Genomic DNA, 115,343 nt, shown 5'->3' with positions numbered 1-115,343 from the left:
GGTTGATCGCCAGTGCTTTAACGCCCTTGGCCAGCAGCACATCAATCTGATCATTCTGTTTGGACTGGTCGTTTTGTGAATCATTCATCAGAAGAGTGATTTCCGGTGAATTTTTTGCATCTTTTTCAATGGCTTTACGGACGATAGACATAAAGTTGTCATCGTATTTATAGATAGTCACACCAATACGGGTATCAGCCTGTGCCTGTGCCGCAGCACCAAACAGCATGGCGGCGGCAACGCCTGCCAGGACAAAATGCTTCTTCATTCTCTGCCTCCGGGTCGGGGGATAGGGTACAGTTTTTATTTATGACGCCACCTGTTATTCAGAGGAAATGCAGGGGCGGCGTTTATCATTCTTCCGGCAAATGATAATAATAATTTATAAATAAAACGGCATGCCGGTAAGAAGATGGCAGAACCTGGGACATGACGATAACGTCAGGAAACGCCCGGATCATAAAATGAGAGTTGTTATCCGTCTGTGAATAGACTCACAAATTGAAAACGTTTACATGCAGAAAGATCACCGGTAGGCAGAAGAGTGACGGATAACCAGGGTCGGCATAAACACATGCGGCTCCGGCGGCGGTAAAGTGCCGGCGGCACCCGCTAAGGCGAGTTCTGTCGCCAGCATGGCCATGGAGACCACCGGATAGCGCACGGTAGTCAGCTTCGGTGTGGTGAAACGGGCGGCGGGAATATCATCAAACCCGATCAGGGAAAACTGCTGCGGTACGCGGATACCGTTTTCATTCAGCACTGACATAGCTCCGGCTGCCATGGCATCGTTATAGGCAAATACGGCGGAGAGTGCCTGATTACGGCCCAGCAGCTCAATCATCGCGGCTTCGCCGCCGTCAGAGTCCGGTGAACCGGCAGCATACCAGGCAGTACCGGCGGTCAGTCCGGCAGCTTTCATGGCGCGGGTATAGCCCTGATAACGCAGGGTATTATCTTCTATCTCATGCGTGGAACCGAGATAACCGATGCGCTGATGCCCCTGAGAGATCAGCAGGCGGGTCGCCATTTCCCCGCCGGACAGGTTATCCAGCCCGACACAGCGGTGCTCAAAACCGGGAATAACGCGGTTAATCACCGTCATACCGGGCACCTGACGGAGAAAATCACTCAGTTCCGCGTCACTGAGTGCTTTGGAATGCACTACCAGGGCGTTGCAGCGCTGACGGATCAGCACTTCAATAGCATGACGCTCCTGTTCTGCCTGATGATAGCCGTTTCCGATCAGCACATGCTTGCTGTGCTGCTGGGCGACCGTATCCACGGCTTTGACCAGCGCACCGAAAAACGGGTCTGATACATCCATCACCACCACGCCGAGAATATCACTACTCTGGCTGGCCAGTGCCTGCGCATTGGCGTTCGGCCGGTAATCCAGCTCAGCCACGGCGTTCATCACCAGTTCCCGGGTCTCTGAGCGGGTGGCCGCCGTATTATTTAATACACGGGATACGGTGGCGACGGAAACACCGGCGCGTTTTGCAACATCGCGGATAGTAACGGGGTGTATAGATGTCATCGGAAATTACAGGTCAGAGGTAATGAAACATGTTGCCATCTTAACCCGGAGCGCGTGATGACCGTGTGATTCATCTCACAGCAAAAGAAAGCGTTTACATTGATTTTTTCGGATTATCCGCCTGTAACGGGAAGCTGAATCCCTTCACCCACGTCTGTAACAGCGTTTTGGGTTACATTCACTAAAATTATTAATATATAAATGATTCTGATTGTTTTGTTTCCGGCAGGCGGGTTATGCCGGACAGGGCAAAACCCGCCGGGAACAGAGATCACTCACCGGACATCGCATCTGTCAGCAGTAAAATATACGGAGCGCACTGTGCATCAGAGCATCCCCGGTACAGGATTTTGTTTCCGCTGGTCAGTGTCATTATTCCGCCGCCGTTAAGAGAAAAGTGCCACTGTTGTCCGTCAGCAGTCAGTTCACCGGAGGCATCACAGGGAGTCTGATAAAACTGAGAATACGGTTCTTCTGCATATTCCCGGCTCAGTGTAAATACCGTTTTGATGGCATCACTGTCCGGAGCCCAGTCACGGCAGGCCGCAGAGAGGGAATTATCCGTGGTTTTCTGCATCGTTTTTTCAACCGGGCTGGTCACACGGATATCCGGTGCGTTATTTACTGCGCAGGCACTGTTAATTACCGCCAGAATAAAGATCCCCACCTTCACCGGCAGTTTTATACGAAATTTTGTCATGTATCACCGTCTCCGTTTTCCCGTTTCTGCATTATCCTCTGCCGGGAATGTTATGGAATGAGATACTGACGAATTTTGTTACAGCGATGTGTTGTCACAGGGCGGGACAGTTGCTCATTATGTGCTTAGCGGCTTGCAACCCGGGTAAAAACGCGTATGTTTTTAAATGAGTATTAATATCATAACGAAATACCTCACTCATTAAGGAGCACATCATGGCACTAACGGGTAAAGTGGTTCTGGTCACCGGCGCTGCACAGGGGATTGGTCGTGGTATTGCACTGCGCTTAGCCAAAGAAGGGGCGGATATCGCGCTGGTGGATCTGAAAGAAGAAGGGCTGGCGAAAGTCAAAAAAGAAGTGGAAGCCCTGGGCCGTAAAGCGGCGGTATTCACTGCGGATATCAGTCAGCGTGACCAGGTTTTTGCGGTTGTTGATAAAGCAGAACAGGCACTGGGTGGTTTTGATGTTATGGTCAATAACGCCGGTATTGCCCAGGTGAAAGCGATTGAGGATGTGCGTCCTGAGGATATGGATCGTATTTTCCGTATTAACGTCGATGGCACGATGTGGGGAATTCAGGCCGCAGCGGCCAAATTCAAAGCACGCGGACAGAAAGGGAAAATCATTAATGCGTCATCCATTGCCGGACATGATGGTTTTGCCTTACTCGGCGTCTATTCCGCCACGAAATTTGCCGTCCGTGCACTGACACAGGCGGCAGCCAAAGAGTTCGCCAGCAGCGGGATCACCGTGAACGCGTACTGTCCGGGGATTGTCGGCACGGATATGTGGGTGGAAATTGATGAGCGTTTCTCTGAAATCACCGGTGCGCCGAAAGGGGAAACCTACAAAAAATATGTCGATGGTATTGCGCTGGGCCGCGCTCAGACACCGGATGACGTGGCGGCACTGGTTGCCTTCCTGGCCAGCGACGATTCGGATTACATCACCGGCCAGGCGATTCTGACCGACGGTGGTATTGTTTACCGCTAAATTATTGTGTTGATACTGACAGAAATCCGCCGCATGCAGAATGTGGCGGATTTTTTTATGTATACTGGTCCGCAGGATAACGCTGCGGGTGACAGGCATGAAATACGATCTGAATGACCTCTATTATTTTGTGAAAGTGGTGGAATACGGCGGATTTTCCCCGGCGGGTGAGGCGCTGGGCATTCCGAAATCCCGGCTCAGCCGCCGTATTGCTGATCTGGAACAGAAACTGAATATTTCGCTGATCTACCGCTCCACCCGGCAATTTCATGTCACTGAGATCGGGCAGGCTTTTTACCAGCAGTGTAAAAATGTGATTGATGAGGCGGAAATTGCCGAAGAGATGATCTGCTCGGTACAGGGGCACCCGCGCGGCAGCGTGAAGTTTTCCTGTCCGGTCGCGTTGTTACAGACCTATCTTCAGGATCTGCTGACAGATTTTATGGTGAAATACCCCGATATTGATGTGCAGATTCTGGCGGTTAACCGTCCGGTGGATGTGATCAGCGAAGGGTTTGATCTCGCACTGCGGGTGCGTTCCCTCCCGCTGGATGATTCCGGGCTGACGATGAAAGTGCTGGGATATTCGCGGCGCATCCTGGTCGCCTCGCCGCGATTATTTGCCGGAAAAGCGGCTCCGCAGCATCCGGATGAACTGACAGAATTCCCGATCCTCGCCAACAGCGAACAAAAACAAAACTACACACTGACACTGACCGGTGAAGACGGCGGCAGCATCACCAAACACCTCACGGCACGCCTCGCCACGACGGATGTCATGACACTGCATCGTGCGGCATGCAAAGGGCTGGGCATTGCCCGCCTGCCGGAAGGTGTGGTTCTCAATGATTTGACTGCCGGACGGCTTGTCCGTGTTCTGCCGGGCTGGCAGTTCCCGGAAGATGTGATCCACGCAGTTTTCCCGTCCCGCAAAGGGCTGTTACCCGCCGTGCAGGCGCTGCTGAATTATCTGGCGGAACATATTCCGCAGACGGCGGCGTTTTCGGGGCAGGGGGGGTTGTGAGGCAAATAATCATTCTATTCGCCTCATTTTGTGAGGCAAATAACGGTCGTATTTGCCTCATCTGCCTTACTCAGCCGCGATATGTCCGAAACGGCCGCTGTTGAAATCCTCAATGGCTTCGCGGATTTCCTGCTCGCTGTTCATCACAAACGGGCCGTAACCGACAACCGGCTCATCAATCGGCTCGCCGCTGAGGAACAGAACAACCGCATCTTCGGTGGCCTCCAGCAGAATGGTGCTGTCAGCGCCGTCCAGAATCATCAGTTCGCCGGTGTGCATCGGTGCGCGGCTGTCGACATAAATACTGCCGTGCAGAACGATCAGTCCGGCATTGCGGTTGGCTTTTGCCGCCAGTCCGGTGACTTTCCCGGCTTTCAGGCGCAGATCCCACACATCCATTTCGGTAAAGGTCCGGGCCGGGCCGCGTGCCCCGGCATATTTCCCGGCGATCACCCGTAATGTCCCTGCGTCATTCGGCAGTGCCACCGCCGGAATGGCGTTATTTTCCAGTAACTGATAACCCGGTGCGGCGGATTTTGCAGAAGCAGGCAGATTCACCCACAACTGCACCATGTCCAGCGTGCCGCCTTCCCGCATAAAGCGGTCAGAATGGTATTCCTGATGCAGAATACCGGATGCGGCGGTCATCCACTGCACATCCCCTTTGCCGATCACACCGCCCTGACCGGTGGAATCGTGGTGTGCCACCTCGCCGTCATAGACGATAGTCACGGTTTCAAAACCACGGTGCGGGTGTTCACCGACACCCCGGTTAGCGCCCTCTGAGGCCGGGAAATCCGCCGGACCGGCGCGGTCAAGCAGGATAAACGGATTGAGATGTTTGCCGTGATTGCTGTAGGAAAACATCTGGCTGACCGGGAAGCCGTCGCCGACCCAATGGCCTTTCGGTGCGCGGTAGGTACCGATAATGTTTCTCATGATATTTCTCCTGATAATTATGTATGAATTGATAATAAGGGCGCGAAACATCAGGGAGTAGTCATGAAAACGGGTTTCACTGTTGCAGAAACAGAACAGTCAGGCCGGGGTTATCCGGTATGCAGAGATCCCCGGCACCATTGCGCCAGCCGGGCGATCGCATCCTCCACGTCCTTATCACAGCCGAACCCGGCATTGAGCCGGAAACAGCGGTCGTAGCGGCTGTCGGTGGCAAAGATATGTCCGGGCGCGATACCGATCCCCTCAGCGCGGGCATTGAGAAACAGTTCCCGTACATTCAGGCTGCCTTCCGGCATGGTGACCCACAGGACATAGCCGCCTTCCGGTTCGGTCACTGTGGTACCCGGCGGGAACTCCCGCAGCACAACACGGCGGATGTTCTGCACCTGTGCCGCCAGTTCACGGCGCAGGCGGCGCAGATGCGCATCATAGCCGCCGTTACTCAGCAGTTCGCTGATGGCCGCCTGCGGCAGTACCTGTGAGCCCATCGATGAGGTGTATTTGAGGGAGGTGATTTTGCGCATGTAATGCTGACTGTGCACCCAGCCGATACGCACGCCGGGCGCGATGGTTTTGGAAAATCCGCTGCACAGAATGACATTATGGCTGAACGCCCGCATCGGGAACGGCCGCTGTCCGCCGAACGCCGCATCACCGAAGGTATCATCCTCAATAATGATAACACCGTTTTCATCGGCCTGACGGGTGATTTCCGCTTTGACGTCATCCGGAATCGTTTTGCCCAGCGGATTATTGACGTTGGCGAGTGTCACAAAAGCTTTTACCGCTTTGCGGCGGAACAGAGCGGTGAGTTTATCGCAATCGACATAACCTTCCTCACAGGCATCCACTTCAGTCAGCCGCAGATTGAGATTACGCAGCATCTGCAACAGCACAAAGTAACAGGGAGATTCCACGGCTACTGCATCCCCGGGGCTGAGGGTGGCACGCAGCGCCAGTGATAAGGCTTCAATACAGCCGTTGGTAATAAGCAAGGTTTCCGGAGAGATATTACAGCCATAACTGACCGCCCGGCGGGCGATTTCCTCCTTTAGCGGGGCATAGCCGGTGCCTTTGACCGAATCCCCCAGCAGGAACGGCTTGCTGTAACTGAGCTGACGCATGATAAGACTCAGTTTTCTGACCGGATAAAGCTCCCGGCGGCCGTTAGCCAGATCGAGCCGGACACGGCACTCTTCGCCGACCATCGACATATGCAGTTCCGTCTGTTCATCCAGCGGGGCAAAATCAGCGGCGTGTGTCTTTGTACTGAGGCTTTCCGCCGCCGGCTGAACCGGGGCGACAAAAAAGCCGGATTTCGGCCGCGCGACTGCAACATGCTCATCTTCCAGCGTGCGCAGCACTTTCAGGGCGGTGGTCAGGCTGACATTGTACTGTGCAGCCAGAACCCGGACGGACGGCAGACGGCTGTCCGGCGGTAAAACGCCCTCGCGGACAGCCTGTTTTATCTGATCGGCCATCTGCCGGTAGCGCGGAAGCTGTACCATCTGTTCTGCCTCATTCTTACGGGTTCTGTGTGTTTCTGTAAGAGTACGTTGAGAGTAAATTATGACGCAAGGGTTTCTCCGGCTGACTGTGAGGTTTATATGACAACATTTGACAAAATCACCCGTTTACTGGATTCACGGGCGGTTTCCTTTGAGGTGATCGAACATCCGGCGGAAGGCCGTTCTGATGCGATAAGTAAAATCAGGGGGAATAAACTGAGCCAGGCGGCAAAAGCCATGGTGTTACAGGTCACCGGCAGCACACCGGATATCCGTTATGTGCTGGCGATTGTGCCGGGAGACTGCAAAGTCAATTTTAAAAACGCGGCGAAACTGGCAGGCGGAAAAAAAGCCTCATTTGCCGCGCCGGAAACGGCACAGGCGCTGACCGGTTGCCCGATGGGGGCGGTTCCGCCGTTTAGCTTTAATGAGGAACTGATGCTGTATGTTGATAAACGTCTGACCGGTGCCGGGCGGGTATTTTTTAATGCCGGGGAACTGGTGAGATCGGTGTCTCTGGCAGCGGATGACTATTTCAGTGTGATCGGTCATGATCGCATTGCGGATATTGCGGTACCTCCCGCCGCAGAATAACAATGATAACGGAGAATAACGATGGAATATTGTGTTGCTGAACTGACGGATATGGATCAGGTAAAAGCCTTATTAAAACGTTATCATCTGACCACCATCAGTGATGAAGACAAGCCGGACGGTTTTGTCACCACACAGATGAGTGATGAGCAGATGGTTAATTTGATTGAAAATGAGCAGGGATTATTTGTCGCCAAACAGGACGGTAAGGTAGTGGCGTTTGTGATGGCGGCATCCTGGCAGTACTGGTCACCGTGGCCGCTGTTTGCCCATATGATTGATAAACTGGGTGATTATGAGTTTGCCGGCCAGACGCTGACCACAGAAAACTCGTATCAGTACGGCCCGGTCTGTATTGATGCATCACTGCGCGGGAAAGGCGTGCTGGAAGGGCTGTTTGCTTTTGCGCTGGAAAAAATGTCGCAGCGGTTTGATATCCTGGTGACCTTTATCAACAAGGTTAACCCGCGCTCTTATGCTGCGCACACCCGTAAGCTCGGTCTGACCGTGCTGGATGAATTCGGATTCAATAATAACCATTATTACTGGCTGGTCTGCGAAACCCGCTGAACTGCCTGATAAAAGAAAACCCGCCGCAACCGCTGAATAGTCAGGGCTGCGGCGGGTTTTTCAGTGATGATCAGACTAATTCTTTCACGTCGAAGTTAACTTCACCGCTTAAATCAGCATCGTAATCAACGCCGTCGAGACCAAAGCCGAATAAACGGAGGAATTCCGCTTTATAGCCCTGATAGTCGGTTAAATCGTTGATGTTATCATCTGTCAGTTGCTGCCAGATTTCACGGCAGGTGTTCTGCACATCATCGCGTAATTCCCAGTCATCCAGACGCAGACGCTGTTTCTCATCGGTTTCCGGTGCAGAGCCGTTAAACAGCTTAGTAGCAAATAAGCGCTGAGTCTGTTCAATACAGCCTTCGTGAATGCCTTTCTCTTTCATGATCTTAAACACGATAGAGATATATAACGGCATAACAGGAATAGCCGAAGAGGCCTGAGTAACGACAGATTTCAGGACGGCAACATACGCCGCGCCGCCTTTGGCCTGCAGTTTCTGATTAATCGCCGCAGCTGCGCGATCCAGATCTTCTTTGGCTTTACCTAAGGTACCGTGCCAGTAAATCGGCCAGGTCAAATCGGTACCGATATAGGAGTAGGCAACAGACTGTGCATTATCCGCCAGAACACCGGCTTCCGCTAATGCATTCATCCACAGTTCCCAGTCCTGGCCGCCCATGACTTTAACAGTGTCTGCGATTTCCTGCTCATTGGCCGGTTCAACAACGGCTTCGATCAGCACGTCTTTGTTGGTATCCAGCGCGACAGATTTGTACGGTTCGCCGATAGGTTTCAGGGCGGAGCGGACAATTTCGCCGGTTTCCGGCATTTTACGGACCGGCGATGCCAGAGAGTAAACAACCAGATCGATCTGGCCCAGATCCTGTTTAATTAAATCAATAACGTTCTGACGGCATTCATCAGAGAAGGCATCACCGTTAATGCTTTTTGCATACAGGCCTTCTTCTTTGGCGGCTTTATCAAAAGCGGCTGCGTTGTACCAGCCGGCAGAACCGGTTTTGTTTTCACTGCCCGGCTTTTCAAAAAATACACCGATGGTTGCCGCACCGCTGCCGAATGCGGCATTAATACGGGAAGCCAGACCGTAACCGGTGGATGCACCAATCACCAGAACCTTTTTAGGGCCGTTTTTCAGTTCGCCGCAGGACTTCACACGGGCGATTTGCTCACGAACATGGGCTTCACAGCCCGCCGGGTGAGCGGTAGTGCAGATAAAACCACGAATTTTAGGTTTGATAATCATAGTTATTTTTTCTTGGTAGCCAACAATCAGGGGCTAATATACCTGATCTTCTTCATTTACTTAAGACAATGCGGCGATAAACCCGCAGAGCAGACCAGTTAATTCCGGCTTTGTTATCCGCAACAGGGTGTATTTTGTTATTGTGACGGACTGATCTATTTTCTGCCGGATAGCCTCCGGTATTTCCGCTATGATAGCCGTCATCATAACGGACAACCCGTCAGCGGAGTTACTGTGGTATTTGACATTTTCCGGAATATCCTGCATTACGGCTGCCATTTTCTGGTGCCGGTTCTGTTTGCCCGGCTGTTCTGGCGGCAGCACTGGAAAGCGGCGGCGATGATTATGATTGCCACTATGGTGATAGATGCGGATCACCTGCTGGCAGATCCGATCTTTGACCCGGACAGATGCAGTGTCGGTTTTCATCCGCTGCATACCGTATGGGCGGCGATTGTGTATCTTATTCTGCTGCTGATCCCGTCATGGAAAGTGCGGGCGGTGGCAGTCGGCTGCCTGTTCCATCTGTTTACCGACGGAATGGATTGTTATATGGGCAGCCTGAAACAGGGCACGGAATATGCAGCGGTTCAGGTATTAAAAAACCCGCCGGAGGCGGGTTTTTGTGCGGCTGAGATAATCAGAACGGATTTTTCAGTGCCGGGACAGAGACTTCAGCTCCGGGTAAACTGACTGCCGGGGCTTTGATATCAAGTGTTGGCGCGGAGGTTCCCGGAACGGAGACGCCCACTTCCGGAGCCGTGATTGACGGTGCGTCAATATCCACAGACGGCATGGCGGATTTTGCCGCTGACGTGACCTCTTTCTTCACGGATGACATCCGGCTGTTTTCTGCCTGTGGCCGCGCAGGAGGCACTTTTCCGTTACGATCAGAAGAAACCGGTGTGCTTTGTTGTCCCTGCGGGGCGGTTTGTCCGCTCTGTCCTCCGGCGACCGGTTGTGCATCCGGTCTGCGCATCCGGCCGTTATCCGGCCTGAACTGTTCCGCACCGGTCTCTTTATTCACCATTGTGCCGTCAGACGGCGCACCGGAAACCATCCCCGGGTCACTGTGCGGCTGCCGTTGCGCGACACTTTCGCGGCTCAGCAGGCGGCCCCGGTTTTCCGTGCTGTCTTCTTCTGTTACCAGGGTATCACTGTCTTTGATCGCGAAGGATTTGCCCCGGTAAGGGAGCAGCAGGTACGGCTTGCAGGCATCGGCATTACAGCCGCGATAACGCACCATACCGTCAATACTCAGGGTGATAATACCGCCGCCGTTGAGCAGATAATCCCAGGTTTTGCCGTCAATCGTCACCGTGCCGCTCATATTACACGGCGTCTGACTGTATTCACCGTACGGCAGCGCAATATAAGGTTTGCTCATGGCGATTAATTGCCGCACCTGTTCATCTTTCAGTGTCCATTTATCACAGGCGCCCAGTAATACACCGTCACCGGAGGGATAAATTATTTTTTCACCGGCATCGACATCGTAGTTTTTCTGACTGCAGGCTGAACTTATTAAGACAGTTGCAATAATAAATAAGGGAGCCGGTAATGATTTTAAATATTTCATCGTATTAATGATATCCGTGTATTCAGCCCGGTATAATGACCGTTAATTCCCGGACGGGTGCCGATACTGATAAATGAGAAATAAAATACTGTGATGATTTCAGACTGTTAAATAGTAGCGGCTTACGGTGCCTTAATCTATCAGTGTTATCCGAAGCGTGACAGGGATAGAAATAAAAAGCCCGGCAAAGGTGCGCCGGGCAGGAATATGAACATATAATGTTTATTCAGATAAACTGTCTTTCATTACTTTTTGGAAGGTTTCCCATCCGCAATAGCCGTTTTTATCAACCGGACAATTTTTCAGTTCCAGTGTGACTTTTTGCGGCGGAGTTTTTAAAGAAAGATAACTGTTATTCCGCAGCTGATCAGATGACTGGTAAATATAATCAATCTTCACATAGGATTTATTATCCGCTTTATTTGTCCAGCGCTGGAACACTAATTTCCCGCCGATAGGCGTATGTTCATACTGTTCCGGCAGCTGATACGGTTTAAATTCCAGGGCGGAGAGCAGGGAGGCGATATTGGAATCATGCCCGGCCAGGAAGGTAAATTTCGCCTCACTGCCCGGTGCTGCGGCGGCAAAGTGCTGATTAATATAGTTCAGCAGCGGATGAGCCACGTTTTTCGCGATAATGCGCGGGGTAAACAGAGATTCCTGATAGCCGTTTTTCAGGGTATTCAGCGCTGTCCACTGCTCCGGCGTGGTGACTTCGCCCCAGGCGACCTGGTCTGCCGGGAAACCTTCATAATATTGCAGATCGATGGCATCCACGGCGGAGTTTGCCATTTTCAGCGGACCTTTCACGCCCGGCTCTTTGCCGGCTTCAATAATAAAGCTGTTTTTACCATCGGCCAGTGAACAGAGTTTATTGGTTTTGCACTGTTCTGAGTCTTTGATATTCAGCACCTTATTCAGTGCCTGATAACCCGGTACCAGATCCAGCCCTTTATAATGGTTCTCCATTGCAGTGAGAGCGGTCTGTTTAAACTCTGCGCTGTCATTGGTGATGATCGGATTAAACACCGGATCCATAGTACCGATTTCCGGCTGGTGATTCACCGTGACGGTACAGCCCGGGAAAGCTCCGGCGGTAAAGAACTGCGCGGTGGCAATCGTGCGCTGAAGGCTGTTGGCGTACACATTCAGCTCTTTTTCGCCGGTCGGGCACAGGGTATCCGGCAGCAGTTTGTTCTCATCCAGCCATTCGCGGAAATAGTGCCCCATATAAACTTCCAGTGCGCCGCCTTTGGTGGTCAGATAACCGCTCTGCGCATCCCACGCAGGCCAGGTTTTATCGGTGATTTCGGTCAGAATACCGGTATTCACAATCGGCGTGCGCAGGTTGTGGCGGCTCATCACCAGAACCTGTTCCAGTGTCATATCAGCGGCGGAGGTATCAGCAAAAGCGGGCAGGGCGGGAGTCAGTAATGCGGCTGCAAGTGAAAGCGTCAGTAAGGTTTTTTTCATCCGGAACACTCCTGTTGTCATTATTTTCGAACCGATATTAATGACTGAAGCGATTCATATTTACCGGGAGCAAACTCCCAAAACAGTGATCAGCACCGGAAATAGCGCTTAAGTAAGGGTGCGGTGAAATTTTTCTTCAGATAAAAGCCTCTGGGCAGTGTTTGTATCGGTTGTCCGTGCGGGCCGATAGCTTCTGTGAGTGCCCGGCTGTTGGCTGCTTTCGGGCGTATCTGCATCACCTGGCCATGACGGGCGGTGATCTGTTCCACTTTCCCCAGCACAATCATATCCATCAGCTCTTCCCAGTCCGCGCGCAGCAGGCGTTCTTCCTCCTCCGACGGCGACCACAGCAGTGGTGAACCGACACGGCGCTCTGCCAGCGGGATATGACGCGCGCCTTCCACCGGCACCCACAGCACGCGGGAGAGTTTATGACGCACATGACAATCCGCCCAGGTAACGCCGCTGTTGCCGGTCAGCGGGGCGACACAGACAAAGGTGGTTTCCAGCGGCACGCCGGATTCATCCACCGGAATGGTTTTCAGTTCTACCCCGAGGTGAGCAAAATCCTGCTCTGCCTTACTGCCCGCATCCGCACCCAGCCAGTACTCCAGCAGCATGCCGACCCAGCCTTTATCGCGGCGCAGATCCGGCGGCACCGGTATACCGGCACAACCCGCCAGCTCACCGAAAGTGGCGCCGGCAAGGGACTGGGCGCGGCTGAGCAGCTCAGATTCGCTGGCCGGGGGTAATGGCGGCTGAAAAAGTTGTGTCATGTTATATGCTTAAAAGTTGAACAGTGTTATCCGGTAAAATAATACATAGGCATGAATGAAAAATAAATATTATCTAATTTATTGATATATAGCTATTAATTTTCGTCGCCGCAATAAGTTCAGAAGGTTGTGCACCAGCATCCTCAGACAATAAACAGGATCTTACACTGAGTTATCCACAGCTTTATGGGATAAGTGGAAAACCACCTCACTACTGGTTTGATTTACAGGCTTGACTTCCGCCTGTTTTCGCGTTTCAGCAGGGGTTTTGCTCACGGATAAGTCACAATCTGTGGATAACACCGGGTGTGGTTATTTTTTGTGCTGCGTAAGTCTGTGAAAAAAAATGCCGGTGATTTTTTCAGACGATTCTCTTTTTTTATTTCTGTACTGATATGATTTATCAGAGTTTATTTAACGGTCGTGATTTTATCAACAGGAGGCAGTTTAAAACTATACCCCCATTACCCTTGCGTTTTTCACAACTATATCCACAGAAAACGTGAATAAAAGCCGGTTTTTTATCAGAGGGTGTTTATAACTTTGCCTTTTTCTGTGAATTAACTTTCCGGGGGGATAAACCAGGCGGATTTAAAATCAAACCAGCCGAAGGTATTCATTTTGACTCCCCGCATACTGCGCTGCCCCTGTAATTCAAGCCAGTGATGGAACAGCGGGAACAACATCTGTTGACCAATGATCTGTTCACACCATGCCGCCAGTGACAGGGAACGCTGCCGCCACTGTTTCAGCGGTGCATGCAGTTCATCCCCCAGGCAGCGGCGCAGCAGCGGCAGTTCATATAACGTGGCGAAGACCGAAAACTCCAGCGGCTTATAAAAGTTAGCGGTCGCCAGCCAGAAATCACTGTCACAATCACCGTTAAACCAGGTGTCGTAATCTGTGATATTAATCGTCAGTTTCACGCCCTGTTCCGCCAGTAACTGCTGCAGTAATTTGCCGATAGCATGGTATTCGTGATGATCCTGATAATAGGTCAGCGTCAGCTCTGTCAGACCTGCCGGTTTTTCACAGGGCGGGATAAGCTTGCTGTGATGCCAGCGCAGCAGCAGCCCGTAAGCCGGCCACCAGTGGCGCTGATACAGGGGTTCACAGTGATACAGCAGATTGACCGGAGTCATCAGGCTGTTGAGCCAGCGGCGGATATCTTCCCGCTCTCCTTTTGCCGAACGCGTATCATGCAGCAGGAAATAGCAGCCTTCCTCCATCCGGCTGTCGAGAGAATCCCGCTCCGGCCCGTCCGCGCCGATATGCAGGGTGGTGCAGACCATTTTTTCTTCCAGCTCCGGCACCACCAGCACAGAAACTTCATCCAGCAGGGCGCGGAAGCCGTAATAATGGTCAAAGGCGCGGATTGTCAGTTTGCGGTCATTATTGCAGACCACCTGATACGGGCCGGTGCCGACAGGGCGGCGGGCGAAATCCGGCAGTTCCTGCCACTCATGGGGCAGAATGGCGGCGTGCGGGCTGCCGGTCAGTACCGGGAACCAGCTGTCGGCCTCATTCAGTGTGATATCGATAATATAAGGCATATCGGAACGGACAGTGCGGATATGGCTGAACAGAGGATGGGTGTCGCGCAGACGCTCAAAAGAGGAAATGATATCCACCATCTGCAACTCACGGCCGTGATGGAAAAATATTGCCGGACGCAGCCAGAAACGCCACTGTTTGTCGCCGGTCTGCTGCCAGTGATGCGCCAGTGCCGGGACAGCTTCCCCGTTTTCCTCATTTATTGCCGTCAGTCCGTTAAAAATCTGGCTCAGCAGATGAACTTCCGAGCGGCGCAGCGGCGAGCCGGGCAGTAAATTATAAAAAGGACGGTAATAGACAATGCGCAGCAGGCTTTTCCCCTGCCGGAAGCTGCGCTCCAGCTGGGATAATACCATCTGGCGCATCGCGTCCTTATCATTGACCATCGCCACCAGTTTTTCGATGTTATCCTGTTCGATCAGCAGTTCGGCACGGGCGTGCTGCAGGTCCCGGCCGCTTTGCAGAAAACAGAGACGTGAACGCTTACCCCGTCCGGTTTCCGCCTGCCAGCTGAGCCAGCCTGCCGTCTGCATACTGCTGAGCAGAGAGCGGACATGACGGCGCGAGCAATGCAGAATATCGGCGATCTCCTGAAGGGTGGTTTCGGTCTCCTGTCCCTGATGATGCTGCCACAGGCGGATAAACTGGTGCTGGAGGCGTGGTGTGCTCATAAAAGAGGAACTCCGGTCGGTTTTCTGTCCATTTTTATTTCCGTATATTACGTCCATACTCAATGTCATTAAAGCAGCTCATGACGTCAGTGTGATACCTGACTCACTCCCGATTCTTGAGTAATGGTGACTTTTACCGCCAGCCGAAAGGCTGGTTTTTTTCTGTCCGGTGATCCGGAAAAAGAGGCGGGGAAAACGGGGAAAAAGCTGCCATCACAAAAGGGGTGATGGCAGGGGTTCAATGGTGGAAATGGATCCGGTTATCAGTTCATAAATGCAGGCAGTTTTTCCTCAAAACGGGAAATCATGTCGTCGTGCTGTAAGGTGAGGCCGATACTGTCGAGGCCGTTCATCATGCAGTGACGACGGAAAGTATCGACACTGAACGGGTATTCCAGCTCACCGGCGATCACTTTCTGGTTTTCCAGATCCACAATAATCTGAGCGCCTTCCGTCTGTTGTACCCAATTAAAGAGCGCATCAATGGCGTCTTCGGGTAATTTCACCGGTAATAACTGGTTGTTGAATGCGTTACCGTAAAAAATATCCGCAAAGCTGGGCGCAATCACCACTCTGAAGCCGTAATCTGTTAAGGCCCACGGCGCATGCTCACGGGAGGAGCCGCAGCCGAAGTTTTCACGGGCCAGCAGAATCGATGCGCCCTGATAACGCGGGGCGTTGAGGATAAAATCCGGATTCGGCACCTGTCCGTCATCATCGAGAAAACGCCAGTCATTAAATAAATGCTGTCCGAAACCGGTGCGGGTCACTTTCTGCAAAAACTGTTTCGGGATAATGGCATCGGTATCCACATTGGCGGCATCTAATGGTGCGGCGATGCCCTGATGTACAATAAATTTTTCCATGACTCTCTCCCTCAGCGCATCTCAATGGTACGGATATCGGCGAAACTGCCGGTGACAGCGGCCGCAGCGGCCATGGCCGGGCTGACCAGGTGCGTACGTCCGCCGCGCCCCTGGCGGCCTTCAAAGTTACGGTTGCTGGTGGAGGCACAGCGCTCCCCCGGGGCCAGGCGGTCATTGTTCATCGCCAGACACATCGAGCAGCCCGGTAAACGCCACTCAAACCCGGCATCGGTAAAAATCTTATCCAGACCTTCCGCTTCCGCCTGTGATTTCACCGGCCCGGAGCCCGGAACCACTATCGCCTGCACTCCCGGCGCGACTTTGCGCCCTTTGGCGACCGCAGCAGCCGCGCGTAAGTCCTCAATCCGCGAGTTGGTGCAGGAGCCGATAAACACCTTGTCAATTTTCACATCGGTTAATTTTTTACCCGGCGTTAAATCCATGTACGCGAGGGCTTTTTCCGCCGAGGCTCTTTCCACCGGGTCGGTAAAGCTTTCCGGAGCGGGAATGGCGCGGCTGATATCAATAACCTGTCCCGGATTGGTGCCCCAGGTGACCTGCGGGGCGATATCGGCGGCATTGATAATAATTTCCGCGTCATATTTTGCATCCGGATCACTTTTCAGGGTCTGCCAGTAAGCCACAGCAGCATCCCAGTCCGCGCCCTGCGGGGAGAACTGACGGCCTTTCAGATAATCAAAGGTAGTCTGATCCGGCGCAATCATTCCGCCTTTGGCACCCATTTCGATCGCCATATTACAAACCGTCATCCGGCCCTCCATGGAGAGTGCCTCAATAGCATCCCCGCAGAATTCCGCGATATAACCGGTACCGCCTGCGCTGCCGGTGTGGCCGATAATCGCCAGCACAATATCTTTGGCGGTGATACCGGGGGCAACTTTGCCGCGCACTTCAATTTTCAGGGTTTTGGCACGCGCCTGTTTCAGTGTCTGGGTAGCTAACACATGTTCCACCTCGGAGGTACCGATACCAAAAGCCAGCGAGCCGAACGCACCGTGGGTGGCGGTATGGGAGTCACCGCAGACAATGGTCATACCCGGCAGAGTGATACCCTGTTCCGGCCCCATCACATGCACAATGCCCTGAAACGGATGGTTCAGATCATAGAGACGGACACCAAAGGCCTCACAGTTTTTGATCAGTTCCTGCATCTGGTTACGGGCCATTTCACCGCAGGCATTGATATCTTTGGTCTGCGTGGAGACGTTGTGATCCATGGTGGCGAAGGTTTTCTCCGGGCGGCGCACGGGGCGGTTTTTCGCCCGTAATCCGTCAAACGCCTGCGGCGAAGTCACTTCATGTACCAGGTGGCGGTCGATATACAGAATCGGCGTTTCGTTTGCTTCTTCACGAACCACATGGGCATCATATAATTTCTGATATAAGGTTTTTCCTGTGCTCATCTTAAGCCCCTTCTGTAATCAAACGCGCGATAATGTCGCCCATTTCGTCTGTGGTCACACTCTTGCCGTTTCCGGCCACATCCCGGGTGCGGTATCCGGCATTCAGTGCCTGATTGACGGCGTTTTCGATGCTGTCTGCCGCTGCATCCTGTCCGCAGCTGAAACGCAGCATCATGGCGGCGGATAAAATCTGAGCTACCGGGTTGGCGATGTTTTGTCCGGCGATATCCGGCGCAGAGCCGCCTGCCGGTTCATACAGACCGAATTTTTTCTCATTCAGGCTGGCGGACGGCAGCATCCCCATGGAGCCGGTGATCATGGCGCACTCGTCAGAGATAATGTCGCCGAACAGGTTGGAGCAGAGGATCACATCAAACTGCGACGGATCTTTGACCATCTGCATAGCGGCGTTGTCGATATACATGTGTGACAGCGCGACATCCGGATACTCTTTGGCGATTTCCGTCACCACTTCACGCCATAATACGGAGCTTTGCAGCACGTTGGCCTTATCAATCGAGGTCACCTGACCACGGCGTTTTTGAGCGGAGGCAAAGGCGATACGGGCAATGCGTTCGATTTCAAAGCGGTGGTACACCTCGGTATCATAAGCACGCTCATATTTACCTTCGCCTTCACGGCCTTTCGGCTGCCCGAAATAGATCCCGCCGGTCAGTTCGCGGACACACAGGATGTCAAATCCGCGCGCGGCGATATCACTGCGCAGCGGGCAGAACGCTTCCAGCGCCGGATAGAGCCGGGCCGGGCGCAGGTTACTGAATAATTTGAAATGTGCCCGCAGCGGGAGCAGGGCACCGCGCTCCGGCTGGGAATCCGGCGGCAGTTTTTCCCATTTCGGGCCGCCGACAGAGCCGAACAGCACCGCATCGGCCTGTTCGCAGCCTTTCAGCGTGGCCGGCGGCAGCGGGTGGCCGTGGTTGTCGATGGCGATGCCGCCGACATCATATTCACTGGTGGTGATGGTCAGGTTAAAGCGGGTGCGCACCGCATCCAGCACTTTAATCGCCTGCGCCATAATTTCAGGGCCGATTCCGTCGCCCGGTAAAACTGCAATATGAAATTGTTCCGACATAATTACACCGCTTCCTTTGTCTCTGTATTGTTGTTATGAGTATCGTTATGAGTATCGTTATGAGTGTCGTTGTGCATGTTGTTATCTGACTGCATACGCCGTTTTTCTTCTTTTACCTGTCCGGCGCGCCAGATGCTGTTGATGGCGTGGATCATGGCCTGGGCGGAGGATTCAACAATATCTGTCGCCAGCCCCATACCGTGGAATTTACGGCCTTCATACTCCACCACGATATTCACCTGACCCAGTGCATCCGTTCCCTGACCTTTGGCGGTCAGCTGGTAGGCGGCGAGGGTCAGCGGGTAACCCGCGATACGGCGGATTGCCTCATAAGCCGCATCCACCGGGCCGTTCCCCTGGGCGGATTCCGAGATGATTTCATCACCGGCCTGCATTCTGACGGTTGCTGATGCCTTGACACCGGTACCGGACTGGGTGTTGAGAAACGCCAGTGAAAAATGTTCCGGCTCCTGATGCTGCTGTTTCATAAACACCAGCGCTTCCAGGTCGTAATCGAAGACCTGGCCTTTTTTGTCAGCCAGTTGCAGGAAGTCGGCGTATAATTCATCCAGGTTATAATCACCTTCCTGATAACCCATTTCCGCCATCCGGTGTTTCACCGCCGCGCGGCCGGAGCGGGAGGTCAGGTTGATTAAGTTATCTTTCAGGCCGATGCTGTCCGGCGTCATGATTTCGTAGGTTTCGCGGTTTTTAATCACGCCGTCCTGGTGAATACCGGAAGAGTGGGAGAAGGCATTGCTGCCGACCACGGCCTTGTTCGGCGGTACCGGGGTATTGCATAACTGACTGACCAGCTGGCTGGTGCGGTAAATCTCTTTGTGGTTGATCCCGGTGCGCACGCCCAGCATTTTTTCCCGCACTTTAATCGCCATAATCACTTCTTCCAGGGCGCAGTTCCCGGCGCGTTCGCCTAACCCGTTGATCGTACCTTCAATCTGGCGGGCACCGGCCTGTACGGCGGTGATCGAGTTGGCAACGGACATCCCCAGGTCGTCATGACAGTGGACAGAAATGATGGTTTTGTCGATGTTCGGCACACGGTTGAATAATTCACTGATGATGCCGCCGAACTGGTACGGCGTGGTGTAACCGACAGTGTCCGGAATGTTGACCGTGGTGGCACCGGCGTTAATCGCGGCTTCCACAATGCGGCATAAATCATCGATATCGGTGCGCCCGGCATCTTCACAGGAAAACTCAACGTCATCGGTAAAGCGGCGGGCATGTTTAATCGAGCCGACCGCCATATCGATGATGTCAGCAAAGGTCTTGCGCAGTTTTGTTTTGACGTGAATACCGGAGGTGGCGAGCACCATATGTAACCGGAAGGCTTCCGCGACTTTCAGGGATTCCGCGGCGGCATCAATATCGCCTATCACACAGCGGGATAATGCCGCGATACGGCTGTTTTTGATTTCACGGGCAATAGTCTGCACCGACTGAAAATCACCGGGAGAGGAGACAGGGAAACCGGCCTCAATAATATCAACCCCCATGCGTTCGAGCTGGAAAGCAATCTGTAACTTCTCTTTGACACTGAGACTGGCCTGTAATGCCTGCTCCCCGTCACGCAGTGTGGTATCAAAAATGATGACGTTATCGCTCATGTTGTGATCCTCTCGGTTATTTCTTGTTCTGTTTTCCGGTTTGCAGGTATAAAAAAACCCGCGACATTGCGCGGGTTTTTCAGGTCTCAGAGAGAAAGTTATGAAGAACTTCCGGCCACGAGCCCGCCACGCGCAGTTAAGGCGATAATTAGCAGGCTGTTTAGGCGGAAAGTGAAAGACATAGTAATAACCTTCTCAGTAAATTCAGTGGCACGGAGCACAGGGCTTATCCGTGGCGATGTATTATTGATACTGAATATAAAATGCCCTGTCAACTCACGCGGTTCGCCGGAGATCCCGGCCCGGGGATAAAAAAAGCAGAAAAAGCAGATAAACTGACTAATTTATAAAAATTAATCAGCGTTTTCATCTATAAGCCAGCTCAATAATTGGGCTAATATTTTTACAGATTTTTTTTACGGAGAAGCAGAATCAGCTGAGTAGGCGGGTAACGGGGGATCCGGCGGTCAGGCAGCCGCCGGCAACCGGTGAGATATTCATTGAACAGTTTATTCTTTCCGTTATGTCAGTAAAAAAAATCGGATTTTTTATGCTGACAGAAGACAATTTTATTATGAATAAACACAATCTTTGTTTTATTATCTCACTGCATGGAAACTAAATGAATAAAGCGGTATTGATTTATTACTATCATGAATAATTTACTGACTTTAAATATTTAAATAGTATGCATTGTGATGATGATGCGCACCCGCGTATTCAGAACCATACAAGGAAGAGACTCAATTATTAATTGAATAATCAATTGAGATAATAGATTTCAATTTTGTATTGATCTGCCGTTTCATCGTGGCGGCAGGTGGCTTATTGAAGTCATTATAATCATTTATTGGAGTTTAAGATGACTGAATACACCTCAGTGGCAGATGTAAAAAAAGAATCCGGTGAAACACAGCTGCGCAATGTGGATCTTAATCTGCTGACCGTTTTTGATGCGGTTATGCAGATGCAGAATGTGACCCGCGCTGCTGAACTTTTAGGTATGTCGCAACCGGCTGTCAGCAATGCGGTGTCAAGACTTAAAGTTATGTTTAATGATGAATTATTTGTCCGCTTCGGACGGGGGATTCAGCCGACAGCGCGCGCCAAACAGCTGTTCGGGCCGGTCAGGCAGGCATTGCAGCTGGTGCATAATGAACTGCCGGGCGCCGGTTTTGAACCGGGCAGCAGCGAGCGGACATTTAATCTGGCCATCTCCAGTCCGCTTGATATCCGCCTGACAGACAAAATAATCGAACAGGTTAAACTTCACAGTGAAAATATCGATGTCAATATTCAGTCTTATATGAATTCACATATCGAGAATAACCTGAAATATCAGGAAACCGATTTTGCTGTCAGTTATAATCGTTTCGATAAACCGGATTACAGTCATCACTTATTATTTAATGACCAGTTGTCGCTGGTCGCCGCCCGCAATCATCCGCGTATACAATATACGGTAACAGAGAAACAAATATTTACCGAGCAACATGCCGTGGTGTCGCTGGATTTAATTGATTCATTCAGTTCACCGTATTATGAAAATAATGAATTACTCCGGGCTATTGTTTATCAGGGAACCAATTTAGTCAGTGTACTGAATATTGTTTCTAAAACAGAACTGGTGGCGATTGCGCCGAAATGGCTGATTCAGCTCTACTCGCATGTGCTGCCGATTCAGGAAGTGCAGCTGCCGTGGGATAAAGTCAGCCGTCCGGCGTTTCTGATCTGGCACGAGGCGTGTACCCGCGATAAAGGGCATCAGTGGATGAAGGCACTGCTGACGCAGTTCACACATCATATGTAATCGATCATTTAATTTATTCCCCGCCCCGTCAGGTAAATGTATCTGCCGGGGCTTTTTTGTGATCCCGTCATTGCAAAGATAACTAAATTTGCTTTTGTTCCCGGAGACAACAGGCTACACTTGCGGAAAAATTTAAGCGTACAACTGTAAGCTGAAAAATTATTACATAACGTGAAACCGTACAGTCTGACGGCTCAGTAAAGGAAACGCGTGTGACAACAACAAATTTGCATCACTATCATTTAGTGACGCGGCTGCAACAGCAAAAACAGCGCCGGGGTGACAAAATCGCACTGCGACAGTGGTGTGAACAAGGTCAGCATATCGATTTTACCTGGCAGCAGGCCGGGGCGTTCAGTGAAAATCTGGCGGAAGCCCTGCTGGCAGAAGGGGTTGAAGTGCAGGAAAATGTCGCTATTTTCTCGCACAACAGCGCCCTGTGGTCATTAACCGACCTGGCGATTCTTCAGTGCCGTGCCATTGTGGTGCCGCTCTATGCCACCAGCAGTGATGACCAGGCGGCCTATATTCTTAATGATGCGCAGGTGCGCATCCTGTTTGTGGATGGTCAGAAGCAGGCGGAAATCGCCCTGTCGCTGCTCTCTCTCTGCCCGTCGCTGCAGAAAATCATCATAATGAACCCGGAAAACACGGCAATCCCGTCGCATCCGGCGGTCTGCACACTGCGTCAGTTTATGAACGGCCACGACGGCAGTTACGCCGCAGAGCTGCGTCAGCGCATTGCGGATTGTTCCCTTGATGATCTTTTCACCCTGATTTACACCTCCGGGACCACCGGCGAGCCGAAAGGCGTGATGCTGGATTACCGCAATATGGCCGCCCAGCTTTATCTGCATGATGAGCGGCTGACACTGACCGAAGATGATGTCTCACTCTGCTTCCTGCCGCTGACGCACGTTTTTGAGCGCGCCTGGAGCTTCTATGTGATGCACACCGGCGCACTGAATGTCTATCTCAGTGATACCAACCTGGTACGCAAAGCGATGGTATCGGTGAAACCGACCGTGATGTGTGCGGTGCCGCGTTTCTATGAAAAAGTATTCAGTGGTATTTACGAAAAAGTGGCACAGGCGCCGTGGTATAAACGGGCGTTATTCCACTGGGCGGTACGGACCGGTAAAAAGACCCTTGATGCACAGCAGCGCGGTGAGAAGCAGTCGTGGCTGGCCGCGCGGTGTGATCAGTTCGCACAGAAAAAAGTGCTCGGTAAACTGCGCGGTGTGCTGGGCGGTAATGTCCGTTTCTTACCGGCGGCGGGTGCACGGCTGGATGATGGAATTATCCGCTTTTTCCTCGCCATCGGCATTAACATCAAATACGGCTACGGCATGACAGAAACCTGTGCCACGGTATCCTGCTGGGAAAACAGCGGTTATCAGCTCGGCTCTATCGGTGTGCCGCTGCCGGATGTGGAAGTGCGTATCGGTGAGGAAAATGAGATTCAGGTACGCGGGCCGGTGGTGATGCGCGGCTATTACAATAAGCCGGAAGAGACCCGTCAGGCTTTTACTGCTGATGGCTGGCTGCGGACCGGTGATGCCGGTGCGCTGGATGAGCAGGGCAATCTGTTTATCACCGAACGCCTGAAAGATCTGATGAAAACCTCGAACGGTAAATATATTGCGCCGCAGATGCTGGAAGGCACGCTGGGACAGGACCGCTTTATCGAACATATCGCGGTGGTGGCGGATGCGCGTAAGTTTGTCTCCGCACTGATTGTGCCGTGCTTTGATACCCTGGAAGAACACGCGCGGGCACTGAATCTGAAATACCATGACCGGATGGAGCTGCTGAAAAACAGCCAGATTGTGGCGCTGTTTGAAAGCCGCCTGAAAGAGCTGCAGAAAAATATCGCTGCCTTTCATCAGGTCAAACGTTTCACACTGCTGCCGCAGAATTTTTCCATGGAGCTTGGTGAACTGACACCAACCCTGAAACTGCGCCGTAAAGTGATCGCACAGCGCTATCAGCGCGAAATTGAGTCGATGTATACGGACTGATTGATTTCCATGACGGCACTGCCTGTTTCCTGTGCAGTGCCGTTTTTATATCCCGCCGGTTTTTCCCCCGCTCTCAGTGAACTCTGCTTTGTGATTTGCCGCCGCAGGTATGATCGTCTGCGGATCATGACATTTCCTTTATTCCTGTGGTTTTCCGCTTTTTGCTTCCCGAAAAACGCATTTGCCAGCACTGTCATTTTATCGTTATGTTAATCCTCAGATAACTAAAAACAGACAAACACATCACTTGCAGTTACAACCCGCAATCACGGGCAGGAGAGCATTTATGGAGAGGTTGACAGGGGCAGAAATGATCGTGCGCTCCTTAATTGATGAGGGCGTGTCACACGTATTCGGCTATCCGGGCGGCGCTGTTCTGGATATTTATGATGCACTGCATACCGTAGGCGGTGTCGGCCATATTCTGGTGCGCCACGAACAGGCCGCTGTACATATGGCGGACGGTTATGCCCGCGCGACCGGTAAAACCGGCGTGGTGCTGGTCACTTCCGGACCGGGGGCGACTAACGCCATTACCGGTATCGCCACTGCGTATATGGATTCAGTGCCGCTGGTGGTGCTGTCCGGCCAGGTGGCGAGTGCGCTGATCGGCAACGATGCCTTCCAGGAAGTGGATATGGTGGGTATTTCCCGCCCGGTCGTGAAACACAGTTACCTGGTGCACGATGTCGCGGATATTCCGGCCACCATCAAAAAAGCATTCTATCTGGCACAGAGCGGTCGTCCGGGGCCTGTGGTTATTGATTTTCCGAAAGATATTGTCCAGCAACAGCACGAATACAGCTACCCGTCACGGGTCAGCCTGCGCTCCTATAACCCGACCGGTGCCGGTCATAAAGGGCAGATCAAACGCGCCCTGATCACACTGATGCAGGCGAAACGCCCGGTCATGTATATCGGTGGCGGCGCTGTCAGTGCCGGATGCAGCCCGGAGATTTTCACCCTTGCGGATAAACTGCGTCTGCCGGTGGCGCTCTCCCTGATGGGACTGGGCGCATTTCCGGGCACTCATCCGCAGTGTGTCGGTATGCTGGGTATGCACGGGACGTATGAAGCAAACAATACCATGCATCACAGTGATGTGATTTTTGCCGTCGGTGTCCGTTTCGATGACCGGACCACCAATAATCTGGCGAAATACTGCCCGCAGGCAACGGTCATTCATATCGATGTCGATCCGGCGTCTATCTCCAAAACCGTGGCGGCGGATATTCCGATTGTCGGTGATGCGAAACTGTGTCTCGCGCAGATGCTGTTACAGCTGGAATCCCTGACCGATGAACAGGATCCGGATGCGCTGTGTGACTGGTGGCGGCGCATTGATCAGTGGAAAGCGAAACAGTGTCTGGCCATTGATGAGAGCGGGGAAAAAATCAAGCCGCAGACTGTGATCCGCACCCTGTGGGAACTGACGGAAGGGAAGGCGTATGTGACCTCCGATGTCGGTCAGCATCAGATGTTTGCCGCGCTCTATTACCCGTTTGATGAACCGCGCCGCTGGATAAACTCCGGCGGGCTGGGCACGATGGGCTTCGGGTTACCGGCGGCACTGGGTGTCCGGCTGGCGAAACCGGATGATATGGTGGTGTGTGTCACCGGGGACGGCAGCATCCAGATGAATATTCAGGAGCTTTCCACGGCATTACAGTTCGGGCTGCCGGTGCTGGTGCTTAATCTGAATAACCGCTTCCTTGGCATGGTGAAGCAGTGGCAGGATATGGTTTATCACGGCCGTCACTCGCACTCCTATATGGAATCGCTGCCTGATTTTGTCCGTCTGGCAGAGGCTTACGGGCATGTCGGCATCAGCATCAGTGATAAAGCCACGCTGCGTGAACAGCTTGCGGAGGCACTGCGCATTGTCCGCGAAGAGAAACGACTGGTGTTCGCCGATGTGATGGTGGATGAGAAAGAGCATGTTTATCCGATGCAGATCCGCAACGGCGGAATGGATGAAATGTGGTTAAGCAAAACGGAGAGGACCTGATCATGCGCCGGATTCTGTCAATTTTATTAGAAAACGAAACTGGGGCATTATCCCGTGTGGCAGGGCTTTTTTCCCAGCGCGGGTATAATATCGAAAGTATCACCGCCGCCCCGACTGATGACCCGTCACTGTTCCGCCTGACTATCCAGACCAAAGGCGATGCGCGGGTGCTGGAGCAGATTGAAAAACAGCTCAACAAGCTGGTGGATGTGTTCCGTGTCACAGAACTGACCTCTGCCACTCACATTGAGCGCGAGGTGATGCTGGTGAAATTACAGGCCAGCGGTTACGGGCGGGATGAGGTCAAACGCAGTACCGATATCTTCCGCGGGCAGATTGTGGATGTGACCGCGACGCTCTATACCGTGCAGCTGACCGGCACCAGCGAAAAGCTGGATGCCTTCCTGGATGCGGTGCGCGGCTTCGCGGAAATTGTGGAAATTGCCCGCTCCGGCATCGTGGGGATGTCGCGCGGCGATAAAATAATGCGGTGAAATATTCGCGGTGAAAGGGTAAACTGATCACTCTTCTTATTTGGCCCGTTGTTCGGGCCGTTTCCTGATTTGTAAGGGGTTAACGTGAAACTGGATGAAATCGCCCGCCTTGCCGGTGTGTCGCGCACGACGGCCAGTTATGTCATCAACGGAAAAGCAAAACAATATCGTGTGAGTGACAAAACTGTCGAAAAAGTGATGGCGGTGGTTCGTGAACATAATTACCATCCGAATGCGGTGGCTGCCGGTCTGCGTGCAGGCCGTACCCGCTCAATCGGACTGGTGATCCCGGATTTGGAGAACACCAGCTACACCCGCATCGCAAATTATCTGGAGCGCCAGGCGCGCAGCCGTGGTTATCAGCTGCTGATTGCCTGCTCCGAAGACCAGCCTGACAACGAAATCCGTTGTGTGGAACACCTGTTACAGCGTCAGGTGGATGCGATTATCGTTTCCACCGCACTGCCGCCGGAGCATCCGTTCTATCAGCGCTGGGCAAACCGCTCCCTGCCGATTGTCGCGCTCGACCGTGCACTGGAAAATGAGCACTTTATCAGTGTGGTCGGGGATGACTTTGAGGACGCCAAAATGCTGGCATCCGAATTACGTCAGTTCCCGGCAGAATCGGTGGTATATCTCGGCGCGTTACCGGAACTTTCTGTCAGTTTCCTGCGTGAACAGGGATTCCGTGAAGCCTGGGAAGGGGATGCACGTAACGTGAATTTCCTCTATGCCGACAGCTATGAGCGTGATGCCGCCGCAAAAGCGTTTGATACCTGGCTGGAAAGCAACCCGATGCCGGATGCGCTGTTTACCACCTCATTTGCCCTGTTACAGGGTGTGATGGATGCCACGCTGGCCCGCAGCGGCCGTCTGCCGGGGCAACTGGTGATCGCGACCTTCGGTGATCATGAACTGCTTGATTTCCTTGAGTGTCCGGTTCTGTCCGTGGCACAGCGTCACCGCGATATTGCTGAGCGTGTGCTGGAGCTGGTACTGGCAAGTCTGGATGAAAAACAGAAACCGGCTGCGGGTATCACCCGGATCCGCCGTGATCTGTGCCGTCGCGGAAGTCTGAGCCGCCGGTAATATTCAGACGGTAAAATCATTATTTTTTCTGATACCTGTACGGAAACGTATAGGTATTTTTATTTGTATCAGCCGAAAACAGATGAAAAACCCTTTTTGAGAGGAATCCTAAGAATTTTTTTCAATTCTGCTGATTGACAGAAATTGACAATTTTCACACCACACCTTTCACTCCCCGTAAATACACTTACTCCAATTAAGGGTATGCACCGCAGAATATCATCAGTCCGGTTTTGTGACAGTTATGCTATTGATAAACTGAATATTAAATTTTCATTTATTAAATAATCACGCTGTGTAACAGAAAGTAACAGCACAGATGACCGGAACAAAAATCCCGGGGTCTTTGTGGTAATGGTGAATTTTTATCCTGAAAGTGAGGGACACCTCGCAAAAATGCATCTTTCTTTCGCCAGATTCGGTATAATTTGCCCCGGTTAGCCGAGTGCGTATTATGTGAATTTTTTTCTGATTTGAATCAGTGTGTTACCTCACTTCTGTTCCCTGAAGCAAAAAATCCCATATTTTCTCACCCCTTTATTCCCCGACAGCGGAAACGAAACCTTGTCAGCTCTGGCTTGACAAGCTTTTCCTACCATTCGTAAACTCTGTTGGTGGGGAATTGTGGGTGAAAGTGGTAATTCAGGGCAAAACTGAGCGGAGAAACGAATGTTTCGCGGGGCAACACTGGTTAATCTTGACAGCAAAGGGCGCATAACCGTACCGGCACGGTACCGGTCGCTGCTTGCTGAAAAGTCGGAAGGTCAGATGGTCTGCACTATCGATCTCCACCAGCCGTGCCTGCTGCTTTACACCTTACCGGAGTGGGAACTGATCGAACTGAAACTGGCACAATTGTCCACCATGGATCCCACGGAGCGCCGTGTTCAGCGCCTGTTGCTGGGTCATGCCACGGAATGTCAGATGGACAGTGCGGGACGTCTTTTGTTAGCCGGTACACTGCGCACACATGCGCGGTTAACCAAAGAAGTCATGCTGGTCGGGCAGTTCAACAAGTTTGAGCTGTGGGATGAGCAGACGTGGTATCAGCAGGTACAGGATGATATTGCTGCCGGGCAGACGGCATCCGGACCTTTATCCGCCCGGTTACAGGATTTATCACTTTAAATGGCAGAGAGTCAGTTTCAGCATACCAGTGTTTTACTGGATGAAGCCGTTAACGGATTACAGATCCGCGAAGACGGCATTTATATCGACGGCACATTCGGCCGCGGCGGGCACTCCCGTCTGATTTTATCAAAACTCGGTCCGCAGGGGCGTCTGATTGCCATTGACCGGGATCCGCAGGCGATTGCTGCTGCGGCACAGATTGATGACCCGCGTTTTTCCATTATTCATGGCCCGTTTTCCGGTATCGCCGGTTATGTGAATGACCTGGAACTGGGCGGACAGATTAACGGCGTTCTGCTGGATCTGGGGGTATCTTCCCCGCAGCTGGATGACGCGGAGCGCGGATTCTCCTTTATGCGTGACGGGCCGCTGGATATGCGGATGGATCCGACACGCGGGATCTCCGCCGCACAATGGCTGACCGAAGCCAAAGAAGAAGATATTGCGTGGGTGCTGAAAAATTTCGGTGAAGAGCGTTTTTCGAAACGGATTGCCCGCGCGATTGTTGAACGTAATAAGACCGAAGAGCCGCTGACGCGGACAAAACAGCTGGCGGATTTAATTGCCGCTGTGTCTCCGGTGAAAGAAAAACACAAGCATCCGGCGACCCGCAGCTTCCAGGCTATCCGTATCTATGTCAACAGCGAGCTGGATGAGATCCGCCAGGCGCTGACCGGCGCACTGGGTATTCTGGCTCAGGGCGGCCGTTTATCGGTCATCAGCTTCCACTCGCTGGAAGACCGGATTGTGAAGCAGTTTATGCGTGATGAAAGCCGCGGACCACAGGTGCCGCACGGATTACCGCTGACGGAAGAACAACTGAAAGCGCACGGCACACCGGCACTGAAACTGGCCGGAAAAATGAAACCGTCAGAGCAGGAAATCAGTGTTAACCCGCGTGCCCGCAGTTCGGTACTGCGCTTTGCGGAGAAAGCATGACCACAGAACGGCACAATTTAGCCCGCGTTATTTGTCGTGACCTGCTGCGCCACGGATTTATCCCTGCGATTTTATTTATCGCAGTGATCGTCAGCGCGATTTTTGTGGTCATCACGGCACATAAAACACGTCTGCTGACCGCAGAGCGGGAACATCTTGTGCTGGAGCGTAACTCGCTGGATATCGAATGGCGTAACCTGATTCTGGAAGAGAACGCCCTGGGGGATCACAGCCGTGTCGAGCGCCTGTCCGTTGAGCGTCTCAGTATGCAGCATGTGGATCCGGCAAACGAAAAAATTGTCGTAACAAAATGACGAAGGCATGAAAAGCAAAAAATCAGCAGGCAAAACGCAGGGCGGTGCCCGTATCAAACGTCCGGAAGAAAAAGCCAGTTTTATCAGCTGGCGTTTTGCGTTGTTATGCGGCGGTATCGGGCTTGCCCTGGCCGCACTGCTGATCCGGGTGGCGTATTTACAGATTATCAACCCGGACATGCTGGTCAAAGAAGGTGACATGCGCTCGCTGCGCGTCCAGGAGATCCCGACCGCACGCGGCATGATCAGCGACCGTATGGGGCGTCCGCTGGCGGTCAGTGTGCCGGTCAACGCCGTCTGGGCTGATCCGAAAGAGTTAGCCGACAAAGGCGGGGTAGGAGATGACACCCGCTGGCGCGCACTGTCCGAAGCGCTGAATATCCCGCTCGAACAGGTGAAAAGCAAAGTCACGGCGAACCCGAAAGGCCGCTTTGTCTATCTGGCGCGTCAGGTGAACCCGACCATCGGCGATTATGTGAAAAAACTGAATCTGCCGGGAATTTATTTACAGGCGGAATCAAAGCGGTATTACCCGTCCGGCTCTGTGACTGCTCACATTATTGGTGTCACCAATATTGATGATGAAGGGATTGAAGGGGTTGAGAAAAGCTTTGACCGCTGGCTGACCGGGGTTCCGGGGCAGCGGACAGTCCGTAAAGATCGCGGCGGCCGCGTTATTGAAGATACTATCGCCCGCGAAAGTCAGGCCGGACACAACCTGACACTCAGTATTGATGAGCGTTTACAGGCGCTGGTATACCGCGAAATCAGCAGTGCGGTGGCACTGAACAAAGCGGAATCCGGCACGGCGATTCTGGTGGATGTGAACACAGGGGAAATTCTGGCGATGGCGAACAGCCCGTCCTATAACCCGAACAACCTCCAGGGCACACCGAAAGATGCCATGCGTAACCGCGCTATTACCGATATTTTTGAACCGGGCTCGACGGTAAAACCGTTGGTGGTGATGACAGCACTGCACAACAACATCATCAAACCGAACAGCGTGGTGAATACGTATCCGTACCGGATCAGTGGTCATGAAATCAAAGACGTGGCGCGTTATGCCGAACTGACCATCACCGGTATTTTACAGAAGTCGAGTAACGTAGGGGTTTCAAGACTTGCGTTAGCGATGCCCGCTCAGGAACTCGTGGACGTCTATTCGCGTTTCGGGCTGGGAAAACCGACCAATCTGGGGCTGGTCGGAGAAAGCAGTGGCATATATCCAAGTAAAAAAACACGGTGGTCTGAGCTTGAAAGGGCCACCTTTTCTTTCGGTTACGGGCTGATGGTAACACCGTTACAGTTAGCGCGTGCCTATGCAACAATCGGCAGTTTCGGGATTTACCGTCCGCTGTCCATTACAAAAGTGGATCCGCCGGTGCCGGGCACCCGCGTCTTCCCTGAACCGGTGATGAAAACCGTGGTTCAGATGATGGAAAGTGTTGCGTTACCGGGCGGCGGCGGAACGCGCGCTGCGATCAAAGGGTACCGCGTGGCCATTAAAACCGGGACCGCGAAAAAAGTGGGCGACGACGGGAAATACGTGAACCGTTATATCGCTTACACCGCCGGGGTTGCACCGGCAAGCCGTCCGCGTTTTGCACTGGTTGTGATTATCAATGACCCGCAGGGCGGCAAGTATTACGGGGGTGCGATCTCCGCACCGGTATTCGGTGCCATCATGGGCGGTGTTCTGCGGACAATGAACGTGGAACCCGATGCGCTGACACCGGAAGAACAATCTAATGAAGTGGTTATTAATAAACCAAAAGAGGGTACAAGTGGCAGATCGTAATTTGCGCGATTTACTCGCGCCGCTCGGTGTTGATGCACCGGCTAAGGCGTTACGTGATATGACCCTGGACAGCCGCAAAGCGGCTGCCGGTGATCTGTTCCTGGCGGTTAAAGGCCACCAGTCCGACGGACGTCACTACATTCCTCAGGCCATTGCCCAGGGTGTGGCTGCTGTGGTCGCGGAAGCGGATGGTGCGGCGGAAGACGGCAGTGTGCAGGTTCTGCATGGTGTACCGGTGGTGTATCTCAGCCACCTGAATGAAAAATTATCCCGTCTGGCCGGCGAGTTTTATCACCACCCGGCGGAACGCCTGAAACTGATCGGCGTGACCGGCACTAACGGGAAAACCACCACCACCCAGCTGCTGGCGCAGTGGACGCAGGCGATGGGCGAAACCAGCGCTGTGATGGGAACGGTCGGGAACGGGCTGCTCGGGCATGTGATCCCGACTGAAAACACCACCGGTTCAGCCGTTGATATCCAGTTCGAGCTGGACAAACTGGCGAAGAAAGGTGCCACGGTGGCAGCGATGGAAGTCTCCTCTCACGGGCTGGTTCAGAGCCGTGTGGCGGCACTGCCGTTCCGGGCTGCCGTCTTTACTAACTTAAGCCGTGATCACCTCGATTACCACGGTGATATGGCCAACTACGAAGCTGCCAAATGGCTGCTGTTCTCAACCCATCACAGCGAACAAAAAATTATTAATGCGGATGATGAGACAGGGCTGAAATGGCTGGCAAAATTACCGGAAGCGGTCGCGGTCACAATGGATGACAATCTGCCGGCCGGCTGGCAGGGGCGTTTCCTGAAAGCCGTTTCTGTGGATTATCACGACAGCGGTGCGCACATCACCTTTACCTCAAGCTGGGGCAACGGTGAGCTGGACAGCCCGCTGATGGGCGCCTTTAACGTCAGTAACCTGCTGGTGGCTGCGGCAACCCTGCTGGCACTGGGTTATGACCTGAATACATTGCTGCGCGCTGCAACCGCGTTAACACCGGTCTGCGGCCGGATGGAAGTCTTCACCGCAGATAACCGTCCGACGGTTGTTGTCGATTATGCTCACACCCCGGATGCGCTGGAAAAAGCACTGAGTGCGGCGCGTCTGCATACTAAAGGTAAACTGTGGTGTGTCTTCGGCTGCGGCGGTGATCGCGACAAAGGCAAACGTCCGCTGATGGGCGCAATTGCTGAGCAGGAATCCGATGTGGTGGTGATCACCGACGATAACCCGCGCAGCGAAGAGCCGCAGGCGATTATCAATGACATTATGGCCGGGCTGGTTGATACCTCCCGTGCACTGCCGATCCCGGGCCGTGCGGAAGCCGTCACCTTCGCAGTGATGCAGGCAACACCGGATGACGTGGTGCTGGTGGCCGGAAAAGGGCATGAGGATTATCAGCTGGTCGGCAACCGCCGTCTGGACTATTCCGACCGCCTGACGGTCGCCCGCCTGCTGGGAGTAATGGCATGATCCCGTTCTCCCTCGCTGATATCGCACAACTGACCACCGGGGAGCTTATCCTCAGCGGTCACGCGGCATCAGAACGGATTGAGAGTGTCACCACGGACAGCCGCACCATCGGCGAACGTGCGCTGTTTATCGCCCTGGCCGGTGAACGTTTTGATGCTCATGATTTTATTGCGGATGTGGCAGCGAAAGGTGTCGCCGCCGTCCTGGTGAACCGCCGGATGGACGTGAACTGTCCGCAGATTATTGTTAAAGATACCCGCCTTGCGCTGGGTGCGGTGGCGAAAGGCAACCGTGACCGCAGTCAGGCGAAAGTGGTCGCGCTGACCGGTTCGTCCGGCAAAACCTCCGTCAAAGAGATGACGGCGGCAATTTTACAGCAGGCAGGCGAAACCCTGTTTACTGCCGGTAACTTTAATAATGATATCGGCGTGCCGCTGACATTGCTGCGCCTGACAGAAAAACATCAGTTTGCGGTGATTGAGCTGGGTGCCAACCACACTGGTGAAATCGCCTATACCGCAGCCATGACACACCCGCAGACCGCACTGGTGAATAACCTGTTTGCCGCCCATATCGGCGAGTTCGGTTCCGCAGAAGCCATCGCGCAGGCAAAAGGGGAAATTTTCACCGGCCTGACTGACGAAGGCACCGCCATCATCAATCTGGAAAGTAATGACTTCACTCACTGGCAGGCACATCTGACCCCGCGTCAGACCCGCTGGAGTTTCTCCGTTGATCCGCACCCGCAGGCTGATTTTTACGCGGCTGATGTGGTGATGAACCCGCTGACCACTGACTTTACCCTGCACACACCGGCAGGCAGCACTGCTGTCACACTGCCGCTGCCGGGCCGTCACAATATTGCCAATGCCCTCGCGGCGGCGGCACTGGCACTGTCTGCCGGGGCGACACTGGCGGATATCCGCAGTGGCCTGGCACAAACCAGCGCCGTACCGGGACGCTTATATCCGGTTGAACTGGCTCCGGGCAAGCTGGTGATTGACGACACTTACAATGCCAATGACGGCTCGATGATTGCGGCAATCCGTGTGCTGGCACAATTACCGGGTTACCGCGTGCTGGTTGCCGGGGATATCGGCGAGCAGGGCGGTTACGCCGAAGAGAGTCACCGCAGAGTCGGGCAGGCTGCCCGCGATGCCGGACTGGATGCGGTGTTCACCGCAGGTCAGTTCAGTCATTTTATCAGTGATGAGTGTCAGGGACACCATTTCGCTGACAAAACAACCCTCATTGCTGCGCTGGCACCTCTGGTGGCACAGCATTCATCAATTTCAATTTTAGTTAAAGGTTCACGCAGCTCCGCAATGGAAGAAGTTGTGCACGCCTTGCAGGAGAATGTCCCATGCTGATTTGGCTGGCTGAGTATCTGGTGCAGTTTCATACCGCGTTTAACGTCTTCTCTTACCTGACGTTCCGTGCCATCGTCGGCCTGCTGACCTCGCTGATTATCGCATTATGGATGGGGCCGCATGTGATTGCGTATCTCCAGAGAATGCAGATTGGCCAGGTTGTCCGCAGCGAAGGGCCGGAATCGCACTTCAGCAAGCGCGGTACCCCGACCATGGGCGGCATGATGATCCTGTTCTCCATCGCCATTTCTGTTCTGCTGTGGGCGCGTCTGGACAACCCGTATGTCTGGTGTGTGCTGCTGGTGCTGATCGGCTACGGTATTGTCGGCTTTATTGATGACTACCGTAAAGTGGTGCGCAAAGACACCAAAGGGCTGATTGCCCGCTGGAAATATTTCTGGCAGTCCGTACTGGCGCTGACCGTGGCGTTCAGTATGTATGCCATCGGTAAAGACACCCCGGCGACCCAGCTGGTGGTGCCGTTCTTTAAAGATGTGATGCCGCAGCTGGGTGTGCTGTATATCCTGCTGGCGTATTTCGTGATTGTCGGCACCAGTAACGCCGTGAACCTCACTGACGGCCTCGACGGCCTCGCGATTATGCCGACCGTCTTTGTTGCCGCCGGGTTTGCGCTGGTGGCGTGGGCGACCGGTAACGTGAATTTCGCGCATTATCTGCATATCCCGTATCTGCCGCACGCCGGGGAACTGGTGATTGTCTGCACCGCGATTGTCGGGGCAGGGCTGGGATTCCTGTGGTTTAACACCTATCCGGCACAGGTCTTTATGGGCGATGTCGGTTCACTGGCACTCGGCGGCGCGCTGGGTACCATTGCTGTTCTGCTGCGCCAGGAATTCCTGCTGCTGATTATGGGCGGTGTGTTCGTGGTGGAAACTCTGTCGGTGATTTTACAGGTCGGATCCTTCAAATTACGCGGTCAGCGTATTTTCCGGATGGCACCTATTCATCACCATTATGAATTAAAAGGCTGGCCTGAGCCGCGGGTGATTGTCCGCTTCTGGATTATCTCCCTGATGTTAGTGCTGATCGGTCTGGCGACACTCAAGGTACGTTAATCATGACGAATTATCAGGGGAAAGACATTGTGATTGTCGGGCTCGGTTTAACCGGGCTTTCCTGTGTGGACTTTTTTCTGTCACGCGGCGTTACGCCGAAGGTGATGGATACCCGCACCTCCCCGCCCGGCATCGATAAGCTGCCGGACAGCGTTCAGTGTCATTGCGGTGGTTTTGAAGCGCAGTGGCTGCTGGATGCAGACCTGATTATCGCAAGCCCGGGAGTGGCGGTCAGTACCCCGCAACTGCAGGCAGCTGCACAGGCCGGTGCGGAAATTATCGGCGATATCGAATTATTTGCCCGCGAAGTGACGGTCCCGGTTGTGGCGATCACCGGCTCAAACGGTAAAAGCACCGTGACCTCCCTGGTGGGGGAAATGGGACGCTGTGCCGGTCTGCGTACCGGTGTCGGCGGTAATATCGGCCTGCCGGCGCTGGAACTGCTGAAAGGTGATTATGAGCTCTGTGTACTCGAGTTATCCAGTTTTCAGCTGGAAACCACGTTCAGCCTGAAACCGGCAGCGGCAACGGTTCTGAATGTCACGGAAGATCATATGGATCGCTATCCGCAGGGGCTGGAGCAGTATCGTGCGGCAAAACTGCGTGTCTATCACGACGCTGCCGTCTGTGTGTATAACGCGGAAGATGCACTGACACAGCCGGGCTGTGATTGTGACCGCGCGGAATATGTCAGCTTCGGTGTTGAAACCGGGGATTACTGGCTGGATACCGATGAGCAGGCACTCTGCTTCTGCGGTGAAAAAATTATTAATTGCAGTGAGATGATCCTGCACGGCCAGCATAACTACTGTAATGCCCTGGCCGCACTGGCGCTGGCAGATGCGGTCAATATCCCGCGTGAAGGCGCACTGAAAGCACTGCGCACTTACAGCGGTCTGCCGCACCGTTTTCAGCTGGTGCATGAATCTGCCGGGATCCGCTGGATTGATGATTCCAAAGCCACCAACGTCGGCAGTACCGAAGCGGCACTGAACGGTTTACAGGTGGACGGCTGTCTGCATCTGCTGCTCGGCGGTGACGGTAAATCAGCGGATTTCTCTCCGCTGCTGCCGTACCTGAGCGGCGAAAAAATCCGTCTTTACTGCTTCGGGCGTGACGGCGCACAGCTGGCGCAGCTGCGTCCGGATGTCTCTCTGCTGACTGACACCATGGAGCAGGCCATGCGGACGCTGGCACCGTCACTGGCCGCCGGGGATATGGTGTTGTTATCACCGGCCTGTGCGAGTCTGGATCAGTTCCGTAACTTTGAAGAGCGCGGGCGTGAGTTTGCCCGTCTGGCACGGGAGTTGGCGGCATGAAATTCCCCGGATCACAGCGTTTTAAAAACTGGATGATCGGCGAGCGTAACGGCGAGTTCAGTACGGTCGTGATGTACGACCGGACACTGCTGTGGTTTGCACTGGGACTGGCCGCGATTGGCTTTGTGATGGTGACTTCCGCCTCAATGCCTGTCGGGCAGCGTCTGGCGGAAGATCCTTTCTATTTTGCCAAGCGTGACGGTGGCTTCTTAATTTTTGCTTTTATTATCGCTGTCGTGATTATGCGTTTCCCGCTGGAAATGTGGCAGCGCTACAGCACATTACTGCTGATTGGTACGATCGGCGGGCTGATTGTGGTACTCGGCGTGGGCAGCTCGGTTAACGGGGCATCACGCTGGATAGCGATCGGGCCGATGCGTATTCAGCCTGCGGAAGTGTCAAAACTGGCACTGTTTGTTTATCTCGCGAGCTATCTGGTGCGCAAGGTGGATGAGGTCAGAAATAACTTCTGGGGATTCTGCAAGCCGATGGGCGTGATGTTTGTGCTGGCGGTGTTACTGCTGTTACAGCCTGACCTCGGTACCGTGGTGGTACTGTTTGTCACCACACTGGCGCTGCTTTTTCTCGCCGGTGCCAAAATGTGGCAGTTTATCGCGATTATCGGTGGCGGTGTCGCCGCAGTGGTACTGCTGATTATCGCCGAACCTTACCGTATGCGGCGTGTGACCTCGTTCCTTGACCCGTGGGAAGATCCGTTCGGCAGCGGTTACCAGTTAACGCAATCACTGATGGCCTTCGGGCGCGGTGATTATTTCGGTCAGGGGCTGGGCAACTCCATTCAGAAAATGGAATACCTGCCGGAAGCCCATACGGACTTTATTTTTGCCATCCTCGGCGAGGAATTAGGGTATTTCGGTGTGATCCTGGTGCTGCTGATGGTCTTTTTTGTCGCGTTCCGCGCCATGGTTATCGGCCGCCGCGCACTGATGATCGACCAGCGTTTTGCCGGTTTCCTGGCCTGTGCCATCGGCATCTGGTTCAGCTTCCAGGCCCTGGTTAACGTCGGTGCAGCCTCCGGCATGCTGCCGACCAAAGGGCTGACGCTGCCGCTGATCAGTTACGGCGGTTCGAGCTTAGTGATTATGACCGTAGCCATTGCCTTGCTGCTGCGGATTGATTTTGAAACACGCCTGGCAAAAGCCCAGGCATTCTCAAGGAGAGCGCGATGAGTAATAAAGCCCCCCGTCTGATGGTGATGGCCGGTGGTAGTGGCGGACATGTATTTCCGGGGCTTGCGGTTGCGCACTATTTACAGAGTCAGGGCTGGGAAATCCGCTGGCTGGGCACACGTGACCGGATGGAAGCTCAGCTCGTGCCGAAACACGGCATTGATATCGATTTTATTGAGATTACCGGTCTGCGCGGCAAAGGCGTAAAAGCGCTGCTCACCGCGCCGTTCCGTATCGCGAAAGCGATAAGACAGGCGAAAAAAATTATGCGTGACTACCAGCCGGATGCCGTGCTCGGCATGGGCGGGTTTGTTTCCGGTCCCGGCGGCGTGGCAGCCTGGCGCTGCGGTATTCCGGTGATCCTGCATGAGCAGAACGGTGTTGCCGGGCTGACCAACGGCTGGCTGTCGAAAATCGCCATCACGGTATTACAGGGATTCCCGGGCGCGTTCCCGCAGGCTCCGGTAGTCGGTAACCCGGTGCGTGAGGATATCCTCAATCTGCCGTCACCGGCAGAGCGCTTTGCCGGACGTGAAGGGCCGATCCGCATTCTGGTGATCGGCGGCAGTCAGGGTGCGCGTATCCTGAATCAGACCCTGCCGGAAGTGGCCGGAATTATGGGGGATGCTGTCTGTATCCGCCACCAGGCCGGCAAAGGCAGTGCGGAAAGCACACAAGCGCTGTATAACGCGCAGAATGCGTCAGACAGTGTGACTGTCACAGAATTTATTGATGACATGGTTGAAGCTTATACTTGGGCTGATGTGGTTATCTGCCGCTCCGGGGCGCTGACCGTCAGTGAGATCGCGGTGGTCGGGCTGGGCGCGATTTTTGTGCCGTTTCAGCATAAAGACCGCCAGCAATACTGGAATGCACAGCCGCTGGAACAGGCGGGCGCTGCGGTTATCATGGAACAGCCGTCCTTTAACGCACAGGCGGTGGCAGAGCAACTGCGCGAGTGGGACAGACCACGCCTGCTGACCATGGCGGAAAAAGCACGGAGTGTCGCAATTACCGATGCTACCAAACAGGTGGCGGATGCAATTATTGCGGCAGCGAAAAAACACTAACGAATTGATATAGCGAAGAAATAACGTGAATACACAGCAATTGGCGAAATTACGATCCTTCATTCCGGAAATGAAACGTGTCCGGCACATTCACTTTGTCGGTATCGGCGGTGCCGGTATGGGCGGGATAGCGGAAGTGCTGGCGAACGAAGGTTATGAGATCAGCGGGTCTGATCTGGCGCCGAATGCAGTAACAAAACAACTGAGCAGCCTGGGCGCGACGATTTACTTCAATCACCGCCCGGAAAACGTGGCAGACGCCAGCGTCGTGGTGGTATCCACTGCCATTTCAGCCGATAACCCGGAAATTGTTGCGGCGCGTGAAGCCCGTATTCCGGTGATCCGCCGCGCGGAAATGCTCGCGGAACTGATGCGCTTCCGCCACGGTGTGGCGATTGCCGGCACTCACGGTAAAACCACCACTACGGCGATGATTTCCGGTATTTACGGTCGCGGCGGCCTGGATCCGACTTTCGTCAATGGCGGGCTGGTTAAAGCTGCCGGTGTGCATGCACGCCTCGGTTCAAGCCGTTACCTGATTGCGGAAGCGGATGAAAGTGATGCCTCTTTCCTGCATTTACAGCCGATGGTGGCCGTGGTCACCAATATCGAGCCGGATCACATGGATACTTATCACGGTGATTTTGAAACCCTGAAAGACACCTTTGTGAACTTCCTGCACAACCTGCCGTTCTACGGCCTGGCTGTGGTGTGTATGGATGACGCGGTGATCCGCGAAATCGTGCCGCGTATCGGCCGTTATGTGATTACCTACGGTTTTCATGAGGATGCGGATGTCCGCATCACAGATTTTGAACAGCGCGGCTCACAGTGCTTCTTCACGGTTCACCGGGAGAATCTGCCGGATCTGACTGTGGAACTGAATGCACCGGGCCGTCACAACGTTCTGAATGCCACAGCGGCGATTGCGGTCGCGACAGAAGAGGGTATTCCGGATGAAGATATCCTGGCCTCTCTGCGTGAATTCCAGGGCACCGGGCGCCGTTTTGACTTCCTCGGTAACTTCCCGCTGGAGCATGTGAACGGGAAAGAAGGCAGCGTGATGCTGGTGGACGATTACGGCCATCACCCGACCGAAGTGGATGCGACGATTAAAGCGGCGAGAGCGGGCTGGCCGGATAAGCGGATTGTGATGGTTTTTCAGCCGCACCGCTACACCCGTACCCGTGACCTGTATGACGATTTTGCCAACACACTGGATCAGGTCGATATCCTGCTGATGCTGGATGTGTATGCCGCCGGAGAACCGGTGATCCCGGGGGCGGACAGCCGTTCCCTGTGCCGTACAATCCGTCAGCGCGGCAAACTGGATCCGATTCTGGTCACCGAACCGGGCAAAATTGCAGCGGTGCTGGCACAGGTTCTTGAAGATAATGATTTAATACTGGTTCAAGGCGCCGGAAATATCGGTAAAATAGCGCGTACATTGGCTGACACAAAATTACGGCCGGTTTTGAGTGAGGATAATTAAGAATGACTGAAAAAGTCGCGGTACTGATGGGCGGAACATCCGCTGAACGTGAGGTCTCCCTGGCTTCAGGTGCGGCGGTGCTTGCCGGTTTAAAAGAAGCCGGTATTAATGCATTCGGGGTGGATACCAAAGAATATCCGGTGACCCGTCTGAAGGAAGACGGTTTTACCAAAGTCTTTATCGCGCTGCACGGCCGCGGCGGGGAAGACGGTACACTGCAGGGCTGCCTGGAGCAGATGGGACTGCCGTACACCGGAAGTGGTGTGATGGCCTCCGCACTCTCTATGGACAAGCTGCGCACCAAACAGCTGTGGGCGGGCGCAGGTCTGCCGATTGCGCCGTATTTCGCTATCAATGCAGCCCGTTTCGCGCACATCAGCGATGAAGAATTACAGCAGGGTGTGGCACCGCTGGGTTATCCGGTGATTGTCAAACCAAGCCTGGAAGGCTCGAGTGTCGGTATGTCCAAAGTGGATAATGCGCAGGCGTTGCGTCCGGCACTGGAAGAAGCGTTTAAACACGACAAAGACGTGCTGGTGGAAAAATGGCTGAGCGGCCCGGAATTCACCGTGGGTTTCCTTGGTGAGCAGATGCTGCCGTCTATCCGCATTCAGCCTGCGGCGGTGTTCTACGACTACGAAGCCAAATACATTTCTGATGACACAAAATACTTCTGCCCGGGCCTCGAAGGGGCACGTGAGACAGAAATCCGTGAGCTGGCAAAAGCCGCTTACAAAGCCGTGGGTTGTGAAGGCTGGGGCCGTGTGGATGTGATGCTCGACAGTGACGGGCAGTTCTACCTGCTGGAAGTGAACACGTCCCCGGGTATGACCAACCACAGTCTGGTACCGCAGGCGGCGCGTCAGGCAGGCATGAGTTTCTCCGCTTTTGTGGCGGACGTTCTGGCACTGGCGGACTGATATGTCACAGGCTGCACTGAATATGCGTGAACCGGATCCGGATTATGAGGGTTCACGTCCCAGTAACGGCACATACCTTGCCGGACTGCTGTTTTTCCTGATGGTGCTGGGAACGCTGGTCTGGGGTGGTCTGATGGTGCTGAACTGGATGAAAGATGCAGACCGCCTGCCGATGTCAAAACTGGTATTAACCGGTGAGCGCCACTACACAACGAATGATGATGTGCGCAAAGCGGTGTTATCCCTCGGGACGCCCGGCACGTTTATGACACTGGATGTCAATGAAGTACAGCAGCAGCTGGAACGGATCCCGTGGTTACGTCAGGTCACTGTGCGCAAGCAGTGGCCGGACGAATTAAAAATTCATCTGGTCGAGTATGTGCCGTATGCACGCTGGAATGACTCACAGATGGTTGATGATGCCGGGCGGGTTTTCAGCCTGCCGGCGGAACTGACAGAAAAAGACTCTTTCCCGATGCTCTACGGGGCGCAGGGCAGTGAACAGGATGTACTGAACGGGTATCGCGAAATGGCGCAGCAGCTCAGCGGGGCGGGACTGAAAATCAAATCAGCCTCAATGTCACCGCGTCATGCCTGGCAGCTTGTGCTGGATAATGATGTCCGGGTTGAACTCGGACGGCTGGATACCAAAGGCCGGTTACAGCGTTTCACCGAGCTGTATCCGACCCTGACGCAGGAACAGGACAAACGGGTTGATTATGTCGATCTCCGCTATGACAGCGGTGCTGCGGTCGGCTGGGCGCCATTGCAGATCGATCCTTTCGCAAACGGACATTAAGACATAACAGGTAAAGAAGGCGGGCAGAATAACAATGATCAAAGCAACGGATAGAAAATTAGTCGTCGGCCTCGAAATAGGCACCGCCAAAGTATCTGCGCTTGTTGGTGAAATTCTGCCGGACGGTGTGGTGAACATTATCGGTGCGGGCAACTGCCCGTCACGCGGAATGGACAAAGGCGGAGTCAATGATCTGGAGTCGGTGGTAAAATGCGTTCAGCGTGCCATCGACCAGGCGGAACTGATGGCGGACTGCCAGATTTCATCAGTCTATCTGGCGTTATCCGGCAAACACATCAGCTGCCAGAATGAAATCGGTATGGTGCCGATTTCAGAAGAAGAAGTGACCCAGGAAGATGTGGAAAATGTGGTGCATACGGCGAAATCTGTCCGTGTCCGCGACGAGCACCGCGTTCTTCATGTGATCCCGCAGGAATATGCCATCGATTACCAGGAAGGCATTAAAAATCCGGTGGGATTATCCGGTGTGCGGATGCAGGCGAAAGTGCATCTGATCACCTGTCATAACGACATGGCCAAGAATATTGTCAAAGCCGTTGAGCGCTGCGGACTGAAAGTGGACCAGCTGATTTTTGCCGGTCTGGCATCAAGCTTCGCGGTACTGACGGAAGATGAGCGTGAACTGGGTGTCTGTGTCGTGGATATCGGCGGCGGTACCATGGATATGGCGATTTACACCGGCGGCGCACTGCGTCACACCCGTGTTATCCCGTATGCAGGGAATGTGGTGACCGGCGATATCGCGTACGCCTTCGGCACACCGCCGAATGATGCGGAAGCCATTAAAGTCCGTCACGGCTGCGCGCTGGGGTCTCTGGTCAGCAAAGACGAAACCCTGGAAGTGCCGAGTGTCGGCGGGCGTCCGCCGCGCAGTTTACAGCGCCAGACATTAGCCGAAGTGATTGAGCCGCGTTACACCGAATTACTCAATCTGGTTAATGACGAAATTTTGAAAGTACAGGAACAATTACGTCAGCAGGGTGTCAAACACCATTTGGCCGCTGGTATCGTGCTGACAGGTGGTGCGGCTCAGATTAACGGACTGGTTGAGTGCGCCCAGCGTGTTTTCCATACACAGGTTCGTATCGGACAACCGCTTAATATAACCGGCTTAACGGATTATGCGCAGGAACCGTATTACTCTACAGCGGTAGGGTTGCTGCATTACGGAAAAGAATCTCACCTGGTCGGCGATACCGAGACAGAAAAACGTGCCTCGGTGGGCAGTTGGTTTAAAAAATTAACTGGCTGGCTCAGAAAAGAATTTTAATTTGTATTAAGGCTGGCGATAATAGCCGCCATATAAGAAAGGCACAAAACGGAGAGAGATTATGTTTGAACCGATGGAATTGACCAACGACGCGGTGATTAAAGTCATCGGCGTCGGCGGGGGCGGCGGTAACGCTGTTGAGCATATGGTCCGTGAACGCATCGAAGGCGTTGAGTTCTTCGCTGTGAATACGGACGCTCAGGCGCTTCGTAAAACCGCCGTCGGCCAGACTATTCAGATTGGTAACGGAATCACCAAAGGCCTGGGTGCGGGTGCAAACCCGGAAGTGGGCCGTAACGCGGCGGAAGAAGATCGCGAAGCACTGCGCAATGCACTCGACGGTGCGGACATGGTCTTTATCGCAGCCGGTATGGGCGGCGGTACCGGGACCGGTGCGGCACCTGTTGTTGCTGAAGTTGCCAAAGAGCTGGGCATCCTGACTGTTGCTGTGGTGACCAAGCCGTTCAACTTTGAAGGCAAAAAGCGCATGGCATTCGCCGAGCAGGGGATTACTGAGTTATCCAAGCATGTTGACTCACTGATCACCATCCCGAATGACAAACTGCTGAAAGTATTAGGCCGCGGGATCTCACTGCTGGATGCCTTCGGTGCTGCCAACGACGTGTTACGCGGCGCAGTCCAGGGTATCGCAGAACTGATCACCCGTCCGGGCCTGATGAACGTTGACTTCGCGGACGTCCGTACCGTGATGTCAGAAATGGGTTACGCGATGATGGGTTCCGGCGTGGCGCGCGGTGAAGACCGTGCGGAAGAAGCCGCCGAAATGGCGATTTCCAGCCCGCTGCTGGAAGATATTGACCTGTCAGGTGCGCGTGGTGTGCTGGTTAACATCACGGCGGGCTTTGACCTGCGTCTGGATGAGTTCGAAACCGTGGGTAACACTATCCGTGCATTTGCATCGGATAATGCGACCGTGGTTATCGGTACTTCCTTAGACCCTGAAATGAACGATGAACTGCGTGTGACTGTGGTCGCGACCGGTATCGGCATGGACAAACGTCCAGAAATCACGCTGGTGACCAATAAAGCGGTGCAGACCAACAACATGGAACATCGTTATGCACAAATGCAAAACAGCATGACCAGCATGGATGAGAGCAAATCAGTGGCACAGGTTGTCAACGATTCATCAGCCCAGAGCAATAAAGAGCCGGATTATCTGGATATCCCGGCTTTCTTACGCAAACAGGCTGATTAAACCGAAAAGATTTGCATCTCCGCTTTTTGTGCTAAACTATCTCCCTTGTCATTAGTTTATAATGACAGGGAGACAGTTAATCAAACGAGACAGAAACGATGATCAAACAAAGAACATTAAAGCGTATTGTTCAGGCTACGGGTGTAGGTTTACACACCGGCAAAAAAGTTACGCTGACAATGCGTCCGGCACCGGCCAATACCGGGATCATCTATCGCCGTACTGATCTTAATCCGCCTGTCGATTTTCCGGCAGATGCGAAATCCGTGCGTGATACGATGTTATGTACTTGTCTGGTAAATGAAGACAACGTACGTATTTCCACGGTTGAGCATTTAAACGCAGCACTGGCCGGACTCGGCATTGATAACCTGGTTATCGAAGTCGATGCCGCTGAAATCCCGATTATGGATGGCAGCGCAAGCCCGTTCGTATTCCTGTTACTGGATGCCGGTATTGAAGAACTGAGCAGCGCGAAGAAATTTCTGCGTCTGAAAGAGACCGTCCGTGTTGAAGATGGTGATAAGTGGGCTGAACTCTCTCCGTTTAACGGTTTCAGCTTAGATTTCACTATCGATTTCAACCATCCGGCGATCGATTCCAGCACTCAGCGCTACGCAATGAACTTCTCTGCGGAAAACTTTGTCCGGGATATCAGCCGTGCACGTACCTTCGGGTTCATGCGTGATATTGAATATCTCCAGTCCAAAGGCTTATGTTTAGGCGGAAGTTTTGACTGTGCTATCGTGGTGGATGATTACCGCGTGCTGAACGAAGACGGTCTGCGTTTTGAAGACGAATTTGTTCGTCACAAAATGCTGGATGCTATCGGTGACCTGTTTATGTGCGGCCACAATATCATTGGTGCCTTTACCGCATTCAAATCCGGTCACGCACTGAATAACAAGTTACTTCAGGCTGTTCTGGCTAAAGAGAGCGCCTGGGAACTCGTGACATTCGAGAACGAAGCACAGATGCCGGTTGCATTCCGTGCACCGTCAACCGTACTGGCGTAATCAGGTCATGGCACCACAGCTTGTTGCTCTGACCCTGACACTCCTGTCACTGACGTTATTTACCAAATAACCGTTTGCTTAATCTGCTGCACTGGTACTCTCTCCGGCCAGTGCAGCCAATTTCTCCAGTTTCTTCCTTAGTTTCTCCGGGCTTCTCTGCGCCAGCGCTTTCAGTGAATTGGCACTTTCCGTACTTAATTTCCGTCCCTGCTCCGCTGTTTTTTGTCCTTTTAACGCTGAGTTGCTGCTTTTATCACCACCCGGTAACCCGGTTGCTGATGATTTCATCAATGACGGATTGATTTTGATGTCGATGGCCGATAATGATGGTAAAATCTCCCGGCGCAGTGCAGAACGCAGTGCGGGAAGTTCGTAACGCAGCCGGGTCATCTGTGCCGCATTAGAGACTTCCAGAATTAACAGTTGTTTGCGATAATTAGCCACGCGGCAGTGTGGTTTGAGCATCGCGGGCAGCAGCGCCAGAACGGCGCGGTTGAGTTTAAGTAACACGACAGCACGCTGCTGAATACTTTTAAGGGTATTATTATCCTTAGTCCCGCTTTCCAGCAGGCTTTCAAGGGAAACTGGCTGACTGTCGCGCATCACATATACTCCGGATCTCGTGAGGGAAACACTATTTTAAATCTTTGGCGGCAATTTGGCAGGCGTTATTTCTGGTGCCATCTCTTTATCGGGATTGTGGCGACCGGTTTTGGCCTGCCTGCGGTACTGAACAATGGAGATGTTACCACAGCCGGTGCCGGGACAACACAAAACCGCCAGAATCAGGCATTATCTGCCTTTGACAGCCTGTTCCTGCAAAGCAGTCAGCCGGCGAGAACCTCGCAGAACGTTAATTACTGGCAGCAGCATGCGGTCCGTAATGTTATCCGCCAGATTTCCTTCGCATTTTCCTGTCCGGAAGATGCCTCAAAAGATAATACCCCGGCAGAAGACCGGCATGATGCCTCCGCGCAAAATATGCTGGCGGCGCTGTATGCTATTCTGACCGACTCCCCGGCTCTGCCTGTTTATCATCCGGCCGTTCTGCCGCAGCGTATTGCTGCAGATAACCCATCTCCGTCTTTTTCGGTTCAGTGGATTGCCCGCACCGGCGGCATCCGTGCAGGTCCCGTACAATCAGCGTAGTTCCTCAAATAAATTATTAACACATTGATTATTAACAAGGCCTGATTGTGCCTGAACAGAGACGTTTATTATGCTGGTAAAATTACTGACCAAAATCTTCGGCAGCCGGAATGACCGTACTTTACGCCGCCTGCGCAAATCCGTGGAAGCTATCAACCGGATGGAACCTGAGTTCGAAAAACTCAGTGATGATGAATTAAAAGCCAAAACACAGGAATTCCGTGATCGCCTGGCCAAAGGTGAATCCGAGCAGGATATCTTACCGGAAGCGTTCGCCACGGTACGTGAAGCCAGTAAACGTGTATTTGGTATGCGTCACTTTGATGTCCAGCTGATCGGCGGCATGGTGCTGAACGAACGCTGCATCGCTGAGATGCGTACCGGTGAAGGTAAAACGCTGACCGCAACACTGCCTGCCTATCTCAACGCCCTGTCCGGCAAAGGGGTTCACGTGGTTACAGTGAACGACTACCTCGCCCAGCGTGACGCCGAAAACAACCGCCCTCTGTTTGAATTCCTCGGTCTGACCGTCGGTATCAACCTGCCGGGCATGCCTGCACCGGCCAAACGCGAAGCGTACGCCGCAGATATCACCTACGGTACCAACAACGAATACGGTTTTGACTATCTGCGTGACAACATGGCGTTCAGCCCGGAAGAGCGTGTTCAGCGCAAACTGCACTACGCGCTGGTGGATGAGGTTGACTCCATCTTAATCGATGAAGCCCGTACCCCGCTGATTATCTCCGGTCCGGCAGAAGACAGCTCTGAGCTGTACATGAAAGTGGATAAACTTATCCCGCGTCTGGTCCGCCAGGAAAAAGAAGATTCCGACACTTTCAAAGGTGAAGGTCACTTCTCTGTGGATGAGAAAACCCGCCAGGTCACACTGACCGAGCGCGGTCTGGTGCTGGTGGAAGAGCTGCTGTCGGAGGCTGGTCTGATGAATGAAGGTGAATCACTGTACTCACCATCAAATATCATGCTGATGCATCACGTTATGGCTGGTCTGCGTGCACACTCCCTGTTTGTCCGCGATGTGGATTATATCGTCAGTGAAGGTGAGGTTATCATCGTCGATGAACACACCGGCCGTACCATGCAGGGTCGCCGCTGGTCTGATGGTCTGCATCAGGCAGTGGAAGCCAAAGAAGGTGTGGAAATCCAGAATGAAAACCAGACACTGGCTTCCATCACATTCCAGAACTACTTCCGTTTATACACCAAACTGGCTGGTATGACCGGTACAGCGGACACGGAAGCTTTTGAATTCAGTTCAATTTATAAACTCGATACCATTGTTATCCCGACTAACCGTCCGATGATCCGTAAAGATTTACCGGATCTGGTTTATATGACAGAAGCTGATAAATTCAATGCCATCATTGAAGATATCCGCGAGCGTACCGCCGCCGGACAACCTGTTCTGGTAGGTACTATCTCTATCGAAAAATCAGAGCTTATCTCTAACGCACTGAAAAAAGCCAAAATTGAGCACAGCGTACTGAACGCCAAATTCCACGCCATGGAAGCGGATATCGTTGAACAGGCGGGTCGTTCCGGTCACGTGACTATCGCCACCAACATGGCGGGTCGTGGTACGGATATCGTGCTGGGTGGCAGCTTACAGGCGGATCTGGCCGCGCTGGATGAGCCGACAGAAGAGAATATCGCTGCAGCGAAAGCCGCATGGCAGGAGCGTCACGATGCCGTTCTGGCGGCAGGCGGTCTGCATATCATCGGTACTGAGCGTCATGAATCCCGCCGTATCGATAACCAGTTACGCGGTCGTTCAGGCCGTCAGGGTGATGCCGGTTCTTCCCGCTTCTACCTGTCTATGGAAGATGCGCTGATGCGTATTTTCGCCTCTGACCGTGTTACCGGTATGATGCGCAAACTGGGTATGAAAGAAGGTGAGGCAATTGAGCATCCGTGGGTAACCAAAGCGATTGCCAACGCACAGCGTAAAGTGGAAAGCCGCAACTTTGATATCCGTAAACAGCTGCTGGAATACGATGATGTGGCAAACGACCAGCGCCGTGCTATCTATACCCAGCGTAATGATCTGCTGGATAACGGGGATATCAGCGAAACTATCGACAGCATCCGTGGTGATGTATTCACAACGGTTATCGATGCGCACATTCCGCCGCAGTCTCTGGAAGAAATGTGGGATATCCCGGGGCTGGAAAAACGTCTGGAACAGGATTTTGATTTACATCTGCCAATCAAAGAGTGGCTGGATAAAGAGCCTGAACTGCACGAAGAAACCCTGCGTGAGCGCATCCTTGATAAAGCAGTCGAAGTTTACAAAGCCAAAGAAGAGATTGTCGGTGCTGAAATGATGCGTCACTTCGAGAAAGGCGTGATGTTGCAGACCCTGGATACCCTGTGGAAAGAGCATCTGGCGGCAATGGATTATCTGCGTCAGGGGATCCATCTGCGCGGTTATGCACAGAAAGATCCGAAGCAGGAATACAAGCGTGAATCTTTCTCCATGTTTGCTAACATGCTGGAAGGCCTGAAATATGAAGTGGTCAGCACCATTTCCAAAGTTCAGGTCCGCATGCCGGAAGAAGTGGAAGCTCTGGAGCAGCGCCGTCGTGAGGAAGCTGAACGTCTGGCACAGCGTCAGCAGCTCAGTCATGAAAATGACAATGCCGCACTGATGACCAAAACAGAAGCGGAAATGGCATCCGGTGTCCGTAAAGTCGGCCGTAACGATCCGTGCCCTTGTGGTTCCGGTAAAAAATACAAACAGTGCCACGGAGCACTGAAATAATCAGTCCTGACAGACGATTAGCATAATAAAGTAAAAAGGCGGGGGAACCCGCCTTTCTTCTGTAAATAAAACGGACAGAACATGATGGAAAAAAAACACTTACATATTGCTGCCGGCGTTATCCGTAATGCAGAAGGTGAGATATTTATTGCTCAGCGCCCGCTGAAATCTCATATGGGCGGTTACTGGGAGTTTCCCGGCGGCAAGCTGGAAGCCGGAGAGTCACCGGAACAAGCGCTGGTGCGGGAGCTGGAAGAGGAGCTGGGTATTGTGGCGGTTCCGGGCGAACTGTTACAGACGGCAGAACATGAATTTCCGGATCGCCTGATCACTATTTATTTCTTCCTGGTGGAAGAGTGGCAGAATGCGCCGTATGGCCGCGAAGGCCAGCCGTCGCGCTGGGTAAAACAGACAGCACTGATTGCTGAGGAGTTCCCGCCGGTTAACCGGGGAATTGTGGCATTGCTGACGGAATAAGATTCAGAGGTACGGCGGCGGCTGTTTTATCTCAGCCGCCGCCGGATTAATCAGTACGGTGAACTGTCTTCCGGTTCACTCCAGGCTTCACTGTCAGAAAGGTCACTCTGGCTGGCAATCCGTTTTTCTTCCGCAGCCCATTCCCCGAGATCAATCAACTGACAACGTTTACTGCAAAACGGGCGGTACGGACTTTTCGGCCCCCAGACAACCTCTTTTTTGCAATTCGGACAGTTAACGATAATAGCTTCTGACATAACATCCTCCCTGTTAGCAACAGGCAATTTCAAACGGTAAAGTAGCCGGTATTATACCGTGTTCGCTGTCAGTATGCAGGAAGCGTATGGCAAAACGTGTTTTATGGCCGGAGACCTGCGGGTAAATCTGAAAATCAACCGGCAGACGCAGGCGCAGTAAGTCCGCACCTTCCGCGTTATCCTGATAAAAACCGTTGTGGCTTTCAGCCGCGACAAACGGTGCTGACTGACGCAGCAGAGTCAGCAGGCTGCCGAGTGCATTTTGCAGCGGCTGCAAGCCTTCAATCCAGGCGGCCTGTGTGGTATCACGGACACTCTGCGGCAGATTCAGCCACAGATGAAGGTAGGGCAGGTCAAACCCGCAGCATCCGCCCGGGATACTCAGCCGCTGACGGACGATAGCGATTATTTTATCTTCTTTCAGGTGCTGGGCGATGCGGGGGGCTTTGCTCAGTTCTGCGGCCTTTTGTTTCAGTTCGTCAGAAAACCCCCGGATCAGGGCCTGGTCAGCATTGGGGGCTTCTGCCCACATAGCCAGTTTCTTTTGCTGCTTTTCCAGCTCTTTTAAAATTTCCGAGCGGACTTCACCGCGATCAATCACTTCAATAAATTCCGCGACAGCCCGGAAGAATGCCAGACTGGACGGCAGAGAATCCAGCGGGGACAGCGTACTCATTTGCTGAAGTGATGTTTCAATGCGCAGCCATGAACGGGTTCGTTCGTTTAAAGGGTGTTCAAAAATAACAGACTGACGGATTTCGCTCATGGGTGTTCCTGTTTTGGCTGACGGGCCAATGCTGTATAAAGTTCGTGCAGTGCAAGGACGCGGGGCATCAGCGGCTCATCGTTATCATGATTTGTCAGAATATCATCGGCAACGGCCAGACGTTGTTCACGGGATGCCTGCGCCCGCAGAATATTTTCGGCATGCTCTGCGGAAACGCCGTCACGGCGTATTGTCCGGGCGACCTGTTCGTGCGGATGAACATCCACAACCAGCACGCGATCCGCAAGGGAAGCAAGGTTATTTTCGACCAGAAGAGGAACCACCCAAAGGGCATAAGGGGCAGTGATATTGTTCAGCTGACGCCGGGTTTCCTGATGGATAAGCGGGTGCAGTAACTGATTGAGCCAGGTTTTTTCCGCCGGATCTGCAAAGATCTCCCGGCGCAGTGCTGCTCTGTCCAGTGTACCCTCTGCGGTCAGAATCCGGGTACCGAAGTGATCGGCAATAGCCTGCAATGCGGGTGTTCCCGGCTCAACCACCTGACGGGCAATAATATCCGCATCTGTCACAGGGACTCCGAGACGGGCAAACATATCCGCAACGGTACTTTTTCCGCTGCCGATACCCCCGGTTAACGCAACAATATAAGCCATTGTATTCCTGTCCTGATCTAAACAACGGGTAAATTGTACCTGATGAAATTAATTTCTCCTATGGCAAATAAGCGCTGAATACAGAGATATTTCACAGGTTTGAATTTTTTAATCTGTTTCTTTAAATTATGAATAGTTTTATCAGACTAAAACTTCACCGAGCCGGAATAAAGGTAAATACATTGCAATTAATAAAACAGCAACAAGAATTGCCAGCAGGATAAACAGTACCGGTTGGAGTATTTTAAAAAATGTCTGAATTTGGTTTAAGGCGAGAGATTTAAACCAGTCTGCGGTATAGAGAAAAAAGTGTCCGAATTGCCCGGTGGCTTCACCGGTGGCAATCAGCTCATGGCACAGGGATGGGAATAACCCGGATTGTTTAATTGATTGGCTGAATGTTTTTCCGTGAAGCAAGTCCTCCCGTATCACAGTTAATGCCTCTTTATATAACGGATGTGTTGTTGTCATAATAAGTGTATCAATACCCGAAATAAGCGTAATGCCTGATTGCTGTGTCATTGCCAGTATCCGGAAAATATGAGAGATACAACTGAAGATAATAATATCCCCGATAAAAGGAATACGCAGAATACAGGTTGATTCTGTTTTTTTAATATCCGGATTCCTTTGCCGAAATACATGATAAATAAATATAATTGCAGCTGTTATGCTCATTGCCGGAATTGTGTAACCGGTAATAACACCGGAAACCCGGATCAGCCATTGTGTCATAGCCGGAAGCTCAGCACCGAATGAGGTATATATTTTTGCGAATTCAGGAATAACAAACAGAAACATTAATGTGATCATCAGAAAGCTGATAATTAACAATGCAGCGGGATAGCGTATTGATTTGATCAATGCAGCCCGGTGATCCCGGTTACTCTGAATATGCTGTGCAATCGTGTGAAGACACTCCGGCAATTTGCCGGTTTCCTCCCCGACTGTGACCATCTGACAATAAAAGGAATCAAATAAACCCGGATACTGCATTATTCCCTGAGTCAATGTTTTTCCCTGCTGCAGCTGCCTGATAAGAGCACGGACTACTTCTTCCCAGAGCAGATGACTGTATTCACCCGCCAGCAGTGTGAGTGCTTTCAGCAACGGCAATCCCGACGTCAGTAATGTTGTCAGTTGCCGGGTAAAGTGCAGCAGATACAGCTTTTCTTTCTGTGAGCAGACCAGCCGTTTGCGGCAGAACAGTGATACAGGTGTGATGCTCTGCGAAATCAGCTGACTGACAGCACTATCCTCTGAAGGTGAAATCAGCGTTCCGGTCACCACCTTGTCAGCGGATGTCAGACCCGACCAGTCATACAACCGGTAAATTTGCATGGCATCACTCCTGTTGGTCAGCGGATGTTAAATATCCTGCATATGGTAAATCTCACTGAGTGTGGTTACCCCTGATTCCGCCAGCGCGATACCGGCATCAAACAGCGAACCGGGTAACTCACCGGCAGCGGGAGACAGCGTGTGTTGCGTAGTGAGGAATGCAAAGCAGGCGGTACGTCCGTAATAGCCTGAAAAGCAGTGATCACAGCCGTTTGCCTGCCACGGGGTGAACTGATGTGTTTTCCCGCTGCTCAGTATCACGGTTTCTGTCTTCTGTTTTTGCGTTTTACAGCGCGGACACAACATGCGGACCAGGCGCTGCGCAATAATCAGCTTGATGCAGGTTTTCATGAAATATTCATCAATACCCAGTTGCCTCAGCCGTGAAAACGTATCCTCCGCAGAGTTTGTATGCAGGGTGGACAGCACCAGATGACCTGTGTGAGCGGCTTTGATTGCCATCTCGGCAGTGGGTTTATCACGGATTTCACCCACCATAATGACATCCGGATCCTGACGCAGCAGGGCCCGCAGAATGGCGGCGAAGCCCAGCTCAATCTTCGGGTTTATCTGAGTCTGGGTGATCCCCCGCAGCGGAATTTCCACCGGATCCTCAACACTGCAGATATTCCGGTTATTCTGATTCAGGTACTGCAGGCAGCCGTAAAGTGTGGCGGTTTTTCCGCTGCCGGTGGGGCCGGTGAGCAAAATAATACCGGTGGCACTGCCGAGCCCTGTATGCAGGGTTTTCAGCTGTACGGCCGTCAGACCGGATTTTTCCAGCGCCAGATTCTGGGTGGTGCTCAGCAGGCGCAGTACCACTTTCTCACCATAAATTGTCGGCAGTGTGGCAACACGGACAGCATAGCGGGTGTTATTCTCCAGCCACTCAAACTGCCCGTCCTGGGGTAACCGTTTTTCGGCAATATCGAGGCCGGAAATGATTTTGATGCGGATAATTATCTCGCTACTGATTTCCGGCGGCGGTGAATTCAGTGTATGCAGTTGCCCGTCGATTCTGGCACGGATCCGGTAACCCTGTTGCGCCGGTTCAATATGAATATCGGAGGCCCGTTTGGCAATGGCTCCCGCAATCAGCTGGTTAACAAACCGGACAGCGGCGGATTGCTGTTCTGCCGGCCAGGTATCGGTATCCGGCGGACGGCGGAGATCCTGCGCCGGGGGCGGGGCAGGCGGCGGCAGTGGTGAACCGGTACCTGTACAGTTATTGCCGGTCTCCGCAGAGACCGGCGTGGTTGTCTCCGGGGTTACACCGGGGAAAAGAACCGGCTCCGGCAGCGGGGTATTGCGGCGGCAGTAGGCCAGTTTTTCACTGTGCCACAATTCAATGTCCACCCGCTTACCGGCCAGAAAACGGATAGCAGACACAACATCTCTGCGCGGCTGCTGTGCGGCAGCAACTCTGACAGCATCGGGGTTATAGTCAATCAGCATCAGCTCATTGCGCTCACAAAGTGCATGAACTTCAGCCAGTAAGAGTTGTTCCTCTCCGCCGGTACGGGTGACAGGGGTGAGTGCAGCTGTTTGCATAATGAATTCCTTTTCATGTCAGTAGTTACTTGATGACGTCAAGACAGATTTTTTTCAGTGCGTCTTCTTTGGTATTACAGTCGGTTGTCCAGGCAGTGGCACCGTTCAGCGGATTTCTTACCGGCGTTGTGCTGACCGTCAGAGCGGCCAGCGAGCTGCTCCCCTGCACAGTCACAACACCGTTTTCCGCTTTGACGGATTTGATATAGCGTCCCGGAGTATCAGCCGGAATGGTGCCCGACCCGCTGTTGCATCCTGCAAAAGAGGGATTATCAAAACTGCACAGTTCCACGCCGGTTTTAAACGCGGTAACCGTGCGCAGCACGTCAATCAGTGCTGCCTTCCGGATATAGTTCTGATAGCCGGGAACCGCGATGGCACTGAGAACGGCCACAATGGCAACCACCACCATCACCTCGATTAATGTGAATCCGCGCTGGCTCATACAGATGCTCCTTTTTGTGTCTGTGAACGGGGTACTTATTTAGCGTGATGCACTTTATTCAATGACGGATCGGCAAAAAAGAGAGGTCTCCGGATTTCTCGGCACAGATGGAAAACTGCGGTGTAACATTTGAAAAATGCAGATTTTTTTTCGGTCTGACACGCAAAAATCAGCCGTGAAAAATCAGTACTCCCCGGAAAGGGGGGAAGACACGTATACTGTGCGGCACAAAATGATATTTGTTGTGTGATTGAATAACGGTTTTTTGCTCAGGAGAACGAATGGATATTCAGGATGGCTGGCTGACCACAGCGCGCCGGGTGATTTCACCGCATCACGATACCCGGCCGGAACAGATGACTCCCCGTTTACTGGTGATCCACAATATCAGTCTGCCGCCGGGACAGTTTGGTGGTCCGTATATTGACCAGCTTTTTCAGGGCACGCTGGACCCGGATGCGCATCCGTTTTTTGCTGAAATACAGGCACTGCGGGTTTCCGCACATTGCCTGATCCGCCGGACCGGGGAAATTGTGCAATATGTGCCTTTTGATGCACGGGCCTGGCATGCGGGTGTTTCCTGTTATCAGGGCACTGAAAAGTGTAATGATTTTTCCGTCGGTATTGAGCTGGAGGGCACTGATACCCGGCCTTTTACGGATGAACAGTACCGCGCACTGACTGCACTGACACAGGTGCTTCTGGCGCACTATCCGCACATGAACGGGCATATTACCGGACACAGTGATATTGCGCCGGGACGCAAAACGGATCCCGGTCCCTGTTTCGACTGGAACCGATACAGGAATTCACTGAATCCGGCAGACGTTCCGGCTGAATAGCCCGTAAAATTACGCAGATATGACTGACGTGAAATTTTCCTGTTTACCGGTTCCCTGCTAGAATTAGCATTCCGGTAACCTGTTACTGATTAAATGTGTCTGGTGAGTATCGTTACAGCAGAAACAATCTGATTAGGCTCTGTAAAGCGGAAAACCAGCAATGTGGCGCGGTTAAAATGCACAAAAAATGATTGAGTATTCATCAATCTGGTCACTGTAACGGTTCAGTTTGCGTATTTATCTGAATTTTAAACGTTAAATCCTGTAACATTCACGATGCAGCATTTAAACGTATCAGTTATCAATTTATGCTAAAATTTAAAAAAAATTGTTAAAACTTGCTGGTTTTTATGATTTAGCTCAAGGTCTTTATAGACAGTTGGTGAATACTTTGTTACTTTAAGACCCTGTAAAAGAAATTGGTATTACCAATTGACTACAAAACCCATGAAGCAATATTTATCCATGTTGATGGTTCTGATGCAAATATGGCTTACAGCAAAATCCGCCAACCAAAATTAGCCGACGTGATCGAGCAGCGGCTGGAACACTTAATCCTCGACGGCACTCTGAGCCCGGGGGAGAAGCTGCCGCCTGAACGCGAGCTGGCCAAACAGTTCGACGTCTCACGTCCCTCACTGCGCGAAGCAATTCAAAAACTTGAAGCGAAAGGCTTTCTGCTGCGCAGACAAGGTGGCGGCACATTTGTACAGAGCAATCTCTGGCAAAGCTTCAGTGACCCTCTGGCCCAGCTGCTGGAAGGGCATCCCGAATCTCAGTTTGATCTGCTGGAAACCCGTCATGCCCTCGAGGGCATTGCTGCTTATTATGCCGCACTGCGGGGAACCGAAGCAGATTTTGTCCGTATCACCAACAGCCATCAGGCGATTGCCGATGCCCGCGATGCCGGGGATGTGGAAGCCGAATCTCAGGCTGTCCTGCAATATCAGCTGATTGTCACAGAAGCCGCACATAATGTGGTGCTGTTGCATTTGCTGCGCTGTATGGTGCCGATGCTGGAAAAAAATATCCGGCAGAACTTTGAATTCTTATACACCCGGAAAGAGATGCTGGCGATGGTCAGCGAGCACCGGGAACAGGTATTCCGGGCCATTATGAGCCGGTCGCCGGAGGTTGCGCGGGAAGCATCCCACCGCCATCTGGCATTCCTGGAAGACGTATTGCTGGATATGAGCCGTGAACACACCCGCCGGGAACGTTCACTGCGCCGCCTCCAGCAGTATACAGAATAAATCAGTAATGGTTTTGGGGCTTACAGATCCCTGAATGCTGCGTCTGTAAGCTGACCTATGCATCAGCGGCAAAATATAGCCGGGCCTATCTTCACGTCGCCCGTCACCGTTAAAGCGGGATACGTGAAGATAGGCTCCGAATATCATTAGAAACAGATAAACTATAAGGAATACACCATGTCAGACATTTTGAACAATGACGTGGATCCGATCGAAACCCGCGACTGGCTACAGGCGATCGAATCGGTCATCCGTGAAGAAGGTGTTGAGCGTGCACAGTTCCTGATTGATCAGGTTCTGAATACTGCCCGTCAGGGTGGTGTGAGTGTTGCAGCAGGTGCTGCGGCCCGTAACTACATCAACACCATTCCTGTTGAGGATGAACCTGCCTACCCGGGCAACCTGGAGCTGGAACGTCGTATCCGTTCTGCTATCCGCTGGAACGCTGTCATGATGGTTCTGCGCGCATCCAAGAAAGATCTGGATCTGGGCGGTCACATGGCATCTTACCAGTCTGCGGCTACCATGTATGAAGTGTGCTTCAACCACTTCTTCCGTGCGCAGAACGAAAAAGACGGCGGTGATGTTATTTATTTCCAGGGCCACTTAAGCCCGGGCTACTATGCACGCGCATTCATGGAAGGTCGTCTGACCGAAGAGCAGCTGAACAATTTCCGTCAGGAAATCGGCGGCAAAGGTCTGCCTTCTTATCCGCACCCTAAACTGATGCCTAACTTCTGGCAGTTCCCGACCGTTTCTATGGGTCTGGGGCCTCTGGCGGCTATCTATCAGGCTAAATTCCTGAAATATCTGGAACACCGTGGTCTGAAAGACACTTCTGAGCAAACCGTTTATGCCTTCCTGGGTGATGGCGAGATGGATGAGCCGGAATCTAAAGGTGCAATCAATATCGCTGTCCGCGAAAGCCTGGACAACCTGATCTTCGTTATCAACTGTAACCTGCAGCGTCTTGACGGCCCTGTAAACGGTAACGGTAAAATCGTTAACGAAATGGAAGGTATGTTCGCCGGTGCGGGCTGGCAGGTAATCAAAGTCATGTGGGGCGGACGCTGGGATGAACTGCTGAAGAAAGATACCAGCGGTAAACTGATCCAGCTGATGAACGAAACCGTTGACGGCGACTATCAGACATTCAAATCCAAAGATGGTGCTTACGTCCGTGAACACTTCTTCAACCGCTATCCGGAAACCGCTGCATTAGTCAAAGACTGGACTGATGAGCAGATCTTCGCACTGAACCGCGGTGGTCACGATCCGAAGAAAATGTTCGCTGCACTGAAAAAAGCGCATGACACCAAAGGCAAACCTACACTGATCCTGGCCCAGACCGTTAAAGGTTATGGTATGGGTGATACCGCTGAAGGTAAAAACATCGCTCACCAGGTTAAGAAAATGAACATGGAAGGCGTGCGCCATCTCCGTGATCGTTTCAATATCGATGTGGCTGATGATCAGCTGGAAAAACTGCCGTTCATCAAGTTTGACGAAAACTCTGAAGAGCAGAAATACATGATGGAACGCCGTGCGGCACTGCATGGTCCGGTTCCTTCACGCCGTTCTCATTTCGATGAGAAACTGGATATTCCTGCACTGAGCGATTTCAGCCAGTTACTGGAAGAGCAGAACAAAGAAATCTCCACCACTATCGCGTTTGTGCGTGCACTGAACGTGATGCTGAAAAACAAATCCATCAAAGAACGCATCGTGCCAATCATCGCGGATGAAGCGCGTACATTCGGTATGGAAGGTCTGTTCCGTCAGATCGGTATCTACAACTCCAAAGGTCAGCTGTATACCCCGCAGGACCGTGAGCAGGTTGCTTACTACCGTGAAGATGTGAAAGGTCAGATCCTGCAGGAAGGTATCAACGAACTGGGTGCAGGCGCATCCTGGCTGGCAGCTGCGACTTCTTACAGCACCAACAACCTGCCGATGATTCCGTTCTACATCTACTACTCAATGTTCGGTTTCCAGCGTATCGGTGACCTGATGTGGATGGCAGGTGACCAGCAGGCCCGCGGCTTCCTGATCGGCGGTACCTCAGGCCGTACCACCCTGAACGGTGAAGGTCTGCAGCACGAAGACGGCCACAGCCACATTCAGTCTCTGACTATCCCTAACTGCCTGTCTTATGACCCGTCATTCGCGTACGAAGTTGCGGTCATCATGCAGGATGGTCTGGAGCGTATGTATGGTGAAGCTCAGGAAAACATTTACTACTACATCACCACGCTGAACGAAAACTACCACATGCCTGCAATGCCGGAAGGTGTTGAGGAAGGTATCCGTAAAGGTATCTACAAGCTCGAAACCCTGACCGGTGATAAAGGCAAGGTACAGTTACTGGGTTCAGGTGCGATTCTGCGTCACGTGCGTGAAGCAGGTCAGATTCTGTCTTCTGAGTACGGTATCAGCTCTGATATCTACAGCGTAACCTCGTTCACCGAACTGGCCCGTGAAGGTCAGGATTGTGACCGCTGGAACATGCTGCATCCGTCAGAAACCCCGCGTGTGCCTTACATCACTCAGGTGATGAACGATGCACCTGCTGTGGCGTCCACTGACTGGATGAAACTGTTCGCAGAACAGGTTCGCGGTTATGTTCCTGCTGACCAGTACCGCGTACTGGGTACTGACGGTTACGGCCGTTCAGACAGCCGTGATAACCTGCGTCATCACTTTGAAATCGATGCCGGTTATGTTGTTGTTGCTGCTCTGGGTGAGCTGGCTAAACGTGGTGAAATTGACGTGAAAGTGGTTGAAGAAGCCATTAAGAAATTCAGCATCAACCCTGAAAAAGTTAACCCGCGTGTGGCATAAGAGGTAAAAATTAATGTCTATTGAAATCCATGTGCCCGATATCGGTTCAGATGAAGTTGATGTAACAGAAATTCTGGTCAGTGTCGGCGATAAAGTAGAAGCAGAACAATCACTCATCACCGTTGAAGGTGACAAGGCGTCGATGGAAGTTCCGTCTCCGCAGGCAGGGGTTGTTAAAGAGATTAAAGTTGCCGTGGGCGATAAAGTCAGCACCGGTTCTTTCATCATGGTATTTGAAGCAGAGGCCGCAGCAGCGGCTCCTGCTCCGGCAGCTCAGGCTGCCGCACCGGCTGCTCCGGCGGCGGCTGCAGCATCTGCCCTGAAAGAAGTTCACGTACCGGATATCGGTGGTGACGAAGTTGATGTGACTGAAATCATGGTCAGCGTCGGCGATACCGTGACTGAAGAACAGTCTCTGATCACCGTTGAAGGCGACAAAGCGTCAATGGAAGTTCCGTCTCCGATGGCGGGCGTGGTTAAAGAGATCAAAGTTGCTGTCGGCGATAAAGTCAGCACCGGTTCCCTGATCATGGTCTTTGAAGTTGCGGGCGCAGCACCGGCGGCACAGCCTGCCGCAGCCGCTCCGGCTCCTGCAGCAGCGGCACCTGCCGTGGCAGCAGACAAAGAAATCCATGTACCGGATATCGGCGGTGATGAAGTTGACGTGACTGAAATTATGGTCAGCGTCGGCGATACCGTGACTGAAGAACAGTCTCTGATCACCGTTGAAGGCGACAAAGCCTCAATGGAAGTACCGTCTCCGATGGCCGGTAAAGTTAAGGAAATCAAAGTAGCCGTTGGCGATAAAGTCAAAACCGGCTCTCTGATCATGGTATTCGAAGTGGCGGGTGCAGCACCTGCTCCGGCAGCACAGCCAGCCGCCGCCGCACCTGCGGCAGCAGCACCTGCGTCTGCACCGGCAGCGAAAGCCGCTCCGGCAGCAGCACCGGCTGCGGGTAATGATTTCGTTGAGAACGACGCTTACGTTCACGCAAGTCCGGTTATCCGCCGTCTGGCCCGTGAATTCGGTGTGAATCTGGCGAAAGTCAAAGGCACAGGCCGTAAAGGCCGTATCCTGCGCGAAGACGTTCAGGCTTATGTGAAAGATGCGGTGAAACGCGCTGAAGCGGCTCCGGCTGCAGCAGGCGGCGGTTTACCTGGCATGCTGCCATGGCCGAAAGTGGACTTCAGCAAGTTCGGTGAAGTGGAAGAAGTTGAACTGAGCCGTATTCAGAAACTGTCCGGCGCTAACCTGAGCCGTAACTGGGTGATGATCCCGCACGTTACGCTGATGGACGAAGCGGACATCACTGATGTTGAAGAATTCCGCAAACAGCAGAACAAAGAAGCTGAGAAGAAACAGCTGGGCGTGAAAATCACTCCGCTGGTCTTCGTGATGAAAGCTGCTGCCAAAGCGCTGGTCGAAATGCCGCGTTTCAACAGCTCTATCACCGAAGATGCACAGCGTCTGATTCTGAAAAAATATGTCAATATCGGTATCGCGGTAGATACCCCGAACGGCCTGGTTGTTCCTGTCATTAAAGACGTGAACAAAAAAGGTATTCTGGAACTGTCTTACGAACTGGCTGAAATCTCCAAGAAAGCCCGTAACGGTAAGCTGACTTCTTCTGATATGCAGGGCGGATGCTTCACCATCTCCAGCCTGGGCGGTATCGGGACAACCGGTTTCGCACCGATTGTTAACGCACCGGAAGTGGCTATCATGGGTCTGTCACGTTCATCCATGAAACCGGTATGGGACGGCAAACAGTTTGTTCCGCGTCTCATTCTGCCAATGTCACTCTCCTTCGACCACCGTGTGATCGATGGTGCTGACGGCGCCCGCTTCATCACGCTGATTAATCAGTACATGAGCGATTTACGCCGCCTGGCGATGTAAGCAATTACACTGAGACCGGTGCAGAGCCGGTCTCAGTGGCGCAGGCTGAAACGTGCTCATCCCGGATAACGGGAGTCAGGTCACAGAACTGCGCCTTTCCAGGTTGTTAACAATTTTGTAAACTGCTCTCAGTGTGTACGTCCCGGTGGAATATATGTCGTCTGACCCGCCGGACAAACAATTAAGAGGTCACGATGAGTACTGAAATTAAAGCCCAGGTCGTTGTACTTGGTGCGGGCCCGGCAGGGTATTCAGCGGCTTTCCGCTGTGCTGACTTAGGTCTGGAAACTGTCCTGATTGAACGCTATTCAACCTTAGGCGGTGTCTGCCTGAACGTAGGTTGTATCCCGTCAAAAGCATTACTGCATGTTGCTAAAGTGATCGAAGAAGCGAAAGCGCTGGCTTCTCACGGCATCGTGTTCGGCGAACCGCAGACTGATATCGATAAAGTCCGTCTGTGGAAAGAGAAAGTGATTTCTCAGTTAACCGGCGGTCTGGCCGGTATGGCGAAAGGCCGTAAAGTGACTGTTGTGAATGGTCTCGGCCAGTTCACCGGCGCAAATACTATCGAAGTCAACGGTGAGAAGGGTAAAACCACTATCACGTTTGACAACGCAATTATTGCTGCGGGCTCACGCCCGATCCAGCTGCCGTTTATCCCGCACGAAGATCCGCGTGTATGGGATTCCACTGATGCACTGCAGCTGAAAACTGTCCCGGGCCGTCTGCTGGTCATGGGTGGTGGTATTATCGGTCTGGAAATGGGTACCGTATACCACGCGCTGGGTTCACAGATTGATGTTGTTGAAATGTTTGACCAGGTCATTCCTGCGGCAGACAAAGACATCGTTAAACTGTTCACCAAACGTATCAGTTCTAAGTTTAACCTGATGCTGGAAACCAAAGTGACCGCCGTTGAAGCCAAAGAAGACGGTATCTATGTCACGATGGAAGGCAAGAAAGGCCCTGCAGAACCACAGCGTTACGACGCGGTTCTGGTGGCTATCGGCCGTACCCCTAACGGTAAACTGCTGGCGGCTGATAAAGCCGGTGTTGAAGTTGACGATCGCGGTTTCATCCACGTTGACAAACAAATGCGCACCAACGTGCCCCACATCTTTGCTATCGGCGATATCGTCGGTCAGCCGATGCTGGCGCACAAAGGTGTTCACGAAGGTCATGTGGCAGCCGAAGTTATCTCCGGTCTGAAACACTACTTCGATCCGAAAGTGATCCCATCTATTGCCTACACCGAACCGGAAGTGGCATGGGTTGGTCTGACCGAGAAAGAAGCGAAAGAGAAGGGTATCAGCTACGAAACAGCTACCTTCCCGTGGGCGGCTTCCGGTCGTGCAATCGCGTCTGACTGCGCTGAAGGTATGACCAAACTGATTTTCGACAAAGAATCTCACCGTGTTATCGGTGGTGCGATTGTCGGTACTAACGGCGGCGAGCTGTTAGGTGAGATCGGTCTGGCTATCGAAATGGGTTGTGATGCGGAAGATCTGGCACTGACCATTCACGCTCACCCGACGCTGTACGAATCAATCGGTATGGCGGCTGAGATTTACGAAGGCAGCATCACTGACCTTCCGAATCCGAAAGCGAAAAAGAAAAAGTAATCAGCTGACCCGGTAACCGCGCTGTTACCCGGCTGAAAATAAAAATCCGGCTGCCTCTGGCGCCGGATTTTTTTATTCCCTGCCATCAGTACCCGTCTGTGTATTCATAGACAAACCGGTATTATTCAGATATTAATAATTTCAGCGTGCTGACCGCCGTTCCCGGTGCAGCAGAACTACGCAAACGACCGTTTTTTGCATTTCCGGCGTAATCAATAATCGTGCAGATTCCTGTTTAAAACGGCATAACACTGGTGAAACGGGTAAGCAGCAAGTTTAATTCACTAATGTTATTCAGCTCACAAATTGTTTATGTTGCTTTAATGTGAATGAATTAACAATGTGTTTAAATTTTGATATGCTGAAACCCCGTTGCCGGGCACTCATAAAAAACACAAAGCAAGGAGTACGTCGTGCTGGAAAATTACCGCAAGCACGTTGCCGAACGTGCAGCACAAGGGATCGCCCCTAAGCCATTGGAAGCCGCTCAGGTTGCTGAGTTAGTCGAATTACTGAAATCTCCGCCGGCAGGCGAAGAAGCGTTTCTTGTTGATCTGATTACCAACCGTGTACCGCCGGGTGTTGATGAAGCCGCGTATGTGAAAGCCGGTTTTCTGGCCGCTCTGGCAAAAGGTGAAGCGCATTCACCGCTGATCTCCGCTGAAAAAGCCGTTGAATTACTCGGAACCATGCAGGGTGGTTATAATATTCATGCCCTGATTGAATCCCTCGATAACGAAAAACTGGCTCCGGTCGCCGCCAAAGCCCTCTCTCATACCTTACTGATGTTTGATAATTTCTATGATGTGGAAGAAAAGGCGAAAGCCGGTAATTCCTATGCACAGAAAATTATTCAGTCATGGGCTGATGCAGACTGGTTCCTGGAACGTCCGCAACTGGCAGAAAAACTGACCGTCACCGTCTTTAAAGTCTCCGGTGAAACTAATACCGATGATCTGTCACCGGCACCGGATGCCTGGTCGCGTCCGGACATCCCGCTGCATGCTCTCGCGATGCTGAAAAACCCGCGTGACGGTATTGATCCGGATGAGCCGGGCAATATCGGTCCGGTTAATCAGATCGATCTGCTCAGCAAAAAAGGCTTCCCGCTGGCCTATGTCGGTGATGTGGTCGGTACCGGTTCCTCCCGTAAATCCGCGACCAACTCCGTGCTGTGGTTTATGGGAGATGATATCCCGTATGTGCCGAACAAACGCGGTGGCGGTATCGTGCTGGGCGGCAAAATTGCCCCGATTTTCTTCAACACAATGGAAGACGCGGGTGCTCTGCCGGTGGAAGTGGATGTCAGTAATCTGAATATGGGGGATGTGATTGACGTTTACCCGTATAAGGGCGAGATCCGCAATCATGATACCAATGAACTGCTGGCGACATTTGAACTGAAAACCGATGTGCTGCTGGATGAAGTCCGCGCCGGTGGCCGTATCCCGCTGATTATCGGTCGCGGCCTGACCGCAAAAGCACGCGAGTCTCTCGGCCTGCCGCATACGGATATTTTCCGCCAGGCGAAACCGGTTGAGAAAAGCACCCGTGGTTTCTCGCTGGCTCAGAAGATGGTCGGCCGTGCCTGCGGGGTGGCGGGTGTTCGTCCTGGCGAGTACTGCGAGCCTAAGATGACCTCTGTCGGCTCTCAGGACACCACCGGGCCGATGACCCGTGATGAACTGAAAGACCTGGCCTGTCTTGGTTTCTCAGCGGATCTGGTGATGCAGTCTTTCTGCCACACAGCCGCTTATCCGAAGCCGGTGGATGTGAATACTCACCACACGCTGCCTGACTTTATTATGAACCGTGGCGGTGTGTCACTGCGTCCGGGGGACGGTATCATCCACTCCTGGCTGAACCGCATGCTGCTGCCGGATACTGTGGGTACCGGTGGTGATTCTCATACCCGTTTCCCTATCGGGATTTCCTTCCCGGCCGGTTCCGGTCTGGTTGCCTTCGCAGCGGCGACCGGCGTGATGCCGCTGGATATGCCGGAATCGGTACTGGTGCGTTTTAAAGGGAAAATGCAGCCGGGGATCACGCTGCGTGACCTGGTGCATGCCATCCCGTATTACGCTATTCAGCAGGGCCTGCTGACAGTTGAGAAAAAAGGGAAGAAAAACATTTTCTCCGGCCGTATCCTGGAAATTGAAGGTCTGCCGACACTGAAAGTGGAACAGGCGTTTGAGCTGGCGGATGCTTCAGCTGAGCGTTCTGCGGCGGGTTGTACCATCAAACTGGATAAAGAGCCGATCACCGAATACCTCAATTCCAACATTGTCCTGCTGAAGTGGATGATTGCGGAAGGTTACGGTGATCGCCGTACCATTGAGCGCCGTATTCAGAGCATGGAAAAATGGCTGGCGGATCCGCAGTTGCTGGAAGGTGATGCGGATGCGGATTATGCAGCAGTGATCGAAATCGACCTCAATGATATCAAAGAGCCGATTCTTTGTGCGCCGAATGACCCGGATGATGCACGCCTGCTGTCTGACGTGGCAGGCAGTAAAATTGATGAAGTCTTTATCGGCTCCTGCATGACCAACATCGGGCACTTCCGCGCGGCGGGTAAACTGCTCGACAGTCATAAAGGCCAGCTGCCGACCCGTCTGTGGGTGGCTCCGCCGACCAAGATGGATGCTGCTCAGCTGACAGAAGAGGGCTATTACAGCATCTTCGGTAAGAGCGGTGCCCGTGTTGAGATCCCTGGCTGTTCACTGTGCATGGGTAACCAGGCGCGTGTGGCGGACAACTCAACGGTCGTTTCCACCTCCACCCGTAACTTCCCGAACCGTCTGGGTACCGGTGCCGATGTGTATCTGGCCTCCGCGGAACTGGCGGCGGTGGCTTCCCTGCTGGGGCGTTTACCGACACCGGCGGAGTATCAGACCTTTATGGATAAAGTGGATGAGACGGCAGAAGATACCTACCGTTACCTCAACTTTGACCAGTTGAACGAGTATACCAAAGTTGCGGATGGCGTGATTTTCCAGACTCAGGTGTGATAGTCAGCAACTGAATCAGTCCGCAGTTTTATCACCGGCGGGAGACAGCAACCACTGTCTCCCGTTTTTTTATACCTGTTATCCGGTTAATTACGGTATCAATGTACCTGGAAACGGGATAACCCGCTAAAATAAGAGCAGGTGTTGCATACGTGACAGCGGCAAAGCATTAACAAGAGGTATACAGCGATGGATTATGAATTTTCCCTCGGGATCGACGGGAACGTGATAGTTAAGCTGTCAATGGATCACGAAGCGATCGGTCACTGGCTGAATGAAGAAGTGAAAGGGGATCTCTCGGTGATTGATGAGATAACCGTGGCATTTGACAGTATTAAAGGGCGGGAACAGCAGTGGCAGCGTGTGGGGCATGAATACACACTACTGATGGATGATGAGGAAATCATGATTAATGCGAATCAGATTACCTTTGAAACTGATGAGCCGGACGAAGGCATGAGTTATTACGATAATGAAAGTATTGCGTTCTGCGGAACAGCTGACTTTATGATTTTACTGGAAAATTATCGTAAATTTATTGTGACCGGCGGGCAGGGCTGAGAATTTTTATTCTGAAATTTTCATTTGTTACGGTAATATAAACCAGTGGTTCTTTACCTGAGGCGATAATCGGTCGGTTATTGCAACAATGTTGTTTTTCTTTATTTCCGGTAACTTATGAGGTGGATGAATGAATGAACAAATCCTGACGGACAGCCTGAATCAGGCAACCGGCTGGCTGGCAAATAATCAGGCATTACTGCTGGATTATGCGGTGAATATTGTGGCTGCCGTACTGACCCTGATTATCGGTCTGTTTGTGGCAAAAATGGCTGCTAAAGCGGTTTCCCGCCTGCTGTCGATGCGCGGTGTGGATGTCACCGTCTCTGATTTTCTGTCCGCGATGGTTCGCTATGCGGTTATTGCCTTCACACTGATTGCGGTGCTGGGACGTCTCGGCGTACAAACCGCATCTGTGATCGCGGTGCTCGGTGCGGCAGGTCTGGCCGTTGGTCTGGCATTGCAGGGCTCACTCTCTAACCTCGCGGCTGGTGTATTACTGGTGATTTTCCGTCCTATCCGTGCCGGAGAATATGTGGTTATCGGCGCGTCAGAAGGGACAGTTCAGAATGTGCAGATTTTTTCCACCACACTGCGCAGCGCCGATGACAAAATCATTGTGATCCCGAACGGCAAAGTAATTGCAGGCGATATTATTAACGTGACCCGTGAACCGGATCGCCGCCGTGACATTATTGTCGGTGTGGCTTACAACGCCGATATTGATCAGGTTAAAGAAATTCTGACTGAGATTGTTGCCGCTGATCCGCGCGTACAGAAAGAGAAAGGTATCGTGGTTCGCCTCAACGAAATGGCACCATCCTCCCTGAATTTTGTTGTCCGTTACTGGACAAAAAACGGCGATTTCCTGGATGTACACTGGGATCTGCTGGAAAACTTCAAGCGCGCGCTCGATAAACATAATATCGGCATTCCGTTCCCGCAGCTTGATGTGCATATGCATCAGAATAGTCAGCAAACACAGGCGTAACAGGTGTATATTATCAGCGGTACCTCTTTCGGGTGCCGCTTTTTTTTGCCGTACTGTGAGAGACTATGATGAGCGAGCATTTACTTCATTTTATTCCTGAGACACTGAGTTATATCCCGGATGCTGAACAGCAACAGGCTGCGGAGCAGTATCTGAGTGAGTGGATGGCGGCTGACGATATTATGCATCAGGCGGATCCGGACGTTATATTCTGGTCCGGCAGTGAAAATTTCCGTTATCCGCTGTGTCCTGTCTGCCGTAAGCCGGTTTCCGGCGTCTGGTGGGGCGCACAGATGAATGCGATTTTTGCGGTCACCGGACAGGCGCGAATTTCTGCGGCGCTGACACCACGCAATCCCCCCTGCTGCGGGGCGCCGGTTGTTATTCCGGATATGGATTATGATGAAACCGGTGGTCTTGCGTGTTACGGGCTGACAGTCCGTTATAACAACAGCTTTATTGTCTGCATGGATAACGCGCGTGATGAAATTATCCGCCGTGTGAGTGAATGTCTCGGTACACCGGTACGTCTGGTCTGGGAGTGGATCTGACCGCATTTTCCCGCGTGTTATTAGCCGCAGTAATGGCCCATTAAAGCTATTAATTTCACTAATACTGAAATCCCGGTAATATTCATTCCATCCGGCGTGGATTGAATAATTATCGGGATTTTTTGCATGTTATCGACTTATTTTCAGGGGTTATTACTCGGCGCGGCAATGATACTGCCGCTCGGGCCGCAAAACGTATTTGTATTACAGCAGGGGAGCCGTAAACAGTATCATCTGATGAGTGCATTTTTATGCACACTGAGTGATATTTTACTGATCACGGCCGGGGTCTTCGGCGGCAGTGCGCTGCTGAGCCAGTCAGTGTGGCTGATGGCGCTGGTCACCTGGGGTGGAGTGGCATTTTTGCTGTGGTACGGCTGGGGGGCGCTGCGGGCAGTCTTTACCGCTGATGCTGCGCTGACCATGCAGGAGCAGGTGGTCCGCAGCCGCTGGCGGGTGATTATGACGCTGGTGGCTGTTACCTGGCTGAATCCGCATGTTTATCTGGACACCTTTGTGGTGCTGGGCAGCATCGGCGGGCAACTCGGTTCCGATATGCGGATCTGGTTTACGGCCGGGGCAGTCTGTGCATCAATATTGTGGTTCTTCGGCCTGGCACTGCTGGCGGCATGGTTCTCTCCGGTGCTGCAAAAACCGGTATCACAGCGGATTATCAATCTGTTTGTCGGTTCGGTGATGTGGTATATCGCGATACAATTAGCCTTAAAAGGATTGAATATTTCTTATTAATCCGAAATATTGTTTCGTCAGAGTGTGGTAGTGTTATGAATTCCGGCATAACATCCTGTTATGTGACCGGTTTAAAACAGAAGGAGGATATGTGAAACTGAAATCTCTTGCTCTTGCCGCTATGGTTGCCCTCGGTGGTTACGCGGCGGCTGCTCAGGCAGCAGAAACCCCGGCAGGCCCGCATATTTCAACCTCCGGCAGCGCTGTGATCCAGGCTGAGCCTGATATGGCGACACTGTCCATCAATGTGACAGTAAAGGAAAAAGATGCGTCAGCTGCCAAAGCACAGGCAGATAAACGTGTGGCGCAGTATTTTGATTTTCTGAAAGCACAGGGAATTGAAAAGAAAGACATTAATGCGGCCAATATCAGCACCAGTCCGGACTATGTCTATGACAAAGAGAAAGAAGAGTCCGTTATCCGTGGTTATAACGCCTCACGCTCCGTGACAGTGAAAGTGCATGATCTGAACAAACTGAACACGCTGCTCGACGGTGCGCTGAAAAGCGGCCTGAATGATATCAGTGCAGTGGAGTTCGGGGTGAATAATCCGGAGAAATTCCGTGCCGAAGTGCGTCAGAAAGCCATTGATGACGCTGTTTCACAGGCGAAAGCCGTGGCAAAAGGCTTTGGTACTGAGCTGGGTGCCGTTTACAGCATCGGGTATAACGCACCACAGCCGGTTCCGGTGATGGCGCGCGGTAAAATGATGCTGGCTGCCAATGCACCGGCAGCGGTATCTGCGGATGAAACCTATGAACAGCAGACTATTGATTTCCGCGATCAGGTGGATGTCGTGTTTGAACTGAAACGTTAATCCGTTTCAGGCGGTTCCTGCCGTAAGGTCTGACGCCCGTGTTTCAGCAGGGCGTCAGTCACCCGGCGCATGGTGGCACTTTCCGGTGCAAACCGGTGCCAGTACAGCATCCGGCGCTGAAACAGCCCCGGTGTCAGATCCAGCAACTCTCCCCGTTCCAGCTCATCCGCAATCTGCAAATGCGGGATCATACAACAGGCTGAACTCTGTTTTGCCAGCTGCACAAACGCTTCCGAAGAATTGAGCACGTGGCTCGGTACACTGCCGGGGGCAAGGTCAAAATTGGTCTGCAAAAAGGCCATATGCATATCATCGAGATAATCAAACGCCACAGCCGGTGCTTTCAGCAGGGCACTGCGGCTGACACCGTCAGGAAAATAACGGGCGGCAAATTCCGGTGAGGCGACAAAGAGGTAATCCAGCGCACCAAGCTGATCCGCCAGACAGCCGGGCAGCGGACGCGGCTGAATACTGACCGCACCGACCACTTCCCCGCGCCGCAGGCGTTCATGTGTCCGTGATTCATCTTCTACCTGAATATTCAGCCGGATAGACAGATCTGCCAGAACATGGCGCAGTGCCGGGAGCAGCCAGGTCGCGAGGCTGTCGGCGTTGACCGCCAGAGAGATCAGCGGCGGCTCAATATTCCCTGCATCATCCCCCAGCCATTCCGCTTCCAGTAATTCCACCTGATGCAGCAGACCGAGCAGCTTCTGGCCTTCTTCTGTCGGACGCGGCGGTACGGTACGCACCAGCAGCGGCTGTCCGAACAGATTTTCCAGCTGTTTGATGCGCTGCGAAACGGCAGACTGGGTAATACAGAGTTTCTGTGCAGCCCGCTCAAAACCACGTTCACGGATAACAGCGTCCAGCGCCTGCAGGGCACGATAATCCGGTCGTCTCATGGCGGTTTTCTCCTCTTTTTTATAAGTCATTCACAATATGCCACAATTCGCATTCCGGGGGAGAAATAATTGCTATAATTATCGCGGGCTATGCCGGTGGCATAGGATGACGACGAAAAGGCAATAACATGACTCAGGATGAATTAAAAAAAGCGGTTGGCTGGGCGGCATTAGAATTCGTGAAGCCGGGCACCATTGTTGGTGTGGGCACCGGGTCCACCGCATCTCACTTTATTGATGCACTGGCAACCATGAAAGGCCAGATTGACGGCGCGGTATCCAGCTCTGTGGTCTCAACCGAAAAACTGAAAAGCTACGGCATTCCGGTGCTGGACTGCAATGATGTGGACAGCCTGGACGTGTATGTCGACGGTGCGGATGAAATTGACCACCACATGAATATGATCAAAGGTGGTGGCGCGGCACTGACCCGCGAGAAAATCGTGGCGGCTATCGCGAAGAAATTCATTTGTATCGTGGATGAAAGTAAGCGTGTTGATATTCTGGGTAAATTCCCGCTGCCGGTGGAAGTGATCCCGATGGCGCGTTCTTATGTGGCGCGTGAACTGGTCAAACTCGGCGGTCAGCCGGAATACCGTCAGAATGTGGTAACGGATAACGGTAACGTGATTCTGGATGTCTACAATCTGGAAATCCTGAATCCGGTTGAGCTGGAAAATAAAATTAACGGTATTGCCGGTGTGGTGACTGTTGGTTTATTTGCCAACCGTGGTGCCGACGTGGTGCTGATGGGTACTCAGGATGGCGTAAAAACCATTAAATAAATCAGTACTATATCTGTCATATTCAGATGCTGAATAAGGAACCGGAAACGGTTCCTTTTTTTATTTTTTTAAAATCATAAATTTCGGTGATATATATCACAATTTTGTCTTTGATATGGCCAAAATATCAGCGCTCAGCGGCATTTTTTCATTTTCTCCTGTAAACCGGCCTTTTCCCTGTGACTTGTTCTGTGACTTGTACAGGAGCGTGTATTGCGGAGACGTTATTTTTTGTTATTTTGATGTGAGGACAGGACATTTCGGGAACTTAACAAAAGGCAGGGTCATGGTAAAAGTATCACTGGAAAAAGAGAAAATTAAATTTCTGCTATTGGAAGGCGTACACCAGAGTGCGGTAGACAGTCTGAAAGCAGCGGGTTATTCAAATATTGAATATCATAAAGGCGCATTATCCACGGAAGAATTAAAAGAAGCGATCCGTGATGCACGTTTTATCGGTATCCGATCCCGTACCCAACTGACGGAAGAGATTTTTGCCTGTGCGGAAAAACTGGTCGCCGTTGGTTGTTTCTGTATCGGGACTAACCAGGTTGATCTCGATGCCGCGGCAAAACGCGGTATTCCGGTCTTTAACGCGCCATTCTCAAACACCCGTTCCGTGGCTGAGATGGTGCTGGGTCAGTTATTACTGCTGCTGCGCCGTATTCCTGAAGCCAATGCCAAAGCCCATCGCGGTATCTGGGATAAACAGGCAAAAGGCTGCTATGAGGCGCGTGGTAAAAAACTGGGGATTATCGGTTACGGCCATATCGGGACACAGCTGGGGATCCTGGCGGAATCCATCGGGATGGATGTCTATTTTTACGATATCGAAAACAAACTGCCGCTCGGCAATGCCACTCAGGTGCGCCATCTGTCTGAGCTGCTGAATATGAGTGATGTGGTCAGCCTGCATGTGCCGGAAACGGAATCCACCAAAAATATGATTGGTAAACATGAGTTTGAGCTGATGAAACCGGGGGCAATTTTTATTAACGCCTCACGCGGCACAGTAGTGGATATCCCGGCACTGAGTCAGGCGCTGGCATCAAAACACCTGTCCGGCGCGGCAGTGGATGTGTTCCCGTCTGAACCGGCGGCCAACAATGACCCGGCGGATCCGTTTATTTCTGAGCTGATTGGGTTTGATAATGTCATTCTTACCCCGCATATCGGTGGTTCCACTCAGGAAGCACAGGAAAATATCGGTTTTGAGGTCGGCGGTAAGCTGGCGAAATATTCTGATAACGGTTCGACGCTTTCTGCGGTCAACTTCCCGGAAGTATCTCTGCCGGTGCACGGCCAGAATGCCAACCGTCTGCTGCATATCCACGAAAACCGCCCGGGACTGCTGACCAGCATCAACCAGGTCTTTACTGATCGCGGTATTAATATCGCGGCGCAGTATCTGCGGACGGCGGGTGATCTGGGTTATGTGGTTATCGATATTGTGGCGAATAACAAAGATGAAGCTGACGACGTTCTGCTGCAGCTGAAAGCGCTGCCGGGAACTGTCAGAGCGCGTCTGTTGTTCTGAGAACAGTGATTGCTCTGCGGATAACGGGCAAAAACGAAAAGTCGCGGTAAACACATCCGTGTGCGCTCAGGCGCGTCATCCATGACGCGCATGCTTTTCGTTTCATTTGCCCGTTAACCGCTATCGCTGTCAGCAGCAGATGAATTATTGATTTTATCTGATTGTTTATACTGATTTATTTATGTTCCGGCCACAGCCAGCGGCGTGACGGTGTGATCACTTCCGGCAGCGGGACATCCCACTGTGCGGCGGGAAGTTCATCAACCAGCTGACAATCATGTGCCAGCCCCACCGGGTAAAATCCTTTCTTCTGCCAGCCCGCCAGTGTGCGGTCATAAAAACCGCCGCCCATCCCGAGACGCTCTCCTTTTTCATCAAACGCAACCAGCGGAATAAACATCATATCCAGTTCCTGCGGCGGCAATACCTGTGTGACATCCAACGCCGGTTCTGAAATTGAAAACTTGTTTTTAATCAGCGGGGTATCAGGGCGATAAGCAAGGAATAACAGATGATGGCGGCTGAACGGGTGAAGAACAGGCAAAAATACCTGTTTTCCCTGTGACCACAGCCACTCTGTCAGCGGACGGGTATCAATCTCACCATCAAAAGAGAGAAACAGGGCAATATTATTGGCGCGGTGTATATCGGGGTGATGAATGATTTGCTGAACAAGGTTTTGCGCGGCAGTGCTTTGTTGCTGAGGTGTCAGCGCACGGCGCTTGTTGCGGATTAACTGACGCAGATGATGCCGCGCTTGTAACAACGGGTCATGAGTCATAGTGAAATCAGCGAAATATCAGGAGATAAAGAAGAGAGAGGTCTCCAAGATGCCGTCGCAGGCTGTAACCCTTGAACCCTTGGTTCAAGGTGAACGCGGTGTTGCTTCCATTAGGCTGCCTGAACGAATCAGGTATGCTCACCGGTGACAAATCACCACATTCTGTCTGTATCAATATCGGCTCAGGGGACTGACCCGCAGACAAACATCTCAGAGAATTTTGTGAACTTCGTGTAACGTTGTTCTTAAACTCATTGTATGAAATCGGGCAGATATTGCAACCTAATTTCGAAATTTTTTTTGTCTAGTGACTGATTTCTAAACAATTTTATTCAATAGGTGTTACCTGGCGCTCAGTGATTCGGGTTTGGTCATGCAGCGCCTGCTCGATAGTCTGCTGTAACAGTTTTATCTTTTGTTCCATGTTATAGGCATAATCGCGCGTTTTCAATTTTTCTTGTGCCAGTTCGTGACAGATGTTTAACGCGACGATAAAAACGAGCTGTTCGGTGTTGGACACCCGGCTGCGTTCTTTCAGGTCCTGTAACCGTTGTTCAAGCTCCGCAGCAGAAGCGAGCAGAGCTTCTCTTTGTTCCGGTGGACAATTAACGCGCATGGAACGCCCGAATATCTGGATATCAACGGGTTGTGCAGACATGAAATCTTCCTTTGGTTCTGCAACAGGATATTATCCTGTGTGACGTGAATTGTGTACGTTATAGCAGCAGGCCGCAGCCCTTATCTGGTACAGCGGCGCCTCTTGATGGTAGCATATCATGAACTGAAACCCGACTGGTGAGCAAAATAATGACCCCGGATAAAACACTGCCCGATTTTAAAACACTTGATGAACTTTTGCGTCAGCAGGCCGTCGCCATGACCGCGTCAGAGATGCACGGCCTGATCACGGGTCTGCTCTGCGGCGGTAACACAGATGACAGCTGGCTGGCACTGATCCACGACCTGACCAACGAAGGCATGGCGTTTTCACAGGTTCTGGCACAGCCGCTGCGTGCTCTCTTTAATACCACATTTGAACTGCTTGATGATACCGAATGTCAGTTTAATTTACTGCTGCCGGATGATGAAGCGGGTGTGTTTGCCCGGGCCGATGAGCTGGCCGGCTGGGTCAATCACTTCTTATTAGGTCTGGGTGTGGCGGATCCGAAATTCAGTGATCGCAAGGAAGTCAAAGAAATTGTGACTGATCTGCGGGAAATCGGCATGCTGGGCTATGATGAGGCAGAAGATGCCGAAGAGCTGGATGACGCGCTGGAAGAAGTGATCGAGTATGTCCGCGTTGCGGTACAGCTGTGCTATATCTCGCTGGCGAAGCCGCGCAGCGCACAAAAGGCTGATGCGCCGGAACAGAAACCGACATTACACTGATATATCTGAATCTGTCCGCAGCAGATAATCTGCGGCACACTGAACCATCAGATTCCTGAATCATCACACAGTACAAGGAAAGAGGGTATGAATAAACAAGAATTTATCTCACGCCGTCAGGCATTGCTGGAAAAAATGGCACCGGCCAGCGCGGCGGTTTTCTTTGCGGCACCTCCGGCGCAGCGTAATGCGGACAGCGACTATCCCTACCGCCAGCACAGTGATTTTCTCTACCTGACCGGTTTCAGTGAGCCGGAAGCCGTACTGGTACTGATTAAAAGTGATGAAACCCATAACCACAGTGTCCTGTTTAACCGGGTACGTGATCTGACGGCGGAAATCTGGTTCGGCCGCCGTCTCGGCCAGGATGCTGCGCCGGAAAAACTGGGTGTTGACCGTGCACTGCCGTTTGATGAAATCAACGAACAGCTCTGCCAGCTGCTGAACGGCCTCGACACCCTCTATTTCGCGCAGGGCGAAATGGCGTATGCCGATACCATTGTCTTTAATGCACTCGACACACTGCGCCGCGGCAGCCGCCGCAATCTTTCCGCGCCGGGCATGATTATTGACTGGCGGCCTGTTGTCCACGAAATGCGTCTGTTTAAATCCCCGGCGGAGCTGGACATCATGCGCCGTGCAGGGAAAATCAGCGCACTGGCACACACCCGCGCGATGGAAAAATGCCGTCCGGGCATGTACGAATATCAGTTACAGGGCGAAATTGAACACGAGTTTGTCAGTAACGGTGCTCGTTTTCCATCCTATAACACGATTGTCGGCAGTGGCGAGAACGGCTGTATTCTGCATTACACCGAAAACGAATGCCGGATGAAAGACGGCGATTTGGTGCTGATCGATGCCGGATGTGAAATTGAAGGCTATGCCGGGGATATTACCCGCACTTTCCCGGTGAACGGCAAATTCAGCAAAGAACAGCGTGAAATCTATGATCTGGTGCTGGAAACCCTGGATGTCTCCCTGGAACTTTACCGTCCCGGTACTTCTATTGCAGCAGTGACGGATCGCGTGGTGGAAATCATGACCGAAGGGCTGGTGAAACTCGGCTTACTGACCGGGGATGTACCGCATTTGATCGAGACCAAAGCATACCGTGCATTTTTCATGCATAGTCTCAGCCACTGGTTAGGACTGGATGTGCATGATGTCGGCCATTACGGCACAGAACGTGATCGCATCCTGGAGCCGGGCATGGTGCTGACCATCGAACCGGGGCTGTATATCGCGCCGGATGCGGATGTGCCGGAGGCATATCGCGGCATTGGTGTCCGTATTGAGGACGACATTGTGATCACGGCGGACGGCAACGAAAACCTGACCGCGTCCGTGGTCAAAACCGCAGATGATATTGAAGCGCTGATGGCGCAGGCAAAACAGGCTGAATAATTAATGAGTGTGATAATCACCGGGGGCGGAATGACCGGCGCAACACTGGCGCTGGCGCTTTCCCGCCTCAGTCACGGCAGGCTGCCCGTCGCACTGGCGGAAGCCAGATTACCGGATGACCATCATCCGGGGTTTGATGCGCGGGCGATTGCCCTGGCGTACGGTACCTGTCAGCGGCTGGAGAAAATCGGGCTGTGGTCCGCACTGAAAGCGCATGCGGCGCCGATTACCCGGGTGCATGTGTCAGATCAGGGGCATACCGGCTGTGTGAATATTACCGCCGGTGATTATGATATTGATGCGCTCGGACAGGTGATTGAGCTGTATGATGCCGGGCAAACCTTGTTTGCCGAACTGGCAAAAGCAGAAAATGTCACATTGTATTGTCCTGACAGCGTGAAAAGCATTACCCGCACGATGGACTCGGTCAGTGTTCAGCTGGACAGCGGCAAAACACTGAACGGGCAGATTCTTATCGCGGCGGATGGCAGTCACTCTGCGGTTGCACAGCAATGTGGTATGCAGTGGACTGACATTCCGTATGAGCAGGTGGCGGTGATCGCCAATGTGATGACGGAACTGGATCCGCAGGGGCGGGCGTTTGAACGTTTCACCCCGCAGGGGCCGCTGGCCATGCTGCCGATGACAGAAGGGCGCAGTTCGCTGGTCTGGTGTCACCGTGCAGAGCATGCGGAAGCCGTGCGTGAATGGGATGATGAGACCTTCTGCCGCGAATTGCAGAAAGCCTTTGGCTGGCAGCTGGGTAAAATCGTCACTGCCGGTGCCCGTCACTGTTATCCGCTGACCCTGAGTGCCGCGCACGCTCAGATTTCCCACCGCCTGGCGCTGGTGGGTAACGCTTCGCAGACACTCCATCCTATCGCCGGCCAGGGTTTTAACCTGGGAATGCGTGATGTGATGGCACTGGCGGAGGTTATCAGTCAGGCGTTTTTATCACAGGAAGATATTGGTCAGTACCGTGTGCTGATGCAGTATCAGGCCGCCCGTGAGGCTGACCGGCAGGCGACAATGACTCTGACCGACAGCCTGGTGCGCCTTTTCTCCAACTGTTGTTTCCCGCTGGCCGCCGGACGGAATGCCGGCCTGATGGCAATGGAAATGCTGCCGTTTCTGCGCAACCGGCTGGCAAAACAGACGCTCGGCTGGGTCGCGCAGCCGCTTAATACCGCCACGGAAAGAGGATAAACAATGCAGTCATATGATGTGGTAATTGCCGGTGGCGGCATGGTCGGGCTGGCACTGGCCTGTGGTCTGCACGGCTGCGGGCTGCGCATTGCCGTGATTGAAAAACAGGCTCCGGATACCCGTTTTGATCCGCAGGCACCGTTTGCTGTCCGGGTCTCCGCCATCAACAGTGCCAGTGAGCGCTTACTGGGGCGGTTGGGTGTCTGGCAGGATATTCTGGCAAAACGCGCGGCACCGTATCAGGGCATGGAAGTGTGGGATAACGACAGCTTTGGCCGTATCGCGTTCAGCGCGGCGGAAGCCCATTGTGAACACCTCGGCCATATCATTGAGAATGATGTGATCCGCAACGCGCTCTGGGAGCGGGTACAGACACTGTCTGATGTGACGCTGCTCACCGGTACGCAAATCCGTCAGGTGGTGTGGGGCGAAAACGATGCCTTTATCACCCTGGAAAATGACGACATGCTGACGACCCGCTTAGTGGCGGGGGCAGACGGGGCAAATTCCTGGCTGCGCCAGCATGCGGATATCCCGGTTTCGTTTTGGGATTATGAGCATCACGCGCTGGTCGCCACCATCCGCACAGAGTTGCCGCATGAGAATGTGGCGCGTCAGGTTTTCCACGGCGACGGCATTCTGGCATTTCTGCCGCTGCCGGATGCACATCACTGCTCAATTGTCTGGTCTCTGCCCGGACTGACAGCACAACACTGTCTGGATCTGGATGAGGCTGCGTTTAACCGTAAACTGGCAGCGGCGTTTGATCTGCGTCTCGGGCTGTGTGAAGTGGTCAGTGAGCGGCGGGCGATCCCGCTGACCGGGCGCTATGCCCGTCAGTTTGCGGCACCGCGTCTGGCGCTGTTGGGCGATGCCGCTCATACCATTCATCCGCTGGCCGGACAGGGGGTTAACCTCGGTTTTATGGATGTGGCGGAACTGATTGGCGAAATCCGCCGTCTGACCGCGGAAGGCAAAGATATCGGCAACTATTTCTGGCTGCGCCGTTTTGAGCGCCGCCGCAAGCAGAGTGCCGCAATGATGCTGGCCGGGATGCAGGGCTTCCGTGAACTGTTCGACGGCAACAATCCGGTGAAAAAACTGGTCCGTGATGTCGGTCTGGTGCTGGCGGACACACTACCGGGCGTAAAACCGGCTCTGCTGCGCCATGCCCGCGGACTGAGTGATATGCCGGACTGGCTGCGTGAACCGAAGCCGGCATCAGCTGAAAAAATCTAATTTAAGGCCTTTTTTCACATTAGTTTTATTCATAATGCACTAAAATTTAATTGGTCGATCCGGCCGGTGTTTTAGTGCATTCCCGCCGCTTAATTCAAAACTATCACCTGTTAATGCTTTTTTGCGCCTCAGGGCTCAGAATGGCAGATGAAAAATCTGCATACTGACGGCTCGTATTTTTCCGTCCGCGTACACGGTCACAATTTTTTCTTATGGTTACGTTTGTGATTCGGTGATAACGTCAGGAAAAGGGTATCGTTTGCGCGGTACACGCTGCGCACTATGTCTGACTGAAAGGGGATAGAATGGCACAACACACACTACTGTCCGGTGAGCACGTTGCCTGCGGGGCAAAAATGGTGGATTTCCACGGCTGGATGATGCCGCTGCACTACGGCTCCCAGATCGAAGAGCACCACAATGTCCGCAATGACGCCGGTATGTTCGATGTTTCCCATATGACAATCGTGGACTTTCATGGTCCGGAATGTCAGCAGTTCCTCCGTTATCTTCTCGCCAATGATGTGGCAAAACTCACCGAAAAAGGCAAAGCACTGTACACCGGGATGCTCAATGCGTCCGGCGGTGTGATCGACGATCTTATCGTCTATTACTTTGCGGATGACTTTTACCGGCTGGTGGTGAACTCCGCCACCCGTGAAAAAGATCTGGCGTGGATTGACGAACATCGCAAAAACTTTGCGGCTGAGATGACAGTCCGCGATGATTTGGCGATGATTGCTGTTCAGGGGCCGCATGCCAAAGAAAAAGTCGCGACACTGCTGACTGCGGAACAAAAAGCCGCCGTCGCGGGGATGAAACCGTTTTACGGTGTACAGAGCGGCGATTATTTCATTGCCACCACCGGGTACACCGGCGAGGAAGGTTATGAAATTGCGCTGCCCGCAGAGCAGGCCGCTGACTTATGGAAAAAACTGCTGGCCGCCGGGGTGAAACCGGCAGGGTTAGGGGCGCGGGATACTTTACGCCTCGAAGCCGGCATGAATCTTTACAGCCAGGAGATGGATGAAACCGTCAATCCGCTGGCGGCGAATATGAGCTGGACCATTGCCTGGCAGCCGGAAGACCGGAAATTTATCGGCCGTGAGGCTCTGGAAAAATTCCGCCGCGACGGCACTGAAAAACAGGTCGGACTGGTGATGCGCGAAAAAGGCGTACTGCGGGCCGGAATGGAAGTCCGCTTTACTGATGAGCTCGGCAAATTACAGACCGGCGTTATCACCAGCGGAACTTTCTCCCCGTCATTGGGGTTCAGTATCGCGCTGGCCCGTGTCCCGCAGGGGATCGGCAATACCGCTATTGTACAGGTGCGCAACCGCGAAGTACCTGTTGAGGTCGTGAAACCGGGATTTGTCCGTAACGGCAAAGCACTGGTCTGAACATCCGTATTTTATTGTTAAATTTTGAGAAACCCGATAACAGGAGCCGTTGGCGATGAGTAATATACCTGAGAATCTGAAATATACAGAAGATCACGAGTGGGTTCGCCATGAGAGTGGTGATGAGTATGTGGCAGGGATCACTGATTACGCGCAGGAACTGCTGGGCGATGTGGTTTTTGTTGAATTACCGGAAGTGGGTGATGAAATCACGTTTGGTGAAGCATTCGGTACCGTTGAGTCGGTAAAAGCGGCATCTGACCTGTATGCGCCGGTCACCGGCACCGTTATCGCCGTGAATGAAGCACTGGAAGACAGCCCGGAACTGGTAAACAGCGAGCCGTATGAAGGCGGCTGGATGATCCGCATTAAAATCACGGATCCGGATGAGTTTGCCGGTCTGATGGACGCAGCCAAATACGCAGAACTGCAGGCTGAAGAAGAGGACTGACGGATTGCGGAACCCTGTTTGTGAGCAAACAGGGTTTTTTTTCGGGTTTTTATTGAATCAGACAATGTCAGGAACCGGAGAACAATGACTCAAACTTTAACGCAGCTTGAAAACCGGGGTGAATTTGTCCGCCGTCATATCGGCGCCTCCCCTGAACAACAGCAGCATATGCTGAAAACGGTCGGTGCGGCATCACTTGAAGATCTCACCCGCCATATTGTCCCGGATGATATTCAGCTGGATATCCCGCCGGCCGTGGGCGAAGGGGAAACAGAACAGGATGCGCTGGCAGAACTGAAAACCATTGCCGGGCTGAATCAGCAATTTACGTCTTACATCGGCCAGGGCTATACACCGACCATCCTGCCGCCGGTGATTTTGCGCAATCTGCTGGAAAATCCGGGCTGGTATACTGCGTATACGCCGTATCAGCCGGAAATATCCCAGGGCCGCCTGGAAGCACTGCTGAATTTCCAGCAGGTGACAATTGATCTGACCGGTCTGGAGCTGGCATCTGCTTCGCTGCTGGATGAAGCAACCGCTGCGGCGGAAGCGATGGCGATGGCAAAACGTGTCAGTAAAAAGAAAAATGCCAACCGCTTTTTCATTGCGGATGATGTGCATCCGCAAACCCTGGATGTGATCCGCACCCGCGCTGAATATTTCGGTTTTGAACTGACTATCGATAGTGCGGAAAAAGCCCTTGATTACGATGATGTGTTTGGTGTGCTGTTGCAGCAGACCGGCACAGGCGGGCAGATCCATGATTACCGTGACTTACTGGCTCAATTACATCAGCGTCAGGTGATCACCAGCGTGGCAGCCGATATTATGGCGCTGGTCCTGCTGGAAGCACCGGGTAAACTGGGCGCGGATATCGTCTTCGGCTCTGCCCAGCGTTTTGGTGTGCCGATGGGTTACGGCGGCCCGCATGCTGCCTTCTTTGCCTGTCGCGATGCTTACAAACGTGCGATGCCGGGCCGCCTTATCGGGGTATCCATTGATGCCGCCGGTAACCGCGCACTGCGCCTGGCACTGCAAACCCGCGAACAGCATATCCGCCGTGAAAAAGCGAACTCCAATATCTGTACCTCTCAGGTTCTGCTGGCGAATATTGCCGGGATGTATGCGGTCTACCACGGGCCGGAAGGTCTGAAACGGATTGCCGGTCGCATTCACCGCCTGACCGATATTCTGGCGAAAGCGCTGACAGACGCAGGTCTGCGTCTGCGTAACACCACCTGGTTTGATACCCTGACGATTGAAGTGCAGGACAAACCGGCGGTGCTGGCCCGGGCCAAAGCCGCGCGCATCAACCTGCGTACCGATCTGCCGGGTGCCGTTGCGGTCACCCTGAGTGAAACCACGCAGCGTGAATGTCTGGAAAATCTGTACGCGGTACTGACCGGACAGGAAGCACAGTGGGATATTGATGCGCTGGATGCACAGGTTGCCGCCTCTTCTGAATCCATTCCTGCCGCGCTGCGCCGTGAAGGGGAAATTCTGAAGCATCCGAACTTCCGCAGCTATCACAGCGAAACGGATATGATGCGCTATCTGCACAGCCTGGCCCGCAAAGATCTGGCGCTGGATCAGGCGATGATCCCGCTCGGCTCCTGCACCATGAAACTGAATGCGGCAGCGGAGATGATCCCGATCACCTGGCCGGAATTCGGTAATATGCACCCGTTCTGCCCGCCGGAGCAGGCGCAGGGCTATCATGTGATGATAGAACAGCTCTCCCGCTGGCTGGTGCTGCTGACCGGTTATGATGCCATGTGCATGCAGCCGAACTCCGGCGCACAGGGTGAATATGCCGGGCTGGTGACTATCCGCCGCTATCAGGAAAGCAAAGGTGAAGGGCACCGCACTATCTGTCTGATCCCGCAGTCTGCTCACGGTACTAATCCGGCCTCAGCCAATATGGCGGGGATGGAAGTCGTGGTGGTGGCCTGTGATGAAGACGGTAACATTGACCTGGCAGATTTACGGGCGAAAGCAGAACAGCACAGCGACAATCTGTCCTGTGTGATGATCACCTATCCGTCCACCCACGGGGTGTATGAAGAGGGAGTGCGCGAAGTCTGTGATATCATTCATGAATTCGGCGGCCAGGTCTATCTGGACGGCGCGAACATGAACGCACAGGTTGGTGTGACCACACCGGGCTTTATCGGCGCGGATGTATCTCACCTTAACCTGCACAAAACCTTCAGTATTCCGCACGGCGGCGGCGGACCGGGCATGGGGCCGATTGGTGTAAAAAAACATCTCGCGCCGTTTGTGCCGGGGCACACCATTGTCACCTCTGAACTGCTGACCTCTCAGGGCGCGGTATCCGCCGCACCGTTCGGCAGTGCCTCCATTTTGCCGATCAGCTGGATGTATATCCGCATGATGGGTGCTCAGGGGCTGCGTCAGGCCAGTCAGGTTGCGATCCTTAATGCCAACTATATCGCAGCACGGCTGAAATCCGCTTACGATGTGCTTTATACCGGTCGTAACGGCTATGTGGCGCATGAATGTATTCTGGATATCCGTCCGCTGAAAGCGAAGTTTGGTATCACCGAGATGGATATTGCCAAGCGTCTGATTGACTATGGCTTCCATGCACCGACCATGTCGTTCCCGGTCGCCGGCACACTGATGGTGGAACCGACAGAATCCGAAAGTCAGACGGAACTGGATCGCTTTATTGATGCGATGCTGGGCATTCGTGCGGAGATGGAGCGGGTCGGCAGCGGCGAGTGGACAGCGGAAGATAACCCGCTGGTGAATGCCCCGCATATCCAGACTGAACTGGCAGCGGAGTGGTCACACCCGTACAGCCGTGAAGTGGCGGTATTCCCGACACAGGCAACGCGTGATAACAAATACTGGCCGACGGTTAAACGGCTGGATGATGTTTACGGTGACCGTCACCTTCAGTGCTCCTGCGCACCGATGAGTGATTACGAGTGACCGGTAAACGATAAAGAAAAGGCCGGTTGTGTTACCACAACCGGCCTTTTTTATCAGTGCAGCCAGCCTTTTTGCTTCGCGGTATCCAGTTCGGCGCGTAACCACGCCCAGAATTCAGGATGCACATCGGCAATAAACTTCGTGCGGTCAATCACCTGTTCCAGTGAAATATTGTTTTCCACCCAGCTCTGACCGTTGTTGTGCAGATTCATCAGCACCGGCATCACGCGGTCGATCATATTGGCGATACGGGCCTCGCGGGTTTCTGCAGCATCATACTCATTCCACAGCGCCTGAAACTCATCCGCCTGCGGCTGCGGCAGAAGACCGAAAATCCGTTTTGCGGCAGCCACTTCTTTTTCCGCAATCGCTTCGCGGGCGGCCAGATCAAAGACCAGCACGTCTCCGGCATCAATTTCCACCACATCATGCAGCAGTGCCATTTTCAGGATCCGCAGCATATCCGCATCCCCGGTATACGGTGCAAACGCCATTGCTGTCACAGCAAAATGCCAGCTGTGTTCAGCGGAGTTTTCCTGACGTTCATTGTTCAGCAGGCGGGTTTTACGGTAAACGCTTTTGAGCTTATCCAGCTCCATAACAAAGGTGATTAACTGAGAAAAAGGAATGACTTCCTGTGCGGGAACAGCTGATGACATAACAACCTCAATACGGATTTATACAGAATACCCCGGACGCAGAGACAGGGTATCTCTGCGTCCGGGTATGACGGGGAATCAGGCTTCTTCAGTAAAGGAGTACGGCAGCGGGAAAAGACTCAGGCGGCTTTCTTCATCTTCACGGATACGGAAGACAGCATCTTCCTCCGTATCATTGTTCATGACAATCTGCACCAGAACACGCTCATCACTCAGGCGGACAGCGGCCAGGATAGTCCCGGTACGGCGCCAGTTTTCACCCAGCTGACGCTCAGCATCATCACCGGCGACCGGCACATGGCGGCTGTGACCAATAAGTGTGAACATAGCGCGTTTGTTGGCGCCGCGGAATTTGGCGCGGGCCACCATTTCCTGCCCGGTATAACAGCCTTTTTTAAAGCAGATACCCCGGGGGAGGGATTGCAGGTTTGTTGCCTGCGGCAGAAATTCACTGACGGTTGCCGTATCAATCACGGCGTAACCGGCTTCAATATCCAGCGCCGTCCACTGAGTGTCAGACGCATCCGGCAGAGACAGGGCATCAGATAAAGCACCGGCCTGCTCGGCGCTCTGAATCAGAATAAAACGCCCCTGCGGCAGCGGCAGGTACAGCAGTGTGGTGTCATTGCTGCTGACAACCTGAGTGTCCGCATCCGGAACTGTGCTGAAATGCGCCTGTAAGGCTTCTGCCGCTCTGTGACCGGCGACCCCGGTCAGGACAGCACTCTCGTCAGCGGCAATCGTCACTTTGGAAAATACCGCGTATTTTTTCAGTTCCGCGAGCTGGGTATCCAGTGCACTGCGGCGGATAAGGTAGGCGTAACCGTCTTTATAATGAAACAGACGCAGATCACTCCACATCTTTCCTTTGGCATCACAATGGGCACACAGCACATGCTGATCATCAGCCATAGCGTCGATATCAGCGGTGACCTGTCCCTGAAGATACTTCTGACTGTCCGGGCCGGTGATGGTCACCAGTGCCAGATCACTGAGAGAAACACGTGTCAGGGGGAGAGAATCACTCAGCTGCGGGAGTAATGCGGTTGTTTCTGTGTTCATGATGTTTTACCTGTCCGGAGAGCTATGCAATGTATGGTAAAAGAGATAACAGACATTGCAAGAGAATATTATTGACCCTTTGTGTGATGCGGCACATGCGGAGTGACAATGAAATCTTCAGTTGCGGATTTCATTTATTTTTCCGCCTGAGACGCATTTTTCTCCGGCATGTGCGGCAGACGATTTTCTTTATTGTCAGGGCTTGGTAGGCTACGCTGATATCATCAGTTATGTTTACCGGTCTGATAAACCGCTTCTTATAAAAAGGATATACCGGTGTTAGATATTGAAAATAAAGCCCGCATCCACTGGGCCTGCCGTCGCGGCATGCGGGAGCTGGATATTGCGATTATGCCGTTCTTTCAGCATGAATATGACACGCTGACCGATGCTCAGAAACAGGACTTTGTGCAGTTGCTGAACTGCCCGGATCCGGATCTGTTTAACTGGCTGATGAATAAAGGCCGTCCGGATGATGAAGCACTGTATCAGATCATCCGGCTGATTCAGGAACGTAATCAGGCACGGATGGCGGCACAGAACGCAGCGTATTATCCGGACTGACCGGCAGAGAAAGTCATAACCGGTCACAGTTATTTCATAGGAAACCGGGAAGGAATGCCGTATATTTTCCGGCTGACGGACACGGGATAACCGGGTTCTCAGCCGGACGGCGGGTGCTGTCATTGTGTCAGGATACAGGGGGCAGGCCGTGGTTTTGTGGAAATCAGTATTACGTGTCTCATTTAAGACTCAGGTCTTCTCAACACTGATTTATGGTGCGCTGGCGCTGAGTGTGTTATTTGCGCCATGGCCCGGCAGAACCTCATTTATCTGGCTGCCGCTCACATTGCTGCTGATCGCAGGCTGGGGGCGGACACAACATAAAATCAGCAAACGCTCCGGTCCGGCCAGTCTGCAGAATCAGAACCGGATTTTATGGCGCAAAAGCGAGTGGGAAATCACTAAACCGCCGTATATCACCCGGCTGGGCATCCGTCTGCATCTGCGCTCACTGACTTCCGGGCGGCAGAAATACCTGTGGATAGCCTCTGACAGTGTCCCGAAAGAGGCATGGAACAGCCTTAATCAGCTGCTTTTACAGTACCCGGATATCTGATTCGTTTACAGCAGTGCCTGCACTTCCTCAAGCACCTGCATGCACCATGTGGCGATACGTTCTTCGCTCTCGTCATACTGGTTGACATCATCAAGTGCCAGGCCGACAAAATGTTTGCCGTCCGGGGTCAGGGCTTTCGGGCTGGTGAAGGTATAACCGTCCACCGGCCAGTAACCGGCAAATTTCACCCCGGATGATTGCAGCTGCTGATGCAGATAACCCAGAGCGTCCAGGAACCAGTCGCTGTAATCCACCTGATCACCCATGCCGTACATGGCGACAATTTTTCCCGATAAATCAAGCTGCGGCAGTTGCTCCCACACCGCCAGCCAGTCTTCCTGGATTTCACCGAAATCCCAGGTCGGAATGCCGAGGATCAGCACCGGGTAGCTTTCCATCAGTTGCAGATCTGTCTCTTTCACATCATGGAGTTCAACGAGATCATCACCTAAAATATCACGGATTTTTTCAGCTGCCATTTCGGTATAGCAGGTGCTGGAACCATAAAAAAGACCAATTTTCATCTGTTTATTCTGCTGTGTATCGGGTAAAAAATGAAAGCCCGCCGCCTCTGTGCGCTGCTTTCATCACAGGATTACGGTATTGTAACAGAAGATAAGTTAATTCTGACACGGGAATTCAAACGGGAGGTCAGCGGTGAAGGACGCCGTACAACACAGCGAAAGTGATGCACTGACAGAGCAGTTTCTTGATACTATCTGGCTGGAACAGAATTTATCGGAAAATACCCTGGCATCCTACCGCCTGGATTTACAGGCACTGGCGGACTGGCTGGTACCGCAGGATCTGGACTGGTTATCACTGACCACCCTTGATTTGCAGGCGTTCCTGGCCGGCAGATTGGATCGCGGTTACAAAGCTACCAGTTCGGCCCGGATGCTCAGTTCGCTGCGCCGGTTTTTCCAGTATTGCTACCGCGAAAAACTGCGGACGGATGATCCGACCATTCAGCTGGCGGCACCTAAACTGCCCGCCCGGCTGCCGAAAGATTTAAGCGAAAGCCAGGTGGATGACCTGCTGGCGGCTCCGGATGTGACCGACCCGCTTGAACTGCGTGATAAAGCCATGCTGGAAGTGCTTTATGCCTGCGGACTGCGCGTGACAGAACTGGTGTCACTGTCATTGCCGGATGTCAGTCTGCGCCAGGGCGTGATCCGCGTAATCGGTAAAGGTAATAAAGAGCGTCTGGTGCCGATGGGGGAAGAGGCGGTGTACTGGCTGGAGGTCTATCTGGCACAGGCCAGACCGGCGCTGCTGAACGGACAGGCCGCAGATGTGCTGTTTCCGAGCAAACTCGGGCGGCAGATGACACGGCAGACATTCTGGCACCGTATCAAACACTATGCGGTGGTGGCGGGAATTGCGACAGAAAAACTCTCGCCTCATGTGCTGCGCCACGCTTTTGCCACGCATCTGCTCAATCACGGGGCGGATCTGCGGGTGGTGCAGATGCTGCTGGGGCACAGTGATTTATCCACCACACAAATTTATACCCATGTCGCGACGGAGCGGTTACGTACGCTGCACCAGCAGCACCATCCGCGCGGCTGATAAGGAAACAGTATGCTGAAAATTGTATCATCCGCACTGGCGCTTCTGCTGGTGTTCAGCCACGGCGCAGTCGCCGGGGAAAGCGAAATCAAAGCGGCACTCGGTAAAATGGATATGACCGCCACTATGATCCGCCCGTCACCGGTACCGGGTGTCTCCGCGGTTGCCACGCCGCAGGGCGTTTTTTATATCAGCGATGACGGCCGTTATCTGTTACAGGGGCCGATGTTTGATATGAGCGGCAAAACCCCGAAAAATATCACCAATAATGTGCTGCTGGATGAGCTGAACAGCCTGGAAAATGAGATGATCATTTATAAATCTCAGCGCGGTAACCACATTATTACTGTCTTTACGGATATCACCTGTCCGTACTGCCTGAAATTACATAATGAAAATAAGGCGCTGAATGATAAAGGCATTACGGTCCGTTATCTGGCGTTTCCGCGTAAAGGACCCGAGTCTGCGGTCGGCCGGGAAATGCAGTCTGTCTGGTGTAACGGGTTCAAAACCAAAGCGCTGGATAATGCGTTCCGTAATGAACCGATCCCGCAGATAGACAGCTGCAACATTGATATCAGTAAACACTATAATCTCGGCCTGAAATTCGGCATCACCGGCACCCCGGCGATTGTCCTTGAGGACGGAACGCTGATTGCCGGTTACTTATCAGCGGATAAAATTGCTGAATTAGTAAATAAATAATTAATAGTATAATCAGGTTGTTATGATAAAAACAGAACTCCGCCGCCGTGATGCGGCGGATTACACAGCACTGCTTTCTCCCGAACGCCCGGAACTGTTATGCCGTCTGTATGCCGCCAGAGGGATCACCTCTGCGGAACAACTGGAGCGCGGCGCACGAGGACTGCTTAATTATGGTCAGCTCAACGGGATTGACCAGGCGGTTGTACTGCTGAAAGAAGCACTGCACCAGAATCAGCGGATTGTGATTGTCGGCGATTTTGATGCTGACGGCGCAACCAGCACCGCACTGTCGGTGCGCGCACTGCGCCGGATGGGGTTCCGGCAGGTGGATTTTCTTGTCCCCAACCGTTTTGAGGACGGCTACGGGCTCAGCGCACAGGTGACAGAGCAGGCCCGCCGCAAAGGGGCGGAGCTGATTATGACAGTGGATAACGGCATTTCCTCCCATGACGGCGTGGCCGCCGCTCATGCTGCCGGGATCCGCGTGATTGTGACTGACCACCATCTGCCGGGTGAGATTTTGCCGCCGGCGGAAGCGATTATTAACCCGAACCTGGCAGACTGCGGATTTCTCTCCAAATCCCTGGCCGGTGTCGGTGTGACATTTTATCTGATGTCCGCGCTGCGGGCATCACTGCGGGCGGATGACTGGTTCGCGCAACAGAATATTGCCGAGCCGAACCTGGCTGAAATGCTGGATCTGGTCGCACTGGGTACGGTGGCGGACGTGGTGCCGCTTGATCAGAACAACCGCATCCTGGTGCATCAGGGGCTGAACCGCATCCGTGCCGGGCGCTGCTGTGCCGGGATCACCGCACTGCTGGAAATCTCCAAACGACAGGCATCCGGGCTGGTGGCGAGTGACCTGGGGTTTGCCCTCGGTCCGCGTCTGAATGCGGCGGGCAGACTGGATGATATGTCAGTCGGTGTTGAACTGCTGCTGACCGATGATATGGCGAAAGCCCGCATGCTGGCGCATGAACTGGACGGCCTGAATCAGACCCGGCGCGAAATCGAGCAGGGGATGCAGCAGGAAGCCCTGACGTTGTTCAGCAAAATTGAGCACAGCACCACGGAAATGCCGTCAGGGATTGCCCTGTATCACCCGGAATGGCATCAGGGCGTGGTCGGTATTCTCGCCTCGCGCATCAAAGAGCGCTATCACCGTCCGGTGATTGCCTTTGCCCCTTGCGGTGACGGTCTGCTGAAAGGCTCCGGACGCTCGGTGAGCGGCCTGCATCTGCGGGATGTGCTCGAGCGGCTCGATACGCTTAATCCGGGAATGATGGCCGCATTCGGCGGGCATGCCATGGCGGCCGGGCTTTCTCTGCCGGAATCGTATTTTCCTGATTTTCAGCATAAATTTGCCGCGCTGGTGGACGATATGATCGATCCCGGCCTGCTGCACGGCGTTATCTGGAGTGACGGTATGCTGTCACCGCAGGATATGACACTGGAAACCGCCGGACTGCTGCGCGAAGGCGGGCCGTGGGGGCAGGGGTTCCCGGAGCCGTTATTTGACGGCACATTCCGGCTGCTGCAACAGCGTATCGTCGGTGAGAAACACCTGAAAGTGATGATTGAGCCGGAGGGCGGTGGTCCGCTGCTTGATGGTATCGCCTTTAACGTTGATGTAAATTACTGGCCGGACAACAGTGTGCAGCGGGTTCGTCTTGCCTACAAACTGGACGTGAACGAGTTCCGCGGACAGCGCAGCGTACAGTTACTGATAGAACATATCTGGCCGGATTAATTTTAGCCCGAAAGGGGTTTGCAGTGCTGTCATGATGAGCGGATTTTCGCTACAATATGCAGTTCTCACATTATTACCTGACAATCAACAAAAGATAAAAAGACATGTTTGAAATTAACCCGGTAAAAAATCAGATCCAGGATTTGACTGAGCGTACTTCGGTGCTTCGGGGGTATCTTTGACTACGATGCCAAGAAAGAGCGCTTAGAAGAAGTTAACGCCGAGCTGGAACAGCCTGACGTCTGGAACGAACCTGAACGTGCCCAGGCACTCGGTAAAGAACGCGCCTCTCTGGAAGCCATCGTGGAAACCATCGATGACCTTGACCAGGGGCTTGAGGATGTCAGCGGTCTGCTGGAACTCGCCGTCGAAGCGGATGACGAAGAGACCTTTAACGAAGCGGTTGAAGAGCTGAAGGGACTGGAAGACAAACTCGGTCAGCTGGAATTCCGCCGGATGTTCTCCGGTGAATATGACAGCGCTGACTGCTACCTTGATCTCCAGGCCGGTTCCGGTGGTACAGAAGCTCAGGACTGGGCAAGCATGCTGCTGCGTATGTATCTGCGCTGGGCAGAAAGCCGCGGCTTTAAAACTGAAATTATTGAAGAATCTGACGGTGATGTGGCCGGTCTGAAATCGGCGACGGTTAAGATCATGGGCGAATATGCTTACGGCTGGCTGCGCACAGAAACCGGCGTTCACCGCCTGGTGCGCAAGAGCCCGTTTGACTCCGGCGGCCGCCGCCATACTTCGTTCAGTTCCGCGTTTATCTATCCGGAAGTGGACGATGATATTGATATTGAAATCAATCCGGCGGATATCCGTATTGACGTTTACCGCGCCTCCGGTGCCGGTGGTCAGCACGTGAACAAAACGGAATCTGCGGTGCGTCTGACCCATATTCCGACCGGTATTGTCACACAGTGCCAGAATGACCGCTCGCAGCATAAGAATAAAGATCAGGCTTTCCGTCAGATGAAAGCAAAACTTTATGAATATGAAATGCAGAAGAAAAACGCCGATAAACAAGAAATGGAAGATAACAAATCCGACATCGGCTGGGGCAGTCAGATCCGTTCTTATGTGCTTGATGATTCCCGTATTAAAGATCTCCGTACCGGTGTGGAAACCCGCAATACGCAGGCTGTATTAGACGGCGATCTGGATAAATTTATTGAGGCCAGCTTAAAAGCGGGTTTATAAGGATTAAAAATGTCACAAGACCAACACAGTGCTGAGCAGGCACCTGATTTAAATAACGAATTAAAAACACGCCGTGAAAAACTGGCACTGCTGCGTGAAAAAGAAGCCGTTGCATTCCCGAATGATTTCCGCCGTGACGCGGTATCCGGTGAGCTGCATGAGAAATATGGCGAAAAAAGCGCGGAAGAGCTGGAAGCCCTGAATATCGAAGTCGCGATTGCCGGCCGTATGATGACCCGCCGTATCATGGGTAAAGCCTCTTTTGCCACCTTACAGGACACGGCGGGCCGTATTCAGATTTACGTTTCCCGTGATGATCTGGCGGAAGGTGTGTACAACGAATCCTTTAAAAAATGGGATCTGGGCGATATCCTCGCGGCGCGCGGTAAGTTATTTAAAACCAAAACCGGTGAGCTGACTGTTCACTGTACCGAAGTCCGTCTGCTGACCAAAGCACTGCGTCCGTTACCGGATAAATTCCACGGTCTGAATGACCAGGAAACCCGCTACCGCCAGCGTTATCTGGATCTGATTGCCAACGATGAATCCCGTCATACCTTTGCGGTGCGTTCACGTATTCTGGCTGAAATCCGTAAATTCATGGTGAACAAAGGGTTTATGGAAGTGGAAACCCCGATGATGCAGGTCATTCCGGGCGGGGCAAGTGCGCGTCCGTTTGTTACCCATCACAATGCGCTGGATATCGATATGTATCTGCGTATTGCGCCGGAACTGTATCTGAAGCGTCTGGTGGTCGGTGGTTTTGAGCGTGTGTTTGAAATCAACCGTAACTTCCGTAACGAAGGGGTTTCTCCGCGTCACAACCCTGAATTCACCATGATGGAACTTTATATGGCGTATGCCGATTATAAAGACCTGATTGCGCTGACCGAAGAGCTGTTCCGCACCATCGCGCAGGATGTGCTGGGTAACCCGGTTGTGAAATACGGTGACCAGGAATTCGATTTCGGCAAACCGTTTGCTAAACTCACCATGAAAGAAGCAATCTGCAAATATCGTCCGGAAACCAACATGGCAGATCTGGATGATATGGATAAAGCGGTTGCTATCGCAAAATCCCTGAATATCAAAATTGAAAAATCATGGGGTCTGGGCCGTGTACAGTGTGAAATCTTCGAGGAAGTGGCAGAAAGCCATCTGATCCAGCCGACATTCATCATTGAATATCCGGCAGAAGTCTCTCCGCTGGCGCGTCGTAATGACGACAATCCGTTTATTACTGACCGCTTTGAATTCTTTATCGGTGGCCGTGAAATTGGTAACGGTTTCTCCGAGCTGAACGATGCGGAAGATCAGGCAGAACGTTTTGCCGAGCAGGTCCGCCAGAAAGACGCCGGTGATGATGAAGCGATGTTCTACGACGAAGACTATGTTGTCGCGCTGGAGCACGGTCTGCCGCCGACAGCGGGTCTGGGTATCGGAATCGACCGTATGGTTATGCTGTTTACTGACAGCCACACCATCCGCGACGTAATCCTGTTCCCTGCAATGCGTCCGGGCAAATAATTACCGCAGTAAATGAATTCGGAGCCTCACAAGTTTGTGGGGCTTTTTTTTTACTATCCTCTTGATAAACAAGATGACCGGCGTATAATCTCACACATCCCGACGCGGGCGTAGTTCAATGGCAGAACGAGAGCTTCCCAAGCTCTATACGAGGGTTCGATTCCCTTCGCCCGCTCCATTCAAATCCTTCTGAATATCTTCTTACGTTTTCAACTCCCTGTAAAAACCAAGCCTTGCAGCAAAATTGCTGTTTTCTGAGGTCTGCCGTCGTCTTTTGGAATCTATACATCTTTATGTATAGTAATGCGTATAGGATGAAATCGTTTCTCCGGCGCTACCGTTTCACTCACCGGGTATTCCGTGACGTTATGCCGTCGGGATAAAACAGATGAACAGGCAGAATATGAAAATTTTCACAGGGTTATTTCTTTATTTTATTGTGTTTGAATCTTTCGCTAATATAGATTATGACGCTATGTTATCGGAAATCAGGAGTAAGCCTGAATACGTCCTGTTGCTTCCGGAAGCTCAAAAAGGAGACCCGATTGCTCAACAAAAAATAGGTGATATATATTATGAAGGTAATGGCGCTTTTGCGTTTCCGGCTCAGGCACTTTTCTGGTATAAAAAAGCAGGAATGCAGGGAAATTTAACCGCACAGATACAGGCGGGAGATTTCTATTATTCAGGAACGGGTGTTCAGAAAAATTATTTTCTTGCAAAAAAATGGTACGAAAAAGCGGCTGAACAGGGAAATGTAAGGGCACAAATAAGCCTTGGGGATTTATATTCCACAGGTGGTTCTTTTTTCCCGAAAAATAAACTAAAAGCGAAAGAGTGGTATGGCAAGGCGTGTGAATCCGGGTCTTTTGTGGGATGTAATTTAAAAAAACAAATTCAGGATAAATGAATGTCGTGTTCTATGTTTGCGGAGTCTGATGTACTGTGCCGCTGCTGCCTCAGTCAGTGATGAAGCCGTCACAGAACACCGCCGGGCGTGTTCTGAAATCGCCGGATTCTATAATTTAATTCAATTTCCCGGCAATATCCTTGTCCCGCACTTTACCGGCTTTGGTCTGATAGCCAGCCTCGTGAATCCGTTCAGTAATGACACGCCCGTTATCCGCTCTCTCAGATAACATCTGATTTACCACAGCGACGATTGTCGGTTCAATGAATAATTATTCAAAAATAACACCTTGTTAATTTTACGGGTTTCCCTGTCATAAAATAATATTATCTATAATTTACTGTTATTACACCTTAATTTAAAATTAAACTATTAGTGCGATTTGACTAAATATATATACAGGGGTTATTTTTATTATCTTTCAAATAATGATTATAGACCGACTCACTATATTATCAGAGGGTTGGTTATTATCTATAATATAGACGTAGTAACTATATTAAATATGTATTTGTTTTTTTAATTTACGCCAATAATATACACAACACAGTATTAACAAAATGTATTTTTATACTAAGTAATATTGGTAAAATCTATTTTTAGGATTATTATTTTGATGTGTGTCACGGTATGGTATTTATACTTGGTTATATTAATAATTGTTCGTCAGATAGTCTTAATTTTAAACAGGTGCAAAAATGGAAAACAATAACCGATTTTGGCCGCATATAAGACGTGTCACACACCTTATGATGTTCTCACATCGTTCGTGTTTTGATTTTAATCGTTTTAATGCACAAAGGTAGTCCCTCTACTGACATCCATGACGTTGTCTGCATATTGCCATCGTATGGATCGTCGACCTCTTTCTCATTATATCCCGCATTTATGTGTGGATATACTGAATTCTGATTGATAATTCATACTCTGGCTTTCATGCATATCAATGTGCAGGTAAACCGTTTTCGTCATTCCCGGCTGCGGCAAAAAAGCCCTTGCTGAGATAGTGAAAATCGTCAGTCCTGAATATTGTTTTGGCATACGTAATGGCATAAAGAGAAATGTGATTTTTTAACTCAATATTATATTGAGGGAACAAACTCGCATTTATGAAAATAAATAACTGAAATATTTTTTCTGAATATTTCAGCGGGAATTTTTTGCCAAAAATAAAAGGTATGAAAATGAAAAGTTATAAAGTAGCTGTCAGCTATGATATGTCCGGCTATATTTCAACACACCGGGAATGTGTGGATATCCTGAATACAGATTTTACTGATGTTGCTGTCATCGTTATTTCACTTGATGATATCCGCGACGGAAAGCTGGATTTTATTGAGCAGCACAGTTTTGAACAACCGGTTTTCGCTGTAATCAGTGATCATGAAGTCATTCCGGCAGATGTCATTACACGGTTAACCGGCGTGATTGATTTAAATAAAAAGAACGGTGAGTTATACAGTAAACAACTGGAAACAGCGGCGCTGAAATATGAAGAAAGTCTGTTGCCGCCATTTTTCGGCAGTCTGAAAAAGTATGTTGAGCAGGGTAATTCCGCTTTTGATTGTCCCGGTCATCAGGGCGGGGAGTTTTTCCGCCGTCACCCGCTGGGTAACCAGTTTGCTGAATATTTCGGCGAAAATTTATTCCGTTCTGATTTATGTAATGCGGATGTCTCCATGGGGGATCTGCTGATTCATGAAGGGGCGCCGTGCGCGGCACAACAGCATGCGGCGAAAGTCTTTAACGCGGATAAAACCTATTTCGTCCTTAATGGTACGTCGTCTTCAAATAAAGTGGTGCTTAATGCCTTACTCGCTCCGGGTGACCTGGTATTATTCGATCGTAACAACCACAAATCAAATCATCATGGCGCATTAATACAGGCGGGGGCAACACCGGTTTATCTGGAAGCGGCCCGCAACCCGTTCGGATTTATCGGCGGGATTGATGCCCACTGTTTTGAGGAAAATTATCTTCGCGGCTTAATTAAAGAAGTCGCACCTGAACGAACCGGTGAAAAACGTCCGTTCCGCCTGGCCGTAATTCAGCTGGGTACATATGACGGCACAATTTATAACGCACGTCAGGTTGTCGATAAAATCGGTCATTTATGTGACTACATTTTATTTGATTCCGCCTGGGTTGGTTATGAACAGTTTATTCCGATGATGAAAGATTGTTCTCCGCTTTTGCTGGAGCTGAATGAAAATGATCCCGGAATTCTGGTCACACAATCTGTCCATAAACAACAGGCCGGCTTTTCTCAGACATCTCAGATCCATAAAAAAGACAGTCATATTAAAGGTCAGAGCCGTTATGTGAATCATAAGCGTCTGAACAATGCCTTTATGATGCATGCCTCCACCAGCCCGTTCTATCCGCTGTTTGCCGCTCTGGATGTGAACGCCAAAATGCATGAAGGGAAATCGGGTAAGCGTTTATGGATGGATTGCGTGAAAACCGGGATTGAAACCCGTAAGTTGCTGCTCAAATCCTGTCAGCATATCCGTCCGTTCATTCCGGAAACTATTGACGGCCGTTCATGGGGCGATTTTGAGACTGATGTGATTGCCAATGATCTCCGGTTCTTCAATTTTGTGCCGGGTGAGCGCTGGCATGCCTTTGAAGGATATGAAGAAAATCAGTATTTTGTTGATCCGTGCAAATTACTGCTGACAACGCCGGGTATTGATGCCAAAACCGGTAATTATGAAGCGTTCGGTGTGCCGGCAACGATTCTGGCTAACTATCTGCGTGAAAATAATATCATTCCTGAAAAATGCGATCTCAACTCCATTTTGTTCCTGCTGACACCTGCTGAAAGCATGGCAAAAATGCAGCATCTGGTGGCTCAGATTGCCCGTTTTGAGCAATTGCTGGAACAGGATGCGCCTCTGAAAGAGGTACTGCCGTCTGTATATCATGCACATGAAGCCCGTTATCAGGGGTATACCATCCGTCAGTTATGTCAGGAAATGCATGATATGTATGTGAAGTTTAATGTGAAACAACTCCAGAAAGAGATGTTCCGCAAATCACACTTCCCGCAGGTCAGCATGTTACCGCAGGCAGCGAATATTGCGTTTGTACGCGGTAATGCGGAACTGGTTGCGGTGGATCAGATTGAAGGTCGTATTGCGGCTGAAGGTGCTCTGCCTTATCCGCCGGGGGTTCTGTGTGTGGTTCCGGGGGAAATCTGGGGCGGCTCCGTGCAGCAATATTTTCTGGCGCTCGAGGAGGGGATTAACCTCTTCCCGGGATTCTCACCGGAATTACAGGGTGTGTATATCCGCTGTGATGAAGATGGCCGTCAGCGGGCATACGGCTATGTAATTAAACACTGAGTTCGTTAATTCGTGCATGACGGAGTGCGGATGAGCGTGCTCCGTCAGCCGGGGAGAAATATGATGAGTGCTTCAAAGAATAAAATGAGCGTATTACAGCTCACTATATTAACCGCAGTGAATATGATGGGATCCGGCATCATTATGCTGCCGACAAAACTGGCGGAAGTGGGGACGGTTTCTATTCTGTCATGGCTTGTGACCGCTGTCGGCTCTATGGCACTGGCTTATGCATTTGCCAAGTGTGGTATGTACAGCCGCCGCAGCGGAGGGATGGGGGGTTACGCGGAATACGCATTCGGTAAATCCGGTAACTTTATGGCGAATTATACCTATGGTGTTTCTCTGCTGATTGCAAACGTTGCGATCGCGATTTCAGCTGTCGGTTATGGCGCTGAACTGATGGATGCGGCGATGACGCCGCTGGGTATCTGTATTGCCACAATTGTTGTGTTGTGGATTTGTACGGTGGCAAACTTCGGCGGCGCACGGATCACCGGACGGATCAGCAGTGTGACTGTCTGGGGGGTTATTATTCCGGTTGTTGGTATTTCGGTTATCGGCTGGTGGTGGTTCAGCCCTGAACTGTATGTTAATTCCTGGAACCCGCATAATTTTCCGCTTTTTGAGGCGGTCGGTTCCTCTATTGCGATGACATTATGGGCATTTTTAGGAATGGAGTCAGCATGTGCTAACAGTGAGGCGGTTGATAATCCTGAGAAAAATGTGCCGATAGCGGTATTGGGCGGAACATTAGGTGCAGCGGTTATTTATATCGTATCAACAAACGTCATCGCCGGTATTGTACCGAATATGGATCTGGCAAACTCTACTGCGCCGTTTGGCCTGGCATTCTCACAAATGTTTACGCCGGGGGTAGGTAAGGTTGTTATGGCGCTGATGATTATGTCCTGCTGCGGTTCATTATTAGGCTGGCAGTTCACCATTGCGCAGGTATTTAAATCATCATCCGATTCCGGTTATTTCCCGAAAATCTTTTCTGCTGTTACCAAAGCGGATGCCCCGGTAAAAGGTATGCTGGTTATTGTTATTATTCAGTCTGCACTGTCGCTGATGACCATCAGCCCGTCACTGAATAAACAGTTCAATGTGCTGGTTAACCTGGCGGTTGTTACCAACATTATCCCTTATATCCTTTCCATGGCTGCCATGATTATTCTGCAGAAAGTCGCCAATGTGGATCCTAAGAAAGCACGGACAGGCAATGTGATTGCATTTATCGGTGCTGCTTATAGTTTCTATGCGCTGTATTCATCCGGTGAAGATGCTGTGATGTGGGGGGCGCTTGCCACCTTCCTCGGCTGGACACTGTATGGTTTTGTTTCCCCGCGGTTTGAAATGAAACAAAACCAGGACGTAATGATGAAATAACGAACACTCTCCGGTGGGGTCCTCCCGTGAAGTAACGGCGGGAGGATTTTTTCCTGCAGCGAAACAGCCGGAATGTATACGAACAGCAACCTGTATATTCCGCATAACAGAGATAAAACGTAATGACAGCAATAATGACAAAGCCGAAACGGGGACGACCGCCAAAAAACCATGATGCAGGTACCGATGTAAAAGAAATATTGGTCCGCAGCGGTACGGAAGTGTTTACCGAAACAGGATATATGACGTCGGATATCAGCAGAATATTAACAAAAGCAGGTATTCCGAAGGGATCTTTTTATTATTACTTTGGCAGTAAAGAAAATTTTGGTGTGAAAGTAATACGTCATTATGACCGCTGTTTTTCTCATCTGCTGGATAAATGTTTGTCTGATACCACATTGCCGCCACCGGAAAGATTACTGACATTTTGCAGGATTGCCAAATCCGGAATGGAAAAATACCACTGGCAGCGCGGGTGCCTGATCGGTAATCTCGGGCAGGAAGTTGTCAGTCTGCCGGCGGGGTATTGCGAATTACTTAATGACATTATTACCGGCTGGCAAAAGAAAGTGGAAGATTGCCTTCTGGAAGCACAGGCACAAAGTCTTATTTCCGGAAATATTGATTGCAGGCAGATGGCGGTCTTTTTCTGGGCCGGCTGGGAAGGGGCGGTAATGCGTGCGAAACTGACCCGCAATAGTGAACCTCTGGATCTGTTTATTACTATTTTCATAAACCAGATACTGGCATAACAGCCGGAAAAGATGATAACTCCGGGCTGAAAAATGGTTTTCTCTGATAGCAGACGGCAATGCTTTCGGATACTATCTCCATCCTATGAAAGCCCGTAAACGCCTTGTTTTTATCATTATGTCCGGCATTATGCTGGTCTCTGTCCTGTTTATATCCGGGGTCATTCTGGCCATGGATAAAACACCGTATTACGATATTGACCGGAACGGGAAACCATTCGGGCACTCCGTTTTCACATTGTATGACGGCCGGGTTTATGCCGCTGTTCCGTCTGACGGGTATTTTTTAATCCCCGGTGCGGATCCGGACAGTTTCAGATTATTGCCTGACAATAACAACCATAATGGCCGGCAATTTGCAGCCGATAAATATCACGCCTGGTGCGGTAATCTTCCCGTTGCGGATTTTAATCCTCAGACGGCGGTCACCATCGGGAATGGCTATTTTACCGATGGTAAAAATACGGTTTTCTGTGCCCCGTATACCCGGATAAATAATGAACTGTCCGGTCTGCAGGAACTGTATCAGGAATGGCGTTACGGCTGGGGGCTGAGTGATAAGCCGCAGACTTACTATTATCCGCAGCAACCGTTGCCACCGTCAGTCACGCCTTACCGGATATTACCGGATTCCGGTCTTATCAGTAACGGAGAACAGGTTTTCTTTGACGGTAAATTAATGCCGGGGGCAAACCCGGCGATATTACGCCCTGTGTCTGTCCGGCAGGATGATAAATCAGTGCGTGAGAGCAGGGTATTTTATCACGACGGGGAACATGTTTATTATCAGCACCATTTATTGCCGCTGAAAGATACAGAATCACTGTATGGTTTTTACCTCGGTAATTTATTTCAGGAAGCCTATTTATTTGATCCGCAAACCGGTCAGGCAGCCATGAATAATATCGTATTCCCGCCGGAATATGCGCCTTACCGCGTGATCAGTTACTATGGTCAGCATGTTAATCAGGGGCTGTTTTTATCCCGGCAGGGCGTTTACTTTTATGACCGGAAAAAAGAAAAAATCCGCCGCGCCGGTGATAACCCGCCGTTGCAGGATCGCTGTCAGGAAATATCACCGCTGATTTTCACCTGCGGTAATGAAACCCGGTATTTGCGGGGGGCGGAATCATGGGGCGGCCGGAAATCACCGGGGCTGATTTCCCGCAGTACGATACTTTATCGTCTTGATGATAATACAGCGGATAACTGGGTGAAAGTCGGCGATATTACCTCTCACCATTACGGGGAAGTCTGGCAGAAAGGCGGGCAATATTATTATTTTGACCGGCTGGGAGCATCACAACTTATGCGCGGGCCAATCTATTTGATTCCGGATGATATAACCCTGCGCGCGTTACTGAGTGATGACCTCCGGGTGGATGATCTCCGGAAAATGGCACATGACGGGCGTTTGCAGGATATTTCCGGTACAGAAATTCTGAAAGCCACCACCCGTTATAAAGAGAGTATGTTCAGTTTCCTGAATTTTTCCGGAGATGATTAATCCGCAATTATGTATTTCCGGGTAATCTGTATAGTTGAGTAAATACAGCCGGATAATATTGACTCTGGAGCTTACTCCATACTTATACTTTAATCAGATACAAAAAGTACCCGTTAAAATTAACCACCAAAAGTAACTTTATCCATCTAATACGATATCCCGGAGGGATTATGAAAAAGTTATTATTAGCAGGATTGCTTGGCGGCGCGGTATTTGGTTTATCAGCTAACGTGTTGGCAAACGTGAATCATAACAATCAGTCGGCAGGCGGCGGGTTTGCTTCACAGACGGCACAGGTTGTCAGTGTTTCATATGCAAATAATCAGCCGGATGACAGCAGAGTAATTATCGAAGGTTTTATTATCAGGAATATCAGCCACAATCTGTATGAATTTAAAGATGACTCCGGTATTACCCGTGTAAAAATTGATAAAGATAAATGGAACGGACTCATTGTATCTCCCGATACTAAAATTCGTATTGAAGGCCGGATTGATAACCATTTGATTGATCATGAAATTAATGCAGAAAAAATCTATCCGGCTGAGTGATGCCCCCGGTTAAGGCTGCGGAATATGCAGCCTTAATCATCAGGAGAAAATATTAAAAAAGGAAAAAACATGAAAATCCTGATTAATCTTTTCCGATATTCATTCTTTTTAGCTCTGATTATTGTTGCTGTTATTTATCGTGATGTTCTTTTTCAGTTTTATAACCGGATTGTTTCCCAATCCGGTACAGTCTCTCAGATAGCGGACAGCATCAGCAGTATTATGGCCTTTTTTTAAATAACTGTGCTCATTCAGGCTTCTCCTGTTCCATTTGGAAGGTGATGTTATCAATATTAAATTTACTGTGAATACTATCCGTTAGTAATTTGCGGATAGTATTATGGTCAGCATCTTTTTTATAGATAAGGTGAGCAGTCAGTACATAGTTGCTTTGTGTTAATGCCCATAAATGAACATTATGGGCACTGACAATCTCGTCATATTTATTTATTTCATCAGTAATATCGCTGATGCGAATATTTTCAGGTGTGCCCTGTAACAGAATATTGATGCAGGATTTTAATAAAATCCAGGTTCTCGGGAAAACCATAAAACCGATAAGGACTGCAATAACTGAATCGACAATTAACCAGCCTGTCAGCCAGATAATTACCGCACCGATAATAACACCGACGGAACCCAGCATATCGGCCCAGACTTCAAGATACGCACCTTTTACATTCAGGCTGTCATCTTTACTGTTTTTCAGTAGCTGCATAGCAATCAGATTAACGGCAAGGCCGGCCGACGCAACAATAAGCATACCGGCAGACTGAATATCCGGTGTTGCTGAAATCCGGCGGTAAGCCTCGTATAACACATAGAAAGCAACCGCCAGCAAAATAACGGCGTTCAGCATGGCAGCAAGAATTTCGAAACGAACATAACCATAAGTTTTAAGATAATCGGCGGCTTTTTTTCCTGCACGGATAGCAATGAGTGCCAGCAATAATGCAAAAGCATCTGTCATCATATGCATGGCATCAGAAATAAGAGCCAGGCTGCCCGTAAGGTAACCGCCGATGAACTCCACCAGCATAAAAGAAAATGTTAATGCAAACGCAATACGTAACCGTGATTCCGGTAGTGATTTTATATCACCGTGCTCATGTTTATCACTCATGGGGTTTCTCCTGCTGTTTTCCGGTCTTCCGATCTGACTGGTCACAGAATAATAGTAAAATCTGATCGGTTCAGGGCGGTAAATCACAATGCTCTTATGCTGATTATTTTTGATTTTTCGGTACGTACAAGGATATTAGGTTATTGAGAATGAATTGCATTTGACAAATGCACTCAGATTCATAGAATAGCGCCATCAAAGGTCAATTCTCTGACCCGTAAGCGTTTACGTTAATCAACGCATGTAACTTTGTGCATTACAACGGTTATGTGTTGTTGTGTCGTCACTATACGGAGTCGTTTATGTCTTTTCAGAACAAAAACTATATTTCAGGTTTTCCGAAGCTGCCTCAGCGCGCGTTAATCTTCCTGGTTCCTTTTTTCTTATCACTGGTCATGAGTGGTATTGTTTCGTTTATCAGTACCGTCAAGGCGCTGGGGTTCTCGTGGCTGCTGGTTTCCCCGTGGCTGACATCATGGGGAATATCGTGGGCTATTGCATTTCCGACCGTCTTATTTGTTCTGCCATTCGCCCGCAAATTATCGTTATTACTGGTCAGAAGTTCATAATCACGGGATCTGAATCCCTAACCATTGCCGGAAGTGTTTTTTCCCTTTTCCGGTAATTGTCACTTCCCGGTATCCGGGTGTGCGGATCAGCCAGCCCTGTTGCTCATAATGGGCGAACAGGGCGGCGCCCAGATAGCCGCCGAGATGAAACCGGCGTTCGCTCCAGTCCAGACAGCCGCAGCAGAAAACCCGTTTTACGGTGCGGGCGGCAGGTAGTCCGAGGGCGGTCAGTGCAGATTCGCCTGATACCGTCAGCGCTGAACCATCAGCGGTTATCCAGCCTTTTTCCTGCATCGCATCATACACCGCGACTGCTGTTTCCCCGGCCAGATGGTCATAACAGGTTCTGGCCTGCCGTAAATGCGGCGGGGCGGAGGATTTGCGGATGGCAGCCGTCACCGGGATACCGGTAAGATTCATCATTTTTTCGATGATTTCGGCCACGTTTAATCCGGCCAGCTGATAATAGCGGTGACGCCCCTGCGGAATACAGATGATCAGCTTTCCGGCGACCAGTTTTGCCAGATGCGCACTGGTGGTGGAGGCACTGATATCAGCGGCAATGCTCAGTTCAGTTGCTGTCCAGGCTCTGCCGTCCATCAGGGCGCAGAGCATGCGGATGCGGGACGGATCAGCCAGTGCGGCAGCCACACCGGCGAGCGCGGTTTCTAACTCAGGTGTGTGTTCTTCTGACATATCAGCTCCGCCGATTATTCCTGCCCGAAATCATATTCACGGGTGATTTCAGCAATACGGATGCGGTAAAAAGAGAAAATATCCGCTTTACCTTCTTCCTGAGCCTGCCGGTGCTGCAGGTTTTGTTTCCATTTCAGCAGAGAGGCTTCGTCTTCCCATAATGAGAGCGATAATAATTTGCCGGGCGTGCTCAGGCTGGCAAAACGTTCAATGGAGATAAAGCCCTCAGCCTCACTGAGCAACGGGCGCAGCCCGGCGGCGATATCCAGGTAGCGGGATTGCTTGTCTTCCGGCATAGTCACTTCAAAAATTACAGCAAACATGGGGTTCTCCTTATGCAGTCCGGCTAATCATAACGGAAGCACAGAGAAAACACTTCGCTGAGTAACGAAATAAGAAAAATTACGTCCGGTAGCGAACCGCAATTGCCAGCAGGATTAAGACCACGCCGGTTATCTGCATCACCGGATGTGACGGCATGCCGTGTTGTAGGATATCGATAATAAAGCCGGATAATACCTGGCCGCAGATAGCCAGAATGGTGGTCAGTGTGGCGCCGAGCAGCGGCAGAATATAACTGTTTATCACCACGAAACAGGCACCGATAATCCCGCCGGTGAATGCGATCAGCGGAATATTACTCAGTGTGACGGGGAACTGCGGCAGGTAAAACAAAACAACCACACTCAGAAAGATAAAACCGGCAATATGATTAACCAGTGAGGCATAAAACGCATTACTGCTCTGAGATAATCTTCCGTTGATGCTGCGGCTGAAAATAATACAAATGCCATTTGTCAGCGCGATAGTAATATAAAACAGTAACATCATTATTTTCCTGCAATGATCAACATACAGCCGCTGAATAACAGCAGCAGCGTCAGCCCGTCACGGCCTGTTGCTTTGCGCCGTGTCAGTCCCATCAGACCAAAATGGTCGATAATCAGCCCTGTCGCTATCTGCCCCGCAAGCATCAGCACAATCGAGCCGGAGAGTGATAGCGGACTGTTAACGGTGATCGCCGCCAGCAGTACGGTAAACGCACCGGGTATCCCGCCGAGATAGCACCACAGCGGTATTCTTGTGCCGGCGCGGCGTGACGGCAGGTGTTTTTTCACTGTCAGCCAGATAATCAGGGCAACCACAGCGCCGATACCGTGTGTCAGCCAGGAGGCGTGCAGCGGGGAAGTAAAGGTGGATAAATAGCTGTTGCTCATAATCATCAGGGTGAGTAATACCCCGGAAAGTAAAGCAACCAGTGGTAACAGGATCTCTTTTTTCATTGTCATTTTTCACGTTATTGCGGACGGAGAGAGTATAGAGATTGCCGGTGCCCGGAATAAACGCTATAAACAGAAAAACAGAGTTTCCTGTGAGTTGACAATGAAGAGGGTGCTATGGATTTTTCGCTGTTACCGGTGTTTATTGCGATCACCGAGCAGGGGAGCCTGACAAAAGCGGCAGAGTATCTGCACATGACCAAGTCGGCGGTCAGTAAAAAACTGGCGGCGCTGGAAACACAAACCGGCATCCGGCTGGTCACCCGTACCACGCGCCATTTGCAGCTGACTGAAGCCGGGCAGCTTTATTACGCCTATCTGAAGAAAGCCCATCAGGCCGTGCTGGACGGGCAGGATGCATTGTCACATTACAGCCGTGAGGTTGACGGCACACTGAAAATCAGTGCCCCGGCGGTGTTCGGCAGTCTGCATCTGGCCAACATAATGCCTGAATTTTTACAGCGCTGGCCGTCATTACAGGCGGAACTGGTGTTTGATGACAAACTGACAGATTTGGTCGGTGAAGGGTTTGATCTGGCTGTCCGCATCGGTGAATTACAGGATTCCTCGCTGATTGCCCGTGTGTTATCTCCCTGCCGCAGTGTGTTGTGCGCGTCTCCCGCCTATCTGGCACGACACGGTACACCTCAGGATCTGACTGACCTGAAATCTCATAACTGCCTGTTTTACAGCTATTTTCAGGCCGGTCAGTCGTGGGCGTTTCTGCACCGGGGAGATGTCGTGCGTTTTACCCCGCAGGGGACATTGCGCGCCAACAACAGTCTGGCGCTGCATCAGGCTGTTTTACAGGGAACGGGGATCTGCCAGCTGCCGCAGTTTATCGCCGCACCGGATATCCGTGCCGGGCGGTTGATCCCGCTGCTGCCGGAATACCCGCTGCCGCTGCATCATATCTATGCGGTTTATCCGGATCGGGAATATCTGCCGAAAAAAGTCTCCGCATTCTTACATTTTTTGCAGGATACGCTGGGTACGGAAGGGCACTATCAGAAAGAATATGAACAGGATTTATCCTTTTTTAAGGCAGCGGAATAAAAACCGGCTACATTGGGTAAGGTAATCAGCCTGCTGTTTATATCATTTATTTTAATCTCACTGAGAGGGGTTATATGTCTCTGCAATTGTGGATCGCCAATAAAAATTACTCTTCCTGGTCGCTGAGACCCTGGTTTTTACTGAAAGCCCTGAATATCCCGTTTGATGAACAGCTGGCCACCTTTGTGCCGGGCGGAAGCAGTTATGAGAAATTTCTTCGTTTTTCCCCGTCCGGACTGGTGCCGTGCCTGGTGACAGCGGAGACCACGGTCTGGGATTCTCTGGCAATCTGCGAGTATATTGCAGAGGAGCACCCGCAGACCTGGCCGGCGGAAAAAACCGCCCGTGCATGGGCGCGCTCTGCCGCGGCAGAAATGCATTCCGGGTTTACCACGCTGCGCCGTGAGTGCCCGCTGAACTGCACAGAAAGCCGCCCGGCCGCAGAGATGACGCCGGAATTACAGAAAGAGTGTCAGCGTCTTGATCAGATCTGGTGTGAGGGATTAACCCGGTTCGGCGGCCCCTGGCTGGCAGGGGAAAATATCAGCGTGGCGGATGCTTTTTATGTGCCGGTGGCCCTGCGCGCACGGACTTATCAGCTGCCGTTTTCAGCGGCGGCACAGGCGTGGATTGATCGGATCCTGGCGCATCCTGCCATCATTGAGTGGTGTGAAGCGGCAGCGAAAGAAGCGAAAATCGACCACGACTGAATCAGGAAGGGCGGGGGATACGCGCCCTGATTGTTACTTAACGGCGCTGTCCATCAGGATAAAACGCGGTTCGGCGCGCTGATATTGATTAATGGCGGGTACCAGGCGGCGGAAGTGCTCACTGGCACAATGGGCATCCAGCGCGGCCTGATCCGGCCAGGTTTCGATAAAAATAAAGTGCCCCGGGTCTTTCTGATCGACAAACAGATCATAACTGATACACAGCGGCTCACGGCGGGTAGCGGCAACCAGTTCTTCATACATCGGCATCAGGATCTCAACGGCATCCGGCTGCATAAAATCTTCAGCAATCACTTTTAACATCGCGTTCCCCTTGTCCGGTGCGGACAACAACATGAAATATCTGCAAATGACTTCCCCGGCAAGCCGTGTAAATTCTGACTGATAACCAGAGCATAAATCACAACAACTACCGGTATAACATTGAGGGGGCAGAATGTCATTATCATTAATTGCAGCAATTAATCTGTTGAAATCCAAAAAATGGATCGACCTGACACACGCATTTAACGCGGATTCACCGCATTTTTTTATGTTTGAACCGGCGGAGTTTAAAACCCTGTTTGATTACCGCGACGGCTTTTTTGCCCAGCAGTTTACGTTTCCCGGCCAGTACGGCACTCATATTGATGCGCCGTGCCATTTTGTGCAGGGACGGCGCTTTGTGCATGAGCTGGAACTGAAAGAGCTGGTGCTGCCGCTGGTGGTAATTGATCAGTCCGCCAGGGCACAGCAGGATGCGGATTTTGCGTTATCCGCAGACGATGTGCTGGCTTTTGAACAGGTTCACGGGCGTATTGACAGCGGCAGTTTTGTGGCACTGCGCACGGACTGGAGCAAACGCTGGCCGTCACAGGCACTGATGGATAATAAAGATGCGGAAGGCAACAACCATATTCCGGGCTGGGGAATGGATGCACTGGAGTTTCTGTTTCGTGAGCGCGGGATCAGTGCCGTGGGGCATGAAACCTTTGATACCGATTCGGCGCAGGATTTCCGCAAAAACAGTGCGTTGCTGGCAGAATACTTTGTGCTGGATCAGGATGCGTATCAGATAGAGCTGCTGACTAATCTTGATAAAGTCCCGGCCAAAGGCGCGGTGATTTTTAATATCGTGGCAAAGCCGGACAATGCGGGCGGATTCCCGGTCCGGTCATTTGCGATTTTACCGGATTAACGCAGGGTGTCAGCGGAGATTAAACTGAGAAAAAGTCAGCTGGTTATTAACATAGAGCAGCTGATTGAGCTCGGCGGCAATCAGCGATTTCAGGTTACTGTCAGATAATGATTCCGGCAGTGACTGCCAAAGACGGGACAAAATAAATTCCTGTTGTTCGCCGTATTCATCATAGTGGGACAGGATCTGTAAGAGTGAGTCTCTGGTTATCTGTCCGGTATGTTTTGTTTTTTTCAGATCACAAATCACCGGAGTCAGTAAACTTACACAGATATCCCGGTATTCCTGACTTTCGGCAGGGAATGCCTCCAGTGTCTGCCATAACAACCGGCGTTCATCGGTAAACACAGGTGTAACAGCAGTTGTTTCAGTGTGACGGTACATAAATATCAATCCTCATGCGGTTATCAGGCAAATGCCGTTTGTGCGTTATTTCCCGTCGTGGTCACTATTTTATTTTTATTGGCATGTGTAATCAGATAAAAGGGATATTGCTATCCCTTTATCCGGTGTATTGACCGGTACTGTCAGCACCAGTGTATTTTATCTGCCGTCAGACAGATATTGCGGTTGTTCAGCCACAGATACAGCTGATTATCATCATTGTTATTTTTCAGCTGCAAAATCAGCTGCACGGCTGTGCGGAAATAGTCCGGAATGCCGTTATCCGGTAAGGGTTTATGATGATAAATAACATCACGGAATACATTAATAAAATGACGCAATGTGAACGGAATTTCCCGGCGGAGAGCATAAATATCCTGCTGTGTCCGGGAAAGATCCTGTGCGGATTCAGTGAGGCAGTTTTTAATATCTGACAGCTCTGTCTGTTCCGGTTGCGGATAATATGTACTGTACAGTGTATACAGGGCCGACAGCTGGCTGTTTATTATCCGGCTCCGGCTGTATTCTTCTTCCAGATCCCACAGCTTACGGTGTGCGTCTTTTATCCAGTGTTCATAAGTTTCATTTAATAACCAGCTCACCCAGTAACGGGATCCGGATAATATAATGGTGTCAGACAAACAGGTATCCCATTTATCAGGATAAGCCTGTATTGTTTGTCTGATCATGGTCAGGTCACGATACTGAAAAGGAATATTCCATTTCTTTCTGCGGCGGAACCAATCCGTTTTTTTTAAATAGTCTGTCTGCTGACGTGTCAGATATTTAGATAATAAATCATTCTCTTTACAAGCGTCTTCTGAGTTATATATTTCGTCACCTGACAGATAAAGATGACAGGTCGTTTTATTAAGCATAAATCCCTCTGGCTGAATAAAAGTGAAGCAAAGGAACGCAGCTTAACAGACCCGTTTTTTTCCGGTGTTATTTTTGTTTTCTGTTTTTATCACTATTCGTCAGTTTATATGATTACTCCGGGCTTTGCTGGGTGTAAATCCGAAACGCTTGCGGTAGCTCTGGGTAAAATACGACTGACTTGAGAACCCGGCTTCCATTGAGACATCAACAATACTCATCTGGGTATTGAGCAGAAGCTGGTGGGAAAATAATAACCGCCGTTCGCTGATCCATGCCCGTGGTGATGTGCCGTATACCGCACCGAACAACTCTTTGAATGTTGTCAGGCCCATACCGAATTCCCTGGAAAATTCATTTAATTTCCAGTCTTTCAGATAATGTTTTTCCATAAAGGTCTGTAAACGTTCCGCCTGGCGGTTACTCAGCTGGCGCAGTACCGACATCAGACGTGTGCCTTCCTCACTGAGGGCGATTATTAATAGTAATTCCTCCAGCTTCAGCTTTATCAGCGGTGACGGTGCATTATTACAGTAAGCATCATAAAATCCGCTGATACTGTTTTTCAGCATGGCGGACTGCGGGAAGTAAATGAGCCCGGATGTCGGGTCCGCAACGCGGTGAAGGTGGCTGAGAGTATCGGAAAAACGGTGAAGAAAATCACGCAAAAAATGGTTGTTCAGCGGAACCCATAATAAGTTAATTTCACCGGAAATATGCTGGTATGCATAGCTTCCCTGATTGGAGAAAATAACTTCATTGTCATTAAGGGTGTATGAGTTTATGCAATCCTGCCATTTCATTTTTCCGGACATCAGAAGGTAAAGACCTTTTTCCTGTTGTTCGGTAATATTGAAAATATCGGGCTCAACAATAACAGACTGTATCTCTTTATTATTGTCAGATGTCAAAGTACATGAGTTCATGGGCATCTCAGAGTAAACAATATGGCGTAATATTCGGAAATTAAATAACAGGGACAGTGTCAATCCATCCGATATAAATAATTATATAACTAATGTCGGACTTTTCTACTTGATACGTGGTTTTTATGACATTAACGGCTTTATTTATTGGTTTGGATGCTATTTTATTTACATGATGAATAACTTCACTGAATAACAAGTAGTGTCATTATGAATTATGTTTCTTAAATGGTATTATTTTGTTGTTATTATGTTTTCGATGGTGGGGTATATATACAATTCGTTATCATTGTATCTGTTTTATTGATGGGTATATTGAGCGTGAATTAAATAATACTGCTGTTACCGGCGAATGACAGAATATTACTCTGCACAAAATGTAATGATTGTTTCTGTTATGAAAATTTATGTTATCACCTTTAATTTTATGTTTTTATTATGCTGCATATAGCTGATTTAAATTTTTTGGGTGAATGTCAATCGCTATATTATTTATATGATGGATTATTCACGCGGGGTAACGCCACCTGACATGACAGATGATACGCCGTTTCGTGATGACTGTCCCTTGCACCACTCACCGTTTTTAATCATTATATAAAAAAATATATAGCGAGTGAGGTTACTATGTCGTCCCGTCGTCTGATGCTCTCTGCATTACTGTTCTGTTGTTCCGTCCCGGCCGCGATGGCCGCTGAGTTACATATGTATGCCGGTGCCGGTCTGCGCCCGCCGATCGAAAAGGTGATCAGTCAGTTTGAAAAAGAGACCGGTAATACGGTAACGGTGGAATATGGCGGTTCCGGACAGATCCTGACCCGGTTTGAACTGACAAAGCAGGGTGATCTGTTTTTCCCGGGATCGGCGGATTATGTGGAAAAACTGCAGAAAGAAAAACAGGTGACGGACAGTTATCCTATCGTCCGGCATATTCCGGTGATTGCTGTACGCAAAGATAAAGCAGACGGAATTAACAGCATTGCGGATCTTGCCGCAAGTAATCTGCGTATCGGCATGGGGGACCCGAAAGCCATTGCACTGGGCCGCAGCGGTGAGGTTTTACTGGATGCCAGCGGTTACGGTGATGCACTGCGGGAAAAAGTCATTGTCCGGGCGGCCACAATTAAACACCTGTCAATGTATCTGCTTAACGGTGAGGTGGATGCTGCGGTTATCGGCCGCGCCGACGCTATGAAAAACCGCGATAAACTGATGATTCTGCCGTCACCGGAAGGCAGCCCTGAAGAGGTGGCTACGCTGGCGGTGCTCAGCACCAGTGCATCTCCGGCAGAAGCAAAACAACTGGCGGAATATTTTTTCTCTCCGGAAGGGATCAAAGCCTTTACCGATTATGGTTTTCTGCCGGTCAGACCGGCTGATGCGCACTGATCCCGGTATTACTGATGTATCCGGTGATGAAATGGGCGCTGGTGCCTTTGTTACTGTTGTTGTGTCTGATTACCGGGTCTCTGCTGGCGTTACTGTTTCAGGTAACGCCGGCACTGCTGACTCAGCTGATTACCGACCCTGAATTTCATTTTGCGGTGCTGATGTCACTGGCGACCTCACTGACATCGCTGGTGCTGGCATTTCTGATCGCTGTACCGGCCGCCTGGGTGATGGTGCGGGGGGATTTCCCCGGCAAGCGGGTGGCGGATGCACTGTTTGATATCCCGCTGGTCACGCCGCCGCTGGTGATTGGTATCGGGCTGTTACTGCTGCTGGGCAGTCAGGGCCCGCTGGCCGGGGTTTTTCCGCAATTGGGGCGCTGGCTGTTTTCTCCGCTGGGTGTGATTATCGCCCAGACCTATGTCGCGTCAGCGGTGCTGTACCGTTCGGCGCAGGGAGCGTTTGCCTCGGTGGATCCGGCTTATGTCCGCACAGCAATGAATCTCGGGCTGACCCCCGGAAAAACCCTGCTGCTGGCGGAAATTCCGCTGTGTCTGCAGGGATTGCTGAGCGGCGGGATCCTCGCCTATTCCAGGGCGCTGGGGGAGTTCGGTGCCACACTGATGCTGGCCGGGGCCACCCGCTTTAAAACCGAAACCCTGCCGATGGCTATTTATCTTAATATTGCCAGCGGTGATTTTTCCCTCGCGCTCGGCTGCGCACTGATCCTGATGGCACTGGCGATTGTTCTGCTGGTCGCATTGCACCGGCTGAAAAGGCAACCTTCACATGCTGCACGTTGAACATCTGAGTGCAGGGATCCTGCAGGATCTCTCGCTGACACTGCCGCGCGGACAATGTACCGCGATCTGCGGTCCTTCCGGCAGCGGAAAAACCACATTACTGAACTGCATTGCCGGTTATCTGCCTTATCAGGGCACCATACGGCTCGGGGATGTTCCCCTGAATCCGCTGCCGGTCTGGAAACGTCCCTGCCGTTATCTTAATCAGCGGCTGTGGTTGTTTCCGTGGCTGACGGTTATGGGTAATTTACGGCTTGCACAATATGCCGCCGGGTTAAAGCGGGATAAATCACAGGCTCTGGCACTGCTGGATAAAATGCAGGTGGCACATCTGGCGGCGCGTTTTCCGCATCAGATTTCCGGCGGGGAACAGCAGCGGGTGGCACTTGCCCGCGCACTGATCTCACCGCCGGCACTGTTGTTGCTGGATGAACCGTTCTCCGGGCTGGATTGGGCGACCCGCAGACAGTTATGGCCGCAGATTAATCTGCTGAAAGAAGAAGGGATCACCACGATTCTGGTCACGCATGAACCTGAAGAGGCAGAGGCGCTGGCACAATACCGCTTAGCAGCAGAAGGCGGAAAAATCCGGGGGACGACAGGGGCTTGAGAGGGATAAAATCCTGACGTAATTGTGATATTTTTATTCTGCCCTCTTCAGTTAAGGTAAACACCTGAGAGGGCGGTGACGGATTGTAATGAAGGGATGCTGTCTCAGGGTACACGGAGTGTATCCGGCTATAGTCACCGCTTTCTCTATTTCCCTGATTACATACTGATACTGCTCTTAATCCGCCCTTTACCGGCGCGGCGGCTGCGTACAATATGCAAAAGTATCTTCCGTAACGTAAAAATACCATCACAAAGGTCTGCCATGCTTAATATTATGCTGACATCCCTTTGGTTTTTATGGGGATTGTTACTGTATGCAGTGATAGCCGGACACGCATCGTGGCCTGTTTATTTAACGGGTATCGCCGCCGTTATCTGTGCTATTACGATTCTCCCGGAAAGGAAAAGGAAAAACGTCATGTTCGGTAAGAAAAAACAAGCAGATATCCCTGAAGCGGAGCCGGTTGCGGCACCGTTGCAAAAAACCAGAGAAGAAAAAGAAGAAGAGGAACGAAAAGCAGCTGAACTCAGTGCTCAGGCAAATGAGATTACCCAACTGCTGTCAGCACGCGGTGAAGAAAAACAGCGCCCGCTGGCATCTCTTGAATCCCGCCAGCCGACGGTTATCAGCAAAGAAACCCGTCTGACCGGTGATATTGAAATCAGCGGTAACCTGCAAATCTGGGGTAAAATCAAGGGACAAATCAAAGCCCGTTCCGGCTCGGTCAGCATTATGCAGTCCGGTATGGTGGAGGGGGATATTTTTGCTGAAACCCTGCTGATTGACGGCGTGCTGACCGGAACCTGTACCGCCGAACAGCTGGAGATTCTTGATCACGGTGAACTGAACGGCGTCTGCCGGGCCTCGAATTTCTCTATCCGCAAAGGCGGTACCTTTATCGGCCAGTCAGAGCCGTATGCCCCTGCCGGTAAAGCAGGTGCCGCACAGGCACCGCAGTCCCGCCCGGAAAATAATAAACCGGCAGCGGTGACTGAGCTGAAGCA

The 115,343-nt window shown here is 51.7% G+C and carries 109 protein-coding genes, 1 tRNA gene and 1 other RNA gene (2 of these 111 running past the window's edge); 73 read left to right on the top strand and 38 right to left on the bottom strand.

Annotation, left to right across the window (positions count from 1 at the left end; all coding sequences use genetic code 11):
- From mglB to AB7038_RS10700, 3 genes are all read right to left on the bottom strand, one after another.
- Nucleotides 1-268 carry the 5' end (the start) of a galactose/glucose ABC transporter substrate-binding protein MglB gene (gene mglB, locus AB7038_RS10710; RefSeq protein WP_108656428.1) on the bottom strand. The gene continues 728 nt to the left of window position 1, outside the view, so only the first 268 of its 996 coding nucleotides appear in the window; the start codon lies at nt 266-268; its stop codon lies off the left edge, out of view.
- 258 nt (nt 269-526) lie between these two features.
- The gene (galS, locus tag AB7038_RS10705) at nt 527-1,540 is read right to left on the bottom strand and encodes an HTH-type transcriptional regulator GalS (protein ID WP_369453291.1); all 1,014 of its coding nucleotides are present in this window, start codon (nt 1,538-1,540) and stop codon (nt 527-529) included.
- A gap of 271 nt (nt 1,541-1,811) precedes the next feature.
- Nucleotides 1,812-2,240: a hypothetical protein gene (locus AB7038_RS10700; RefSeq protein ID WP_369453290.1), complete on the bottom strand. Its 429-nt coding sequence runs from the start codon at nt 2,238-2,240 to the stop codon at nt 1,812-1,814.
- A 215-nt stretch (nt 2,241-2,455) separates the two neighbouring features.
- On the opposite strand from AB7038_RS10700, the gene AB7038_RS10695 reads away from it, so the two are divergent.
- A complete protein-coding gene (locus AB7038_RS10695) occupies nt 2,456-3,235 on the top strand; it encodes an acetoin reductase (RefSeq protein ID WP_368889082.1) in 780 nt (259 codons plus the stop codon).
- A gap of 97 nt (nt 3,236-3,332) precedes the next feature.
- Nucleotides 3,333-4,259 (top strand): LysR substrate-binding domain-containing protein, encoded by a 927-nt coding sequence (locus tag AB7038_RS10690; protein ID WP_369453289.1) that lies wholly within the window; start codon nt 3,333-3,335, stop codon nt 4,257-4,259.
- 66 nt (nt 4,260-4,325) lie between these two features.
- Here AB7038_RS10690 and AB7038_RS10685 read toward each other — a convergent pair whose 3' ends face one another.
- A complete protein-coding gene (locus AB7038_RS10685) occupies nt 4,326-5,198 on the bottom strand; it encodes a pirin family protein (protein ID WP_369453288.1) in 873 nt (290 codons plus the stop codon).
- A gap of 110 nt (nt 5,199-5,308) precedes the next feature.
- Entirely contained in the window at nt 5,309-6,727 is a 1,419-nt protein-coding gene (locus AB7038_RS10680) for an aminotransferase-like domain-containing protein (RefSeq protein WP_369453287.1), read from the bottom strand.
- Between the two features lie 99 nt (nt 6,728-6,826).
- Between AB7038_RS10680 and AB7038_RS10675 the strand changes: the two genes are divergently transcribed.
- Complete coding sequence (locus AB7038_RS10675) at nt 6,827-7,321, top strand: YbaK/EbsC family protein (protein ID WP_368889078.1); 495 nt, start codon at nt 6,827-6,829, stop codon at nt 7,319-7,321.
- A gap of 21 nt (nt 7,322-7,342) precedes the next feature.
- A complete protein-coding gene (locus tag AB7038_RS10670; protein ID WP_369453286.1) occupies nt 7,343-7,891 on the top strand; it encodes a GNAT family N-acetyltransferase in 549 nt (182 codons plus the stop codon).
- Nucleotides 7,892-7,961: 70 nt separating this feature from the next.
- Here AB7038_RS10670 and fabV read toward each other — a convergent pair whose 3' ends face one another.
- Both fabV and AB7038_RS10660 read right to left on the bottom strand, forming a co-directional pair.
- Nucleotides 7,962-9,161, bottom strand: coding sequence for an enoyl-ACP reductase FabV (gene fabV / locus AB7038_RS10665; RefSeq protein ID WP_214178451.1), 1,200 nt, complete (start codon nt 9,159-9,161; stop codon nt 7,962-7,964).
- A 60-nt stretch (nt 9,162-9,221) separates the two neighbouring features.
- The gene (locus tag AB7038_RS10660; RefSeq protein ID WP_349418732.1) at nt 9,222-9,368 is read right to left on the bottom strand and encodes a hypothetical protein; all 147 of its coding nucleotides are present in this window, start codon (nt 9,366-9,368) and stop codon (nt 9,222-9,224) included.
- Between the two features lie 27 nt (nt 9,369-9,395).
- Here AB7038_RS10660 and AB7038_RS10655 point away from each other — a divergent pair, with 27 nt between their 5' ends.
- Entirely contained in the window at nt 9,396-9,854 is a 459-nt protein-coding gene (locus AB7038_RS10655) for a DUF6122 family protein (protein ID WP_072869915.1), read from the top strand.
- Here the strand turns inward: AB7038_RS10655 and AB7038_RS10650 are convergent.
- The 8 genes from AB7038_RS10650 to leuA all read right to left on the bottom strand — a co-directional run bounded on the left by AB7038_RS10650 (nt 9,802) and on the right by leuA (nt 20,225).
- Nucleotides 9,802-10,740, bottom strand: a complete 939-nt coding sequence (locus tag AB7038_RS10650) for a hypothetical protein (protein WP_368889075.1) — start codon at nt 10,738-10,740, stop codon at nt 9,802-9,804. The two genes, AB7038_RS10655 and AB7038_RS10650, sit on opposite strands and share 53 nt — an antisense overlap.
- A gap of 222 nt (nt 10,741-10,962) precedes the next feature.
- Nucleotides 10,963-12,213, bottom strand: a complete 1,251-nt coding sequence (agp, locus tag AB7038_RS10645) for a bifunctional glucose-1-phosphatase/inositol phosphatase (protein WP_369453284.1) — start codon at nt 12,211-12,213, stop codon at nt 10,963-10,965.
- A gap of 89 nt (nt 12,214-12,302) precedes the next feature.
- On the bottom strand, nt 12,303-12,989 hold the full coding sequence (mutH, locus tag AB7038_RS10640; RefSeq protein ID WP_032098319.1) for a DNA mismatch repair endonuclease MutH: 687 nt from the start codon (nt 12,987-12,989) through the stop codon (nt 12,303-12,305).
- A gap of 560 nt (nt 12,990-13,549) precedes the next feature.
- Nucleotides 13,550-15,214: an HTH-type transcriptional regulator SgrR gene (gene sgrR, locus AB7038_RS10635; RefSeq protein ID WP_369453283.1), complete on the bottom strand. Its 1,665-nt coding sequence runs from the start codon at nt 15,212-15,214 to the stop codon at nt 13,550-13,552.
- 263 nt (nt 15,215-15,477) lie between these two features.
- A complete protein-coding gene (leuD, locus tag AB7038_RS10630) occupies nt 15,478-16,080 on the bottom strand; it encodes a 3-isopropylmalate dehydratase small subunit (RefSeq protein WP_368889072.1) in 603 nt (200 codons plus the stop codon).
- An 11-nt stretch (nt 16,081-16,091) separates the two neighbouring features.
- Nucleotides 16,092-17,504 (bottom strand): 3-isopropylmalate dehydratase large subunit, encoded by a 1,413-nt coding sequence (gene leuC / locus AB7038_RS10625; RefSeq protein ID WP_036416780.1) that lies wholly within the window; start codon nt 17,502-17,504, stop codon nt 16,092-16,094.
- A gap of 1 nt (nt 17,505) precedes the next feature.
- Nucleotides 17,506-18,597, bottom strand: coding sequence for a 3-isopropylmalate dehydrogenase (leuB, locus tag AB7038_RS10620; protein ID WP_004238443.1), 1,092 nt, complete (start codon nt 18,595-18,597; stop codon nt 17,506-17,508).
- Nucleotides 18,598-18,599: 2 nt separating this feature from the next.
- Complete coding sequence (gene leuA, locus AB7038_RS10615; RefSeq protein WP_369453282.1) at nt 18,600-20,225, bottom strand: 2-isopropylmalate synthase; 1,626 nt, start codon at nt 20,223-20,225, stop codon at nt 18,600-18,602.
- A gap of 862 nt (nt 20,226-21,087) precedes the next feature.
- Between leuA and leuO the strand changes: the two genes are divergently transcribed.
- From leuO to lpxC, 21 genes are all read left to right on the top strand, one after another.
- Nucleotides 21,088-22,035 carry a transcriptional regulator LeuO gene (leuO, locus tag AB7038_RS10610; protein ID WP_004238446.1) on the top strand — a complete coding sequence of 316 codons (948 nt, stop codon included), beginning with the start codon at nt 21,088-21,090 and terminating at the stop codon, nt 22,033-22,035.
- Nucleotides 22,036-22,247: 212 nt separating this feature from the next.
- On the top strand, nt 22,248-24,056 hold the full coding sequence (locus AB7038_RS10605) for an AMP-dependent synthetase/ligase (protein WP_369453281.1): 1,809 nt from the start codon (nt 22,248-22,250) through the stop codon (nt 24,054-24,056).
- 286 nt (nt 24,057-24,342) lie between these two features.
- Complete coding sequence (gene ilvI / locus AB7038_RS10600; RefSeq protein WP_032098314.1) at nt 24,343-26,064, top strand: acetolactate synthase 3 large subunit; 1,722 nt, start codon at nt 24,343-24,345, stop codon at nt 26,062-26,064.
- A gap of 2 nt (nt 26,065-26,066) precedes the next feature.
- Nucleotides 26,067-26,558 (top strand): acetolactate synthase small subunit, encoded by a 492-nt coding sequence (gene ilvN / locus AB7038_RS10595; protein ID WP_004238450.1) that lies wholly within the window; start codon nt 26,067-26,069, stop codon nt 26,556-26,558.
- 84 nt (nt 26,559-26,642) lie between these two features.
- Nucleotides 26,643-27,647, top strand: a complete 1,005-nt coding sequence (cra, locus tag AB7038_RS10590; RefSeq protein WP_004242044.1) for a catabolite repressor/activator — start codon at nt 26,643-26,645, stop codon at nt 27,645-27,647.
- 669 nt (nt 27,648-28,316) lie between these two features.
- Nucleotides 28,317-28,775, top strand: coding sequence for a division/cell wall cluster transcriptional repressor MraZ (gene mraZ / locus AB7038_RS10585; protein ID WP_004238452.1), 459 nt, complete (start codon nt 28,317-28,319; stop codon nt 28,773-28,775).
- Complete coding sequence (gene rsmH, locus AB7038_RS10580; RefSeq protein WP_004238453.1) at nt 28,776-29,717, top strand: 16S rRNA (cytosine(1402)-N(4))-methyltransferase RsmH; 942 nt, start codon at nt 28,776-28,778, stop codon at nt 29,715-29,717.
- Nucleotides 29,714-30,031, top strand: a complete 318-nt coding sequence (gene ftsL, locus AB7038_RS10575) for a cell division protein FtsL (protein ID WP_004238454.1) — start codon at nt 29,714-29,716, stop codon at nt 30,029-30,031. The genes rsmH and ftsL overlap by 4 nt, the downstream gene beginning before the upstream one ends.
- A gap of 7 nt (nt 30,032-30,038) precedes the next feature.
- A complete protein-coding gene (gene ftsI / locus AB7038_RS10570) occupies nt 30,039-31,832 on the top strand; it encodes a peptidoglycan glycosyltransferase FtsI (RefSeq protein WP_368889068.1) in 1,794 nt (597 codons plus the stop codon).
- The gene (gene murE / locus AB7038_RS10565) at nt 31,819-33,306 is read left to right on the top strand and encodes a UDP-N-acetylmuramoyl-L-alanyl-D-glutamate--2,6-diaminopimelate ligase (protein ID WP_369453280.1); all 1,488 of its coding nucleotides are present in this window, start codon (nt 31,819-31,821) and stop codon (nt 33,304-33,306) included. Before ftsI ends, murE begins: the two co-directional genes overlap by 14 nt.
- Entirely contained in the window at nt 33,303-34,676 is a 1,374-nt protein-coding gene (murF, locus tag AB7038_RS10560) for a UDP-N-acetylmuramoyl-tripeptide--D-alanyl-D-alanine ligase (protein ID WP_369453279.1), read from the top strand. Before murE ends, murF begins: the two co-directional genes overlap by 4 nt.
- On the top strand, nt 34,670-35,752 hold the full coding sequence (gene mraY / locus AB7038_RS10555) for a phospho-N-acetylmuramoyl-pentapeptide-transferase (RefSeq protein ID WP_004238458.1): 1,083 nt from the start codon (nt 34,670-34,672) through the stop codon (nt 35,750-35,752). Before murF ends, mraY begins: the two co-directional genes overlap by 7 nt.
- Nucleotides 35,753-35,754: 2 nt before the next feature.
- Nucleotides 35,755-37,071, top strand: a complete 1,317-nt coding sequence (gene murD, locus AB7038_RS10550) for a UDP-N-acetylmuramoyl-L-alanine--D-glutamate ligase (protein WP_072869954.1) — start codon at nt 35,755-35,757, stop codon at nt 37,069-37,071.
- Nucleotides 37,068-38,261 carry a cell division protein FtsW gene (ftsW, locus tag AB7038_RS10545; protein ID WP_368889063.1) on the top strand — a complete coding sequence of 398 codons (1,194 nt, stop codon included), beginning with the start codon at nt 37,068-37,070 and terminating at the stop codon, nt 38,259-38,261. The genes murD and ftsW overlap by 4 nt, the downstream gene beginning before the upstream one ends.
- The gene (gene murG, locus AB7038_RS10540) at nt 38,258-39,331 is read left to right on the top strand and encodes an undecaprenyldiphospho-muramoylpentapeptide beta-N-acetylglucosaminyltransferase (RefSeq protein ID WP_369453278.1); all 1,074 of its coding nucleotides are present in this window, start codon (nt 38,258-38,260) and stop codon (nt 39,329-39,331) included. Before ftsW ends, murG begins: the two co-directional genes overlap by 4 nt.
- Before the next feature lie 25 nt (nt 39,332-39,356).
- Nucleotides 39,357-40,823 carry a UDP-N-acetylmuramate--L-alanine ligase gene (gene murC, locus AB7038_RS10535; protein ID WP_141178425.1) on the top strand — a complete coding sequence of 489 codons (1,467 nt, stop codon included), beginning with the start codon at nt 39,357-39,359 and terminating at the stop codon, nt 40,821-40,823.
- Between the two features lie 2 nt (nt 40,824-40,825).
- A complete protein-coding gene (locus AB7038_RS10530) occupies nt 40,826-41,743 on the top strand; it encodes a D-alanine--D-alanine ligase (RefSeq protein ID WP_072869967.1) in 918 nt (305 codons plus the stop codon).
- Between the two features lies 1 nt (nt 41,744).
- Nucleotides 41,745-42,542, top strand: coding sequence for a cell division protein FtsQ (ftsQ, locus tag AB7038_RS10525; protein ID WP_368889061.1), 798 nt, complete (start codon nt 41,745-41,747; stop codon nt 42,540-42,542).
- Between the two features lie 34 nt (nt 42,543-42,576).
- Complete coding sequence (ftsA, locus tag AB7038_RS10520; protein ID WP_004238465.1) at nt 42,577-43,833, top strand: cell division protein FtsA; 1,257 nt, start codon at nt 42,577-42,579, stop codon at nt 43,831-43,833.
- A 61-nt stretch (nt 43,834-43,894) separates the two neighbouring features.
- The gene (gene ftsZ / locus AB7038_RS10515) at nt 43,895-45,052 is read left to right on the top strand and encodes a cell division protein FtsZ (protein WP_004238466.1); all 1,158 of its coding nucleotides are present in this window, start codon (nt 43,895-43,897) and stop codon (nt 45,050-45,052) included.
- A 98-nt stretch (nt 45,053-45,150) separates the two neighbouring features.
- Nucleotides 45,151-46,068 carry a UDP-3-O-acyl-N-acetylglucosamine deacetylase gene (gene lpxC, locus AB7038_RS10510; RefSeq protein ID WP_004238467.1) on the top strand — a complete coding sequence of 306 codons (918 nt, stop codon included), beginning with the start codon at nt 45,151-45,153 and terminating at the stop codon, nt 46,066-46,068.
- 78 nt (nt 46,069-46,146) lie between these two features.
- Here lpxC and AB7038_RS10505 read toward each other — a convergent pair whose 3' ends face one another.
- Nucleotides 46,147-46,671, bottom strand: a complete 525-nt coding sequence (locus tag AB7038_RS10505) for a DUF721 domain-containing protein (protein WP_141178423.1) — start codon at nt 46,669-46,671, stop codon at nt 46,147-46,149.
- On the opposite strand from AB7038_RS10505, the gene secM reads away from it, so the two are divergent.
- The 3 genes from secM (at nt 46,657) to mutT (ending at nt 50,476) form a co-directional block, all read left to right on the top strand.
- Nucleotides 46,657-47,217, top strand: coding sequence for a secA translation cis-regulator SecM (gene secM, locus AB7038_RS10500; RefSeq protein WP_425594740.1), 561 nt, complete (start codon nt 46,657-46,659; stop codon nt 47,215-47,217). The genes AB7038_RS10505 and secM overlap by 15 nt on opposite strands.
- 70 nt (nt 47,218-47,287) lie before the next feature.
- Nucleotides 47,288-49,999, top strand: a complete 2,712-nt coding sequence (gene secA / locus AB7038_RS10495; protein ID WP_072869976.1) for a preprotein translocase subunit SecA — start codon at nt 47,288-47,290, stop codon at nt 49,997-49,999.
- An 84-nt stretch (nt 50,000-50,083) separates the two neighbouring features.
- Nucleotides 50,084-50,476 (top strand): 8-oxo-dGTP diphosphatase MutT, encoded by a 393-nt coding sequence (gene mutT, locus AB7038_RS10490; RefSeq protein ID WP_262875634.1) that lies wholly within the window; start codon nt 50,084-50,086, stop codon nt 50,474-50,476.
- Between the two features lie 50 nt (nt 50,477-50,526).
- Here mutT and yacG read toward each other — a convergent pair whose 3' ends face one another.
- The 6 genes from yacG to ppdD form a co-directional block, all read right to left on the bottom strand.
- Nucleotides 50,527-50,733 (bottom strand): DNA gyrase inhibitor YacG, encoded by a 207-nt coding sequence (gene yacG, locus AB7038_RS10485; RefSeq protein WP_369453277.1) that lies wholly within the window; start codon nt 50,731-50,733, stop codon nt 50,527-50,529.
- Between the two features lie 13 nt (nt 50,734-50,746).
- Nucleotides 50,747-51,499 carry a cell division protein ZapD gene (gene zapD, locus AB7038_RS10480; RefSeq protein ID WP_024474857.1) on the bottom strand — a complete coding sequence of 251 codons (753 nt, stop codon included), beginning with the start codon at nt 51,497-51,499 and terminating at the stop codon, nt 50,747-50,749.
- Nucleotides 51,496-52,113 (bottom strand): dephospho-CoA kinase, encoded by a 618-nt coding sequence (gene coaE, locus AB7038_RS10475; protein ID WP_368889059.1) that lies wholly within the window; start codon nt 52,111-52,113, stop codon nt 51,496-51,498. The genes zapD and coaE overlap by 4 nt, the downstream gene beginning before the upstream one ends.
- Before the next feature lie 141 nt (nt 52,114-52,254).
- A complete protein-coding gene (locus tag AB7038_RS10470; RefSeq protein WP_369453276.1) occupies nt 52,255-53,454 on the bottom strand; it encodes a type II secretion system F family protein in 1,200 nt (399 codons plus the stop codon).
- 27 nt (nt 53,455-53,481) lie between these two features.
- Entirely contained in the window at nt 53,482-55,005 is a 1,524-nt protein-coding gene (locus tag AB7038_RS10465) for an ATPase, T2SS/T4P/T4SS family (protein ID WP_368889057.1), read from the bottom strand.
- Between the two features lie 25 nt (nt 55,006-55,030).
- Nucleotides 55,031-55,450 (bottom strand): prepilin peptidase-dependent pilin, encoded by a 420-nt coding sequence (gene ppdD / locus AB7038_RS10460; RefSeq protein ID WP_368889056.1) that lies wholly within the window; start codon nt 55,448-55,450, stop codon nt 55,031-55,033.
- Nucleotides 55,451-55,731: 281 nt separating this feature from the next.
- Between ppdD and ampD the strand changes: the two genes are divergently transcribed.
- The 11 genes from ampD to AB7038_RS10405 all read left to right on the top strand — a co-directional run bounded on the left by ampD (nt 55,732) and on the right by AB7038_RS10405 (nt 70,589).
- Nucleotides 55,732-56,292, top strand: coding sequence for a 1,6-anhydro-N-acetylmuramyl-L-alanine amidase AmpD (gene ampD / locus AB7038_RS10455; RefSeq protein ID WP_072869994.1), 561 nt, complete (start codon nt 55,732-55,734; stop codon nt 56,290-56,292).
- Nucleotides 56,293-56,780: 488 nt separating this feature from the next.
- Nucleotides 56,781-57,545 (top strand): pyruvate dehydrogenase complex transcriptional repressor PdhR, encoded by a 765-nt coding sequence (gene pdhR, locus AB7038_RS10450; protein WP_015422916.1) that lies wholly within the window; start codon nt 56,781-56,783, stop codon nt 57,543-57,545.
- A 177-nt stretch (nt 57,546-57,722) separates the two neighbouring features.
- Nucleotides 57,723-60,386: a pyruvate dehydrogenase (acetyl-transferring), homodimeric type gene (gene aceE / locus AB7038_RS10445; RefSeq protein WP_072869997.1), complete on the top strand. Its 2,664-nt coding sequence runs from the start codon at nt 57,723-57,725 to the stop codon at nt 60,384-60,386.
- 13 nt (nt 60,387-60,399) lie between these two features.
- Entirely contained in the window at nt 60,400-62,286 is a 1,887-nt protein-coding gene (gene aceF / locus AB7038_RS10440; protein WP_004238361.1) for a pyruvate dehydrogenase complex dihydrolipoyllysine-residue acetyltransferase, read from the top strand.
- A 194-nt stretch (nt 62,287-62,480) separates the two neighbouring features.
- Nucleotides 62,481-63,908, top strand: a complete 1,428-nt coding sequence (lpdA, locus tag AB7038_RS10435; RefSeq protein WP_004238360.1) for a dihydrolipoyl dehydrogenase — start codon at nt 62,481-62,483, stop codon at nt 63,906-63,908.
- A 413-nt stretch (nt 63,909-64,321) separates the two neighbouring features.
- Entirely contained in the window at nt 64,322-66,919 is a 2,598-nt protein-coding gene (acnB, locus tag AB7038_RS10430) for a bifunctional aconitate hydratase 2/2-methylisocitrate dehydratase (RefSeq protein ID WP_368889053.1), read from the top strand.
- Nucleotides 66,920-67,108: 189 nt separating this feature from the next.
- On the top strand, nt 67,109-67,480 hold the full coding sequence (locus AB7038_RS10425; protein WP_004238358.1) for a YacL family protein: 372 nt from the start codon (nt 67,109-67,111) through the stop codon (nt 67,478-67,480).
- 130 nt (nt 67,481-67,610) lie between these two features.
- Nucleotides 67,611-68,471, top strand: a complete 861-nt coding sequence (mscS, locus tag AB7038_RS10420; RefSeq protein WP_049241246.1) for a small-conductance mechanosensitive channel MscS — start codon at nt 67,611-67,613, stop codon at nt 68,469-68,471.
- Between the two features lie 65 nt (nt 68,472-68,536).
- On the top strand, nt 68,537-69,022 hold the full coding sequence (locus AB7038_RS10415) for a hypothetical protein (RefSeq protein WP_369453275.1): 486 nt from the start codon (nt 68,537-68,539) through the stop codon (nt 69,020-69,022).
- Between the two features lie 126 nt (nt 69,023-69,148).
- Complete coding sequence (gene argO / locus AB7038_RS10410) at nt 69,149-69,772, top strand: arginine exporter ArgO (protein WP_369453274.1); 624 nt, start codon at nt 69,149-69,151, stop codon at nt 69,770-69,772.
- A gap of 91 nt (nt 69,773-69,863) precedes the next feature.
- Nucleotides 69,864-70,589, top strand: coding sequence for an oxidative stress defense protein (locus tag AB7038_RS10405; RefSeq protein WP_214179993.1), 726 nt, complete (start codon nt 69,864-69,866; stop codon nt 70,587-70,589).
- Here AB7038_RS10405 and AB7038_RS10400 read toward each other — a convergent pair.
- Complete coding sequence (locus tag AB7038_RS10400) at nt 70,586-71,494, bottom strand: LysR family transcriptional regulator ArgP (protein ID WP_072870594.1); 909 nt, start codon at nt 71,492-71,494, stop codon at nt 70,586-70,588. The genes AB7038_RS10405 and AB7038_RS10400 overlap by 4 nt on opposite strands.
- 128 nt (nt 71,495-71,622) lie before the next feature.
- On the opposite strand from AB7038_RS10400, the gene rpiA reads away from it, so the two are divergent.
- Together rpiA and serA are read left to right on the top strand one after the other, a co-directional pair.
- A complete protein-coding gene (rpiA, locus tag AB7038_RS10395) occupies nt 71,623-72,279 on the top strand; it encodes a ribose-5-phosphate isomerase RpiA (protein WP_004238350.1) in 657 nt (218 codons plus the stop codon).
- Between the two features lie 286 nt (nt 72,280-72,565).
- Nucleotides 72,566-73,816, top strand: a complete 1,251-nt coding sequence (serA, locus tag AB7038_RS10390; protein ID WP_072870016.1) for a phosphoglycerate dehydrogenase — start codon at nt 72,566-72,568, stop codon at nt 73,814-73,816.
- Between the two features lie 175 nt (nt 73,817-73,991).
- On the opposite strand, the gene AB7038_RS10385 is transcribed toward serA, so the two are convergent.
- The 3 genes from AB7038_RS10385 to zapA all read right to left on the bottom strand — a co-directional run bounded on the left by AB7038_RS10385 (nt 73,992) and on the right by zapA (nt 75,255).
- The gene (locus AB7038_RS10385) at nt 73,992-74,597 is read right to left on the bottom strand and encodes a 5-formyltetrahydrofolate cyclo-ligase (protein WP_368889049.1); all 606 of its coding nucleotides are present in this window, start codon (nt 74,595-74,597) and stop codon (nt 73,992-73,994) included.
- A 37-nt stretch (nt 74,598-74,634) separates the two neighbouring features.
- Nucleotides 74,635-74,817, bottom strand: a non-coding RNA gene (ssrS, locus tag AB7038_RS10380) — 6S RNA.
- A 108-nt stretch (nt 74,818-74,925) separates the two neighbouring features.
- On the bottom strand, nt 74,926-75,255 hold the full coding sequence (gene zapA / locus AB7038_RS10375) for a cell division protein ZapA (protein WP_004238346.1): 330 nt from the start codon (nt 75,253-75,255) through the stop codon (nt 74,926-74,928).
- Between the two features lie 149 nt (nt 75,256-75,404).
- On the opposite strand from zapA, the gene AB7038_RS10370 reads away from it, so the two are divergent.
- The 7 genes from AB7038_RS10370 to gcvP all read left to right on the top strand — a co-directional run bounded on the left by AB7038_RS10370 (nt 75,405) and on the right by gcvP (nt 84,650).
- Nucleotides 75,405-75,986 carry a YecA/YgfB family protein gene (locus tag AB7038_RS10370; protein WP_004238345.1) on the top strand — a complete coding sequence of 194 codons (582 nt, stop codon included), beginning with the start codon at nt 75,405-75,407 and terminating at the stop codon, nt 75,984-75,986.
- A gap of 87 nt (nt 75,987-76,073) precedes the next feature.
- Nucleotides 76,074-77,393, top strand: a complete 1,320-nt coding sequence (pepP, locus tag AB7038_RS10365; protein ID WP_369453273.1) for a Xaa-Pro aminopeptidase — start codon at nt 76,074-76,076, stop codon at nt 77,391-77,393.
- A 3-nt stretch (nt 77,394-77,396) separates the two neighbouring features.
- Nucleotides 77,397-78,599, top strand: a complete 1,203-nt coding sequence (gene ubiH, locus AB7038_RS10360; RefSeq protein WP_369453272.1) for a 2-octaprenyl-6-methoxyphenyl hydroxylase — start codon at nt 77,397-77,399, stop codon at nt 78,597-78,599.
- 3 nt (nt 78,600-78,602) lie between these two features.
- The gene (ubiI, locus tag AB7038_RS10355; protein ID WP_368889046.1) at nt 78,603-79,838 is read left to right on the top strand and encodes an FAD-dependent 2-octaprenylphenol hydroxylase; all 1,236 of its coding nucleotides are present in this window, start codon (nt 78,603-78,605) and stop codon (nt 79,836-79,838) included.
- Nucleotides 79,839-80,143: 305 nt separating this feature from the next.
- Entirely contained in the window at nt 80,144-81,238 is a 1,095-nt protein-coding gene (gene gcvT / locus AB7038_RS10350; RefSeq protein WP_369453271.1) for a glycine cleavage system aminomethyltransferase GcvT, read from the top strand.
- A 55-nt stretch (nt 81,239-81,293) separates the two neighbouring features.
- Nucleotides 81,294-81,689 carry a glycine cleavage system protein GcvH gene (gcvH, locus tag AB7038_RS10345; RefSeq protein ID WP_004238339.1) on the top strand — a complete coding sequence of 132 codons (396 nt, stop codon included), beginning with the start codon at nt 81,294-81,296 and terminating at the stop codon, nt 81,687-81,689.
- 84 nt (nt 81,690-81,773) lie between these two features.
- Nucleotides 81,774-84,650 (top strand): aminomethyl-transferring glycine dehydrogenase, encoded by a 2,877-nt coding sequence (gcvP, locus tag AB7038_RS10340; protein WP_368889044.1) that lies wholly within the window; start codon nt 81,774-81,776, stop codon nt 84,648-84,650.
- Nucleotides 84,651-84,703: 53 nt separating this feature from the next.
- On the opposite strand, the gene AB7038_RS10335 is transcribed toward gcvP, so the two are convergent.
- On the bottom strand, nt 84,704-85,309 hold the full coding sequence (locus AB7038_RS10335) for an HD family hydrolase (protein WP_368889043.1): 606 nt from the start codon (nt 85,307-85,309) through the stop codon (nt 84,704-84,706).
- A gap of 78 nt (nt 85,310-85,387) precedes the next feature.
- On the bottom strand, nt 85,388-86,371 hold the full coding sequence (ygfZ, locus tag AB7038_RS10330) for a tRNA-modifying protein YgfZ (protein WP_369453270.1): 984 nt from the start codon (nt 86,369-86,371) through the stop codon (nt 85,388-85,390).
- A gap of 276 nt (nt 86,372-86,647) precedes the next feature.
- Here ygfZ and sdhE point away from each other — a divergent pair, with 276 nt between their 5' ends.
- Both sdhE and AB7038_RS10320 read left to right on the top strand, forming a co-directional pair.
- Nucleotides 86,648-86,935, top strand: coding sequence for an FAD assembly factor SdhE (gene sdhE, locus AB7038_RS10325; RefSeq protein WP_004240904.1), 288 nt, complete (start codon nt 86,648-86,650; stop codon nt 86,933-86,935).
- Nucleotides 86,936-87,083: 148 nt separating this feature from the next.
- Complete coding sequence (locus tag AB7038_RS10320; RefSeq protein WP_368889041.1) at nt 87,084-87,491, top strand: protein YgfX; 408 nt, start codon at nt 87,084-87,086, stop codon at nt 87,489-87,491.
- A gap of 5 nt (nt 87,492-87,496) precedes the next feature.
- On the opposite strand, the gene fldB is transcribed toward AB7038_RS10320, so the two are convergent.
- Complete coding sequence (fldB, locus tag AB7038_RS10315; RefSeq protein WP_262883364.1) at nt 87,497-88,015, bottom strand: flavodoxin FldB; 519 nt, start codon at nt 88,013-88,015, stop codon at nt 87,497-87,499.
- A 133-nt stretch (nt 88,016-88,148) separates the two neighbouring features.
- Between fldB and xerD the strand changes: the two genes are divergently transcribed.
- The 14 genes from xerD (at nt 88,149) to AB7038_RS10245 (ending at nt 102,716) form a co-directional block, all read left to right on the top strand.
- Nucleotides 88,149-89,063 carry a site-specific tyrosine recombinase XerD gene (xerD, locus tag AB7038_RS10310; protein ID WP_369453269.1) on the top strand — a complete coding sequence of 305 codons (915 nt, stop codon included), beginning with the start codon at nt 88,149-88,151 and terminating at the stop codon, nt 89,061-89,063.
- Nucleotides 89,064-89,075: 12 nt separating this feature from the next.
- On the top strand, nt 89,076-89,768 hold the full coding sequence (gene dsbC / locus AB7038_RS10305; RefSeq protein ID WP_369453268.1) for a bifunctional protein-disulfide isomerase/oxidoreductase DsbC: 693 nt from the start codon (nt 89,076-89,078) through the stop codon (nt 89,766-89,768).
- A 22-nt stretch (nt 89,769-89,790) separates the two neighbouring features.
- Nucleotides 89,791-91,524: a single-stranded-DNA-specific exonuclease RecJ gene (recJ, locus tag AB7038_RS10300; RefSeq protein ID WP_072870041.1), complete on the top strand. Its 1,734-nt coding sequence runs from the start codon at nt 89,791-89,793 to the stop codon at nt 91,522-91,524.
- Nucleotides 91,525-91,628: 104 nt separating this feature from the next.
- Nucleotides 91,629-92,727, top strand: a protein-coding gene (gene prfB, locus AB7038_RS10295) for a peptide chain release factor 2 (protein ID WP_096862115.1) whose coding sequence is annotated in 2 segments (ribosomal slippage) — nt 91,629-91,703 and nt 91,705-92,727 — 1,098 coding nt in all. Because the reading frame shifts where the segments join, the coding sequence is not laid out codon by codon here.
- Nucleotides 92,728-92,736: 9 nt separating this feature from the next.
- Entirely contained in the window at nt 92,737-94,254 is a 1,518-nt protein-coding gene (gene lysS / locus AB7038_RS10290; RefSeq protein ID WP_072870044.1) for a lysine--tRNA ligase, read from the top strand.
- 104 nt (nt 94,255-94,358) lie between these two features.
- Nucleotides 94,359-94,432, top strand: a tRNA-Gly gene (locus tag AB7038_RS10285).
- Nucleotides 94,433-94,657: 225 nt separating this feature from the next.
- On the top strand, nt 94,658-95,164 hold the full coding sequence (locus AB7038_RS10280) for a tetratricopeptide repeat protein (protein WP_369453267.1): 507 nt from the start codon (nt 94,658-94,660) through the stop codon (nt 95,162-95,164).
- Between the two features lie 28 nt (nt 95,165-95,192).
- Nucleotides 95,193-95,393, top strand: a complete 201-nt coding sequence (locus tag AB7038_RS10275) for a hypothetical protein (protein ID WP_368889142.1) — start codon at nt 95,193-95,195, stop codon at nt 95,391-95,393.
- A gap of 469 nt (nt 95,394-95,862) precedes the next feature.
- On the top strand, nt 95,863-95,970 hold the full coding sequence (gene speFL / locus AB7038_RS10270; RefSeq protein ID WP_107678959.1) for a leader peptide SpeFL: 108 nt from the start codon (nt 95,863-95,865) through the stop codon (nt 95,968-95,970).
- A 378-nt stretch (nt 95,971-96,348) separates the two neighbouring features.
- Entirely contained in the window at nt 96,349-98,511 is a 2,163-nt protein-coding gene (gene speF, locus AB7038_RS10265; RefSeq protein ID WP_369453266.1) for an ornithine decarboxylase SpeF, read from the top strand.
- Nucleotides 98,512-98,574: 63 nt separating this feature from the next.
- On the top strand, nt 98,575-99,903 hold the full coding sequence (gene potE / locus AB7038_RS10260) for a putrescine-ornithine antiporter (RefSeq protein ID WP_214190377.1): 1,329 nt from the start codon (nt 98,575-98,577) through the stop codon (nt 99,901-99,903).
- A gap of 122 nt (nt 99,904-100,025) precedes the next feature.
- Nucleotides 100,026-100,658 carry an acrylate utilization transcriptional regulator AcuR gene (acuR, locus tag AB7038_RS10255; protein ID WP_368889037.1) on the top strand — a complete coding sequence of 211 codons (633 nt, stop codon included), beginning with the start codon at nt 100,026-100,028 and terminating at the stop codon, nt 100,656-100,658.
- A gap of 85 nt (nt 100,659-100,743) precedes the next feature.
- The gene (locus AB7038_RS10250) at nt 100,744-102,165 is read left to right on the top strand and encodes a DKNYY domain-containing protein (RefSeq protein WP_368889036.1); all 1,422 of its coding nucleotides are present in this window, start codon (nt 100,744-100,746) and stop codon (nt 102,163-102,165) included.
- 170 nt (nt 102,166-102,335) lie between these two features.
- Nucleotides 102,336-102,716 (top strand): NirD/YgiW/YdeI family stress tolerance protein, encoded by a 381-nt coding sequence (locus AB7038_RS10245; protein WP_368889035.1) that lies wholly within the window; start codon nt 102,336-102,338, stop codon nt 102,714-102,716.
- A gap of 247 nt (nt 102,717-102,963) precedes the next feature.
- Here the strand turns inward: AB7038_RS10245 and AB7038_RS10240 are convergent, their stop codons facing one another.
- On the bottom strand, nt 102,964-103,839 hold the full coding sequence (locus tag AB7038_RS10240; protein ID WP_368889034.1) for a cation diffusion facilitator family transporter: 876 nt from the start codon (nt 103,837-103,839) through the stop codon (nt 102,964-102,966).
- A gap of 302 nt (nt 103,840-104,141) precedes the next feature.
- Here AB7038_RS10240 and AB7038_RS10235 point away from each other — a divergent pair, with 302 nt between their 5' ends.
- Nucleotides 104,142-104,408, top strand: coding sequence for a DUF2798 domain-containing protein (locus AB7038_RS10235; RefSeq protein ID WP_368889033.1), 267 nt, complete (start codon nt 104,142-104,144; stop codon nt 104,406-104,408).
- Here AB7038_RS10235 and AB7038_RS10230 read toward each other — a convergent pair whose 3' ends face one another.
- From AB7038_RS10230 to AB7038_RS10215, 4 genes are all read right to left on the bottom strand, one after another.
- Complete coding sequence (locus AB7038_RS10230; RefSeq protein ID WP_368889032.1) at nt 104,409-105,104, bottom strand: ArsR/SmtB family transcription factor; 696 nt, start codon at nt 105,102-105,104, stop codon at nt 104,409-104,411.
- Between the two features lie 14 nt (nt 105,105-105,118).
- On the bottom strand, nt 105,119-105,427 hold the full coding sequence (locus tag AB7038_RS10225) for an antibiotic biosynthesis monooxygenase family protein (protein WP_025152835.1): 309 nt from the start codon (nt 105,425-105,427) through the stop codon (nt 105,119-105,121).
- Between the two features lie 79 nt (nt 105,428-105,506).
- On the bottom strand, nt 105,507-105,935 hold the full coding sequence (locus tag AB7038_RS10220) for a DMT family transporter (protein ID WP_369453265.1): 429 nt from the start codon (nt 105,933-105,935) through the stop codon (nt 105,507-105,509).
- Nucleotides 105,935-106,387, bottom strand: coding sequence for a DMT family transporter (locus AB7038_RS10215; protein ID WP_369453264.1), 453 nt, complete (start codon nt 106,385-106,387; stop codon nt 105,935-105,937). Before AB7038_RS10215 ends, AB7038_RS10220 begins: the two co-directional genes overlap by 1 nt.
- A 114-nt stretch (nt 106,388-106,501) precedes the next feature.
- On the opposite strand from AB7038_RS10215, the gene AB7038_RS10210 reads away from it, so the two are divergent.
- Both AB7038_RS10210 and AB7038_RS10205 read left to right on the top strand, forming a co-directional pair.
- Nucleotides 106,502-107,440, top strand: a complete 939-nt coding sequence (locus AB7038_RS10210; RefSeq protein ID WP_369453263.1) for a LysR family transcriptional regulator — start codon at nt 106,502-106,504, stop codon at nt 107,438-107,440.
- A 74-nt stretch (nt 107,441-107,514) separates the two neighbouring features.
- Complete coding sequence (locus AB7038_RS10205) at nt 107,515-108,150, top strand: glutathione S-transferase family protein (RefSeq protein WP_369453262.1); 636 nt, start codon at nt 107,515-107,517, stop codon at nt 108,148-108,150.
- 33 nt (nt 108,151-108,183) lie between these two features.
- Here AB7038_RS10205 and AB7038_RS10200 read toward each other — a convergent pair whose 3' ends face one another.
- Entirely contained in the window at nt 108,184-108,474 is a 291-nt protein-coding gene (locus AB7038_RS10200) for a putative quinol monooxygenase (RefSeq protein WP_368889027.1), read from the bottom strand.
- A 133-nt stretch (nt 108,475-108,607) separates the two neighbouring features.
- On the opposite strand from AB7038_RS10200, the gene AB7038_RS10195 reads away from it, so the two are divergent.
- Nucleotides 108,608-109,348: a cyclase family protein gene (locus AB7038_RS10195; RefSeq protein WP_368889026.1), complete on the top strand. Its 741-nt coding sequence runs from the start codon at nt 108,608-108,610 to the stop codon at nt 109,346-109,348.
- Between the two features lie 9 nt (nt 109,349-109,357).
- Here the strand turns inward: AB7038_RS10195 and AB7038_RS10190 are convergent, their stop codons facing one another.
- From AB7038_RS10190 to AB7038_RS10180, 3 genes are all read right to left on the bottom strand, one after another.
- Nucleotides 109,358-109,732, bottom strand: coding sequence for a guanylate kinase (locus AB7038_RS10190; protein ID WP_368889025.1), 375 nt, complete (start codon nt 109,730-109,732; stop codon nt 109,358-109,360).
- Between the two features lie 143 nt (nt 109,733-109,875).
- Nucleotides 109,876-110,610, bottom strand: a complete 735-nt coding sequence (locus AB7038_RS10185) for a hypothetical protein (protein ID WP_368889024.1) — start codon at nt 110,608-110,610, stop codon at nt 109,876-109,878.
- A 99-nt stretch (nt 110,611-110,709) separates the two neighbouring features.
- Nucleotides 110,710-111,519, bottom strand: coding sequence for a helix-turn-helix transcriptional regulator (locus AB7038_RS10180; protein WP_369453261.1), 810 nt, complete (start codon nt 111,517-111,519; stop codon nt 110,710-110,712).
- Between the two features lie 642 nt (nt 111,520-112,161).
- Here AB7038_RS10180 and modA point away from each other — a divergent pair.
- The 4 genes from modA to AB7038_RS10160 all read left to right on the top strand — a co-directional run.
- Nucleotides 112,162-112,923, top strand: a complete 762-nt coding sequence (gene modA, locus AB7038_RS10175; RefSeq protein WP_368889022.1) for a molybdate ABC transporter substrate-binding protein — start codon at nt 112,162-112,164, stop codon at nt 112,921-112,923.
- A gap of 14 nt (nt 112,924-112,937) precedes the next feature.
- Nucleotides 112,938-113,726: an ABC transporter permease gene (locus AB7038_RS10170; RefSeq protein WP_108656508.1), complete on the top strand. Its 789-nt coding sequence runs from the start codon at nt 112,938-112,940 to the stop codon at nt 113,724-113,726.
- Nucleotides 113,713-114,336: an ABC transporter ATP-binding protein gene (locus tag AB7038_RS10165; protein WP_368889021.1), complete on the top strand. Its 624-nt coding sequence runs from the start codon at nt 113,713-113,715 to the stop codon at nt 114,334-114,336. The genes AB7038_RS10170 and AB7038_RS10165 overlap by 14 nt, the downstream gene beginning before the upstream one ends.
- A gap of 420 nt (nt 114,337-114,756) precedes the next feature.
- Nucleotides 114,757-115,343: the 5' portion of a bactofilin family protein gene (locus AB7038_RS10160; RefSeq protein WP_369453260.1), read on the top strand. Its footprint extends 124 nt past the window's final position; only the first 587 of its 711 coding nucleotides appear in the window; it begins with the start codon at nt 114,757-114,759; the stop codon falls past the right edge of the window.

It is taken from the genome of Morganella morganii, from assembly GCF_041099235.1.
In the GTDB taxonomy this organism is placed as follows: domain Bacteria; phylum Pseudomonadota; class Gammaproteobacteria; order Enterobacterales; family Enterobacteriaceae; genus Morganella; species Morganella morganii_E.
The sequence above is the reverse complement of the archived record's forward strand: the minus strand, read 5'-3'. Positions and strand labels throughout refer to the sequence as shown.

Bases quoted from the DNA above. Each gene is read 5' to 3' on its own strand.
- galS (WP_369453291.1), bottom strand. From the start codon at position 1,540: ATGACATCTATACACCCCGTTACTATCCGCGATGTTGCAAAACGCGCC.
- AB7038_RS10700 (WP_369453290.1), bottom strand. From the start codon at position 2,240: ATGACAAAATTTCGTATAAAACTGCCGGTGAAGGTGGGGATCTTTATT.
- AB7038_RS10695 (WP_368889082.1), top strand. From the start codon at position 2,456: ATGGCACTAACGGGTAAAGTGGTTCTGGTCACCGGCGCTGCACAGGGG.
- AB7038_RS10690 (WP_369453289.1), top strand. From the start codon at position 3,333: ATGAAATACGATCTGAATGACCTCTATTATTTTGTGAAAGTGGTGGAA.
- AB7038_RS10685 (WP_369453288.1), bottom strand. From the start codon at position 5,198: ATGAGAAACATTATCGGTACCTACCGCGCACCGAAAGGCCATTGGGTC.
- AB7038_RS10680 (WP_369453287.1), bottom strand. From the start codon at position 6,727: ATGGTACAGCTTCCGCGCTACCGGCAGATGGCCGATCAGATAAAACAG.
- AB7038_RS10675 (WP_368889078.1), top strand. From the start codon at position 6,827: ATGACAACATTTGACAAAATCACCCGTTTACTGGATTCACGGGCGGTT.
- AB7038_RS10670 (WP_369453286.1), top strand. From the start codon at position 7,343: ATGGAATATTGTGTTGCTGAACTGACGGATATGGATCAGGTAAAAGCC.
- fabV (WP_214178451.1), bottom strand. From the start codon at position 9,161: ATGATTATCAAACCTAAAATTCGTGGTTTTATCTGCACTACCGCTCAC.
- AB7038_RS10660 (WP_349418732.1), bottom strand. From the start codon at position 9,368: ATGATGACGGCTATCATAGCGGAAATACCGGAGGCTATCCGGCAGAAA.
- AB7038_RS10650 (WP_368889075.1), bottom strand. From the start codon at position 10,740: ATGAAATATTTAAAATCATTACCGGCTCCCTTATTTATTATTGCAACT.
- agp (WP_369453284.1), bottom strand. From the start codon at position 12,213: ATGAAAAAAACCTTACTGACGCTTTCACTTGCAGCCGCATTACTGACT.
- mutH (WP_032098319.1), bottom strand. From the start codon at position 12,989: ATGACACAACTTTTTCAGCCGCCATTACCCCCGGCCAGCGAATCTGAG.
- sgrR (WP_369453283.1), bottom strand. From the start codon at position 15,214: ATGAGCACACCACGCCTCCAGCACCAGTTTATCCGCCTGTGGCAGCAT.
- leuD (WP_368889072.1), bottom strand. From the start codon at position 16,080: ATGGAAAAATTTATTGTACATCAGGGCATCGCCGCACCATTAGATGCC.
- leuC (WP_036416780.1), bottom strand. From the start codon at position 17,504: ATGAGCACAGGAAAAACCTTATATCAGAAATTATATGATGCCCATGTG.
- leuB (WP_004238443.1), bottom strand. From the start codon at position 18,597: ATGTCGGAACAATTTCATATTGCAGTTTTACCGGGCGACGGAATCGGC.
- leuA (WP_369453282.1), bottom strand. From the start codon at position 20,225: ATGAGCGATAACGTCATCATTTTTGATACCACACTGCGTGACGGGGAG.
- leuO (WP_004238446.1), top strand. From the start codon at position 21,088: ATGACTGAATACACCTCAGTGGCAGATGTAAAAAAAGAATCCGGTGAA.
- ilvI (WP_032098314.1), top strand. From the start codon at position 24,343: ATGGAGAGGTTGACAGGGGCAGAAATGATCGTGCGCTCCTTAATTGAT.
- ilvN (WP_004238450.1), top strand. From the start codon at position 26,067: ATGCGCCGGATTCTGTCAATTTTATTAGAAAACGAAACTGGGGCATTA.
- mraZ (WP_004238452.1), top strand. From the start codon at position 28,317: ATGTTTCGCGGGGCAACACTGGTTAATCTTGACAGCAAAGGGCGCATA.
- rsmH (WP_004238453.1), top strand. From the start codon at position 28,776: ATGGCAGAGAGTCAGTTTCAGCATACCAGTGTTTTACTGGATGAAGCC.
- ftsL (WP_004238454.1), top strand. From the start codon at position 29,714: ATGACCACAGAACGGCACAATTTAGCCCGCGTTATTTGTCGTGACCTG.
- ftsI (WP_368889068.1), top strand. From the start codon at position 30,039: ATGAAAAGCAAAAAATCAGCAGGCAAAACGCAGGGCGGTGCCCGTATC.
- murF (WP_369453279.1), top strand. From the start codon at position 33,303: ATGATCCCGTTCTCCCTCGCTGATATCGCACAACTGACCACCGGGGAG.
- mraY (WP_004238458.1), top strand. From the start codon at position 34,670: ATGCTGATTTGGCTGGCTGAGTATCTGGTGCAGTTTCATACCGCGTTT.
- murD (WP_072869954.1), top strand. From the start codon at position 35,755: ATGACGAATTATCAGGGGAAAGACATTGTGATTGTCGGGCTCGGTTTA.
- ftsW (WP_368889063.1), top strand. From the start codon at position 37,068: ATGAAATTCCCCGGATCACAGCGTTTTAAAAACTGGATGATCGGCGAG.
- murG (WP_369453278.1), top strand. From the start codon at position 38,258: ATGAGTAATAAAGCCCCCCGTCTGATGGTGATGGCCGGTGGTAGTGGC.
- AB7038_RS10530 (WP_072869967.1), top strand. From the start codon at position 40,826: ATGACTGAAAAAGTCGCGGTACTGATGGGCGGAACATCCGCTGAACGT.
- ftsQ (WP_368889061.1), top strand. From the start codon at position 41,745: ATGTCACAGGCTGCACTGAATATGCGTGAACCGGATCCGGATTATGAG.
- ftsA (WP_004238465.1), top strand. From the start codon at position 42,577: ATGATCAAAGCAACGGATAGAAAATTAGTCGTCGGCCTCGAAATAGGC.
- ftsZ (WP_004238466.1), top strand. From the start codon at position 43,895: ATGTTTGAACCGATGGAATTGACCAACGACGCGGTGATTAAAGTCATC.
- lpxC (WP_004238467.1), top strand. From the start codon at position 45,151: ATGATCAAACAAAGAACATTAAAGCGTATTGTTCAGGCTACGGGTGTA.
- AB7038_RS10505 (WP_141178423.1), bottom strand. From the start codon at position 46,671: ATGCGCGACAGTCAGCCAGTTTCCCTTGAAAGCCTGCTGGAAAGCGGG.
- secA (WP_072869976.1), top strand. From the start codon at position 47,288: ATGCTGGTAAAATTACTGACCAAAATCTTCGGCAGCCGGAATGACCGT.
- mutT (WP_262875634.1), top strand. From the start codon at position 50,084: ATGGAAAAAAAACACTTACATATTGCTGCCGGCGTTATCCGTAATGCA.
- yacG (WP_369453277.1), bottom strand. From the start codon at position 50,733: ATGTCAGAAGCTATTATCGTTAACTGTCCGAATTGCAAAAAAGAGGTT.
- zapD (WP_024474857.1), bottom strand. From the start codon at position 51,499: ATGAGCGAAATCCGTCAGTCTGTTATTTTTGAACACCCTTTAAACGAA.
- coaE (WP_368889059.1), bottom strand. From the start codon at position 52,113: ATGGCTTATATTGTTGCGTTAACCGGGGGTATCGGCAGCGGAAAAAGT.
- AB7038_RS10470 (WP_369453276.1), bottom strand. From the start codon at position 53,454: ATGCAAATTTACCGGTTGTATGACTGGTCGGGTCTGACATCCGCTGAC.
- AB7038_RS10465 (WP_368889057.1), bottom strand. From the start codon at position 55,005: ATGCAAACAGCTGCACTCACCCCTGTCACCCGTACCGGCGGAGAGGAA.
- ppdD (WP_368889056.1), bottom strand. From the start codon at position 55,450: ATGAGCCAGCGCGGATTCACATTAATCGAGGTGATGGTGGTGGTTGCC.
- ampD (WP_072869994.1), top strand. From the start codon at position 55,732: ATGGATATTCAGGATGGCTGGCTGACCACAGCGCGCCGGGTGATTTCA.
- pdhR (WP_015422916.1), top strand. From the start codon at position 56,781: ATGGCTTACAGCAAAATCCGCCAACCAAAATTAGCCGACGTGATCGAG.
- aceE (WP_072869997.1), top strand. From the start codon at position 57,723: ATGTCAGACATTTTGAACAATGACGTGGATCCGATCGAAACCCGCGAC.
- aceF (WP_004238361.1), top strand. From the start codon at position 60,400: ATGTCTATTGAAATCCATGTGCCCGATATCGGTTCAGATGAAGTTGAT.
- lpdA (WP_004238360.1), top strand. From the start codon at position 62,481: ATGAGTACTGAAATTAAAGCCCAGGTCGTTGTACTTGGTGCGGGCCCG.
- AB7038_RS10425 (WP_004238358.1), top strand. From the start codon at position 67,109: ATGGATTATGAATTTTCCCTCGGGATCGACGGGAACGTGATAGTTAAG.
- mscS (WP_049241246.1), top strand. From the start codon at position 67,611: ATGAATGAACAAATCCTGACGGACAGCCTGAATCAGGCAACCGGCTGG.
- AB7038_RS10415 (WP_369453275.1), top strand. From the start codon at position 68,537: ATGATGAGCGAGCATTTACTTCATTTTATTCCTGAGACACTGAGTTAT.
- argO (WP_369453274.1), top strand. From the start codon at position 69,149: ATGTTATCGACTTATTTTCAGGGGTTATTACTCGGCGCGGCAATGATA.
- AB7038_RS10400 (WP_072870594.1), bottom strand. From the start codon at position 71,494: ATGAGACGACCGGATTATCGTGCCCTGCAGGCGCTGGACGCTGTTATC.
- rpiA (WP_004238350.1), top strand. From the start codon at position 71,623: ATGACTCAGGATGAATTAAAAAAAGCGGTTGGCTGGGCGGCATTAGAA.
- serA (WP_072870016.1), top strand. From the start codon at position 72,566: ATGGTAAAAGTATCACTGGAAAAAGAGAAAATTAAATTTCTGCTATTG.
- AB7038_RS10385 (WP_368889049.1), bottom strand. From the start codon at position 74,597: ATGACTCATGACCCGTTGTTACAAGCGCGGCATCATCTGCGTCAGTTA.
- zapA (WP_004238346.1), bottom strand. From the start codon at position 75,255: ATGTCTGCACAACCCGTTGATATCCAGATATTCGGGCGTTCCATGCGC.
- AB7038_RS10370 (WP_004238345.1), top strand. From the start codon at position 75,405: ATGACCCCGGATAAAACACTGCCCGATTTTAAAACACTTGATGAACTT.
- pepP (WP_369453273.1), top strand. From the start codon at position 76,074: ATGAATAAACAAGAATTTATCTCACGCCGTCAGGCATTGCTGGAAAAA.
- ubiH (WP_369453272.1), top strand. From the start codon at position 77,397: ATGAGTGTGATAATCACCGGGGGCGGAATGACCGGCGCAACACTGGCG.
- ubiI (WP_368889046.1), top strand. From the start codon at position 78,603: ATGCAGTCATATGATGTGGTAATTGCCGGTGGCGGCATGGTCGGGCTG.
- gcvT (WP_369453271.1), top strand. From the start codon at position 80,144: ATGGCACAACACACACTACTGTCCGGTGAGCACGTTGCCTGCGGGGCA.
- gcvH (WP_004238339.1), top strand. From the start codon at position 81,294: ATGAGTAATATACCTGAGAATCTGAAATATACAGAAGATCACGAGTGG.
- gcvP (WP_368889044.1), top strand. From the start codon at position 81,774: ATGACTCAAACTTTAACGCAGCTTGAAAACCGGGGTGAATTTGTCCGC.
- AB7038_RS10335 (WP_368889043.1), bottom strand. From the start codon at position 85,309: ATGTCATCAGCTGTTCCCGCACAGGAAGTCATTCCTTTTTCTCAGTTA.
- ygfZ (WP_369453270.1), bottom strand. From the start codon at position 86,371: ATGAACACAGAAACAACCGCATTACTCCCGCAGCTGAGTGATTCTCTC.
- fldB (WP_262883364.1), bottom strand. From the start codon at position 88,015: ATGAAAATTGGTCTTTTTTATGGTTCCAGCACCTGCTATACCGAAATG.
- dsbC (WP_369453268.1), top strand. From the start codon at position 89,076: ATGCTGAAAATTGTATCATCCGCACTGGCGCTTCTGCTGGTGTTCAGC.
- recJ (WP_072870041.1), top strand. From the start codon at position 89,791: ATGATAAAAACAGAACTCCGCCGCCGTGATGCGGCGGATTACACAGCA.
- lysS (WP_072870044.1), top strand. From the start codon at position 92,737: ATGTCACAAGACCAACACAGTGCTGAGCAGGCACCTGATTTAAATAAC.
- AB7038_RS10280 (WP_369453267.1), top strand. From the start codon at position 94,658: ATGAAAATTTTCACAGGGTTATTTCTTTATTTTATTGTGTTTGAATCT.
- AB7038_RS10275 (WP_368889142.1), top strand. From the start codon at position 95,193: ATGTACTGTGCCGCTGCTGCCTCAGTCAGTGATGAAGCCGTCACAGAA.
- speFL (WP_107678959.1), top strand. From the start codon at position 95,863: ATGGAAAACAATAACCGATTTTGGCCGCATATAAGACGTGTCACACAC.
- speF (WP_369453266.1), top strand. From the start codon at position 96,349: ATGAAAAGTTATAAAGTAGCTGTCAGCTATGATATGTCCGGCTATATT.
- potE (WP_214190377.1), top strand. From the start codon at position 98,575: ATGAGTGCTTCAAAGAATAAAATGAGCGTATTACAGCTCACTATATTA.
- acuR (WP_368889037.1), top strand. From the start codon at position 100,026: ATGACAGCAATAATGACAAAGCCGAAACGGGGACGACCGCCAAAAAAC.
- AB7038_RS10250 (WP_368889036.1), top strand. From the start codon at position 100,744: ATGAAAGCCCGTAAACGCCTTGTTTTTATCATTATGTCCGGCATTATG.
- AB7038_RS10245 (WP_368889035.1), top strand. From the start codon at position 102,336: ATGAAAAAGTTATTATTAGCAGGATTGCTTGGCGGCGCGGTATTTGGT.
- AB7038_RS10240 (WP_368889034.1), bottom strand. From the start codon at position 103,839: ATGAGTGATAAACATGAGCACGGTGATATAAAATCACTACCGGAATCA.
- AB7038_RS10235 (WP_368889033.1), top strand. From the start codon at position 104,142: ATGTCTTTTCAGAACAAAAACTATATTTCAGGTTTTCCGAAGCTGCCT.
- AB7038_RS10230 (WP_368889032.1), bottom strand. From the start codon at position 105,104: ATGTCAGAAGAACACACACCTGAGTTAGAAACCGCGCTCGCCGGTGTG.
- AB7038_RS10225 (WP_025152835.1), bottom strand. From the start codon at position 105,427: ATGTTTGCTGTAATTTTTGAAGTGACTATGCCGGAAGACAAGCAATCC.
- AB7038_RS10220 (WP_369453265.1), bottom strand. From the start codon at position 105,935: ATGATGTTACTGTTTTATATTACTATCGCGCTGACAAATGGCATTTGT.
- AB7038_RS10215 (WP_369453264.1), bottom strand. From the start codon at position 106,387: ATGAAAAAAGAGATCCTGTTACCACTGGTTGCTTTACTTTCCGGGGTA.
- AB7038_RS10210 (WP_369453263.1), top strand. From the start codon at position 106,502: ATGGATTTTTCGCTGTTACCGGTGTTTATTGCGATCACCGAGCAGGGG.
- AB7038_RS10205 (WP_369453262.1), top strand. From the start codon at position 107,515: ATGTCTCTGCAATTGTGGATCGCCAATAAAAATTACTCTTCCTGGTCG.
- AB7038_RS10200 (WP_368889027.1), bottom strand. From the start codon at position 108,474: ATGTTAAAAGTGATTGCTGAAGATTTTATGCAGCCGGATGCCGTTGAG.
- AB7038_RS10195 (WP_368889026.1), top strand. From the start codon at position 108,608: ATGTCATTATCATTAATTGCAGCAATTAATCTGTTGAAATCCAAAAAA.
- AB7038_RS10190 (WP_368889025.1), bottom strand. From the start codon at position 109,732: ATGTACCGTCACACTGAAACAACTGCTGTTACACCTGTGTTTACCGAT.
- AB7038_RS10185 (WP_368889024.1), bottom strand. From the start codon at position 110,610: ATGCTTAATAAAACGACCTGTCATCTTTATCTGTCAGGTGACGAAATA.
- modA (WP_368889022.1), top strand. From the start codon at position 112,162: ATGTCGTCCCGTCGTCTGATGCTCTCTGCATTACTGTTCTGTTGTTCC.
- AB7038_RS10170 (WP_108656508.1), top strand. From the start codon at position 112,938: ATGTATCCGGTGATGAAATGGGCGCTGGTGCCTTTGTTACTGTTGTTG.
- AB7038_RS10165 (WP_368889021.1), top strand. From the start codon at position 113,713: ATGCTGCACGTTGAACATCTGAGTGCAGGGATCCTGCAGGATCTCTCG.